The sequence below is a fragment of the Streptomyces sp. NPDC020731 genome, from assembly GCF_044334705.1.
Lineage (GTDB): Bacteria > Actinomycetota > Actinomycetes > Streptomycetales > Streptomycetaceae > Streptomyces.
In genome coordinates, this window is sequence record NZ_JBIRTN010000003.1 from 336,020 (window position 1) to 430,399 (window position 94,380).

Here is a 94,380-nt window from a genome sequence, read left to right on the forward strand (position 1 = left end):
GGCGCCGTCTGTCAGCTCGGTGAGGTCCGCGAGCATCCGCGCGCTGTCGGGTTCCCGGCCGGTGAACAGGCGGAACGCGTCGGCGGCCTGGAAGGCGGCCATGCCGCCGCCGTCGAGGGTGGCGCAGCCGGCCGCGCGGGCGGTGCGCAGCAGCTCGGTCTCCAGCGGGCGGTACACGACCTCGGCGACCCACAGTCCGGGGTGCAGCAGCCCGGCCGGCAGGGGCAGGCCGGGATGGGCGGCCATGCCGGTGGGGGTGGCGTGCACGAGGCCGCCGTGGCCGTCGGCGGCGCCGAGCAGCTCCGGCAGCCGGTCCAGGGGCGCCGCGGCGGCCCGACCGGGCCCGAAGCCGCGGTTCAGCGCGGCGGCGAGGTCGGCGGCCCGCTCGGGCAGTGCGTCGACGACGGTGACCCGTTCGGCGCCGAGGGTGAGCGTGGCGTGCGCGACGGCCGCGCCGGCGCCGCCCGCGCCGAGCTGCACGACCCGTTCCAGCGGGGCGTCGGGCAGACCGCGGGCGAAGGCGGCGGCGAAGCCGGTGACGTCCGTGTTGTGACCGACGGCCCGCCCGCCCTCGAACACGACGGTGTTGACCGCGCCGAGCGCCTCGGCCTGCGGATCGAGGGCGTCCAGGTGCTCGACGACGAGCCGCTTGCACGGGTGGGTGATGTTGAGCCCGTCGAAACCGAGCAGCCGGGCGGCGCGCAGCAGCTCGCCCACCGCCTCGGGCGGGACACCGATCGTGTCGAGGTCGAGGAGCCGGTACAGACAGCGCAGGCCCTGCCGGCCGGCCTCCCGCTCGTGCAGCGCCGGGCTGAGCGAGGGGCCGATGCCGGAGCCGATCAGCCCGACGAGATACGAGTCCTTGAGCACCGCGGACCTCCAGAGGCGGCTCACTAATGTACGAACCAGTACGTTAGCTATATCAGCCGCCCCTGGCCCGCGGGAAGACCCGTCGGGCCGGGCGAGGGGCTGCTTCTAGAATCACCGGCACCGCACCTCGGCCCGAAGGAACCCGATGACCAGCGTCGAAGAACCGGCACGACCCGGCGAGCGCATCCGTGACGCCGCCCGCACCAGGGCCGAGATCCTCGACGTGGCGACGCGGGAGTTCTCCCGGGCCGGCTACGACGGGGCCCGCGTCGACGAGATCGCCGCCCGCACCCGCACCACCAAGCGGATGATCTACTACTACTTCGGCGGCAAGGAGCGGCTGTTCACGGCCGTGCTGGAGCGGGCGTACGGCGTGATCCGGGAAGCCGAGCAGCAGCTGGACGTGGACCATCTGGACCCGGTGGCGGCCATCCGGCGACTGGCGGAACTGACGTTCGACCACCATGAGCGACACCCGGACTTCATCCGCCTGGTCGGCATCGAGAACATCCACGGCGCGGAGCACATCGTGGCCTCCGAGGAACTGGGCCGGATGGGTTCGCCCGCGCTGGACGTGATCCGCCGGATCCTGGCGGCCGGGCAGGAGTCGGGACTGTTCACGGCCGACGTCGACGCCGTGGACCTGCACGCCATGATCAGTTCCTTCTGCTTCTTCCGGGTGTCCAACCGGCACACCTTCGGCGCGCTGTTCGGCCGCGACCTGGTGGACCCGGACCGGCGCGAGCACTACCGGGCGATGCTGGGCGACATGGTGATCGCCTATCTGACGGCGGAACGCGCGGCGGACTGAGTCCGGAGTCCGGACCTGGGGCGGAGTCCGGACGGCGCGACCCCTTGACAGTGCGAGCAGCCGAGCGCAGCATCCCTACCCAGCCGCTACTAACTACCCAGTGGGTTAATTAGCACATCGGCAACTCCCCTCCGCTCGTCCTCCGCGTACCGTCGTGGAGTCCCCCCGAAGGAGCACGCCGTGACCGTCCCCGCACCGCCCCGCGACGCCTCCCCGCCCGGACAGCCGAGGAAGGCGGCGGCCGCCGCCTGGATCGGCAGCGCCCTGGAGTACTACGACTTCTTCATCTACGGCAGCGCGGCCGCGCTGATCTTCCCGGAGGTCTTCTTCGACGACTCCGACCCGGCCACCGCGACCCTGCTGTCGCTGGCCACGTTCGGTGTCGCGTACGCGGCCCGGCCGATCGGCGCGCTCTTCCTCGGGCACATCGGGGACCGGCTCGGCCGCAAGAAGATCATGGTCTTCACGCTGATGCTGATGGGCCTGTCGACCTTCCTCATCGGCTGTCTGCCCACCCGCGCCCAGGTCGGCTCCCTCGCCCCCGTCCTGCTGGTGCTGTGCCGGGTGCTGCAGGGCATCTCGGCGGCCGGCGAGCAGGCCAGCGCGAACTCGATGACGCTGGAACACGCGCCGCCGGACCGGCGGGGCTTCTTCACCAGCTTCACCCTCAGCGGCACGCAGGGCGGCCAGCTGCTGGCCACCCTGGTCTTCATCCCGATCGCCGCGCTGCCCGAGGACCAGCTGCTGTCCTGGGGCTGGCGGGTGCCGTTCTGGCTGAGCGTCGCGGTCGCCGTCGTCGGGTGGGTGATCCGCCGCAGGCTGGACGAGACGCCGGCGTTCGAACAGCAGACCGCCACCGAGGGGGTCGTGAAGCTGCCGCTGGTGGTGCTGCTGCGCGAGCACTGGGCGGACGTCCTGCGGGTGGTCGCGGGCGCGCTGATCGCCTCGGTCAGCACCATCTTCACGGTGTGGGCGCTGGCGTACGCCACCGGTGACACGGTAGGCATGTCCCGCTCGTCGATGCTGTGGGTGGGCGCGCTGGCGAACGTCGTCGCGCTGGCCGCGATCCCGCTGTGGGCCGCGCTCTCCGACCGGGTGGGCCGCCGCCCCGTCTACCTGATCGGGGCCGTCGGCAGCGCGGTGACGATGTTCCTCTACCTGTGGGCGATCTCCACGGGCGACTACGCGCTCACCCTGCTCCTCGGCATCGTCGCGTTCGGCGTGGTCTACAGCGCCGCGAACGGTGTGTGGCCGTCCTTCTACGGCGAGATGTTCCCGACCAGGGTCCGTCTCTCCGGCGTGGCGATCGGCACGCAGATCGGCTTCGCGGTGGCCGGGTTCGCGGTCACGTTCGCCGCGCGGATCGCCGGCCCCGACGGCGACGACTGGACGGCGGTGGCCCTCTTCACGGCCGCTCTGTGCGTGCCCCCGGTCATCGCGGCGGTCACGGCCCGCGAGACCCATCGCGTCCCCACCGAACGGCTCGGTGAACGTGCCGTCGAGGAGGGCGCGAGGCGGCCGGAGAAGGTGACGGCCTGATCCGTGCCGCAGGCGTTCCCCGACCGGTCAGGAATCGAGAAGCGCAGGTGAACACGGGCCGCCTAGCCTAGCCTTGCCGCGATGGGGACGCCGGCGGGGACCGCGCACGCGGTCCCCGCCCGACGGATGGAGAACGATGAGCATGGCCACGAGGACAGAGCAGCAGCCGGCCGAGCCGCACGCCGCCGACAGCCACGATCTGATCCGCGTGCACGGGGCGCGCGAGAACAACCTCAAGAACGTCAGCATCGAGATCCCCAAGCGGCGGCTGACGGTGTTCACCGGTGTCTCCGGCTCGGGCAAGAGCTCCCTGGTGTTCGACACGATCGCCGCCGAGTCGCAGCGGCTGATCAACGAGACGTACAGCGCCTTCCTGCAGGGCTTCATGCCGAACCTGGCCCGCCCCGAGGTCGACGTGCTCGACGGCCTGACCACCGCCATCACCGTCGACCAGCAGCGGATGGGCTCCGACCCCCGCTCCACCGTCGGCACCGCCACCGACGCCAACGCGATGCTGCGCATCCTCTTCAGTCGGCTCGGCACGCCGCACATCGGCCCGCCCGCCGCGTACTCCTTCAACGTCGCCTCGGTCTCGGCGAGCGGCGGCTTCACCGTCGACCGCGGTACCGACAGGACGAAGACCGAGAAGGTCAGCTTCAGCCGCACCGGCGGCATGTGCACGCACTGCGAGGGCCGGGGCGCCGTCTCCGACATCGACCTCACACAGCTGTTCGACGACTCCAAGTCGCTCTCCGAGGACCCCTTCACCATCCCCACGTACACCGGTGACGGCTGGGTCGTGCGGGTCATCGCCGAGTCGGGCTTCTTCGACAAGGACAAGCCGATCCGCGAGTACAGCGAGAAGGAGCGGTACGACTTCCTCCACCGCGAGCCGACCAAGGTGAAGATCAACGGGGTCAACCTCACCTACGAGGGACTGATCCCGAAGATCCAGAAGTCGTTCCTCGCCAAGGACCGCGAGTCGATGCAGCCGCACATCCGGGCCTTCGTGGACCGGGCGGTCACCTTCGCCGAGTGTCCCGAGTGCGACGGCACCCGGCTCAGCGAACTGGCCCGCTCCTCGAGGATCGGCAAGCTGAACATCGCCGACGCCTGCGCCATGGAGATCCGCGACCTGGCCGAATGGGCCCGCGGGCTGGAGGAGCCGTCGGTGGCGCCGCTGCTGGCCAAGCTGCGGCACACCCTCGACTCGTTCGTGGAGATCGGCCTCGGCTACCTCTCGCTCGACCGGGCCTCGGGCACCCTGTCCGGCGGTGAGGCCCAGCGCACCAAGATGATCCGCCACCTCGGCTCCTCGCTCACCGACGTCACCTACGTCTTCGACGAGCCCTCCATCGGCCTGCACCCGCACGACATCCAGCGGATGAACAACCTGCTGCTGCGGCTGCGGGACAAGGGCAACACGGTGCTCGTGGTGGAGCACAAGCCGGAGACGATCGCCATCGCCGACCACGTCGTGGACCTCGGCCCCGGCGCCGGCACGGCGGGCGGCACCGTCTGCTTCGAGGGCACCGTCGACGCGCTGCGGGCGAGCGACACCGTCACCGGCCGCCACCTCGACGACCGGGCCAAGCTGAAGGAGACGGTCCGTGAGGCCACCGGCACGCTGGAGATCCGCGGCGCGAGGGCCAACAACCTCCAGGACGTCGACGTCGACATACCGCTCGGCGTGCTCTGCGTCGTCACCGGTGTCGCCGGCTCCGGCAAGAGCTCCCTCGTCCACGGCTGCGTACCGGCCGCCGAGGGCGTGGTCTCGGTGGACCAGACCCCGATCCGCGGCTCACGCCGCAGCAACCCGGCGACGTACACGGGGCTGCTCGACCCGATCCGCAAGGCGTTCGCCAAGGCCAACGGCGTCAAGCCGGCGCTGTTCAGCGCCAACTCCGAGGGCGCCTGCCCCACCTGCAACGGCGCCGGCGTCATCTACACCGACCTGGCGATCATGCAGAGCGTGGCCACGACCTGCGAGGACTGCGGGGGCAAGCGGTTCGACGCGTCGGTCCTCGAGTACCGCTTCGGCGGCCGGGACATCAGCGAGGTGCTCGCGATGTCGGTGACCGAGGCCGAGGAGTTCTTCCGCGAGGGCGAGTCACGGATCCCGGCCGCGCACCGGATCGTGGAGCGGATGGCGGACGTCGGCCTCGGCTACCTCACCCTCGGCCAGCCGCTCACCACGCTGTCCGGCGGTGAGCGGCAGCGGCTGAAGCTGGCCGTCCACATGGCCGGCAAGGGCGGTGTGTACGTTCTCGACGAGCCGACCACCGGTCTGCACCTCGCCGACGTGGAGCAGCTGCTCGGCCTGCTCGACCGGCTCGTGGACTCCGGGAAGTCGGTCATCGTCATCGAGCACCACCAGGCGGTCATGGCGCACGCCGACTGGATCGTCGACCTCGGCCCCGGGGCCGGTCACGACGGCGGCCGCGTCGTCTTCGAGGGCACCCCCGCCGACCTGGTCGCCGCCCGCGCCGGCCTCACGGGCGAGCACCTCGCCCAGTACGTCGGCGCCTGAGGCACTCGCGGCACGCGCCGGGGTGTTTCTTCTACGCCCCGGCGCGACGCGGGATGCCGTACGCCCGTTCCACGCGCAGTCGCAGCACCAGGCGCCGGTCGCGGACCATCGCGGCGCGGTAGTCGTCCCAGTCGGCGTGCTCGCCGTTGACGTCGCGGTACAGCCGGATCAGTTCCTCCACCGTCCCGTCGTACAGGTTCCCGGCGACGGGTGACAGGTCGGCGGTGCCCTCGGCGACCGTGTAGGCCCACCGGTCGTCGCTGGTGACGTGGTAGGAGGCGCGGGGGTCGCGCCGCAGGTTGCGGGTCTTGGCCCGGTCGTCCGTGAGCGAGACGCGGATGACCCGCTCGTCGGGGTAGTAGGCGTGCATGACGTTCGACAGCTGGGGCCGTCCGTCACGTTTCAGGGTGACGAGCACTCCGCCGTGCCGCTCGGAGAGCAGGGCGAGCAGTGCGTTCTGTTCGGCGTCCTGGGTCATGACTCGTTCAACGGCCCGCACCGGGCCGGCGTTCCCCCGAGGAGAGCGATGGCAGTGCTGCGGCAAGAGGCCGATCCCGCCGAGGCCGGGCTGGACGCGGGGGCGCTGGAGCGCCTGGACCGGCATTTCGCCCGCCGGGTCGACGAGGGGAAACTGCCCGGTTTCCTGGTGGCCGTCGCCCGGGGCGGGCGCGTCGCGCACCTCACGGCGTACGGGGCCCGGGACGTCGCGGCGGGGCTGCCCGTGGAGAGCGACACCTTGTGGCGGATCTACTCCATGACCAAGCCGGTGACGGCCGTCGCCGCGCTGATGCTGATGGAGGAGGGTCGCCTGTCGCTGGACGACCCGGTCGGCCGCCATCTGCCGGCGTTCGCGCAGCCGCGCGTGTACGAGAGCGGGTCGGGTGACGGGGTGCGGACGCGTCCTCCCGCCGGGCCTCTCCTCGTACGGCACCTGATGACGCACACCGCCGGTCTGACGTTCGCCTTCTACCACTCCCATCCCGTCGACGCGCTGTACCGGGCGGCCGGGCTGGAGTCGTCGGTGGCGCCGGGCGCTGATCTCGCGGGGACGACCGAGGTGTACGCGCGTCTGCCGCTGCAGTTCGATCCGGGCACGCAGTGGAACTACTCGGTCGCCTCGAACGTACTGGGGCGGATCGTCGAGGTGGTGTCGGGCCGGCCGCTCGACGTGTTCCTCGCCGAGCGGGTCTTCCGGCCGCTCGGCATGACGGACGCCGGGTTCGAGGTCACCGACGAGCAGGCGGAGCGGCTCGCGGAGATGTACGGGGAGTCCGACGACGGCGGCATCGAGCCGATCGCGGGACTGCCGCTGCGGGGCCGGCCCCGGTTCCTGTCCGGCAGCGGCGGCATGGTGGCCTCCGCCCACGACTACCACCGCTTCATGGAGCTGCTGCGCCGCCGCGGCGAACTCGACGGCGTGCGCCTGCTCTCCCCGGCGACCGTGGACCTGATGACCCGCAACCACCTCCCCGGCGGCGCCGACCTGCGCGCCTTCGGCAGCCGCCCCGCACACGACGTACCCGGCAACGCGGGCGTCGGCTTCGGTCTCGGCGTCTCCGTCGTCGTCGACCCGTCCCGTACGCAGGCCCCGTCCGCTCCCGGCAGCTACGGCTGGAGCGGGGTGGCCACGACCACGTTCTGGGTCGACCCGGGCCGCGACCTGACCGTGCAGTTCCACACGCAGGTGCGGCCCAGGTCCTCCCACACCGTCTTCCGGGACCTCAAACGGCTGGTGCACGAGGCGGTGACGCGTTGAGGGGTGTCAGGACAGGTGGGCCATCGCGTCCAGATGGGGCAGGTGGTGGTCGAGGCGTTCCCGCTTGGTGCGCAGATAGGTGATGTTGTTCTCGCACGGCGGTATCAGCAGCGGCACCTGCTCGGCGACCTGGATGCCGTGCCGTACCAACGCCTCGCGCTTGCGCGGGTTGTTGGACATCAGCCGCACCGAGCGTACGCCCAGGTCCTGGAGGATCCCGGCGGCGACACCGTAGTCGCGGGCGTCCACCGGGAACCCGAGTGCCAGGTTCGCCTCGACGGTGTCCAGGCCCTCCGCCTGCAGGGCCATCGCCCGCAGCTTGCCGAGGAGCCCGATGCCGCGGCCCTCGTGCCCCCTCAAGTAGACGACCACGCCCGCCCCTTCGGCGACGACCGCGCGCAGCGCCGACGCCAGCTGGTCGCCGCACTCGCAGTGCTGGGACCCGAAGGCGTCCCCGGTCAGGCACTCCGAGTGCAGCCGGGTGAGGACACCGTCCGTACCGATGTCGCCGTACACCAGGGCGACTTGCTCGTCACCGCGGTCGTGGTCCTGGTAGCCGACCGCCTGGAACTTGCCGTACACGGTGGGCAGCGGCGCATTCACGACGCGTTCCACGCCGGTCCGCCGAGAGGACTTCTTGCCGAGTACGCCTACTTTTTCTGTCATGATTCCCGAGTTCCTAAGCAGAGACGAAAGGCCGTGACGATATGAGTGGTTCACAAAAGCGGTCGGCGGCATACGGTCCGTTGCCGGCGGATACTACAGAGGATGTACGCAAGCGGGGAGCCGGCGTCTCACGGCAGATCGCGGTACTTCCGGTCGGGAGTTTCGAGCAGCACGGTCCGTTCCTGCCGTTGGCGACCGACACGCTGGTCGCCTGTGCGATCGCGCGGGAGATCGCCGACGCCCACCCGGTGCACCTCCTCCCTCCGGTGACGATCTCCTGCTCCCACGAGCACGCGGCCTGGCCGGGGACCGTCTCCCTCTCCTCCGTCACGCTCCACGCGGTGATACGGGACATAGCCGACTCGCTCCGCAGGTCGGGCGTGGACACCCTGGTGCTGGTCAACGGGCACGGCGGGAACTACGTCCTGGGCAACGTCGTTCAGGAATCCTCCGCCCGCGGCGAGCACATGGCGCTGTTCCCGGCCCCGGAGGACTGGGAGACGGCGCGTGTACGGGCCGGCGTCGCCACATCCCTCCTCACCGACATGCACGCGGGCGAAATCGAGACCTCCATTCTTCTCCACACCCATCCCGAATTGCTCCGCCCCGGTTATGAGACCTCCGATCATGTCGCGGACGACCGTCGCCATCTCCTCACCACCGGCATGTCCGCCTACACCGATTCCGGCGTCATCGGCCGCCCTTCTCTGGGCGCGGCAGAAAAAGGCAAGGAAATCCTGGCAAGCCTGGCGGATTCGTTCGCCGCGTACTTCTCGCTGCTGACGACGCCTCCCAGTCCGTCCGGCACTTCCATCCCCTCGGGGGGAGTCTGAGGACGGGGCCGAAGGCCGGCCGGGGGTTCGGGGGCGACGCCCCCGGGGACGGGACGGGCGGCGGGGGCGACAGCACCACGGCCCCCGCCCCGCACCCCCGCGTACCACCGACCGACCAGCACCACCACGCCGGGCAGACTGGCCACGAGACTGAGCACCCCGTAGACGACCGCGACGGTCAGCCCCCGCCCCGCCCCCAGCCCGGCCGCCCCGAACGCCCAAGCGGTGACCCCCTCCCGGGGCCCCCACCCGCCCACGTTCAGCGGCAGTCCCATGGCCAGCAGCGCCAGCACGGCGAGCGGCAGCAGCTCCGCCACGGACGCACCCGCTCCGGCGACATGAGCGGCAAGAACGAACATGGCGACGTACCCGGCCAGTACGACGACGGAGGAGACGAGGACACCGGGCGCGTTGCGCCGCGACAACAACCCCTCACGCGCCTCGGCCAGCACCCCTCGCCCGTCCCCCCGCCGCCCCGGCGCCCGGTTCATCCGCACCGCCAGCACCACCGCACAAGCCCCCACCACACCGAGCCCGACCACCGGCGCGGCCTGCCGCACTTCGTCGAGCACCGGCGACGGCATGCTCACCAGCACCACCGCCCCCGCGGCGAACAGCGCGAGCTGCCCGGCGGTCCGCTCCAGCACCACCGCCCGCACCCCGCGCCCCATGTCCCCGGCGCTCTGCCCGTGCCGCACGGCCCGGTGGACGTCACCCCACACACCCCCGGGCAGGGCCGCGTTGAGGAACAGGGCACGGTAGTAGTCGGCGACGGCCGCCCCCAGCGGCAGCCGGATCCCGATCCCCCGGGCGACCAGCGCCCAGCGCCACGCGCTGAACACCGTGGTCACCAGCCCGATCCCGAGGCCCGCGAGCAGCGTCGGCCCGTCGATGCGGCGCAGCCCCTCCACCAGGACCCCGGTGTCGATGCGCCACAGCAGGACCGCGAGGATCACGGCTCCGCCGAGCGTGTAGAGACGGGTGCGTACGGCAGGGGTGTTGAGCCGGGCAGGAGTGCCGCGCAGCCGCGCACTCATGCGGCCCCGTCCCCCGGCCGGCACAACGCGAGCAGATCACTGTGGTGGACGACGACCCGCAACTCCCCCGCCGCGCAGGCCTTCAGCCGCTCGGCCAGGTAACCGTCGGCGCGCGACGCCAGTTCCGGCCGCTCCTCCACCGCCGCGCCGACCCAGCCGCGCAGCCACTGCTCGGTCAGCGCGGCCTGCCCGGGGCCGAGCCGCCAGGGGCTCGGGTTCAGCCGTACGGTCGCGCCGTGCTCGGCGAATGCCTCGGCCGCCGCCGTGACCGCGTCCGGCCCGAGCAGACCGCCCCGCCGCTGGTGGGCGTTGAACGCCTCGGTGATCTCCTGGTCCAGCGGATGCGGCTCGGTCAGCTCCACCCGCCCGGCCACCGACAGCGTCAGCAGGGCCGGACAGCCGGCTCCCGTACAGGCGGCGGCGAGGGCACTGATCTCCTCGCGGGTGAGGACGTCGAGCAGCGCGGACGCCGTCACCAGGGAGGCCCCGCTCAGCACGTCCGGGGTGATCCGGGCGACGTCACCGCGCCGGGTCTCGACGGTGACATGGCTGCCGTCGGCGGCGGAGCGCGGGGAGGCGACGGCGGCGAAGTGCAGGAGGTAGGGGTCCCGGTCGTGCAGGACCCAGTGCTGCGCGCCGTCGAGACGGGGCGCGAGCCAGCGGCCCATCGAGCCGGTGCCGCAGCCGATGTCGTGGATGACGAAACCGTCGGCCCGGCGCGGCAGATTGGCGAGCCGGATGCGCAGCGGGTCGAGCAGGTCGTACGAGCGGGCGGCGGCGTCGGCCGGTTCGCGCAGCTGGAGCCACTCGGGGGCGTAGCGGGCCGGTTCGTCGTCGCCGGTGTCCCGCAGCCTCAGGGTCGCCCGCTCCCCGGGGCGGGACGCGGGGCCGGCACCGGGGATGACGGACGGTCCGGCGGAGGCGGTGCCGGGTTCCATGTCGCCCCCTCGGGGTCCGACGCCCCGGGGGCCGGGCCGGGCCGGGATCGTCCCGCCGTGCTGTGTGGTGGTCGCCGGTTCGGTCATGCGGCCCTCCGGGGTTCGGTGGGAAGCCGGCGCAGGACCGCCGCCAGGCTCTGTGCGGTGCTCGCCCAGCCGCCGAGTGCGGCCCGCCGGCTGCGGGCGGCGGCCTTGAGCCGGCGCCTCACGTCCGCCTCGCCGAACCAGCCGCGCAGTTCGGCGGCGATGGCGGCGGGGTTCTCCGGCGGGACGAGGATGCCGGGCACTCCTCCGTCGGGTGCGCGGCCGACCGCTTCGGGCAGTCCGCCGACGTCGGTCGCCAGCACCGGGATGCCGCGCGCCAGCGCCTCGGTGACCGCCATGCCGTAGGTCTCGGCGTACGAGGTGAGCACCATGAGGTCGGCGGCGGCATAGCTGGCGTCGAGGGCGGCTCCGGATTGCGGGCCGGTCAGCTCCAGCCGGTCCTCGAGGCCGTGTTCGCGGATGAGTCCGTGCAGGTGGGCGACGTACTCGGGGTCGTGGCCGAGCCCGCCGACGAGCGCGCAGCTCCACGGCAGGTCGGCCACGGTGGCCAAGGCCTCCACGAGCCGGTGCTGCCCCTTGCGCGGGGTCACGGCGGCCACGCACACCAGCCGCGAGACACCGTCGGTACCGGGCGCGAGGGGCGCGATGTCGGCGCCGGGCGCGGCGACATGGACACGGTCGGGGGCCAGGCCGTGGTGGGAGACGAGACGCCGTACGGCCCAGTCGCTGGTGGCGACCACCGCGGGTACCGCCCGCAGGACCGCGCGCTCGCGGGCGTCCAGTTCGGCGGCGGCGGCCGCGTCGAGCCCGGTCTCGTCGCCGAGCGGCAGGTGGACGAGGACGGCCATGCGCAGCCGCCCCTCCTCCGCCTGGGGGACGATGATCCCGGGCACCCCGCAGGCGACCAGCCCGTCGAGCAGGACGACGGCGCCGTCCGGCAGTTCGCGCAGGGTGCGGGCGAGTTCCGCGCGGGCGGCGGCGTCCGGCCGGGGCCAGTCACCGGCCACCGCGTGCCGGTGCACCTGCCAGCCGAAGCCGGGCAGGTCCAGGCACACGCGCCGGTCGTAGGCGTTGCCGCCGCTGGGCGCGGCCGGGTCGTCGACACCGCCCGGCATCACGAAGTGCACGGAGCGCAGAGACATGGGGATGATCCCGCCGTTCCTCGGAAAGGTCGCCTGCACCGGAACGTAGTCCAGGCGGGCGGTCCCGGCCCGGTCGACGGCCGTGCCGGGCACGTCCATGGTCGTGTCGGTCACAGCGCACGCTCGTAACTCGCCCAGGCGATGTGCGACTCGTGCAGGGTGACGGCGATGCCCGCGATGCCCTTGGCGCCCTCGCCCAGCGCGCCCTTGTGGATGCGTTCGGCGAGCCGGTCGGCGATGATCTTGGCCAGGTACTCCGTGGAGGTGTTGACCCCCGCGAAGTCGGGTTCGTTGTCGAGATTGCGGTAGTTCAGCTCGCCGACGACGGCCCCGAGTTCCTGCGTGGCCAGGCCGATGTCGACGACGATGTTGTCCTCGTCCAGCTGTTCGCGCCGGAAGGTGGCGTCCACGAGGAACGTGGCCCCGTGCAGGCGCTGGGCCGGTCCGAAGACCTCGCCGTGGAAGCTGTGGGCGATCATGATGTGATCGCGGACGGTGATGCTGAACAACGGACGACCCTCCAGGTGCGGCGCGTCTGCTCCCCGGCCGATCTCCGACGGGGATGCCGTGTAGTACGGCTGACTGTCTTCCCCTGTTCAGCGTCCGCTACGTCTTTTCTCAGGTCAGGCGTGCCGGTGCCGCTACGGGGTGTCGTAGCGCACGCGGTGGCACAGGGCCGGGATCTCCCCGGAGGCGAGGCGGGGCATGACGTCGGGCAGGTCCTCGAAGGCGGACTCGCCGGTGACGAGGGCGTCGAGGGCGGGGTCGGCGAGCAGGTCGAGGGCGAGGGCGAGCCGGTCGGCGTAGCTGCGGTTCGCGCGGGCCGGGGAGACGGTGCCGACCTGGCTGCCGCGGATGGCCAGTCGCCGGGAGTGGAAGGCCTCGCCCAGCGGGAGGCTCACCTTCCGGTCGCCGTACCAGCTCAGTTCGACGACGGTGCCCTCGGCGCGGAGCAGTTCGAGCGCCCTGCCGAGTCCCTGCTCGGTGGCGCTGGCGTGCACGACCAGGTCGCACTCGCCGAGGGCTTCCCCGGGCAGTGCGAAGCCGACGCCGAGCGCCGCCGCGGTCCTCGCGCGCGCCGGGTCGGCGTCGACGAGCTGCACCCGTACGCCGGGGAACCGTGCCAGCAGCGCGGCCACCGAGCAGCCGACCATCCCGCCGCCGACGACGGCGATCCGGTCGCCGACCAGCGGCGCGGCGTCCCACAACGCGTTGACGGCGGTCTCCACGGTGCCGGCGAGCACGGCCCGCCCGGCGGGCACACCGTCGGGCACGGGCGTGACGGCGCCCGCCGGGACGACGTACCGCGTCTGGTGCGGGTAGAGGCAGAACACGGTCCGTCCGACGAGCGCCTGCGGTCCCTCCTCCACCACGCCCACGTTGAGGTAGCCGTACTTCACGGGGGCGGGGAAGTCGCCCTCCTGGAACGGCGCCCGCATGGCGGTGTGCTGACTCTGCGGCACCCCGCCGCGGAAGACGAGCGTCTCCGTGCCCCGGCTGATCCCGGAGCAGAGCGAGCGCACCAGCACCTCGTCCGCGCCGGGCGCGGGCAGGGCGACCTCACGGATCACCCCCCGGCCGGGCGAGTCGAGCCAGAACGCACGTGCGGTGCGGTTCATCGAAGTCCTCCTGAACGATCGGGAAGCCGCGCGCGTACCGAGTGTGCACAGGCCGCGCACAAGGTAGCGGCGTTGATCGACTCTGTCACACGGCCGGAGGGTGTTCGGTGGCCCTGAACAACAGTTACGACGCGAGGCTCGTACAGCAGGAGACCGCCGTGGGGGCGGGCGTACAGGTCCTGTTGCTGGTCCTGATCGGTACGGCGATCGGCATGGGCCCGGCGGGCTGGCTGACCGGCCTCGCGTTCGCGATCGCCACCTGGGCGGTGCTCTCCCGGGCCCTGCACCGGTCCCGGCTGCGCTCCTTCGGCGCGGCCAACCGGGTCACGCTCGGTCGCGCCACCCTCGTCGGCGGGGTCACCGCTCTGGTCGCCGACTCCTTCCAGGACTCACCGCCCGTCTCCCTGTTCGTGGGCCTGACCGCCGTGGCCCTGATCCTGGACGGCGTGGACGGCAAGGTGGCCCGCAGGACCGGTACGTCGACGCCGCTGGGCGCCCGCTTCGACATGGAGGTGGACGCGTTCCTCATCCTCGTGCTGAGCGTGTACGTGTCGATGGCGATGGGCCCGTGGGTGCTGTTGATCGGCGGGATGCGGTACGTCTTCGTGGCCGCCGCACGTGTCCGGCCCTGGCTGACCGCCCCGCTCCCGCCGAGCACGGCCCGCAAGACGGTGGCCGCGCTCCAGGGCGTGCTGCTGCTGACGGCGGGCGCGGCACTGCTGCCCCACATGGTCAACGTCGGTGTGGTGGTGCTGGCACTGGGGCTGCTGGTGTGGTCGTTCGGCCGGGACGTGGTGTGGCTGTGGCGGACGTCGCGGGTGGAGACGGCTCCCGCCGCGCCCGAGGTGCGGCGGGAACTGGTGGCGAGCTGACGGCCGGCCGGAGGTGCGGACCCGCCGTCCATGGGCGGGCGCTTCACGACTGGGTGCCGCGCGACCATGGCAGTGCGGTCCGGTCCGCCCTCCGTGCCGACCATGTGGCCCGGACAGGCCGACGGCTGCTGCCCCGCACCGCGGGCGGCGGCCCCGCGTCCAGCAGGGTGCCGGTAGCCGAGTCGCCGGGCCGGATCTCCAACACCCCACTGCGTGACCTCGGGCCCCGTCCCCTCACCCCGCCGCCTGCTCGCTACTCGATACCCGCCGCGTCGAGGAGCCGGACCAGGTCCTTGCGCCCGTAGCCGAGCCGGCGGGCCCGGTCGGTCGCCATCAGCACCAGGTGTGCCACGGTCTCCGCCGCGTATCCGTTCTTGTGGCCGGCGTCGAACCATTCCTGGGGCTTCTCGACACCCAGGCTGTTCATCACCAGCCCGTGCTCGCGGCGGACCTCCGCGACGGTGCCGGCGACCGCGTCCAGGAGTGTCTTCCCCGGCCGCTCGCACTCCAGGGCGAAACTGCCCCGGTCGACCGGCACACACCCCTCCGGCGGACGCGCCCTCAGCCCCGCGTACCGCTCGTCCCCGAACCCGGTGTGCTCGAACTCGTCGTGCGCCAGGGCGAACCGGTGGAACCCCGGCGGAACAGGGGGCGGTGGCGGTGTGTACGCCCATCCCGCGTCCTCGTACAACTGCCGCTTCACCTCCTCCTCTTCGGCGTGTGTCACGGTGAAGCCGGTCGCCTCGTTCCGCCCGGTCGTCGTGCCGTCGGGGTTGCGGTGGAGATGCAGGCTCATGATGTGCTCCGGTCGTCCGCGTCGTGTGAGGACGGGAGATGTCCCCGTCACCGGATCGAACGGACCGCCCGTCCCGCCCGTGCCCGCATCGCACAGCACCACCCGATCGTGTGACGCTGCCCGCCGACGACGACACCACCGGCCACGGCATCACCGCCCCCGGCGGACCGCCGTTGCACCGGGGGCGGTTGTCAGGGGTGCGCGTTATCCTCGCAAAGCGCTTGTGACACATGTGTCTTACGACCACGGGGGGTGTCCATGCACGGCCATGACCAGAACTTTCCTCAGGACTGTCCGGGCGGTCACCCGGGTATGTCGACCGAGGCGGGCATCGACGTCCAGCAGCAGCTGGAGTCCCTGATCCAGGACTTCCGGACCAGTGATCCCCCGATGCCGGTGATCGTGCTGCACGCCGAGGACTCCGCCGACGACGGCCGGGTCACCGAACTCGTCGACGAGCTGAGCGAGGGTCAGCAGTGTCACGGCACGCGCCTGGCCGTCGCCCCGACCGAGCCGCAGCCGGGGGATCTCGATCCCACCGCCCGGGCCGCGCGACTCCTGTGCGACCTCGGCGACCCCAGGAAGTGGGGCGACCGGTCCGCCGCCTACCGGCCCTACTCCTTCCCCCGCCTCAGCCTGGTGCGCGCCCTCCAGGAGGCCACCGACGATCCGGAGATGCGCGAGCACTGGCCGACCGCCCCCGGCGGCACTCCGGACGGCAACGCCCAGCGGGAGCGGGCCCAGACACATCTGCTGCGCATCCTGGCCCGGCAGCGCTGGCGCCCCCGCAGACCCTCGCGCCGGCACCGGCAGACGCTGCTCACCGACGTGCAGCAGTTCCTCCCCATGGGCGTCCTGGGTGCCTTCACCGCGCTGCTCACCCGCCCCGAGTGGTACATCGCCGTCCTGGCGGGCATCGGACTGATGGTCCTCCTCGCCGGACTGAACCACGTCCCCGGGCGCGCTCCGCTCTTCCTGTGGCTGCGCAGGGAGAGCCGGTGGTTCCTGACCACGACGTTCCTCCAGTCCGCCGCCCGCCGTCAGTCGACCAGCGTGCGGCTGCTGCGGCCCGTCCGCTCCTGGCGGGCCATAGCGGCCCGCGCCTACGACGTGGCCGAGGCCGTGCGCGAGGGCGGCCCGTTCCCGCTCCAGCTGTACGTGCTGGCGCTCTTCGAGGACCTGCGGGACAACCACCGGCGCGGCAGCTGGGACCTGCGCGGATTCAAGCGGACGCGCCCGCCGGTGCTGTTCCTGCGCCGGGTGGGCCGGGAGAACGGTGGCATAGAGCTGATCCGGGCGGTCAGCGACGTCCGCAGCCGGCGCAGCGAACTCGATCCGCTGCTGATCGTGGCGGGCGTGGCGGCGGACGACGCGGCACTGCTCGACCGGGGCACGGACGCGAATCCTCCGCTCAACCGGCCGCAGCAGCCCCCGTCCCCGCCCTCGCGTCTCCCGCAGCGGTTGCGGCACTGGTACGACGAATGGGCCGGGAATCTCCGGGCCGATCAGTCACCGAGCAGGACGAACGCCCTGCCCTGGGTGCTCAGGATCCCGCTGCCCCACGACGAGCTGGTGCAGCTGCGGCAGACGGACTGGCGGTGCGTCAGGGCCGGGCACCGGCCGCCCCTGGCCCGCGTGGTGTGGTCGGCGCACAGCCTGCTCCTCGTCGTCGCGCTGATCGTCACCGCGGGTGTCGTCCACGCACGCGAACTGCACCGGACGTACTGCTCGGCGGGCCTGCTGACCGCCGACCGCGACACCGAGCGGCGCCCCGCGCCCGGCGGCGGCACGGAGTGCGTCGGCATAGCCACCGGAGACGTCCGGTTCGGCGCGCACCTGAGCGGCGGAACCACCGGGGAGGGCAAGAGGCTCCAGGAACTGGAGAGGCTGGTGCGCGCCGAGAACACCGACGTCCTGCGCGACCACCCGGACAACTACGTCACGGTGGTGTACGCGGGACCGCTGAGCTCCTCCTCGGTGGACCCGTCCCTGGTCAAGGGCGCCGAGGAACTGACCGGCGTGTACCTCGCCCAGCGCGTGGTCAATGAGAACTACACGGTGAAACTGCGGGTGCTGCTCGCCAACGGCGGTGCGGACATGGGGCACCAGCGCGTCACGGCCGACGCGATCGCCGAGTACGCCGACCGCGACCCGACCGTCGTCGGCGTGGTCGGCTTCGGCCGCGACCTGCAGAGCAGCCCCGACGTCACACGCCGGCTCCACTCGGTGGGGCTGCCCATCGTCTCCGGCACCAACTCGGCGACCTATCTGCCGAAGGAGTTCTCCAACTGGTTCAGTCTCGCGGCCCCCGACGAGCACCAGGCCGAGGCACTCGGTCTCATCGCCCGGCAGCTGCGCGCCGGGGACAGTGCCCCGCACGCTCTGGTGCTGGCCCGCGACACCAAGGAGTCACAGGATCGTTACACCAGCGAACAAGCCCTGTACGGCGGCGAGATGCTGAAACGAGAGGGCTTCAAGCCACTGCCCGCGCAGCGTTACCGGGTGGCGAACGGCAAGCCCGAACTGCGGCTGCACGCGGAGAGCATCTGCCGTGGGGAGAACGTCCCTTCGGTGATCTACTTCGCCGGACGGGTCGAGGACATCGGACCGCTGATGACGCAGCTGAGCACCGAACCGGGCTGCGCGAACCGGCAGATCTCGATCCTCACCGGTGACGACCTGAGCAAGGCCAGGTTCTCCGGCACGGGCGGCCGCGACGGCGTGGCCCCGCGGATCACGCTCTACCACGCGGCCCTGGCCGAGCTGAAGGAGGCCGCGTCCGGGACCGCCTTCTACGAGGACGCCGCCAACTACCTCCCCTGGCTGGAGGACGGAAGGGCCACGTACGACGCCGCCGACTTCGCGAGCGGGCAGACGGCCCTCTCCCACGACGCCACACGCGCCCTGTACTGGGCCGCGAGCCTCGGTGACGTACGCCAGAGCCGCGCGGCGACCTGGGTCAACCTCAGGAACGTCAAGCTCGACGGGATGGCCACCGGGACGATCGACTTCACCCACGCGCCCCTGTACGAGGAACGCCACGGCCACAGCATCGTCCTCAACCGGGTCCGGAGAACCCCGGAGGGTGTCTCGCGGGCGGAGGTCCTGTGCAGCAGACCGGCCGGCAGCACTGCGCCGCTCAGTGTGAAGGAGTGCTCCATCGAGTGAGCGGGCCGGCGGTTGTTACGCTCCCCGGATGAGGATTCCGGGCCCCGAAGAGATCCGCGCGCTGCACGAGAAGCACGCGCCCACCGCCGAGGCGTTCACCCTCGTCCACGCGCACTGCGAGACCGTCTGGAGCATCGCCGAGCAGCTCATCTCGGCCTCGCGCCTCGACGTCGACGCCGAACTGGTCCGCGCCGGCTGCCTCCTCCACGACATCGGCGTCTACCGCCTCTACGGCGACGACGGCCGCCTGGACCACAAAAACTACGTCCGGCACGGGCTGCTCGGCCATGAACTCCTCGCCGGAGAGGGCCTGCCGGGGCCCCTGTGCCGCTTCTGCTCCCACCACACCGGGGTGGGCCTCACCCGGCACGACGTCCGGAGCCAGGGCCTCCCCGTCCCACCCGCCGACTACCTGGCGGAGACGGCGGAGGAACGGCTGGTGATGTACGCGGACAAGTTCCACTCCAAGTCCCGCCCGTCGGTGTTCCTCACCCCCGACGAGTACGCCGCCCACGTCCGCCGCTTCGGCGAGGAGAAGGTCACCGCCTTCCAGGCCCTGCGAGCGGAGTTCGGCGACCCGGACCTCGACCGGCCGGTGCCGGGTGGCGGTGCGTCCGTCCGCCCGTGAGCGTTGCCGGGCGCCGGCCACACCGCTATCGGACGGACACCTGCGCCTTCACGGGGCCCGTCGACCTCACCGACAGGACGCCGCCCGTCGGCCTCGACGGTCAGCCACCCCGCACCACCCGCCGGCATCGCCATCGTCATCGCCCGTACGCCCACGCAGCGTACGGGTTTTCTCCTTCTGCGCGGACGGACGGGGCCGACCGGCGCGGCGGCGCGGCCCGCGCGATGTGGGGAGCGCGTGACGAGACCGCGAGCCGCGTGTGAATCCTTCGCGGGTCCAGGTGGCGTTCGCCACAGCACCGGCGCAAAGAATCGCAGTCCGGAAGGCGCGGTACGCCCCGCGGAACGACCGGGATGGCGGCTGTTCACGGCAATCCGGCACGCGGGCGAGCCTTGTCGCACGCCGACCTCGGCGGTGAACCACCCCGCATCACCTGCCCTATGATCGTTTAATACTTGACTTCATCGCGCCTGCAACTCCTCCCCGACGGTTCTCGGCGACCGCGAACACGTCCGTCGGTGCGGGTCTCGCGGTGGTGACACGCAGGAAGAAAGGTGAACCGCATGGCCCTCGGACTGCTCCGGCGCCGACGTTCCCGCAGCGCTCCCGGCGCCGCACCGGACCTCTCGCTGCCCCTGCCGGCCGGCGCCGGCGCGTACGGCTGCGAGGTCGTCGATCCCATGGGGCAGCCCCTGGGCGGCGCCGAGGTCACGGTGACCGCCCTGGACAGCCACCGGGTCGCCGCCCGCGGCACCACCGATCCGTACGGTCTGTTCATGGCGGCGCTCCCGCCCGGCTCCTACAGCGTGATGGTCGCGGCGGAGGGCCTCACCCCGGCCCGCAACAACGTCGACATAGCCGTCGGTGCCGCTCTCCCCCCGGCGCGCGTCGCGCTGCTGCCCGCGCGCCAGCTGGAACTGCCGCCGCCCGGCACCTGGTTGTTCGACCCGCCGCACACCGCGATCCGCTTCATCGCCAAGCACGTGGGCATGGCCCACGTCCACGGCCGCTTCACCCGCTTCACCGGCGGCATCCGCGTCGCGCCGGACATGGGCGACTCCCAGGTCTCGGTGCGCATCGACGCCGCCAGCATCACCACGGGCAACAGGACCCGTGACAACCACCTGCGTTCCGCCGACTTCCTCGACGTCGAGCGCTACCCGTACATCGACTTCACCAGCACCCGGTTCGCCTACCGGGGCGGCTCCCGGTGGACGCTGAACGGCACGCTCACCATGCACGGCACCAGCCGCTCCGTGGGCCTGGACACGACGTACCTCGGCACGGTGAACGGCGGTTACGAACAGGAGCTGCGCGGCGCGGCACTGGCGAAGGCGGAGCTGCACCGCGAGGACTTCACCCTCAACTGGCGCTCGATGCTGGCCCGCGGCATCGCGGTCGTCGGCCCGACCGTGCAACTGGAGCTGGACGTCCAGGCGATGTACCGCACCGCCGAGACGCCCACGCCCCCGGAGTAGGCGGGCGGCCCCCCACCATCCCGGGCAGTGGTCCCACCGGTGAGGGCGCTCGGCTCAAGAGGTGAGAGCCTCGCCTGCCGACAGTGCCCGTGCGACTCCCGTGCCGACGCCGGGCGGGGGCACGTCCGTTCGCCCGCGACCGCTGCCCGTCGCCGGCTGCGGCGGGAACGACGTTCTCACCGTGGCGGGGCCGGGGGCGACCGGCGCCTCGACGGCGCGGACGGGAGGGAGGCTCCGGAGCGGCCGCGGTTCACGCGTAGGGGTCGGGGATCACCTCGGCCGCCGACTCCAGGACCTTCTCCACCCGCAGGACCGCGCTGCGGACGGCTCCCGCCTCCGCGACCAGCACATCGGGGACATGGGACTCGTAGAAGCGGAGGTACCCGACGGTGCCCACGGTCGTCGTGCGCGCGCCGAGCCACAGCACCATCCTGCGCAGATCGTCGAACTCGTCGGGATGCGCCTCCTGCCGCACGGTCAGCGCCCACTGCGGTCCGTCGGAGCACAGTTCCCCGACCAACGCGCCCCCGATCCGCAGCGCCGGTCCCCGGTCCCCCCAGAGGGGGTACGCGTAACCGTCGTCCGGCCGGCCGCCCTCCTCCCCCAGGTGCCAGCGGAGCAGGGCGAGGTCCTGCGGCGGGAGCGAGCCCGGCAGGTCGAGCGTGAGCTGGAGTTCGTAGATGTCGGCCATGATCAGAAGGCTACGAGTCCTCGTGCCGGTGTCCTCCACTGCGGCCCGTGGAGGCCCCGAACGCGGTAGAGGCCCCGAACCGTCACGTCCGTTGGCCTACTGTGACCATATGACGGGGAAGTCCCTTCCCAAGCCGATCCGGCCGACGAGGCCGCCGCACCCGCCGAGCAGTGTGGTGGAGCGGCCCGGCCTCTCGGTGCACGGTCCCGAGGAGTTCAGGGTGCCGAGGACGCGCCCGCGGACTCCCGGCGCGGCCGCGATGAGGCGACGGCCGTTGGGGGCAAGGCGGATCATGTGCGGCCGGCGTGCAGCATCTCGCGGTCCCACAGATGGCGCGACTGGGTGTGCAGCTGCCAGTAGTGCTTGGCGATGTCGTCGGGGTCGAAGTCGGTACCGGGGGCGACCGGGCCGTCCACGGTGACGCTCGCCACGTGCACTCCGGAGGGAGGGGCGGGCCGCCGGGGCCGGTGCTCACGCGCCGGCCGTCCCCGTGCCCGCCGGTGCAGGCACCCACGCCGCACACGTACGCGTCCCCTGCCGGAACTTCCACGTCCGGCCGGCCGCCGGGGCGGACGGCACGCGGCCGCGCGTGAAGGTCTTCGACACCCCGGCAAACGCCTCAGCCGCGCCCTCAGCACCGGTGGGATCGCCGAACGCGCTGAGCCGGTCAAGGAACACCGAGCTCACTGACGTGGAACGTCGGGCTCGGAAAATCCGGCCCGGTAGTGGCGGATCCGGCTGCCCCCGCTTCCTGCGGCCACGGCGGGTCCTCTCGCCTCAGCGGGTGGGCGGCGTGGAGCGGGCGTAGCGGTCGGCGAGCCGACGGAGGTGGGTGACCAGTTCCGCGGGCTCGGTGACGTCGAAGTCGAAGTCGAGCATGCCCAGGTGGACGGCCAGGACCTGCACCGTGTCCGCGCCGGTGGTCAGGACGCAGCTGTCGGCGTCGATCGCCTCGACCGTGCCGACCGCGGGGTTGATCCGCTCGATCACCGCCGTCGCCGGGGCGTGGACGGTCACCCGTGCGTGGTAGCGCCAGGCCGTGCTCGACACCCTTCGGGAGACGTACGCCGCGATGTCGCCGCCGGGCGGTTCGCGCGGGGCGAAGCGCGGTCCGGTCGGAGTGCGAGGCTGGATCCGGTCGGCCCTGAAGATCCGCCAGTTCTCGCGCTCGACGTCCCACGCCACCAGGTACCAGCGACGTCCCCAGTTCACCGCACGATACGGCTCCACCACACGACGGGTGGCCGATCCCACGTGGTCCAGGTAGTCGAAGCGCAGCCGTTCCCGGTCGCGGCAGGCGGAGACCAGGGTGGTCAGCACGTCCGCGGAGACGGTCGGGACCGGACGGTCGGAGGGTACGGCCACGGTGTACGCCTGGAGTGTCCGCACCCGTCGGCGCAGCCGTGAGGGCAGCACCTGCTCCAGCTTGGCCAGCGCCCGCAGCGAGGTCTCCTCGGTGCCGGGGACGGCGCCCTGCGCAGCGGTGCGCAGCGCGACCGTCACTGCGACGACCTCCTCGTCGTCCAGCAGCAGCGGGGGCATCGCCGCCCCGGCGCCCAGCCGGTAGCCGCCGACGGCTCCGCGCGTGGCGTCCACGGGATAGCCGAGCTCGCGCAGCCGGTCGATGTCGTTGCGAACGGTACGGCCGCTCACCCCCAGGCGCTCGGCCAGTTCGGATCCCGGCCAGACCCGCGGAGTCTGCAACAGGGAGAGCAGACGCAGCAAACGGGCGGAAGTATCAAGCATGAGGCCCAGCTTGGAGTGTCATTAGGAACGTGGTGTGCCTATATGCAGAATACCGTCTTACCCATGGGGAACAGCAGCAACACCGACGCCCGGATCCACCCGTACCGCATCGACGTCGCGCAGGACGAGCTCGACGACCTGCGCGACCGGCTGGCGCGTACCCGCTGGGGCGGCGAGATCCCCGGCGCCGGCTGGAGCCGGGGTGTGCCCACGGACTACCTCAAGGCCCTGACCGCGTACTGGGCCGATGGTTTCGACTGGCGCAGGGCGGAGGCGGAGCTCAACGAGTTCCCCCAGTTCACCACTGAGATCGACGGACAGAACATCCACTTCCTGCACGTCCGTTCGCAGAACCCGGCGGCCGTCCCGCTGCTCCTGCTGCACGACTGGCCCTGTTCGTTCGTGCAGTTCGTCGAGGTCATCCGCCCGCTCACGCAGGACTTCCACGTCATCGTGACCTCCACGCCCGGCACCGGCTTCTCCGGTCCGCTCGGCGAGGCCGGCTGGAACACCGGCCGCATCGCGGGCGCGTTCGTCGAGCTGATGGACCGGCTCGGCTACAGCTCCTACGGCGTCCAGGGAACGGGCGGTGGCGCCTGGATCGCCGCCGAGATGGGGCGCCGGGCACCCGACCGGGTCGTCGGCATCCACGTCAACGGCCTGATCACCTTCCCCTCCGGGGATCCCGCCGAGGTCGAGGGGCTGACCGGGCCCGAGAAGGAACGGCTGGCGCGGCTGGAGGACTTCCAGCAGGACAAGATGGGCTTCAACGCCATCCAGTCCACCCGGCCGCAGACCCTCGCCTACGGCCTGCACGACTCGCCGGTCGGCCAACTCGCCTGGATCGTGGAGAAGTTCAAGGAATGGACCGACCCCGCCGCCGAGCTTCCCGAGGACGCCGTGGGCCGCGACCGCCTGCTGACCAACGTCAGCGTCTACTGGTTCAGCGGCACGGCCGGCTCCTCGGCGAACCTCTACTACGAGGCAGGCCACGACGCCGACGCCTGGGGCCCGAAGGCGCGCGGCACCGTCCCGACCGGTGTGGCCGTCGCCCTGCACACCGACATCGCCATCCGCCGCTTCGCCGAGCGGGACCACCACATCACCCACTGGACCGAGCTGGAGCGCGGCGGCAACTTCCTCGCACTGGAGCAGCCGGAGGCGTTCGTCACCGACGTCCGCGCCTTCTTCCGCACGCTCGGCGCCTGACACCCACGGCCGGCGCCCCGGGAGCGCCCGGGCAGTCCACGGCCTCGAATCGCCGGTGCGGGACCGCCCGGGCCGAACCGCTCCGGGTTCCCTCCGGCCGGCGGCGGTCTCGGGTCCCCCGGGCTTCACCGCACAGCGGTCACACCGGCCCGGCCGGGCGGTGACGCGGCCCCGGCGCCCGGGCACGCACCTCCCCACGGCGGTCGTCCCGTACGGGCGCGCACGTCGCCCCCGGTACGAGTGCGACCGCCGCCTCCCGCGAGGCAGAGGCCGCACTCGTGCCGTCCGTGTTCCGGACACACTCCGTTCCGGAGCGGACCCCGGCGCCGAGTCCGTCGTCCTCGGCGCCGGCCCGTCACGGTGTCGCCGGCACCGTCGTCCCGCAGTCGGGCACGCCGTCGAGCCACGCCGCTCCCTTGATGTAGATGTTGGTCACCCACGCCTTGTAGTCCGGCAGGTACGACCACACGTCGTTGGTGTAGCCGTCGGAGGTGACCTCCTCCGCGTGCTTCTGGCACTGGACGCGGATGGTGGTGGAGTACGGGAAGGCGTAGACGCGGGCGGCGGCGAGGGAAGGCTCGGCCTTGGTCCACACGTCGGTACCCCAGGTCTGGTGGATGTGACCGGTGACGGTCCCGGTGTTGACGCGGACGGCGCCGAAGTAGTCGCCGTTCAGGCGCACGTCACTGACCATGAGCCTGGTGCCGGACTCCTTGGCCTCGACCATCTTGCCCGCGCCCAGGTAGATGGCGATGTGGTGCAGGTCCTGCGAGGTGCCCCAGGCGAGCAGGTCGCCCGGGGCCAGCGGGGCCAGGCCCTGGGCGGCGGTGAAGCGGGCGGCGGCGCGGTGCGTGTAGTACTGCCGGCTGGCGACACCGTTGAGGATGTCGGAGCCCGCCGCCTCGGCGTACGCGTGGCGGACCAGGCCCGAGCAGTCGAAGCCGAAGCGCTCGGGGTCGTGTTCGCTGTCCGGGTCGGTCGGGTCGACCTGGCCGTACGTGGGACCCGGACGGGCGCCGTGCCCGCCGCCCCATGTGTACCAGGTGCCGGCCGCGACCTCGGCGCAGGCGGCGGCGATCGCGCGTTCGGCCGCCGCGGAGGCTCCGGGTGCGAGGACGCCGCACGCGTCGGCGGCCGTACGCTGCGCGGGCGCCTGGGTGTTCGCGGCGGCGGCGGACACCGGCGCCCAGAAGAGGAAGGCGAGTAACGCGATCAGTGTGCGGATGAGACCGGTCCGGCGGTGCATGCCAGGACCCCCGTTTCCTGTGGGTGGTGAAGGGAGTGGTCGCACAGCAGCCTGCTGACCGTGCCTCGTGCTTGTCGAGATCCAGGCGTCGCCTCCTGCCGATGGGCAACGGGAAACACCCGGGAAACCGCTCCCGATCAGTGAACAGGAGTGGGTCCTGGACCCGCTCCTGCTCACCGAGGAGCGTGGCGGTGGCCGGACGGGTTCTCGTCGTCGAGCGTGGAGAACGAAGCGGGAGCGACCGCGCAGCACCGGAGAAGGCGCGTCGGGCTGTGTGTGTTCGGCCGGTCGTCAGGCGGGTGCCGCACCGACCAGGCCGCCGTCGATGACGAGATCCTGACCGTTGACGTAGGACGCGTCGGCCGAGGCGAGGAAGGCCACAGCCGCGGCGACCTCTTCCGGGCGTCCGAAGCGGCCGGCGACGATCTGGTCGGTGACCGCCTTCGCCTCCGCTGTGGTCAACGCGTCGGCCGGGTACATCGGGGTGTCGATATAACCGGGGCTGACGGAGTTGACGCGGATACCGCGCGGGGCGAGTGCGGCGGCGAGGGTTCGGGCCAGGTTGTGCACGGCGGCTTTGGTCGCCGAGTAGAGGGTCAGGACGCTGTTGCCCCGGTGGAGGGTCCAGGAGGCGTTGACGACGATCGCCCCTCCGTCCGCCAGCAGCGGCAGTGCCTTTTGGACGGTGAAGAACACGCCCTTGAGGTTGACGTCGATGCCGTGGTCGAAGTCAGTCTCGGCGATACTCTCGAACGGCAGGAAGGTGCCGGTGCCCGCGTTCGCGAAGAGGCCGTCCAGCCGGCCGTGCCGCTCCCGGACGGCCTCCATCAACGCGTCCACCGCGCCGAGGTCGGCGGCGTCGGCCACGATTCCCGAGGCGCTCGGCCCGAGCGCCTCGACGGCGAAGTCCACCCGTGCGCGGGTGCGGCCGGTGACGATGACTCGGGCACCTTCGGCGATGAGGCGGTGAGCGGTCGCCAGGCCCATGCCGCTGGTGCCGCCGGTGATGAGGACGGTCTTGTCGGTGAAACGGTTCATACCGGTGCTCCCGCCAGGGTGTGCGTGAGGTGGTCGCTGAGGTGGGGCAACCAGTCGGACCGCGCGTTACCGAGGAGGTGGTCGCCGTGTGGGACGGACAGGTAGCTGCCGCGCGGTGCCAGGCGGGCCAGGGGCTCGCCGTTCGTCACGCCGGGGATGGCGTCCTGGCCGCCGTCCACGACCAGCAGCGGGGCCGCGATGCGGGGCGCCAGGGCGGTGAGATCCACGTGCCGTACGAACGCGTGGGCGGCGTCGGCTCCTCCGGTGCGCTGGGCCATGATGTCCCGTACCGGCTGGGGGAGTTCCTCCCAGTCGAGGCGGAAGGGGCCGCTGACGGTGGCCACGGCCGCAACGCGCGGCTCCAGCGCCGCGGCCCGGGCTGCGAAATAGCCGCCCAGGCTCAGTCCGACGAGCCCGATGCGGGCGACGCCTAGGGTGTCGATGACCCGGCCTACGACCCGCTCGTAGTCCGGCACGAAGGTCGTGGTGGCCGCGAGCACGCCCTGTCCGGAGCCGTCCATCGTGAACACCGCGAGCCCCCTGGCCAGCAGCGCGGACGCCAGGTCGAGGAATTCCTCCTTGGCCGAGTCCAGGCCGGGGACCACGACCACGGTCCCCGGCGCGTCGGCGGGGCCACGCAGCCAGCCGGTGAACCCCTCGCCGCTCACCCGCCGCGCACCGGGCTCCAGCACGGTGAGCGCCCGGCTCAACGCGTGATCCGCTTCAGCGGCGGCCCGAGGTGTTTCCGCGTACGGGGCCAGGGTGGCCAGGTGGAACCACCGGGCCGCCATCAGCAGGTGTTCACCCGCTGAGAGGGGTGATCCCGCGTGCTCCGCGCGCCGGAGGTAGCTGTGTCCGGTGCGCAGGAAGGACGGGCCCCAGTCGGTGACGGAGGTGAGGCCGGCGGTGACGCGCCGGTACTCGTGCGGGTCCACGCCCGCACCGGTGGCGCGTGTCCACTGGGCGGCGGCGAACTCGGTAACGTTCATCGTGCTCCTCCGGTCAGCAGGACGGCCTTGCCGCGTATCCGGCGCTCCCGTAGGTCGACCAGAGTGTCGGCGGTCCGTGCCCAGTCGGTGATGCGGCCGATTTCCGGGTGCAGTCGGTCCTGTTCCACGAGGCGCACCAGTGCCGAGAGGTCGGAGTCGTACGGCCCACCGGCGTAGTGGAAGTGCTGGATGGTGACCCGCTCGGGCCCGCCGAGAAGCTGGAAGAAGTCAAGGGTCACCGGGGTGCGGCTTGCCTGGCCGAACCAGACGAGCGTGCCGCCCGGGCGCACCTTCGACAGGGCGAGGGGCAGATCCGGCCCGCCCGTGGACTCCAGCACGACATCGAACGGTCCCTGGGCCGCCGCGACCTCGTGGACCACCTTCGCGCCCAGCTCCGCGAGGCGCTCGCCGCGCTCCGGCGTGCTCGTCACCGTGGTCAGTTCGGCTCCCGCGCCGACGGCCAGCTCGGTGACGTAGTGGCCGACGCCGCCCGAGGCGCCGGTCAGCAGTACCCGCCGGCCGGCCAGGGAGCCGACCGTACGCAGCAGCCGCAGGGCGGTGATCCCGGCCAGCGGCAGGGCCGCCGCCCGTACGCTGTCGATGCTGTCGGGGAGCACCGCGAGCGAGTGCGTGGGCACGGCGGCGTACTCGGCCCAGCCGCCCTGCGCCGGGTGCCCGACCACGCGGGTGCCGATGCCGGGGCCGGAGCCGTCGGCTGCCGCCTGTACGACGAGCCCTGCGACGTCCTTGCCGGGCAGCAGCCCCGGCCGGGGGTGTTCGAGAAGGAACGTCTCGCCCCGGTTCGGGGCGAAGGCCTCGACCTTGATCAGTACCTCACCGGGCTCCGGCTCGGCCTGTGGGACCTCGGCGAAGGCGACCGGGCACGCCGCTTCTCCCGTGGGAATCAGTCTCTGCATGGGGAGGATGCAACCTCCGCGGCCGCCCCACGATCCAACAACGAACAAGCACGGCCGACAACCTCTGGTTGTCACCTATGGTGAGAGCCATGGATCTCGATGTGGCGCAAGTACGTGCCTTCGTGCGCACCGCCGAGGAACTGCACTTCGGACGGGCGGCCGTACAGCTCGCCATCTCCCAGCAGGCGCTGTCGAAGAGGATCGCGCGGCTGGAATTCCTGCTCGGCACCGCACTGTTCCAGCGCGGCGGCAACGGCGTGCGCCTCACGGAGGCCGGACGGCGTTTCCTCCTGCCGGCCCGGCAGGCCGTGGCCGCCGCCGACGCCGCCGTCGCGGCAGTGGTCGTCACGGACGATCCGTTGCGCGTGGATGTCTGGGGTCACCTCTACGCGCCGATGCGGACACTGGCCCAAGTCGCCGGACGGGCCGGCGAGCTGACGTTGGGGCACGGGCGTGATCTGCCGTCGGTGACGACGGCACTGCTGCGCGGCGACATCGACGCGGCCTTCGGCCGGGTCCACCCCCCGCTGCCCGCCGGCCTTGCCCACCGCCTCGTCCGCCTCGAGCCGGTGGATGCCGTACTGAGCGAGGACCATCCGCTCGCGGCCGAACCGGCGCTGCGACCGGACCAGCTGCGCGGCAGCGTGCTGTGGGCGCCCGGCCCGCTGAACCGGCTCGACTTCCTCCACCGGTTCGCCGACCGGTTCGGCATCCGGAACACGGCGACGAGCGTCAACCTGGGGCTTGCCCACTTCCTCGCCGAGATGACGGAAGATCCGCGACGCTTCTCGCTGGTACCTGCGGATGCGTCACTGCCGGAGGTTCCCGGACTGTGCTGCGTCCCCCTGGTCGATCCCACGCCGCTGTACGCCTGGTCACTGCTGTGGCGCACCGGCAACGGGCACCCTGGCCTGAACAGCCTCACCGCCGCCTGCGCGGGAGAAGCCGGGCGCAGGCGATGGCTGGAGTACGACCCGGCTCGCGACTGGCTGCCCGAACCACCCACAAGCGATCCTGGCCCCGGATCAGAATGACCTCATCGCAGACAGCGCCAGCCCGTTTCACAGGTGGTCGGCCTTGGAGGTCAGGTGAGCGCGGAGTCGGCCGGTGGGCGTGCCGGAGACCAGCTGCCGGAACCGCTTACGCCTCCCGTGCTTCTCGCGGGTCTTCTTCCCTGTGAAGTCCAGGTCCTCGACAGCGATCGCCTTCACGTCGCAGGCCTTCGCCCAGTGCAACAGCCGTGAAGACCCGCCCACCCCACCCGACGAACACCACCCTCAAAGGTCACCCACTCGACAGGCGAACTCCCATCTCCTGCCGGGCAGGACAGCACGCCCCCGACCGCAGCCCACCGCTCACTCACACACGCCGGAACTCACTCGTACACAGTCAGATTCCAGCAGTTCCCGACCCCCTTCGAGCAAGTGGGCCGCCCTCACCCCCGCCCGTCGCAGGCCGCCTTGTCGTCGGTGAGGCGGACACCGGGCAGGAGCTTCGCGCGCGCGTCCGCACCGATGCTCGCGCTCAGCCGGCAGATCCGTGCCAGCCGGGCCCCGGGATCGAGGTCCCACAGCCGTACGGTGCCGTCGGTGCTCGTGCTGGCCACCGTGCGCCCGTCGGGGGCGAAGGTCACGCTCCACACCGCGTCGGTGTGGCCCGTCAGCGTCGCCCACGGGCGTCGTCCTGCGACGTCCCACAGGCGCACCGTACGGTCGTTGCCGCTGCTGGCGAGCGTGCGGCCGTCGGGCGCGAAGGCGATGCCCCGGGTGGAGCCGATGTGACCGGTCAGGACGGCCTCCGAGCGGTGTTCGCGGACGTTCCACAGCCGTACGGTGCCGTCGTTGCCGCTGCTGGCCAGGGTCCGCCCGTCAGGGGCGAAGGTCACGCTGCGCACCGCTCCGGTGTGGCCTTTCAGCGTGCCGAGCGGGCGGTGCGAGGAGACGTCCCAGAGCCGTACGGTCAGGTCGTCGGCGGCACTCGCCAGAACCCGGCCGTCGGGGCTGAAGGCGACGCCGTTGACGAAGTCCCGGTGGCCGGGCAGTGTCGCCAGCGGCGCGCGCTTCGTCACGTCCCACAGGCGCACCGTACGGTCGGCGCCGGCCGAGGCGAGACTCCGGCCGTCGGGGGCGAAGGCGAGGGAGAAGACCTGCCCGAGGTGGCCGGTCAGGGTCGCCAGCGGTCCCCGTGCGGCCACGTCCCACAGCCGGATCGTGCCGTCGGAGCCCGCCGACGCCAGGGTGCGCCCGTCGGGTGCGAAGGACACCGAGAGGACCGCCTCGGTGTGTCCCCTGAGTGTCGCCAGGAGCCGGCGCCCGCCCACCTCCCACAGACGTACCGTGTGGTCGGCGTCGGCGGTGGCCAGCAGTCGCCCGTCGGGGCTGTACCGGGCCTGCCAGACCTGTGTGAACGGACGGGCCGTCAGCACCGGGCCGGCGAGGTTCCACAGGACCACGGACCGGTCGAAACCGGCCGTGGCGAGCAGGGCGCCGTCGGAGGTCACGGCCGCCCCCATCACGTAGTCGGTGTGACCGGCGAGGACGGCGGTCTGCCGACCGCTGCGGACGTCCCACAGTCTGGTCGTCCCGTCGCCGACCGCGCCGACGACCGTGGTGCCGTCGTGCGTGTACGCGACGGCGTTGATGTCGTCGCTGCTCCCGGACAACGTCGCGCCGGGCCGGCCGCCGCGCACGTCCCACAGCCGTACGGTCCGGTCGACGCCTCCGGAGGCCACCTTCCTGCCGTCCGGGGAGAACGCCGCGCCCAGCACTTCGTCGGTGTGCCCCTTGAGCACGGCGAGGGGCCGGGCCCGGTCGGTGTCCCAGAGGCGCACGGTCCGGTCCGCTCCGGCGGAGACCAGGGTCCGGCCGTCGCCGGCGTGGTCCAGGGCGTTGACCGTCCCCTTGTGCCCGCTGAGGGAGGCGGTGACGCGGGGGGTGCGCGCGGTGTCCCACAGCTGGATCGGCCCCTGCGCGGTCGCGACGGCGAGCCGGTGCCCGCGGGGGTCGAAGGACAGCGCCCGGGCGCCCTTCGTGCTGTCGGTGAGCACGGCCTTCCTCCGGCGCTCGGCGATGTCCCAGAGGCTCACGGGCCCGCGCGCCGACGTCGCCGCGAGGGTGCGGCCGTCCGGGCTGAAGGCGATCGAGCGGACGGGCCCGGACACGGCGAACGTGGCGGTCGTGCGGTGGTCCGACACCCGGCGCAGGGTCACCGTCCCGTCGGAACTGGCCGTCGCCAGGGACCGGTTGTCCGGCGCGAAGACCACCGCGTTGACCGGCCCCCGGTGACCGCCCAGCCGGCCGGAGAAGGGCTGCGACTGCGTGCTCAGCAGCGCGCCGCGCGCCTCGGCGGTGGCGTGGGCCCGGTAGGCCTCCCCGGCCAGCAGCATCGACGCCTCCGGCCGGCCTCCGGCGAGCGACGCGGACCGCACGGCGAGCGCCTGGGAACGCGCGACGCGTTCCTGGTCGAAGGCGCTCTCGCGCTGCTGGTAGGCGAGGCCTCCGGCGGTCAGGGCGAGCCCCAGCAGGACGACGAGCGTGGCCAGCATCGACTGCCGGAGCCGGACCTGGCGTCTGGCCTGCCTCTCATGGCCTTCCTGCTCGGCCAGGCTCGCCCGGAGGAACGCCTCCTCGACGGGGCCGAGCCTGCTCCAGCCGTCCAGTTCGTCGGCCCAGGAGCGCACGGTGCTCAGCCGGGTGCCGCGGTACAGCGCGGACGGATCGCGGCCTTCGCGCTCCCATTCGGCGGCGGCATGCGCGAGTTGCTGGTGCAGGAGCAGCCCGGCGCGGTCGGCGTGGATCCAGTCCCGCAGCCGTGGCCAGGCGTGCAGCAGGGCCTCGTGGGTGATCTCGACCGTGTCGCTGTCCATGGTGATCAGCCGGGCCCGTACGAAGGCGTCGAGCGCGGCGGCCGCGCCGTCCGCGTCGGCGAACTGCTCCATCAGGGCGGCCCCGCTCGTCCGGCGACGGGTCGCCCCGCCGCCGTCCGCGACGTACACCAGACGGGACAGGACGCGGCGGATCGTCTTCTGCTCGGCCGGGTACAGCCGGGCGAAGACGTTCTCGGCGGTCCGCGCGATCGCACCCCGGATGCCGCCGGCCCGCTCGTACCCGGCGACGGTCAGGGCGGCCCCCTCGCGCCTCTGCCAGGTGGCCAGCAGGGCGTGGGAGACGAGGGGGAGCACGCCGGAGGGTGCCACGTCGGCTCCGGAACCGGTGTCCGTCCCGCCGCCCCGCGGTGGGCCGCCCTGCTCGTCGCGCAGCCCCGCGTCGCGCAGGAGCAGGGGCACCAGGCCCGGTTGGAGAGTCAGTCCGGCGAGTTCCGCCGGGCGGGTGATGGACTCGCGCAGCTCCCCCACGGACATGGGCGGCAGCACGAACAGCCCGTCCGTGAGGACCGGGGCCAGTTCGGGAAGGTCCAGACAGTCGCCGGTGAAGTCGGCCCGGACGCCCAGCACCACGACGGCGGGGCCGTGTGCCCCCTCCTCCGGACGGGAGGCCGCCAGCGCGCAGAGCACCCGGACGAAGGAGCGCCGCTCGTCCTCGTCCGCGCAGAGGGTGAAGAGCTCCTCGAACTGGTCGACGATCAGCACCGGCCGGCAGGGCGGGGGCCGGCGTTCCCCTGGCGGCGTCGGCGGATCACCCACCATCGTGCGTACGGCGTCCAGCACCGCGTCGGGGTTCCCGCGCACCTCCCCGACGGTGACGGCGAGGTCCCCGCCCACCGCTTTCGCGGTGCGTTCCAGGAGTTCGTCCAGGGGCCGTGGGGTGGGGGTGAACGTCACCACCGGCCACCGGTCGGCGCCCGGCATGGGGAGGTCGCCGCGCCGCAGGGCGGGCACCAGTCCGGCGTTGAGCAGGGACGACTTGCCCGCGCCCGAGGGGGCGACGAGCATCAGCGGGCCGCTTCCCACCCGTTCGAAGACCCGTTCCACCAGTGCGGCCGTCGCGCGCTCCCGGCCGAAGAACCAGTCCGCGTCCTGCGGGGTGAACGCCGACAGGCCGCGGTACGGACACGCCCCGTCGGACTGCCGCCCGGAAGCGGCGGCCTCGGCGCCGCTTCCGCGGTCGGCGGGCGCTCCCTCCTGTACGAGCCTGAGCAACTCCCCCTCAGCGCCCAGTACTCGGTCACAGACACGGGCGACGTCGGCGGTCACCCGTTTCGTGCCGGTCTCGATCTTGCTGAGGTAGCCCTTGCTGTAATGCGTCTGCCGTGCCAGGTCGGTCAGCGACAGGCCACGCGCCTGTCTGAGGCGTCTCAGTTGCGCGGGGAAGGAGTGCGTGGTCAGCGCGTTCCGATCCCGCCCGTTCCCGTGGTCTGCTTCATGCCCGTGCTGCGGATCTCCCACGGAGTCCCCCAAGCGGTGCGGCCGTGAGACGGTGGACGTCCAGGTTACTGCCGGGGTGCTGAGGGCAGCCAAACCTTTCACCCGGTGTGGCGAAAACACGAACGTCCGGAACCATGGGGCGGTTCCGGACGTTCGTTTCCCGTCACACGGGCAGGTCGTGTCGGGTCGGGTCGGGTCAGGTCAGGAAGGCCCCGCAGGCGCTGCGGGCCACCCACCGGTGCGAGGAGATGGTGTCGTTCGCGTTGACCCCGTTGGTGAACCGGTTGTCGGTCAGGTTGTCGGCGTAGAGCTCGCCCGGCGCGAGGCAGGCGTGGCCGCCGCCGAAGCCGGAGTTCTCGTAGAACGCGACGTGGTCGAGGCCGCCGGTGAAGCCGCGGTTCATGACGGACGTCGCCCTGTCCTGCGAGCCGACCCACCAGTCGCTGTTGCCCGCGGTGCTGATCAGCTGGGCACCCGAGCAGTCCAGGTTCTCCCAGGCGTACATGTTGCCGTTGCGCGGCCCCCACTTGCTGTCGCAGCCCGGTCCGGCGACGGTGTTCCCGGCCGCCTGCGAGGTGGTGGCGGGTACGACGACGCCCAGGGCGGTGAGCCCCAGGAGGGCGGCCGTGACGGTGAACTTGCGCATGCTGTTTCCCCTCGTTTTCTCTGATGATGTGATGCGTCGGCGGTGATGCGCCGACACCGGGGGCGGTGTCCGCCCCGGAGCGGGGAGTGGTCAGTCCCGCTCCGGGACGATGCGCACCGCCCGGTCGTAGGCCCGTCGGCCGAGGTGCCGGTAGGTGTCGATGTCCTTGCCGAACCGGTCGCGCAGGCGGTCCAGGTAGTACGTCTCCCGCGCCGTGGCCACGGCGCGCAGGGAGGTCTCGCGGGCACAGGTCGCGTCGGCGACGGCGGTCCTCCGCTCGGCGGCGAACGCCTCGTCGGCGCGGGCCGCGCCCAGCCGGCCGGTGTCGACCCGGACGGCTTCGCGGGCCGCCTGGGGGTCCTCGTAGGGCAGGCCCGCCTTCTTCATGCACCGGGACCAGGCCCGTACCGCCGCGGTCAGGCGGCGGTCCTCCATCAGCTCCTTGCCGTAGAGGGCGTTGAGGCCGGTGGCGATCTTCCCGGTGCGGTACCACTCGGCCGGGTCGCCGTAGAGTGCGCGCTCGGCCTCCTCCGTGCAGCCGCCGACGCGTTTGCGCGTCTCCCCGCCGCCCGGCAGCGATGCCGTGAGCATGCGGGCGCCGTCACCGCCGTCGAGCGCGGTGTCGAAGGCGACGCGCCGGGACGGGGAGAGGTCCTGGCGGTAGGTTCCGTTGGGGTTGCGTTCGTGGACGCGCAGACTCTTCGCCTCGATCCGGCCGCCGTACCCGTACGTACGGGCCCAGGCCACGTCGTCCTGCACGTAGCGCACCGGGCGGCTCTCTTCGAGCGTCAGGCCACGGTCCTCCCGGTAGGTGAAGCCCCGGCGCTCCATGCACTGCTTGGTCAGGCGTTGTTGCGCGTCGGCGACACGCAGTTCCTGCTGCCAGGTCAGTGCCCGGGGACGCGGGTCCTGTGGTGCCCGGCCGTCACCGTCGTCGGTGCCGCCGGCGCAACCGGTCGTGACGGCCGCCACGACCGCGCACAAGGACACGAGCACCCGTCTCATCAACTCCGCCCTCCTGGAAGCCGCCTGCTGACGGATCCAGAGTTGCCCGGCTGCCGGCAGGGGTCGACGGGTTTCCTGTTGCCCGCCGGGCCGGTCGACGGGAAACACGGCGTGAACAGGGGGAACGCAGGGAGGGAGGCAACATGGCACCCCGACCCGGGGCTTCTGCGGGTGGCCGACGAGACCCGCTTCGCCTGGGACGGCCCGCACCTGGTGGAGCAGGCCACCACGGGTGCGGGTTCGTCCGAGGCGTCCACACCGACCTGGGAACGGGAGGGCGTCCGGCCCCTGACCCAGACGGAGCGCACCACTCCCGCCGACACGCCCCAGCACGTCGTCGACGAACGGTTCTACGCCATCGTCACCGACCTCGTCGGCACCCCGACCGAGCTCGTCTCCGAAGGTGGTGAGGTCGTCTGGCGCGCGGACGCCACGCTCTGGGGCCTCATGACGGGTGCCTGGCGACCGCCCGGCGGATTCGCTCACAGCGTCTCGCGGACTCGGGGTCCTGCATCGGGACGGAGGAACAACCGCTGCCTGGGGACTCATGCACTGCACGTCGAGGCGCACCTGCGGATGCAGCCGACGGGGCGGGTGCTGACGGGTTGGCTCAACTTGCGGAGATCGAGGGCCTCGGCACGGCCTGAAACAGGATCGTCCGCGGCCTCGGCGGGGCCGAGAGCGCAGTTCGGCCGTTGTCCGGACCGTCTCGGCCGACTGCTCGGCGGCGGGCCCTCACGCGCCGGTTCAAGCCCTCGGAAAACCTGCCTTGACCTGGCGTTATGTGGCGATGCGCGTACGGTGGAGAAGGCTCGTCCGACACCATAGGAGGGGGACCCCGTGAGTGAGGGACCCAGCAGATACGACGCCAGTCACATCACAGTTCTGGAGGGGCACGAAGCCATTCGGAAGCGACCCGGCATGTATGTCGGCTCAACCGGCCTACGGGGCCTGCACCAGCTGCTGTTCGAGATCGCCAGCCGGTCGGTGAACGAGGTGCTGGCCGGCGGTGGCGGTTGCGTCGACGTCACCCTCATGTCCGACGGCGGCGTGCGTGTCACCGACGACGGGCCGGGCATCCCCGTCGAAGCGTCCGGGGACATCGGCGGCACCGGCCTGGAATCCCTGCTGACCCGCCCGTACGCCGAGCTCGGGCCGGGCAACCGCCCCGCCGTGACCTGGAGCTTCTACGGCATGGGGCCCTGTGTCACCAATGCTCTGTCAAGCCGACTCACGGTCGAGGTACGGCACGAACAGGTGCGCTGGGTCCAGGAGTACGTACGCGGCGCCGCTGTCGCTCCGCCCGCTGCCGCAGGACCGGCGACCGGCAGTGGAACATCCATCGCCTTCTGGCCGGACACCGACATCTTCGACACGAGGGAGTGCTCGTTCGCCGTACTGGCCACACGCTTCAAAGAGGTCGCCCTGTTGAACCGGGGCCTGAGTATCTCCCTGACCGACGAACGCCCCATCGGGGGAATCCGGTCGGTACGGTTCCAGTTCCCCGGCGGGCCGGGGGACTTCGTCGCCCTCCTCGACGCGGAAGCCGGAGCGCACATCCCTCCCGACATCATCGCTTTCGAACAGGAGGACGCGCGGATGGCGGGGACAGTGGAGGTCGCCTTGAGCCGGCGCGGCTCGGGCGAGGCGCGGGTCCGGACCTTCGCCAACAGCGTGCCCACCCCGGAGGGCGGCACGCACGCAGACGGGTTCCGCACCGGGGTGACGGCAGCGGTCAACACGTACGCACGTCAGCGAGGGCTGCTGACGACGGCGGATGCCGACCTCACCACCGATCTCATCGTCAGGGGCCTGACAGCGGTCGTCTCCGTGAAACTGGACCGCCCCGAATACGAGGGTGCCACCCGCGGCCGGTTGGGCGGCGGAACCGTGTACGACAGCGTCGAGCAGGCCGTACGGGAGCACGTCGGCACATGGCTGACCCACCACCCGGACCAGGCCGCCGACCTCATCGGTCGCCGACCGTAGGCTGTCGCCGGAGAAAAGGGGAGACGATGACTGACGGCCGCAAGGGAACCCGTTCCGGTGTGGACGCCGGCGACCGGTGAGGTCCGGGTGCCCGCGTTGACCGGGGACGGGCCGATGACGGCTGAACACCTGGCCGAACTGTGCAGTGTGCCGGCCGGTCTGCTGTCCGCCATGGTCGTTCGCCGCACCCCCGTGGTTCGTCAGAGCGGAACATGAAACAGGGGACCGTCACGCCGTACCGAACGTACGGACGCCCGACCCCGTGGCCAGGAACGTTATCCGTGAGCCCGCGACGCGTACGCCGCCGGGCCCCAACCGGAACAGCACCGTGAAGCAACCAGGACAACGCGACACGGGAGCCGGGCATGGTCCGAACGCGACACCGCGCTGTCCCGGGACCACTCGGCCGGAGGTCCACCCAGGCCGTCCCGGCTCCGCGCCGTCGCCGGGACGGGACGTCGGCCATGTGCTGCCGGGACGGTTGCGGGCGCGCCTCGAAGACATGACGAATAACGGGATCGGCACGGCCCGTTGTGTTCAAGCCATTGACACGTGCATTACATGGGCTTTACGTTCCGGCCATCTGAGAGCGCTCTCAGAGTCTCCCCACTGTCACGACTTGAGGTGACGCATGCCATCCCCACGCACCAGACCGGCCACCGTTCTGCTGCTGGCCTCAGCCCTCGCCGTCGCGGGCCTGGGCGGCCCTGCCGCCGCACCCGCGGCCGCCGCCACCGTCCCCGTGGGTTCCGGCAGTTACTCCGACACCCGGCCCCCCGGCACGTCGGGCCCCACCACCAACACGGGAACGCCGGTCGCGCCCAAGGTGACCGCCGCCGCCAAGGACCGGCCCGTGCCCACCAACGACTGGTGGTCCTCCCTCGCCTTCCAGCGCTACGGCGACAACCCGTACTCGACCCCCATGTACGGGCACCCCCTCACCTACCAGGCCACGGCCGGCGGGCTCGACGTCGGCTACCCGACGAGCGCCGCGATCGTCGGTGACGGCCGCCAGTACGAGTACGCCCACAAGCGCGACCTCACCATCGGACTGACGGGCCTCAACTCGCCCGACACGAAGGCCGACAGCTGGTCCGACTGGACGGTCACCCCCTACTGGTCCGACGGCGCCCGCACCCTGCGCACCACCATCGGCCACGGCTCCCCGTTCGTCTACGCCAAGGGCTCCGGCGGCAACGCCCAGATCACCACCGCCGGCGCGCCCGCCGTCTTCGCCGACCAGGGCAACGTCCTCGGCATCACCGTCGCCGGACACCACTACGCCCTCTTCGCGCCGACCGGCAGCGACTGGAACGTCTCCGGTTCCACCGTCACCGCCGGGCTCGGCTCCAAGGACTACTTCTCCGTCGCCGTGCTGCCGTCCACCGGCGCGCTGGCGACGTTCAAGAAGTACGCCTACAGCTTCGTCACCGACTCCAAGGCGACCTGGAGCTACACCGGTGGCACCGTCAAGGCGACCTACACGCTCACCACCGAGGCGAAGGAGGGCACCGAGCGCGGCACGCTCCAGGCCCTCTACCGCCACCAGTGGCTGAACACCACGGACGCGCTCACCTCCTACACCTACGTCTCACCGCGCGGCACCATGAAGGTCCGCGAGTCGGCCTCCTTCAGTACGAGCCAGAAGGCGTCCGCGGTGCTGCCCGGACTGCCGAAATCGGACGGGGTGGACGCCGCCAGGCTGCGCGGCCACCTGAACGATGTCGTGAACGCCGCCGACCCCTTCTCCGGTGCCTCCGACACGTACTGGACCGGCAAGGCCCTCGGCCGGCTCGCCCAACTCGTGCCCGTGGCCGACCAGATCGGTGAGACCGGCACCCGCGACAAACTTCTCGGCCTGCTCAAGGGCAAGCTCCAGGAATGGTTCACGGCGGGGGGCGCGAACGAGTTCAGCTACGACAAGGACTGGAAGACGCTGACCGGTTACCCCGCGTCCTACGGCAGCGACACCGAGCTGAACGACCACCACTTCCACTACAGCTACTACGTCTACGCGGCGGCGATCGTCGCCCAGTACGACCAGGGATGGGCCGCCGACTCCGCCTGGGGCGGCATGGTCGAGACGCTCGTACGGGACGCCGCCAACCCCAGCCGCACCGACACCGCCTTCCCGTTCCTGCGCGGCTTCGACGTCTACGCGGGCCACAGCTGGGCCTCCGGCCACCAGGGTTTCGCCGCCGGCAACAACCAGGAGTCGTCCTCGGAGTCCACCAACCTCAGCGCGGCACTCGTCCTGTGGGGCTCCGCAACCGGCGACACCTCGCTGCGCGACCTCGGCACCTTCCTGCTGACCACCGAGTCGGAGGCGATCGCCCAGTACTGGTTCGACGCCGACGAGCAGGTCTTCCCGTCCTCCTTCGGCCACGACACGGCCGGCATGGTGTGGGGCAGCGGCGCCGCGTACGCCACCTGGTGGACCGCCAACCCCGAGGAGATCCACGGCATCAACGTCCTGCCCGTGACCGGCGGATCGCTCCACCTCGGCGGTGAGAAGGCCGCCATCCGGCGCAACCTGGCCGAGATGGAACGGGAGAACGGCGGCCCGGCCGTCGAATGGCGCGACATCCTCTGGGAGTTCCAGTCCCTCGCCGACCCGGGTACGGCCAAGGCGAAATGGGACGCGGGCAACGCCGGCTACACCCCCGAGCAGGGGGAGTCGAAGGCGCACACCTACCACTGGATCAACACCCTCGACACCCTCGGCGCCCCGGACGCCACCGTGACCGGTGACATCCCCACCTCCGCCGTCTTCACCAAGGGGACGTCCCGGACGTACGCGGCCCACAACTTCGGATCGACGGCCCGTACCGTCACCTTCTCCGACGGCAAGACCCTCGCCGTGCCGGCCCGTTCCACCGCGACCGGCACCGGGACCGGTTCAGGAGACCCCGACCCCGACCCCGACCCGCCGACCGGCAACACCTTCCAGCTGCGCAGCGGTGGCGTCCTGACCACGGCGACCGGCGGTACGGAGGGCAGCGACACCATCGCCTCCGCCGGCGGCGCCAACCACGACGGCACCCCGTACCAGCCCCTCGTCTACGAGGCCCGCGGCGTCAGCGGCACGCTCGCCCCGGGCGCACAGAGCGCGTTCCGGCTCCAGCTGGACGCGGGTACCTCGGTCGGGCTGGGTCAACAGGCCCGGATCAGCTACGACTTCACCGGCGACGGCAGCTTCGACCGCACCGAGACGTACCACTACTTCGCGACCGACCCGGTCACCGGATGGGAGGAGTACTCGCAGGCGCGCGGTCTCAAGGCGTCCACGGGCACACCGGGCAACCTGAGCGGCGGCACCGTACGCCTCGAGGTGTGGAGCGCCATCGGCAACGGCACCTCGAAGCTCCGGACGGGCACGGACAAGTCCGTGCTGGTGATCCCTTACGGCTGAACCGGCGAAGGCCGGCGGCGGGCACCGGCGTCCGGCCGATGCCCGCCGCACGTCCGAAGCCGTTCTACATGTGCAGCGTTGCGGCGGTGCGACGGACGGCCGGTCGTCGTCCCTCCGTCCGTCCGTCCGTCGCAGCACGCGCTCACCACGTCCCTCCCCCACGCCACGCGGGCGAAAGTCCGTCACCAGCTGTGGCACCCGCGCCGGCGGCTGTGCGGCAGCGGGGAGGGGCAGGTCGTCGAAGCTGTCCTCGAGGCTGTCCTCGAGCCACCGCACGACCCGGCAGATCCTGCGCTCCGCGTTGAACGTGCTCGGCGCCGTTCCCCACGCCCGGCGGACGGCGGCACGCCGGGATCGTCAGCCGTCCCACCGCTCCCGGCAGCCCTGGCCGACACTCTCGGCGGTACACACAGCCACGCATGAACGAAATATCGCCTGTTGACATCGCTAACACGGATGCGTCATGCTCTCGTCAGCAGCAGGTGACCGCGTCGGCAGCACCGGCATTGTTGTCTGTCCCTCCGTCCCGTCCCGCTTCCCGGAGCCCAGCACCATGCCCAGGTCCCGTCACCTCACCCCCATGGCCCTCCTGATCGTCTCGGCCCTCACCCTCGTAGGATGCGGCTCCGACGACGAGGCGTCCGGGGCACCGCCCTCCGTTTCCGCCGCCGAGTCGGAGCGGAACGCACCCGAACCGGACGACGAGCCCACGGCAACCGCTTCCGCGTCGGCGGAGGACGACACGTCACTCGCCGACTTCCTCCGCTCGGCGAAGGTCGACGACACGCTCGTGAACCGTCTCGGCGAGGTGGGCGACGCCAATGGCTACGGCCTGGGCGAGGGCGTGGAGACGAGCCTGGAGGAACGGCAGCAGCTGGCGACCGTACAGGTCGGCACGTGCCGTGACGTGGCCGTCGGGCACCGCACGTGGGAGGGGATCCAGGCTTCGGACGTGAGCTCGGGCGGGACCGAGGAACAGGCCGCGGCGATGGCGGACTTCCTGCGCGAGGAGTTCTGCCCGCACGTCGCGCCCTACAAGGAGGCGCCGTTGCCGAAGCAGTCCCTCGGCGGGCCCGAGGAGGATGCCGAGGAGGGACGGGGCCTGGCCTCGCCGGTGTCCTGGTGGGACGCACGGTACCGACGCGTCTCGTGGTCCGAGGAGTGCGCGGCCCAGACGGGACAGCCCATCGGGGACCCGGTCGCCTACCGACTGTCGGACGACACCGTCGTCTGCGCCACCGTGCCGCCGGCGGAGCAGTTGAAGGAGCACCTCATCAACGTGGACATCGTGTTCGCCGGACCCGTCGGTGAGGAACGGGCACTGGACGCCGCGCTCTCCCTGCTCCCCATCGACGCGGTGGCGGAGGACGAGACGGAAGGGACCAACCCCGACTGGTCGTACCTCGAGGGCGCCTGCCTCAACGTCAACATCCAGAGTCAGCGCCTCAAGGACGTCGTCACCGGCCTCGAGAAGGACGCCGAGCCGTGGGCGCACGCCGTCTACTACTCCGACGGAGCCACCACCGACGGCGCCGTCGGCCCCTACACCGGCGAGATCAAGCAGGTCTCCCTGTCCACGGGGAGGAACGAACCCACGGACACCGGCGACCTGACCTGCTGACCTCCTCCCGCACCGGGCCGGTACCGGCACGTCACCTCGCGTCGGCGCGTCCCACCGCCGTACACGGACGGCATCCCCGCCCCCGGGCCACGGCCCCTGTCACCCCTGCCCGAGAGAGTCCCCGTTGATCGACAGCACCACCCCCCGGAGGGACGGAGCGTCCCCCGTCCCTCCGTCCGCCGTGCCTTCCCCCTCGGACGTGCGCGCGGAGCGCCGCCGGCTCATCGAGTCGATCGGCGCCCTTCGCCGTCTCCTGGCCGACCGCCGCGCCTTCGAGGTCGCCGACCGGCGACGCCTCAGCCGCGAGGCGAGGGACCGCGGCCGCGCCGAAACGGCCCACGGCAAGGCACTCCACCGCATTCATGAGCAGCGGACACGCCAGGAGGCCTCGCTGACCCACCGGCTCAGCGCGCTGGACGGAGAACACGAGCGTCAGGAGGGTCAGGCCCTGGCGGTCCTGCGCCGTCGGTCCATCGAGCGCGCGCTCAGCAGCGCCCACCTCACCGCCAGCGAGGTGAACGGCATCGGCAACGGCCTCATCCGCAGCCTGGCGGCACAGGGCATCGGAACCGCCGCCGACTTCGACGACGTCAGCTGGGGCAAGGCACCGAACGGCAAGGGCGGCGACGTCCTCTACATCCACCGCACCAGCGGCGGCAAGGTCCACATCAACGGCATCGGCGAACACCGTGGCCGCCCGCTGCTGGAATGGCGTCGGTCCACCCTCGCCCGCGCGCAGGCACGCGCCCCGCACAAGCTGCCCCCGGACGAGCGGCACCGCATCGCCGGGATCATCGAGGCCGAACGCGTACGTCTGCGCGAGGAACTGGCAGAGGCCCCGCAGACAGCCGAAACAGCACGCGCGGAAGCCGTACGGCTGCACGCCGAAGCCCTCGACCTGCTCACCGCCGCCACCGGCGAGGCCGCACGGATCGCCGCCGAACGCCGGGCGGAGTTCGACGCGATGGCCGAGCAACTGCTCGACCTCCAGAGCCGGCTGTCGGCCCACGTGGACACGTACGGTGATGCCGGCCGCCGCGTCCGCCGTGCGCAGAACCGTGCGCTCCGCCCGATTCCCCAGGCGCCGCCCCTCCCCGGCATCCCGTCACCACGCGCTCCCGGTGACGCGGCGACCCGGGTCGGCCTCACCAAGGCCACTGGCCGGACCGGTCCCCACCCGGTTCCGGGAGTCCGGGCAAGCCCCGGCTGGCTGGTCCCGATTCTCTACTTCTGCCTCACAGCCGTCGTCGGTGTGGGCGAACTGGGGGACAACACGGCCCACCCCTCCATGATGATCGCCTCCCGCCTCGTCGCCCTCGCGGCCACCGCCGAGCTCCTGCGCCTGTGGCTGCCCCGCATACGCACGCGCACCGCGGGCCCGTTGCCCGACGGAACCGGCCGGCAGACCTCCGGAGTGTTCCTCGCCCTGACCGCGGCCGGCATGTTCGAGGACGAGAATTCCGACGTCTTCGGGGCCGCCTGCGTCGTATCGGTCCTTGCCGCAGTGCTCTTCCTGGCGGGGACCGGTAGCCGCATTGTTGAGGCAGACGACCGCACGTCCCGAAATGGAGCCGCCACATGACCGAGAACACGCCCGAGAGACCGGACACCACGCCCCCGCCACCCCCGACGGCACCGCCCACGGCCACCCAGGCCTACCCCATGGCTGTCCCCGCGACCACGGAGGGACGCCGTCCGGCCAAGCGAGCCCTGATAATTGCGGCCGTCGTCGTGCTGCTCCTCGCCGGCGGTGGCGTCGCCTGGTGGGCGCTGGCCGATGAGGGGGACGCCATCGACCACGTCGAGGTCTCGGGCGGCAAGCTCGTCACCGAGGACAGCGACGCGTACGAGGACTGCGACGACACCGACGACTACACCTACAACGACTGCGACTCGGACACCGACGAGACCTACGAGTTCGTCTACAGGATCACCAACGAGGGGGACGAACCCGCCAACTACTCGGTCATCGTCAACGCCTTCGACGAGGACGGCGACTTCGTCGGCCAGACCTACCTCGGGTCGACCCACCTGGCCGCCGGCAGGACGGACGCCGACAAGAGCGAGTTCAACGAGTACAGCGAGTTCGACGACAAGCGCGAGCTGTCCGACATCGCGTCCGTGAAGGTCGCCTACGTCGAGCGCGTCGCGCTGGCCAACTGAGCCGAGGCGAACCCCACGAAGCGCGTCCGTCCTTCACGCCCCACCGTGAAGGACGGACGCCAGACGTCCATCCCGGGCCGTGACGGCGCGCCCGTGCTCCACGGCCCCGGTGACGACGCACGCGTCGTGTGTCAGCCCCGTTGCAGGTCCATGCGGTTGATCTGCGCCAGGAGCGGCGGCTCCGACTGCCCTTCATGGCCTAGGTGCAGTTCCTGTCGTGCCCGCGTGGCCATCACGTAGTACGACATGCGCAGTGCGGCGGAGGTGGGGTCCGTCCCCGCGTCCTCGTGCGTGTCGGGGATGACGACGGTGTCGAAGCCGAGCCCCTTGGCGCTGCGGCGGTGCACGATCACGATCCCGGGCCGGCCGAGGTCGAGGTTGCGGTACTGCCCGCCCTTGGACTCGGACGTGTACAGCTGGGGCTTCAGGCGCGGTGCGCGGTTCTGGATGCTGCCGAGCAGGGAGAACTGGGTGTGCTTGGTGGCGGCGATCACACCGATGTTCTTCTTGGGCTGCGTCTCGGCGAGCAGGACGAGCAGGTCCGCGACGCCCCGCTCGTGGAAGCGGTGCAGGCGCGGCACCGGTCCCTGGCGGCCGGGCAGCACAGGCGTGCCGGCTCCGGTCCGGAAGTGGGCCGCGAAGGACGCGATCTGCTCGGTGTTGCGGTGATTGCCGTCGAGTTCGTGGCGGGTGCACCGGCCGAGGTTGCGGGCGATCTCGTCGAGGGTGGAGTTGGTGTCGGTGAGCCGTTGGCACTCGTCCGCGAAGACGGTCGTACGGGCCCCCAGCATGCGGCAGAGCAGGTAGAACTCCGGTGGCAGGTCCTGCCCTTCGTCGATGACCAGCGTGGGCCCGGCGACCGGTGCGGTGCCGGCGGCACGGTTGTGGAGGGCCTCCCAGTCGTACCAGCCGTCGCCGCCGCCGGGCGGTGTGGCGCCGTACCAGTCGGCGAGCCAGCGGTGTGCGGTCATGACGCGGACCGAGCGGTCCGTGGGGCCCAGGGCGTGCACCGTGCCGGCGAGCGACTGGCGCAGCAGGTTGGAGTAGGTCAGCAGGACCACGGGGGTGCCGGTGAGGGCGAGCATGACGGCGCGCTGCGCGGCCAGCACGCTCTTGCCGCTGCCGGGCGGCCCGCCGACGAGGTGGTTGCCGTCGAAGGGGAGTCGGTCGAGGCCGGCCCGCTGGTCGGGATCGAGGTCGAGGTAGCTGATGGTCACTGCTGCTCCAGAGTGCCCGCCGCGGCGGTGCGGGCCGCGGTGACGATCGACTGCAGGTAGCCGGGGACCCGTCCGCCGCCGACGACGAGGGCCCGGTCCAGGAGGCTGTTGCCGGCCTCGCAGCTGGTCTCCGGGAGCAGGGCACAGGCGTGGCAGGCGGCCCGGTTGAGGTTGCCGAAGCCCTGCCCGGAGTGTTCGGCGCACAGCGGGTCGGCGGAGCACCAGGCGGCGGACTCGGTCATCCGCAGCAGTGTTTCGGCCAGCCGTGGTGGTTCGCCCTGGCGGACCAGTCCGCCGAGGGTGCCTTCGGCGTCCCCGGCGGCGGTGTAGACGAGGATGCCGTACTGGTCCTGTTCGGGGCGGGCGTAGATCCGTTCGCGCAGGCTCGCCGTCGTGTAGCCGGACTCGAAGGACAGCTGGCGGATGACAAGGTGGGCCAGGGTGTGCAACAGGACGAAGCGCGGGGAGAGTTCGGGACCGGTCACGTTCTGCAGACGGTCCTTCTGGAACGAGCGGTCGAGGTCGGCCCGCATGCCCTTGACGCGCCTGCGTACGTCCGGGTCCTCCTCCCAGTCCTTCAGTGCGCCGTGGTCGAGGGTGAGGAAGACGCCCTCGCCGAAGACCTCGACGGCGGGCAGCCACTTCAGCCGGCGCGAGGTGTCGGCGGGGACGACTGTGGCGTCCGGGGAGACCCGGGTGAAGCCGGACAGGGCGCGGACCTCGCGGAGCCGGTCGGCGAGGACGATGCGGCCGAAGCGGCGGGCGAGCCCGGCCCACGGCTCGGCGGTCTCACCGGCGAGGCCGAGCGTGGTCTCGCGCAGGGCGAAGTCACGGGTGGCGGGCGGGGCGGGCGCCGTGAACGCGGCCCACTCCTCCCGGCTCAGATCGGGCCGCGCGGGGCCTTCGGGCGCACCGACCGTGGCGGTCGGGCCCGTGCCTCCCGTCTCCTCGGTCAGGAGTGCGTCCAGCAGGCCGTCGTCGGCTCCCGTGTCCTCCTGGATCATCTGCCGGAACAGGACGGCGCGCGGTGAGGCGGCGTCCCGGCACAGCGACACCCAGAGGTGGTGTTCGCGGACCTGGTCCGCGAGCGCGTCGTCGGCGTGTGCGGGTACGTCGGTCTCAGGAATGTCGAGCGCGGAGAGCACGATCGGGTAGTAGAGGTTGCCGGCGGTCCGCTGCACGATCTGCACCGGGCGCGGGCACTGGACGGCTTCGCTCGCGCGCTGCCACGGGTTGCGTCCCGAGCAGCGTGTGCCGTGGGTGCCGAGGATGTCGAGCAGGTCCCGGACGGCTCCGCAGCCTTTCGCGGTGCAGGCCACGGAGAGCGCCTCGAGTCCGGAGGCCCGTTCGGAGACGAGGAACCGCAGCTTCTCGCGTTCCCCGCACTGGCGGCGTTCCCCGCCGTCGCGCCGCGAGTGCGCCCAGAACCACCAGTCGACGTCGCTGAGGTGCCCGGCCTGGCAGATCTGCACGAACCGCATCGGTGCCAGTGTCCGCGCGGGCGAACAGGACGGGCAGCGCGGTGCCTGACCGTGTTTCTCGTCGGCGATCCGCCAACGCTTCATCCGTCGGCAGGCGCCGCAGAACAGCCAGGAGGGGAAGCGGATGTAGGGCGCTCCGGGGGCGTCGGCGGCGTCGAAGCGGTCGTTGGCGGTGGCGGGCGCGGCGTAGAACCCGGTGACGCCCAGGCGGTCCGCGAGCCGGGGTGAGTCGATGGGCTGCCTGGCGCGGGACGGCCAGTCCCCGATGCCGGTGGCGACGAACGACTCGCCCTGGATGTCGAAGACGGCCCCGACCCCGAAGGGCACCACGGTCTGCGACTGACGTACCCGGAGTGTGCGGTTCACAGGTCGGCTCCCTTCACTGTCACCTGGCATTCCCGGTCGACGTTGCGCATCGAGTTGGGTGTCTCCCACAGGCCGTGGACCTGCTCGAAGCTCTTGATGAGGTTGGACTGGCCCTTGCCCTGGCTGCGGTAGTACAGCTCGCGGCCGTCCTTGCGGGCCTGTCGTGCGAGGTCCTCCCAGTCGGCGAGCAGTCCGGCGAGTTCCTCGCGCACGGCGTCACCGGTCCCCGGCTCGGCGGTCTCCGCCCGCATCGCCAACTCCTCTGTCAGCGCCTCGACTTCGCTCGTCCGGTCAAGGATCCGTCCGGCCTGGTTCTCGGCCGCGAGTCCGAGCCGGTGCCGTACGAGGACGACGAGCACGGCGTGCAGGGCGCGACGGCGGGAGGGCACGGACCAGGGGGTGACGCTGGTCGGCTCGACATGCCGGTAGAGCGCGCGGTGGTACACGTCGAAGGTCTCGTAGTGCGAACGGTCCCTGGGCCGGGTGGCGTTGAAGAAGGTCACCACGAGTCCGGGCACGGCGTGGCGGCCCACGCGGCTGGTGGCCTGGACGTACTCGGCGGTCGTCTTGGGCTGGCCCTGCATCAGCATCAGCGCGAGCCGCTTCACGTCGACGCCCACGGACAGCATGTTGGTGCAGGGCAGGAAGGACACCGACTTCGTGTCGTCCCAGCTCTTCTCCAGCCGGTCGAGGAGCACGGGCTGCTCGGAACGGGGCAGGTTGCTGGTGAGTTCCTCGACCTGCTGGTCCGGCAGGGGGCGTACGCCGCCGCCGGAGTCGAGTCCGGCCAGCTGGGCGGGGATGTCGTCCGCGGCGGCGGTGACCGTGCGGCCCAGCTCGCGCAGGCTGTGGTGGTACGCGACCAGCGTCCAGTAGGCGTCCCGGTGTTCCTCGGGCAGCTCCCACGCGCCTTGGAGCAGGGCGGCGGCGGTGGCGACTGCGGCACGGCCGGCGGTGTGCCCCTGGGCCATGACACCGACGTAGCGGCGGCCGGGGCGGGAGGTGTCGGGCTCGGCGAAGTAGGAGTGGCGGGCGTCGAGTCCGGCGGGCGGAAAGAGCTGGACGTCTCCCCCGTACAGGGCGCGGACCTGCTCCCCGGAGCGGCGGATGGTGGCCGTGGACGCCACGACCTTGGGACCGGTCCCGTCCGGTGCGGCGCACAGGCCGAGGACGGCGGACTCGTAGAGGCCGACGGTGGTGCCCAGCGGGCCGGTGAGCAGGTGCAGTTCGTCCTGGATGACGAGGGACGGCGGCCGGTGCGCGGTGCCGGCGCCGAAGAGCCGTCCGGCGCGCGGTTCCCAGGCGAGGCGGGCGAACTTGTCCACCGTACCGAGGACGAAGGTGGGCGGACGGTCGTAGAGGTGGTCGTCCACGACGGCGACGGGCAGCTCGTCGTGGAAGAGGCACTCGTCCCTGGGGCAGAAGAAGGCGAAGGAGTCGACGGCGGCGCGCACCCCGTAGTCGTCGATGTCGGGCGACTTGTGGGCGGGCAGGATGCGTGTGCCGCACCAGGGGCAGCGGTCCAGGATGAACACGTCGTCCGGGGTGGCGGCCTCGCGCGCGTTCTCGAAGTCACGTCGCGCCTTGTCGTAACTGTTCGCGGTGGTGGTCTCACCGACCCACAGCCCGATGGAGAACGGCTCCTCGCCGTAGGCGGCCGGGTCGTCCCGGCGCATGGACTCCAGGGCGCACACGGTCGTCGCGGCGCGCTGGAACTGCTGTGTGGTCAGCAGGCTGAGGGTGTACCGGCTGAGCACGGCGGTGCCTCCACCGTCGGGTCCGCCCCGGCGCAGCACCATCACGAACGCGGCCAGCAGCAGGTACGCCTCGGTCTTGCCACCACCGGTCGGGAACCAGATGAGGTCCGTGACGGCGCGGTCGGGGTGCCGGGGGTCGACGGCACCGTCGACGGCCAGCAGGAAGAACGCCAGCTGGAAAGGGCGCCATCGGGCGTCCGCGTACGGCTGCGGATCCGGCGGTACGCCGTCGTCGCGACGGGGGCGCCGGACGCCCGCCAGGTCGGCGGCGGAGTGGCGCATCTGCAGCGCCATGGCGTGGTTGGCGGCCCGGAACGCGTGCAGCAGTTCCGGGCGGCGGGGGTCACAGAGGGTGCGGACGCCGGACTCGATGCGGGAGACCGCGGTGCCGATCCGTCCGAGGACGCGTTCAGCGGCCTCGCGCCCCCACTCGGGCACCTCGGTGTTGAGCTGCCCGACGTACCAGGCCCGGTAGGCGAAGGCGAACTCGGCGAGCTCTTCCCGGAGTTGGTCGGCCGAGACGGCCGGATCGGCGAGGTGGACGAGGCTGAGCACCGGTGTGTCGGTGAGTCCGGCGGCCCGTACGCCCGTGACCTCCGCCTCGGGCATGACGGCCGCCCGCAGTTCCGTCACCGCTCGGCCGTCGTCGTCCCGCAGTTCTTCAACGGCGCACCCGTGGCCGACCGCGTGGGTGCGCACATGCCGGTACTGCAGGCGCAGTTCCTGTTCCTCCAGGTCCCTGCTGGCCAGGCGCACACTCGGGTACTGGAGTACCTGCCCGTCGACGGGCCGGGCCCGCAGCTCCACCTGGAACAGCATCCCGTCCCAGTGGGCGCTCCTGCCGAGGGCGGAGTCGTACCGGGCCGCGTTGACGAGGGCGACGGTGACGAGCTTTCCGTTGCCGAAGTCCCGCCGTGTGATGCGGAGTTCGGCTCGTGCGTCCAGTACGGGGACCTGATCCTGGTCCGGGCCGAGGAGATGTGTCTCGGCCGGTATCGCGATCCGCTGCCAGGTCCGGCCGCGCTGACCGCTGCGCGAATGCGTCCGGTAGCGGGCGGCGGAGCACTCGACCTCGAGCATCTCGGCGTCGGTGTAGAAGCTGAACCCCAGGGACGACGGCAGCCAGGAGTTCGCCTCCGGCACGGGGTCGCCCGCCGGTGCGGTGTCCTCGGCCCCCCGCTCGGTGCCGGCCCCGTCGAACTCCTCCCTGGCGAGGTCCAGCTGTCCCTGCAGGTCGGCCTCCTGCGGATAGAGGGTGCCCATGAGGTACTGCCGGTCGGGCGGTGCGTCGAGCGTCTCGTCGTCGCCGTCGACCGGACCGACGAGCTGCCGCCGCAGGTAGGAGACGAGTTCCTGTCTGGGGTCCATGGGGTTCCTGGTGTTCATGAGAGGGGAGGGGGGCGAGTGGGCGGCCGACGGGCTCAGGAGCGGCGCCAGCGGTCCCGGAGGGAGCCGCGACCACGGTCAGCCGCTTCCTGGGCCGCGGCCAGTTGTGTCCGCACCTCGCTGAGCTGCGTCTGCATCTCGCCGAGTTGCGTCTGCAGGGCGGTGATGCGGAGCCAGGCGTCGTGCTCGCTCTGTGCGATGCGCCGGGCCGCCTCCTGCTCGGCCTCCTCTGCTCGCCGTCGGGCCGCCTCGACGAACAGGTCCCGCTGGGCGACGGCCGCTTCGGCCTCGTGCAGCCGCGCCTCCACCTCGGCGATCCGCAGCTGGGCCCCCTGACGGTACTCCTCCCGCGCCGACGCGGCGGCGCGTTCCCGTTCGTCGAGGGCCGCCTCGGCCCTCCGCAGGCGGGTCTCCAGCTCGGCGGTCCACGCCCCGGCGGCGCGCTCGCGCTCGGCGGCCACCGCCTGGGCCTCGCTCAGCCGTGCCTCGAGATCCCCGATACGCACCTCGGCGCCCTCGCGGTACTCGCGCAGCCTCTGCTCCAGCTCGTCCGCCCGCTGCCCGACGCCGGCCGCCTCCCGGGCGGCCCCTTCCGCGCGCTCGGCCCGGCGCAGCACTGCCTCGTAGGCCTCGCGGTGCTGCTCCTTCAGGCGTGCGAGGTGCTCCTCCGCCTGGCGCCGAACCTGCCTCTCGCGCCGGTCCCGGGATCGGTCCGCACGGTGCAGCAGCACCTCCTCCCAGGCGTCGAGCTGCCGCTCGGCCTCGGCCCGTACGGCCGCGACCCGCTCGTCGGCGGCGCTCCGCTCCTCGCCCAGCCGGCGCTCGTGTTCCCGGGTCAGCGAGGCGAGCCGGGCATCGTGCCGGGCGCGGACCTCGGCGAGCGACGGCTCGGTGTCGGCCGACTGCGGCTCGACCGGCGTGGAAGGAGCGGGAGGAGGTGCCGGGCGCCCGCTCGCCGTGCCGGCTGCCTGCTCCGCGACCGTGCTCATACCGGCGCCGCCGTTCCCGGAGGCGGGAACCGTCCGTGGCGGGCGCGCCGCGACGAACTCCACGAGGGCGGCACCGACGGCGAGGCGTGACTCGGCGCTCACCAGCGGTCTTGTGGCCAGGTACGCCCGGGGAGTGGCCCCGGCCAACGCTCCGGCGGGCCGCTCGAAGAAGTGCTCGGGCCGCAGCCCCGCGTTCTTGACGGAGTCGAGAACCTTCCGCAGGACTTCGAGGGCTTCGACCACGGGCCGGTCGAGCGTCCCCCGCTGCCGCGCGGCGCGCACCACCGCTTCCGTGACGGAGGAGCCGAGCAGCACGGACAGTTGCAGGTGTCCCAGGGCGAGCAGGGCGTACTCGGCGAGCCAGGCCACTCCTCCGCCCAGCGGTGGCCTCGTCAGCGTCAGGGCCTTGTCCCAGTCGGCGGTGATCTGCGGCGTACCGGCCGGGCCGGTGGTCTCCGCCCGTCGTCCCGTCTCCGGTACCGGAGACGGTGTCGGTGTCGGTGTCGGTGTCGGTGTCGGAGACGGTGCCGGTTCGGAGCCGGGCACCTGCGTGACCTCGGGCTCCGGCACCTGCTCACGCTCGGGCTCCGCCGGTTTCGCCACCACGGCCAGGAACTCCCGCAGGACGTCCCGTACGGCCAGCCGCGACTCACGGTTCACCAGGGGCCTGCGTACGAGATAGTCGCGTGGCGTCGCCCCGACGAGCGCTTCGGCGGGGCGGTCGAAGAAGTCCTCCGGCCGCTGCCCGGCCGCCACCAGGGCATCGAAGACGCGGCGCAGCACTTCCAGCGCGGTCAGTACCGGACGCGCAAGGTGGTTGTTCTCGCGGGCGTCCCGCACCACGGCGTCGGCGGCCGGCTGCCCCAGCACCGCCGCCAGTCCGTCGTCCCCCAGCGCCGCACGTGCGTAGTCGGCGAGCCACCAGAGCCGGTCGACGGGCGCCTCCGACATCCCGCAGGCGCGCTCCCAGTCAGCGGCGACGACGTCCGGCGCCACCCCTGCGTCGACGGCCTCATCGGCGTCGGTAACCGCTTCGGCGCGGGCGCTCTCCTGGTGGACGGTCGTCACGGCGAGCTCCGGCTCCGCCTCGGCGACAGGCGTGTCGCCGTCCTCCTCCCTGTTCCCCGCCATCGGAGTCGGCATCGGGGCCGCAGCCACCGCAGCCTGCTCTTCGGTGAGCCGGGCGAGGCGCTCCGCCCTGGCCCTGCGCAGGGCGATCCGGGCCCGGGCGGTGCGGGCCGCGTGCGTGGCGCGGGCGACCCGTGCCGCTCTCTTGGCCTCGGCGGCGCGTTCCGCCGCCAGCTCGGCCTTCTCGCACGCGGCGTCCAGGCCGACCAGGCCCGCCTCGCGCACCCGCTGCCGCAGCACGGGCCGGGCCTTGCCCTCGATCTGCCGGATGCGTTCCCGGGTGACACCGAACTCGCGTCCGAGGTCGTCCAGGGTCGAGGGTTCGTCCCCGTCGAGCCCGAGCCGCCGTACGAGGATGCGCGCCTCCCGTTCGGTGAACGTGTCCACCACGGCCAGGACGTCCTCCGCGAACAGGGCTCCCACCACCTGCCGCTCCACCGACGGCAGGGCATGGGTCTCCCCCACGAAGTCCGCCAGGGTGGCGCCGTCCCCGATGACACGGTCCAGGGAGTCGGTGCGCCGGGTGAGCTTCCGGATCTCCTGCACCTTCTGCAGGGTCATGTCGCACCGCACCGCGACGTCGGCGTCGCCCGCGCTCCGCCCCTCGGCCGCGAGGGCGCGTTCGGCCCTGGCCACCTTCCGCATCTGTTCGTGCATGTGCACCGGGACGCGGATCAGCGCGCCCTCGTCGGCGATGGCCCGGGTGACGGCCTGCCGGATCCACCAGGTGGCGTAGGTGGAGAACTTGAAGCCCTTGGAGGGGTCGAACTTCCGGGCCGCCCTGAGCAGACCGAGGAAACCGTGCTGGAGGAGGTCCTCGTAGTCGAGCCCCTGATCCTGATAGAGCCGCACCAGGGAGTGCACGAGCCGCTGGTTGTGCACCACGAGGCAGTCCCGGGCACGGATTCTGAGGTCCTCGGAAGGGAGGGCCTTCAGTTCGTCCTCGTCCGGTTCCTGCGCGATACGGTCCGGTCCGCCCCGCAGCAGCACGGCCAGGCCGACCTCGGCCTGCGCGCTCAGCAACCGGCTGCCGGGGCGCCGCACCCGCCGGTCGGTGTCCAGAACGGTGTGCGCCGCGGCCACCGACTCCGCGAGGTCCCCCTGCGCCGCGTCCCGTACGGACGGGTCCTCACCCGGGCCCGGCACCTCTTCCTCGGGGTCCTCCGCGTCCTCCACGCCATCGGACGTATCCGGCCCCTCGGTGTCCTCGTCGTCCGGCTCCCCCTCCGGGGCCCGCACCAGCGCCTTCGCACGGAGCCGGGCGGCCTCGTGCGCGCCGAGCCCGGCAAGCCGGACCACGCCGTCGACGACCCGCGGGGTCACGTACCCGTCGGCGTCCGCGTAACGGGCCAGCAGGCTCTGCACGAGCGACAGGCGGGGGAACACATTTTCTGCACGATCCCGTGCAACCTTTTCACCACTCCGCTGGTCACCCCCTGTGTGCATCTGCAATTCCCTTACGGGCAGTCCCAGCCGGGCCAGCTCCTGACGCAGCCGCTCCCGCTCGGCGTCCCCCAGCGCGAGCGCCCGCACGCTCTCGACGAAGACGTGCTCCGGGACGACGCCGTCCACGGCCGCACGCCGCAGCCGCGCCAGCACCTCACCGAGCGCCGCACGCAGACCGGACGAGCCGGCCTCGGCCGCAGACCACTGCGCCATTCGTTCACCCCACAACTTTTCTCGACCTCACGCTAGGCCCAACGCGTTGATGATGTCAACGGATGACTGCCTACCGATTTTACCGCTCCTCGTGTACGGTGACGCCTGCCGTGGCTTCCTCTCTGTCACGATGGGTGGGCGCAGCGACACGTGGGGGTCCTCGTTCGCCCGGGCAGGGCAGGACGCGGGGACCTGCACGAGGGACGAAGGAGCGAGGGGCAGTGAGCCAGGAGCTGGTCGACGGCAGGTTCCGCATCGGACAGGTCATCGGCAGGGGCAACATGGGGGAGGTTCACCGCGCCGAGGACCTGCACGCTCCGGAGGGCTCCCCCGAGCGCACCGTGGCCGTCAACCTGCGCAGCCGGACGGGTGCGCATATCGACACCGGTGGCGACGCCAAGGCCGTGCAGCGCTTGAACCCTCTCGTTGACGGCGAGAACTACACCTCCACCCTCATCCCGCCCCCGGGCCACGGCCCTCGCCACCCCGCCTGACCACTTGCCCGGAGACAGGAGCGCCACGAACCATGAGCAACCCGCAGACGCCCAATCCGCTCCCCTCGGAGTACGAGCTCGCGGCATGGCAGTCCATCCAGCAATTCAAGGGCCGCCCGCTGTCACAGGGGGTGCAGAACGCCGGCGAGCGAATGGCAAATGGCGTCGCACAACTCGGAAAGCGTGCCTCGAAGCAACTGGAGAAGCGCCCGCGGGCTGCGGCTGCGGTCGCACGTGGACAGGAATTCGTCGCCAAGGGCGCCTCCAAGGTCGGCGCCAGCGCGCGCGTGGCCGCCGACGCCATGCCCGACTGGGGCGGCACCGCCGTGCAGTCCGTACGGAAGACGGTGGGGAAGGTCTCGCGAGCGGGACTCTCTCCGAAGCGAGTGGTAGCACTGCACAACAAGCGCGGGCATGACGTCACCTCGCTCTCCGACCTGCGCCGCCTCGATCTCGAACAGGTCGACGCAGTCCACGGCCGGGCGGCAAGCTGGTACTACCCTGCCGCCGCCGCGCTCTCGGGTGCGGGCTCGGCGTTCGCGATCTCCGGAGGAGAGTTGGTTATCGCCGCCTCCGCCGGGGCCGCAGCGGCGCCAACAGGTGGGGCAATTGCCGGGGCCTTCCTCGCCGATGCCGCACTTGTCCTCGGGCTCGCGTCCCGTGCCGTGGGCCAGGTCTCGCTGGCCTACGGCTACGACCCTGAAGACCCTGCCGAGAAGCTCTTCGTGATGTCAGTCGTCAACGTCGGGACAGCAAGTTCGGCCACCGCCAAGAACGCTGCGATGGCAGACCTCTCGAAGCTCACCCAGGCACTCTTCAAGGGCAAGACATGGGAGGTGCTGAACGAGACGCTTCTCGCCAAGGTCTCCTCGCAGTTCGCCAAGGCTTTCCACTTTCGCCTCACCAAGAAGGGACTCGGCAAGGCCGTGCCCGCCCTCGGGATCGTCATGGGCGGCACCCTGAACTGGGCCACGCTGGAGGGAGTCGTCGACGCGGCCGAGATGGCGTACCGGCGCCGGTTCCTTCTGGAGAAGTACCCGCATCTCGCCGACGAGGAGGCACCCGAAGCGTTCACCGACACGGACGCCCTGGACGACGCCGACGAGGAGATCAGCGTGCTCGACGAGCTCGCCGAGGCGGGCGGCCCCGACCTCCGCTGACATGGCGTCCCGGCGGTGCGCGTCACCACGCGACCGCCGGGACGACGCGGCTCAGGACCCCGCCGCGAACCCCACGAAGTGCGCCCAGCCCTCACGCCCCACGGCGAACGTCCGTCGCACCACGTCCTTAGAGTCCCGTACATGGATGGCCTGTTCAGTGACGGCGACCTCAACGCAGTTGTCACCAGCCGTGCCGCTGTAACTGGACTTGAACCAGGCCAGTTGCGTGCCGCTCATAGTTCTCCTCTGATCCGCTCCAGCAGGCCCACGGAGTCGTGAGGGGTGAGGGCCTGTGCGCGGAGTGTCGCATACCTCCGGTGGAGGACGGCAGCCTGCTTCGGATCAGCGATCAATCGGCCGCTCTCCTGCCCTTCGGAGTACGCCAAAGATCTCCCCTCCGGGGTCTCCAGCAATGCCAGAGGGCCGTCCAGACCCGCATGAGACACAGTTCGGGTAGGCATGACCTGCACGGAGACGTTACGGAGCCTGGCGAGATCCAAGATGTGGTCCAACTGACCGCGCAGCACATGCTCACCTCCCAGAGGGCGCTGCACGATGCACTCCTCCATCACGAAACTGAAGCTGGTGTTGGGCAGTTCCCGGATGAGGCCCTGCCGTTCCATCCGGGCTGCCACCTGCGCCTCCATCTGTTCGTCGGAGAGGGGTGGGATGCGGGTTTCGAAGGCCGCCCGCGCATACTCCTCCGACTGCAACAGCCCCGGCACCAACCGGCATTCATAGGTACCGAGGCTCACCGCGGTGCGCTCCAGCCTCGCCCACCGCCGGAACCAAGCCGCCAGCCCCGCCTCCCCCCGCGTCAGGAACCGCGCCGAGTGCCGCAGCGCCCCCGTGTTCCCCAGCGCCTCCTCCGCCCGCTCCACGAAGGACGCGTCCGGCATCCGCCGCCCCAACTCCACCGACTCCACCGTGTGTTTGGAGAACCGCACCAGCTCCCCGAACTGCACCCGGCTCAGCCCCGCGTGCTCGCGCAGCGCCTGCACGACGGCCCCGAACGTGCGCAGGCTGTCCGACGGATCCGGTTCCCGCTCGCACTCCCCGCCCGGCACCGCCGGCTCCACATGGTCGGTCGTCATCCGAGGCCCACCTCCAGGTTCGCGCACACCGGGTCCCTCTGATGAAAAACGCCGGGAGCAGCCAAGAGGACACTCGTACAACCCATCCGTCACCCCCGTACGGTGACGCACCGTACGGGGGGAACCTCACATAGTCGCTCACGCGAGAGCTGCGTGTCCGCAACCGGAAGGGACCTTTCGCCCTGGAGGCGAGCCCCGGCCCCACCTTCAACCGCGCCACCACACCACCGACGCGCCGACCGCCTCACGGCAAGGGCATTTCCTGCTCGATCCACTGCGTGATCGATGGGCGCGAGGGGCGCCAGCCAAGGCCGTGAGCCCGGGTGGCACGTACGCGACTGTTGGCGCCGAGGGCGTACCGGGAGAAACCCTCCCCCCACGCGGCCGCAGCGGAACCCAGATCCCACGGCTCCACCGGCCCCAGGCCCAGCCGACGGGCGATCGCCTCACCGATATCGGCGAACGAGGCGTCCTCGCCGCCCTCCACGAAGTAGAAGCCCGTGGCCGCGGGGTCGGTGAGCGTCAGGTGGTACAGGTCGGCCATGTCATCGAGGTGCACCGTCGACCAGCGGTTCAGGCCGCGTCCGACGACGCGGACGGTCTTGCCGGCCTGGGCCTGTGTGACCAGCGGCGGGATCAGCACGGTCTGCGGGCGCGGTCCCGTGCCGTTGCCGTAGATCAGTGAGTTGCACAGCACCACCGAACGCACTCCCGCTGCACCGGCATCGACGACGGAGCGGTCGATGGCGTACCGGGCCCGCCGGATCTCGTGGCCCCCCGGGCCGAAAGGCTTCGCGTCGTCGAAGACCACCTCGGATTCGTACTGGCCCTGGGCGTCATCACCGATGACGCTGGTCCCGCTGGTGTGGATCAACACCTTGCCCGAGCCCCGCAGAGCGTCGACAAAGGCGGCCACAGCGCCGCGGTGGTCACTGTGAGCGGCATTGACGACCGCGTCGGCGCGGTCGGCCTCTCGCTTGAGCAGCGCCGCGTCGTCGAGGTCCCCGACGACCGGTTTGATGCCGGCGGCGGCGAGAGCATCGACCACGCCGGGCGTGCGGGTCAAGCCGCGCACCGTGTGCCCCTCGCGGATCAGACGGCGGGCTACGGCTCCGCCGATATAGCCGCCGGCACCTGTGAGAAAGACGTTCATGATGACTCCTGGCGATGTCGGGGTGGTGGGGTGTCAGCTGCGGAAGCGGCCTGCGGCACGCAGGGCTTCATCCAGTGGCAGGCGCTGCTGTTGGTCGCCGAACTCGCAGATGCGAGTGATGCGCCCCTCGTGGACCGTCACCTGGAGGCAACGCGAAATGCGCACCGGGGTGCCGTTCTCCAATTCGCCCGAAGCGGTGGCGGCCAGAGCGAAGCCGTGGTGGTCGATGTGGAGAGACCAGATGCGGTCGGCGTGGTTTCTCACGAGGTCGGCGGTCGCACGGAGCATCCGCAGCATCGCACCCGCGAACTCGTCGCCGGGAAGTGACACGGTCTCGTGATCGAAGCTGTGCCAGACCTCCACGGTCTCGGCGAAAAGCAGATCGAACTCGGGGTCGACCTGCGTCAGGCCGTACGTCCCGGTGAACCGACTGGCGACTTGGCGCACAGCGGCCAAGCAGGCGGACGACCCGGAGTCCTGCTCGTCGGGCCGGCTCGCAGCGGCTGCGGCCATGTCACTACTGGTCATCGGTTGCCCTCTCGTACCTACCCCCAAGCGGTCAGGGGCGCTCGAGAACCAGCGTCCGCGCAACGTGCGAATTCGCGAAGGCGCCTTGCTGCTATGGCAAAAATCGCCTTCGTGCGGCCGGGCGAGCGTGTACGACACCGGGTCGGCGGCGGACCGGTCGCGGCTCCCCCTCTTTCGCGCGTGGGGGGAGCCGTCCACGCACGTGCGGGTGGCCGGCGATGCGAACGCCCCGAAGGCGCGGTGTCCTTCGGGGCGCGTGGCAGGGGGTCGGGTTCAGGCGTTGTAGCCGCCGTGGGCGTCCAGCACCGCGCCCGTGACGTACGACGCGGCGGGGCTCGCGAGGAAGGCGATCGCCGCGGCGATTTCGTCGGGGTGTCCCATGCGTTGCAGGGACAGCGAGCTGACCAGGGCCTTGAGGGTCTCGGGGTCCGGCGGCTGCATGCCGCCCTCCATCAGTCCGGCCTCCACGACGTTGGCCGTGATGTTCCGGGGCCCGAGGTCGCGTGCGACGCCCATGGTGTACCTCTCGATCCCGGACTTGGTCGCCGCGTAGTCGGCAAGGCCGGGGGCGCCGACCCGGGAGCCCAGTCCGGAACTCACCGTGATGACGCGGCCGCCCGTGCGCAGCACTCGGGAGGCGGCCCGGATGACGGCGATCACGCCGAGGTAGTTGGTGGCGTGCATCCGGTCCAGTGCGGCGGTGTCGGCGTCCGGGTCGTCCACCGTGCCGGCCACGGAGATCGCCGCGTTGTTGACGAGGATGTCCAGGCCGCCGAAGTGCGCGACCACGTCGTCGATCAGTGCCGGCGCCCGGCTCGTGTCCGCCTGGTCGGTCTGGAAGGCGGCGGCCTTGGCTCCCTTGCCGTGCACCTCGTCGACGACGGCCTGCGCCCGCTCCTCGGAGCTGACGTAGGTGAAGGCGACGTCGGCGCCCTGCTCGGCCAGCAGCCGTACGGTCGCCGCTCCCAGTCCGCGCGACCCCCCGGTGACCAGGGCGACCTTGCCCATAAGTGGCTTGCTCATTCTTCTCACCTCGTTGATTGACCCTTCCGACTGTCGCAACCTTCACTGTTACGACTGAGCTGTCGTAACATCAGGAGTTGCGGCCGAGAGGAGGGGTTCATGAGCGCCAACAGCAGGCTGACCGTCGCCGCCCACGCGCTGGCCTGGATCGGCCTCTACCAGCGCCAGGGCCATGAGGTCGCCACCTCCGAGCAGATCGCGACCAGCGCGAACACCAACCCCGTGGTGATCAGACGACTGCTCGGCGAGCTGCGCGGGGCCGGGCTCGTGGAGTCCCGGCGGGGCGCGGGCGCGGGCTGGTCGCTGGCGCGCGAGCTGGGGTCGATGACCCTGCTCGACGTGTACGAGGCAGTGGAACCCGGCCCGCTGTTCGCGATGCACCGCACCACTCCGGACCAGGGATGCGTGGTGGGTCACGGCATCCAGCCGGCGATGCAGGGCATCTACGAGGGCATCGAGGAGACCCTGAGGCACGAACTGGCCCGCGTCACGCTCGAGAACGTACTCCGGGACGTACTCGCGGCACCTCGCTAGCCTCCCCGTTACGCCCTGCCATCACCCAGATCCCCTCCACGCCCAGGCCGGTGAACAGCCTGGCAGCCAGTCACGATGGCACAACCGTCTTCGGCCCCGCACCCCTCACAGCATGCGCCCGTACGGTGACGCGGCGTACGAGCCCTGCCTCTGGAACGGGCGCCCGCGCGCCCGCCACCGTGGTCCCATGAGCACAACCACGCCCCAGCTCCCCGCCGCCGCGCGGACGTTCACGCAGCAGCTCTCGTCCACCCGGCGCGGTGCCCGCCTCGCCCGTCTGCTCACCTACGAGCAGTTGCGGGCCTGGCAGGTGTCACCCGGCGTCATCGACCGCGCGGAGCAGATCGTCGCGGAGCTGGCCGCCAACGCGGCGCTGCACGGCCGGGTCCAGGGCCGCGACTTCCGTCTCGCCCTCACCCACGACCCGGCCGTCGGCGTCCTGCGCATCGCGGTCACCGACGCCCGCGGGGACCGGCTCCCCTCCCCCGTGACGGACTTCGTCACGCCGCCGGACGACGAATCGGGCCGGGGCCTGCTCATCGTCACCGCCCTGGCCGACCGCTGGGGCAGCGAGCCGTATCCACCGGGCGGCAAGACCGTCTGGGCCGAGTGCGCGCGCTGAACGCTGCCATGTTCGCCGGCACGCTCGATGGGGTGAGGCCGCCGTCGCTCGGGTCTCCCATCAGCGATGAGATCGGTATGGTCGATGGTATGGCAACCAAGAAGTACACCGTCACGCTTCCCGAGGAGCTCGCCGAGGCCATCCGGGCGGAGGTGGGCCCCGGCGGGTTCAGCCGCTATGTCACGCAGGCCATAGAGCGTCGGCGGGAGCAGGACCGGCTCGGCGAACTCGTCGACTGGCTGGAGACGGAATACGGCCCTGTCACCGAGGAGGAACTGGCCGCGGCCGAGGCCGAGCGCAAGAAGATCGAGCGCGCCCATGCGGAGAGGGTCCGCGCGGAGCGTGTCACCGAGCAGCAGCAGGCCGGACAGGAGCGGCACGTCGCGTGAAGAACAGCATCGTCTATCTGCTCGACTCCGAGGGCCTGTCCCAGACCGTGCGGGGGGTCACCGCGATGAAGGGGCGTCTCAAAGCGGCCCACCTCTCCGGCATCCGCGTGATGACCACGTCCATGACCTTGATCGAGGCGTACGACGTACGGGCCTACCTCCCAGCCTGGCACTGGGCCCTCTCCCGGATCCACGTCGAGCCGGTGACCGAGGACATCGCCAAGGATGCCGTCGCGCTGCTCGAGGAAGCCGGCCTCCACTGCCACAAGTACGCCATCGACGCGGCCCTGGCCGCCGTCGCCCTGCGACAGCCGGGGCCGGTCACGGTCTTCACCTCCGACGAGGACGACCTGCGCAAGCTGTGCGGGGACCGCGTGGTGGTCATGGGCCTGTGAGTCACGATGTCCGCCGTTCCCGCCACAGAGAGCGGGAGCGGCGGGCAGGTCACGAGCCGGGCCGCTGAGCTCCGTATCCGGTACGACGTCACACGTCGAGCGCCACGCGTTGCCGGAGCAGCGGTTCCAGGCGCAGCTGTGTGTCCTCGCGGTCGAACACCTGGAAGGCATCCAGGCACGCGAGGACCCAGCAGGCCTCCTCCTCGTCCTCGATCCGGCGGGCGGCGTCGTCCACGGCCGACGGAAGTCACCAACCGGGACAGGGCGGCCGGGGTCGCCGGTGCGCCGTCCCGCCGCTCGGCCAGTACGGGCACACCCGCGAGCCGGCCGTCCGGCCACTCCGCTCCGGTCGCGGACAACGTCCTTTCACCCAGACCGTGCTGATGAGTCATGTGCTCCCCCGGTGTCCTGCTCCCCGTGACCGCTACTCACTCCTGACGGTCCGCATCAGCGGTCATACACGTGCCCGCAAATAATAGTTTGTTGACATCATCAACGCACATGCTTCATGCTCCAGTTCGCAACGGCGTGACCAGCCCAGCCGCACCCATGCGCCCCAACCGCCGTACGCCCACCTCCGCCCACCGTTCCTGGGAGAGACCGTGAATCCGCAGAACCACCCGCAGGGTCCGTCCGACATACGGCCGCTGCGCAAGCGCAAGAGACTGTGGGCCGTCGGCGCCGCCCTGTTCGCCCTGGGAGCGATCGGCGGCACCCAGTCCGCGCAGGACGAGGTGGACGCCGCCCAGGCCCTGGCCGCCAAGCCCGTGCCGACCGTCACGACCACGACCACGGCGACGGCGACCGTCACCGCCGAGCCGGAACCCGCCCCCACGGTCACCAAGACCAAGAAGGTCACCACACCCGGCCCGACCGTCACCGTCACCAAGACCGCCCGGGCCGCCGCCGGATCCGGCACCAGCAACAGCAGCGACAGCGGCTCCGGGACCTGCTCCATCACCTCCAACGCGGGCAACTGCTACCAGGCGGGGCAGTACTGCCGGAACGGTGACCACGGGGCCACGACGACGACCGCGGGCGGTACCCGGATCACGTGCAGGTACAGCTCGAACGCCTGGCGCTGGTCCTACTCCTGACGGGCTGCGCGGAAAAGCCGCGAGCCGGCTCCCGACGGCGCCCGCCTACAGGGGCGGCTTGGTGCCCGGCACCCAGTCGAAGCCGAATCCGTAGGCACGGTCGATGAGTTCCTGGTTCGACAGGAGCGGCTCGGCGGTGAACCAGCGGACCTCACGCCGCAGGTCGAGGGTGGCGGCGCCCTGCCCCGGGGTGAGCAGCGCGATGGCGCACGAAGTGGCTCCGGCCGGGGAATCGTCCAGGTGGATGCGCCAGGTGCCGTTCGGCGCGCTGACGGTGACGACGCCTCCGAGGCTACGGAAGTCCACCGCGCCTTCGTAGAGGTACACGTAGGCGAGCAGCTTGGTGAACCGGTGCCGGTGCTCGAGGCCGATGCGGAGGGTCTCGCCGTCCGAGGTCTCGCCGGTCCGGTCGTCCTGGTCGAGGCTGACGTAGGGCCAGGCGTCGAGGTCGCCGAACTGCGCGCCGAGCGGTTGCACCGCCGTCCCCGCTCCGTCGCGGGTGAGCACCAGACAGCCGAGGTCGAGGTCGGCCTCGGCCGCGACCGACCAGTTGAGGTTCAGCTGGATGACGCCCCGGCCCGTGATCTCGGCGCGGGGCGCCCGCTCGGTGAGGTCCACGGGACGCGCCGGCGCTCCCCACCGCGTCCGCGCTCCCGTACCGACGGCCGCACCTCCGGTGAGGTCGATGACCGTCCGCCGCCTGCCGTCGCCGCTCAATGAACGCCCCTATACCTCAAAGACCTGCACAACAGCGTTGTGCCACGCCGTAGACACCATGTGATCGTCGTCTATTATTGCCCGATCAGTGAAGGGGATGTGAAGATCCCCTTCACTTCGTTCACGAGACAGAGGCGTACGCGACGCGCCATCGCTCTGTTCTCGTCACGCTCGAATCCGTACGAAGTCCCGGCATCACCGGGCAAGGGTGGAAAATGCTCACCGGGACACACATCGACAAAGGGGTGACCGCACGTCACCTCGAGGACGCCGCGCAGGACCCCGCGCTCGCCCCGCGCGCTGAAGAACTGCGCGCGCTGGCACACGCGCTCGACTCCACCGACGCGGACGCCCTGAACGCCTGGGCCGACCTCGACCTGATGGCCCACTTCGCCCGGCCCGAGAGCATCGCCGAACCGGCGGACACCGGCCGGGGCGAACGGTTCGACTCCGTACTGGACTGGGTTCTGGGAGCCCTGGTCTTCCTGCCCCTGCTGTTCACGTGGATCGGTCTGTGGCAGGCGTCGAGCGCCTACGGGGCGCTCACCGGGGACGATCCCAAGGCCGCCGGCCGTCCATTCCTGCAACTGTGGCAGTCCGGGTTCGACGGGCACCTGAGCGAGGCGTACCGCTTCGGCCACGTCGCCGTGTTCGGGTGCCTGGCCCTGATGATGCTGTTCGTCCTCACGGCCGTACACGGCTACCGGCGCACACGCGCCGAGCGTCGCGAGGAGCAGGCGCGGGAGCGTGCCCGTGCGGCTCTGGTCCGCCTGGTCCCCGTCCTCACGCGTGCGCAGCTCTCGCTCAACGAGCACCGGTTCGCCTCGCCGCAGCGTTTCGCGGCGGAGCTCAACTCGGCGGCCGGCCGGCTGAAGCGAATGCACTCCAAGGCCATCACCACGCAGGAGGCGCTCACTCGGGCCGCCGAATTGGTGGGCGAGGCCGCGGACAAGGCGGAACAGCGCCTCGTCCAGGCGGAGGCGTACGTGCGGCCGATCGAGCAGGTGGTGCTGCGGATCGAGGAGAGCGTCCGGGACAGCGGCACGGCCATTCAGGCCGCCGTCCAGGGTCTGAACGACCCGTTGACGCAGGCGGGCCGTCGACTGGCCGACGCCGTCAATGGGCAGACCGGTGTCCTGGACAAGGCGCTGGAGGATCTGCGGACGGCCGGCGATGGCATGCGCGACGTCCTGTCCCGCGCGGCGGACCGGCTGGAGACCGCGGTCGGCGACAACGGTGACCGCGTGCGCGGCGCGCTGTCGGACGCGGCCCGGCAGGTCGAGGACTCCCTGACCGTGCTGGCCGCCTCCCAGCGCGGGTTCACCACCGGCATCGAGGTCGTGGCGGACGTCAACGGCCGCCTGCTCGACGACCTCGGCACGGTGGCCGACCGGACCGGCGAGGCCGCCGAGGCGTCGCGGGAGGCCCTGCTCGGCATCGAGGCGCGCAGCCGCGCCGTCCAGGAGGCGACGGACCGCTTCGTCGCGGTCACCGACGTCCTGGAGCGGGCGCTCCGTGAGACGGAGGCGGCGCGGATCGAGGCGGAGACCGCACGCGGCGAAGCGGAGACGGCACGCCTGGGTGCCGAGGCGGCCCAGCGACGCGCGGAGAGCGAGCTGCGGCAGGCCGAGAAGCTGCGGGCCGGAACCGGACCGGACCGGTGAGTCCGCTGAAGAGGCGTTTCCGGTTCACCCCGCTCCACCTCGCCGGGTGGCTCTTCGCCGACATGCTGCTCGTGCTCGCCCTGGTGTCCATGGGGGACCGCGGGGATCCGCTCGCCGCGCAGGCCGAAGCCAAGCCTTCGAAGCCGGCTGCGGTCAAGCCGTCACCCGAACCGAGTCCCACACCGACGGGGCCGCGGTCCGTGGCGCGCAAGCCGGTGAAGGTCCGGCTGACCGCAGCGGTCGGCGACACCACGCGGATGGTGAAACAGCTCCGTTCCGCCACCACTCGCTACGAAGGGCGCGAAGCGGCCTTCGTCCTGACCTTCGGCCAGGCACAGGAACCCGGTGTCGGCCAGGCGTACGCGCGGGCGGTGAACAAGGCCCTGCGGAAGGCGCGGCCGGACATGTTCACCGACGCGACGACGCGGGACTTCTGGAGCGACGGCCCCTCGGGCTCGGCCGATCTGGAGATCTACTTCTACACCCGTTGACGGCCAGGCCGTCTCACGAGCTCAGGAGAGCAAGTCCATGCAGATCCTTCCCTTCTACCTGGTGTGCGACGAATCCGGCTCCATGGCCGGCGGCGGCGTGGACGCCATCAACTCGGCGCTGCCCGACCTGCACCACGAGATCAGCACCAATCCGAGCGTGGCGGACAAGACCCGCTTCGCGCTCATCGGTTTCTCCACGCAGGCTTCCGTGCTGCAGCCGCTCGCCGACCTGAGCGAGCTGACGCAGCTGCCGTCCCTGTCGGCGGGCGGCGTGACCTCCTTCGGTGCCGCCTTCCGGCTGCTGAAGGACACCATCGAGAAGGACGTCGCCGCACTCAAGGCGGAGGGCCACGACGTCTACCGGCCCGTGGTGTTCTTCCTCTCCGACGGCATCCCCACGGATGAGGGCTGGCGCACCGCGCTCGACGACTTGAACGCGTTCCGCTACGCGCCGAAGATCATCGCGTTCGGGATCAGCGACGCCGACGCCGCGACCATCACCGAGGTGGCCAACTTCAAGGCGTTCATCCAGCAGAGCGACTCCATCTCCCCGGCCGTCGCACTGCGCGAGTTCGCCTCCAGCCTCACCCGGTCCATCGTCAGCTCGGCAACCAGCATGGCTGCGCAGGGCGGGGAGGGTTTCCAGCTCCAGGTGGACGAGCAGGTGCCCGGCTTCACCAGCCTTTCCCTGGACAAGCTGTGAACGGCCCGATGGGTTACGGAGAAGCTCGCGATGATGTGCAGAGCGGTGGTGGAACCACCCACGGCCACGGTCTCGACGAAGACCTCGGCCTGCCCGACGGCGTCATCTTCCACGACATGCGCATGCCCGGACCCGCTTCCGCGGAGCGGCCTGCGCCTCCGGTGAGGGAGCACCTCGTGTCGCCCGTATCCCTCTCGAAGCCTGAAGACGCCTTGTTGCGCGGGGTGCCTGCGCATGTCGGCCAACGGCCTCCCAGCTATCCGCCTCGTCCCCTGCGGTGTCCCTCCGTGCGGGGCAGTGACGAATTCGCGGCCTTCGCCCCGGCGGTGCTGCTGGACGGGGCCGAGGTCGGACGGCTGACGGTACGGGCCACGTCCGTACGCGGTGACTCCCACAACTGGGAAGGCAGCTGCCGTCAGGACGCCATGACGGTGACGCGGATCGGTCCACCGGAGGCTGAACTGCTGTTGCTGGCGGTCGCCGACGGAGTGGGCTCCGCGACGCACTCGCACATCGGCTCACACCGCGTCACCCGTCAGGCGGCTCTCCACCTGGACCGGGAGGCGGAGAACATCCACGTGGCGTTGATCGCCCAGGACGAGGTCGAACTCCGCGCTATCGCCAACAAGGCGATCGCCGGCGCGGTCAACGAGCTGCGTATCGGTCAGGAACACGCCACCACCTTGCATGTCCTGCTGGTGCCGACCGACGCCCGCATCCGCGAGCGTGTCGTGTTCAGTGTGGGGGACGGCGGTCTGTTCGTGCTGCGGGAGAGCCGGTGGGAGCAGGGCAATCCGGTGGACGACGGAAGTCTCCTGGACACCCGTACCGAGGCTCTTCCGCACGCTTACCGCAGCGTCAAGGCCAAGCTGCTGCACACCGCCCCGGGCCAGGTCCTCCTCCTGGGCACCGACGGCATCACCAACCCGCTCACCCAGAAGGATCCCGAGTTCGCCCAGCGCCTCGCGCACATGTGGGGCGGGCCCGAGGTGCCTTCGCTGTCCGACTTCCTGTGGCAGGCGCAGACGCGGGCCAAGTCCTACGACGACGACCGGACCGTCATCTGCGTATGGGAGGAACCGGAATGAGCGCGGAGGACGGGGCCGACGTCGCACGGTCGTCGCTCGCCCTGGGTGAACGGGTCGGCAGCGGCGGCCAGGGGGACGTGTACGCGCTCATGGACGGCCCGCTCCTGTTCAAGGAGTACAAGGACCCGTCCAAGGTCAACGGCACCGCCCTCGCCGACCTGGTCGGACTGCGGCAGGGCCTCGGTCAGACGGACCGGAGCCGCCTCGACGCCCTTGCCGCCTGGCCCCTGTGCCGTGTCGTCGAGGGCGGCCGGACGCTCGGCTTCCTCATGGGGCGAGCCCCCGCCCACATGACATGGTGCACCGCGACGGGAGCGACGAAACTCCTCGAGCTGCAGTACCTGATCCGGCCGCCCAAGGCGGCCTGGCAGGACGTCGCTCAGCCGGCCCCGGAGCAGCGCAGGGCCCTCGCGCTGGCCTGCGCCGAGGCCATCGGCTGGTTCCACGACGCCGGACTCGTGATCGGTGACATCTCGCAGGCCAACATCCTGTGGTCCCTCTCCCCCGAGCCCGCCGTCCACTTCCTGGACTGCGACGGCTTCCGCCGGGTGGGACGTGCGGCGGTCCAGGCCCAGGCCGCCACTCCGGACTGGAACGACCCGCTCGCGCCCTCCACCGACGCGACGGTGGACACGGACGCCTACAAGACGGCTCTGGTGGTGGGGCGCATCGTCGCCCAGCAGCCGTATGTCAGACCGGGCCAGGACCTGGAACTCGTTCCCGGCTGCCTCGGCGACCGTCAGGGCGACGGAACGCGCAGGCTCTTCGCGCAGGCCGCCGGCGAGCGCGGCAGCCGGCCCCGGCCGGGCGAGTGGCGGACCGCGTTGGGCGACCGCGGCGTCATCACCCTCACCGCGGCCACGCCCCGGGCCCGGCCCGCCATCGACCACACGGTCCTGGACGGAGCACGCGACCGGACGCCGATCAGGCTGCGGGGTCCCGTGCAGTAGGGGGTTCGGTTTCCACGGATGTCGTGGGAGCCGAACCTCGGCTCAGGTCGACGCACGGACACATGACTAACGGTTCCGCCCTTCGCGTACGCGAGCGGCAGGGCGGTCCGACCGACGCATAGGGTTCTGGAGACGGTCCAGGACCCTACGGACGAGGAGCAAGTGTGAGCGAGGAGTACGAGCCCTCCTCCGGGAAGGTGCGGTACCCGGAGTTCCGGCTGCGACTGCCCGGCGACGGGCCCGAGGCCCGGGGGCGTCTACTCGCGGACAAGGGCACCAACGGCAGTCAGAAGTTCGTCGTCCTGGCCGGGTCACCCGGCCGTGCGGAGGTCGTGCCCTCGTTCCCGCACCGCATGCCGTCGTCGTACCGACTGCGGCGACGCCTGATCGACGAGGGCGCACTGGTCGAGTCCGCCAACTGGCCCGGCTGGCTGGAGACGACTCGGGACGTCGAGTGCAACTCGCCGTCGGCCGCCGCCGAGATCCTGGTCGGGCGCAGCGCCAACGGGTGGGCGGAGTGGAAGTCGGCCGACGGACATCCGCTCGCCGACTACCTCGACCAGGTCTGGTGGGGACGCAACCGGGCCTGGCTGGTGCGGGGTTCGAACGTCTCCGGTCTCGATCTCGTGCAGCGGCTGTGGCTGTCCGAAGGGCTGGTCTCCCTCTCGGCCCGCCACCTGCGCAAGGGCGTCGAACAGGGCATCAGCAAGGACCGGTTGCGCACAGCTGTCGACGAGGACTACGCCTCCACCGCCACGTACAACCAGAAGTTGCAGCTCGTCGAGGACACGCACGCGTTCCTCTCCCGGATGCGGCCCGGCGACACGATGTGCACGATCTCCGGTGGGCGGCTCTACGTGGGCGAGATCTCGGGCCCCGCCGAGCAGGTCGACTCCGAGGACGGCCGGTCCAATCTGCGCCGCCCCGTGGACTGGGCGGATCAGGGGCATCCCTATGACGAGTTGCCGGAGGAGCTGCAGCAGCGCCTCTCCGCCCAGCACGACGTGGTCGACCTCACCGTGGCCAAGGACCTCATCGACGGACTCGGTCTGAGTGACCAGGACCTGATCGACGAGGCCGAGGCCACCGACCGCGACCCCAGTGTGGAGATCCCCGCCCTCACGGCCCGCCGCGAGCTGGAACTGCCCCGGCCGACGGGGGAACTGGCCGCCGATCTGCTCGTGCACGACGCGGCGTGGCTGGAGGAGGTGCGCGATCTGCTCTGGGACGAGCGGCAGCTCGTGTTCTACGGTCCGCCCGGCACCGGCAAGACCTACCTCGCCCTCAAGTTCGCCGAGTTCCTGGGCGGCGGCCCCGAGCAGGTCAAGCTCGTGCAGTTCCACCCCTCGTACTCCTACGAGGACTTCTTCGAGGGGTTCCGGCCGCAGGAGGACCCAAAGACCCGTGAGGTGGCGTTCCGGCTCACCGCCGGGCCGCTGCGCGAACTCGCCGATCTCGCGTCCCGCGAGGGCAACCGGCACATCCCGCACTTCCTGATCATCGACGAGATCAACCGGGCCAACCTCGCGAAGGTCTTCGGCGAGCTGTACTTCCTGCTGGAGTACCGCAACAAGTCGGTGCGGCTGACGTACTCCGGTGACGACTTCGCGCTGCCGCCGAACCTGTTCGTGATCGGGACGATGAACACCGCCGACCGGTCCATCGCCCTCGTCGACGCGGCGATGCGGCGGCGGTTCGCGTTCGTCGAGCTGTCGCCGCGCGTCGAGCCGACGAGCGGGCTGCTGCGCCGGTGGCTGGCGCGGGAGGGCAGGGACTCCGAGCCCGCGGACCTGCTCGACGCGCTCAACGCACGGATCGGCGATCCCGACTTCCGCATCGGGCCCTCGTACCTGATGAAGAAGGGCGTGTACCGGGAGGGCGGTCTGGAGCGGACCTGGCGGACGAAGATCCTGCCGCTGCTGGAGGAGCACCACTACGGCGAGGGCGTGGACGTCGAGGAGCGGTACGGGCCGGCGGCGCTGCGGGAGCAGTTGGGGTGACGTCGGTCGTCGAGCTCGTCGAGCACGCGCCGGCGGTCGGCGTGGCCCTGCCGGACGACGTGGGGCGGGCGCTCGCGGCCCTGCGCGTCGTGGACGCCGCGCCGGATCCTTACTCCCCCGGACGCTGGTCGTTGCGGGCGGGCAGCAAGGTCGGGGCCGTCACGGTCTCCGTGCCGGGGCACGGCGATCCGCTCACGGTCCGTATCACCCCCAAGGTGCCGATCGCCCGTCTCTTCTTCCTGCTCGGCTACAGCCTCGACCCCGCCGGCGCCTGGCGGGACGGTGAGGTCGACGTGGCCGAGCACCGGGAGGTGCTGCCCGCGCTCGCCCACGCCGTGGAGCGGCAGGTGGACCGGGCCCTGCGGCAGGGGCTGTTGCAGGGTTACCGGGTGGCGGAGGAGACCTCGCCGGTCGTGCGGGGACGGATCCGGGAGGCCGAGCAGATACGGCGCAGGTTCGGGGCGACGCTGCCGGTGGAGGTGGTGTACGACGACTTCACGACGGACATCGCGGAGAACCGCATCCTGCGGGCGGCCGTCGAGCGGCTGCTGCGGCTGCCCGGCGTGCCGCGCGAGGTGCGCCGCAGGCTGCTGCACCAGCGGGCGCGGCTGGCGGACGTCACGGTGCTCGTGCGCGGCCGGCCCCTGCCCGAGTGGCGGCCGAGCCGGCTCAACGCCCGGTACCAGCACGCCCTGCGCCTGGCGCGGGCCGTGCTGGAGGACGCCTCCCCGGAGCACGGGCCCGGCGGGCTGCGCATCGAGGGGTTCCTGTTCGACATGAACAAGCTCTTCGAGGACTTCGTGACCGTCGCCCTGCGGGAGGCGCTGCGCGGTTCCGGGCACGTCGCGCGGTTCCAGGACCCGCTCCACCTGGACGAGGCGCGGACGATCCGGATGAAGCCGGACCTCGTCCTCTACGGGTCCGACCGTGCGCCGTGCGCGGTGGCCGACGCCAAGTACAAGGCGGAGAAGCCGGGCGGCTACCCGGACGCCGACCTGTACCAGATGCTCGCCTACTGCACCGCCCTCGGACTGGGCGAGGGGCACCTGGTGTACGCGAAGGGCAACGCCGGCCACGCCTCCCACCGGGTGCGGCACGCGGGCATCGTCCTCCACCAGCACGCCCTGGACCTCGACCAGGACCCGGCGGGGCTGCTCGCCGATGTCGCGGAGGTGGCCGCCCGGCTGGTGAACACGCCGCGCGTATGATCGGCCCGCAGTGACCGTCCGGGGTGGGGAGAGCACGTCGTGCCGCAGCTGGCGTTCGCCAACAGTTTCTGGGAGAGCTACGACCTCCTGGAGAAACCCGTGCGAGCCGGCGTGCGCAAGGCGATGCAGAAGTTCCAGCAGCTCACCGTTCCCGAACTGCGGGCGGACAAGGGACTGCACCTGGAATCCGTCGAGAAGGCCCGTGATCCGCGGATGCGGACCATCCGGATCAACGACTTCTGGCGCGGTGTCGTACTCTCTCCCGACGACGGCAGCGACGTGTTCCTGCTCGTCAACGTCGTACCGCACGACGACGCCTACACCTGGGCCGCCAAACGGCTCTACACCACGAACTCGGCGACGCGGGCGCTCGAGGTCCGCAACGTGGTGGCCATCGAGCAGCTGACGCCGCAGCTGGAGAAGGCCGCCGCTGCCGCGCCCTCGTTGCTGTTCGCGCGGTACTCGGACACCGTGCTGCGTGAGCTCGGCCTCGACGACCAGGTGCTCCGCGCGGTGCGGACCGTCATCGACAAACCCCAGCTCGAGGCGTTCGGGACACTGCTGCCGGAGGACCAGTTCGAGGTGCTGCAGTACCTCGCGGAGGGGTTCGGCCCCGAGGAGGTCTACCGGGACGTCGTCGCCGTACGCCGGCCGGTGGCCGCCGGTCCCGATCCGGACGAGAGCCTCGCGACCGCGATCGCCAACACCACCAGCCGGATCACGCTGGTCACCGGCCCGGAGGAACTCGCCGACATCCTGGAGAAGCCCTTCGCGGCCTGGCGGGTCTTTCTGCACCCTTCGCAGCGGCGGGTCGCCTACCGGGTGTCCTACGGCGGCCCGGTGCAGGTCACCGGAGGCCCCGGGACCGGGAAGACCGTCGCCGCCCTGCACCGCGTCAAGCATCTGCTCGGCCGCTCCGCGGACACCCGGATCCTGCTCACGACGTACACCAACGCCCTGGCGGCGGCCCTGCGCGAGAATCTGTCGCTGCTCCTGGACGGCGACGAGAAGCTGCTGGGACGGGTGGACGTGACCACGGTCAACGCCTACGCGCACGGTGTCGTGACCCGTCTCGACGGCAAGGCCCCCTCGCCCGTCGGCGACCGCGAGGAGCGGCAGGTGTGGCAGCGGGTGGTCAAGAGGCTCGGGCTGCCGTGGACCGAGCAGTTCCTCGCCCAGGAGTACCGGCATGTCGTCCTCGCGCAGGACCTGCGCACGTCGGACGACTATCTCGCGGCGTCGCGGCGCGGTCGGGGCAGCGCGCTGTCCCCGAGCAGGCGGGAGCAACTGTGGCCCGCGGTCGAGCTGTTCGAGACGATGCTGCGTGAGCGGAAGGGAACGACGTATCTGAAGGTGTGCGCGCGGGCGGCCGAGTTGCTGGCGGCGTCGTCGCCCACGCATGACCATGTGGTGGTGGACGAGGCGCAGGATCTGCATCCCGCGCAGTGGCGGGTGCTGCGGGGCGCGGTGGCTCCGGGCAGCGACGACCTGTTCCTCACGGGCGACCCGCACCAGCGCATCTACGACTCGAGGGTCTCCCTCGGTTCACTGGGTATCGCGGTGACCGGGCGCACCCACCGGCTGCGGCTCAACTACCGCAGCACGGAGGAGATCCTGACCTGGTCCACCGGTCTGCTGAGCCCGGTGACGGTGGAGGACCTGGGCGGCGACGGCCACGACACGCTGGCCGGCTACCGCTCGCTGCTGCACGGACGCAGACCGCACACGGCGGGGTACGGGTCGGAGCAGGAGGAGGTCACGGCGCTCGTCGCGCGTGTTCAGGACTGGGTCGCGCAGGGCATCCGGCCCGCGGAGATCGGCGTGTGCGCCCGGTTCAACGTCCTGCTCGGCAAGGCGTACGACAAGCTCGCCGCGGCCGGGGTGCCGGTGGTCCGGGTCAGGGACAGCCCGGGCCCCGATGTGGACGGGGTGCGGCTCGCCACCATGCACGCCATGAAAGGGCTGGAGTTCCGGTGTGTCGCGGTGCTCGGGGTGACCGCCGGTGCGGTGCCGTTCGGCCGGGAGGTGACGCCGGTGTCCGTGGACGCCCTGCAGCACGAGTCGGACCTGCTGCGGGAGCGGTGCCTGCTGTTCGTGGCGTGCACGAGGGCGCGGGAGGCGCTCGCGGTGTCATGGAGCGGGACCGCGAGTCCGTTCCTGGTGCCGTGAGTCCTGGCTGTCCGGGCGTCCCCCGTCACGTCAGTCGTTGGATGCCGGTGCGCGGCCGGCACGCACGCCGGAACCGGAGCCTCGTGCGCTTCTCCCAGGTCAGTAGTCGGGAACACGTTTGCGAGAGGTGATGTCCACGGGTCATACTCCGTCTCTCTCCCCCCACCTGCCCCAGTCGTCTGTCTCCCCGTGAAGGACTCTGCCCCGATGGGTGTACTCGTGTGTGCGCAAGGCTCCGTGGTGGGCGCTGTCTCCCAGGTGGGTGTGTGACCCGTGGAGATCGCTCGTATCGTCGTCGTCGCGCTCGTCGTCGCGGTCGGTGTCGCCTACTACCGCCGGCTCATGGACGGTCCTTCCTCCTCCGGGCGTTCGTCCCGGAGGGCCGAGGCGCTGGGCTTTCTCCCGCAGTCCGCGCAGAACACTCAGCAGGCAGTCGCCGACGCCGAGTTGGAGCGTGCCAAGTCCGCCGCCGCCCGCGGCCGTTGGGAGTCGGCGGCGCAGTTGCTGGCCCGGACCAGGGAGCAGCGTGACTGGGCGCGCCGCTCGCTCTACTCCGACGCGCTCGGTTCGCACCGGGCCGCGCGTCCGGACAGTTGGCTGGACGCGTGGGAGGCGGCGGCCGGGCCGGACGACCCGGACCTGGCACTGGTGCGGGCGCGGGCGACGGTGTCCCTGGCCTGGCATCTGCGGGGCGGCGGCTGGGCGAAGGACACCAGCCGGGAGCAGTTCGCCGGTTTCCACGACACGCTGGCGCGTGCGCCGCGGTTGAACGCACGCGCGGCGGAACTGAGTCCGGACGATCCCTCGCCGTACGTCTCCGAAATCTGGGCCGCGCTCGGTCTGGGCTACTCGCGGGAGAAGATGCGCCAGATCTGGAAGGAGATCACCGCCCGGGATCCGTACCACTACGGTGCGCACTGCGCGGCGCTGCAGTACTGGTGCGCGAAGTGGCGTGGTTCGGAGGACCTCGCCGTGTCGTTCGCCCGCGAAGCCGTGGCCAAGGCCCCGCGCGGCAGTCTGCTCAACGCGCTGCCGCTGATCGCGTGGTACGAACACCGTGATGACGACGCGGAGGAGGACGACTTCCGGGCGCCCTACGTGGTCGCCATGGTCGACGCGGCCCTCGCGGACGTGGCCGCGGCCCCGTCGGACCACCCGGACACGACGTCCGTACGGCACCTGTTGGCCTACTTCCTGACCCGGCAGGGCCGCCACGAAGCGGCGTTGCAGCAGTTCCGGCTGGTCGACGGCTACGTGGACGCCCTGCCGTGGCGGTACTGGGAGGACCCGGCCGCCGTGTACTGCCTGTGGCGGAACCGGGCGGTCAAGGGCGTGCGGCGGAGCTGACCGCCGCCGCTGCGGGTCAATACGTCCGGCGCAGAAGCGACTTCGGTTCCCGCAACGCGTGCCACAGTCCCGCCGCGAGCGGTACGACCGTCATGGCGAAGAAGACCCAGAACACGAACTCGGCGCCGGGCGCGAGGTCGTAGACGGTGCCGTCCTCCCACCGGCAGTAGGCGCGCGGCGGAAACGGGGTGGAGACTCCCGAGACCCTCCCGCTCCCGAGGATGCCCTTTTGCATCGGCTCCCTGGGGCAGGGGGCGGTCTCCGGGAAGAGGAAGGGGTCGTCCGCCGTCATGATCACGACCCAGGTCATGGCGCCGAGCGGCACCGACCAGAACACCGCGGTCCGCACCCACAGCGGCAGCAGCGGATGCGCCAGCAGCCCGCGCAGCGCGACCCAGCCGACCACGAGCCCGACGAAGACCGGGAGCAGCGTCATGACACCACCGCGGTCTTCCTCCGGGCACGGAACTCGGACGCGTAGCCCGCGCCGATGACGAGCAGGGCGGCGGCCAGGGCGAGGGACACGGTCGCCCGGTTCATCCACACGTAGCCGGGATCGCCGGAGTAGAGGGTGCCGTCGTAGCGGACGCAGTCGAAGCGGAGCGGCAGGTACGAGGACCGGTGGTGGGACAGGCCCTGTCTGGTCTCGGCGTCGAAGCCGTCGCGGCAGGCCGGAGCGGGGATCGAGTCCGCGCCGTCGCCGAACGCCTGCTCCGACGCCAGAACGGAGAAGAGTCCCAGGGAGTAGACGGCCGCGGCCGCCCACGCGGCCGCCCACGCCGTACGGCGCAGCAGATGCGCCGCCCAGGGCCGGGGCCGACCGGGGAACGCCATCGCGACGGCCCCCGCCGTGGCGATGAGCGCGCCGACGGCACAGACCGCGGACAGACCCAGCCCCAACAGCACGCCCGTCACTCCCCCTTGAGTCCCGTGTCGCAAAGACCCTAGCCCCGCGGGACGTCCCTGACGTACACGACCCCGTCGGTCCGGGTCAGGTGGGCCGGGTCGAGTGGGGCGTAGCCGAAGTACGGGGACACTCGGGGAGCGGGGCGCGTGTCGGCGAGGGCGGTGGCCAGTCGGGGGGCGTCGACGACGCAGCGGTCCTCCGGGAGCGCGTACAGGAGTCCTTCGAGGGTGTCCGGGGGCGGGATGTCCACCCCCTGGTGCCGGATCGTGCCGAGGGCCGTGGCCAGGAAGGCGTACCGCTCGCCGAGCCGGGCGCTCACGAGCGCGCCGGCGCTCCACCACTCCAGCGGCGGGTGGTCCCACATGCGCATCGTGCTCCTGTCCCGCTGGAGGTGGCTGTTGTGGGCGTGGACGAGTACCGGGCCCCGGTCGGCGAGGGCGAGGAGGTTGCCGGCCATCATCGCGTCCCGCGTGGCCAGCAGCCGCGTCATGCGGGCCGGTGAGGTGTCGGCCATCCAGGAGTGGTAGCGCAGCAGGCCCGTGGCGGTACGGCCGTACAGGCGCGCACGGTCCCGGTCGTCCCGCGAGGTCGCGGTGATCAGGTGCGGCGTCTGCGTGTCGAGCAGCGCCACCAGGTCGTCGGCGAGCAGCCGCAGCTCCTTGGCCTCGGCCGAGCGGCCCACGGACCGGGACGGGTCCGTCATGACGGCCTGGTTCGTCCACGGCTCGTCGGGGCCGAGCAGACGGTCGAGGGTTTCCGCGGTGCAGGGCAGCAGGCCCGCGTCGACGTGGGCCGCGAGGTGGTCGTGGAGTGCGGTGAGGGACTGTCTCGGGCTCGCGGCTTCGGTGATCTCCAGCGGGCCGTCGAAACCGGCGAAGCGGAGCCGCTCCGGCTCGGGCCGGTCCTCGTTGTACGCCCGCATCCAGCGGACGAGTTCGCGGTTGCCCGGGAACGCTCCCCACGCGTGGCTGAATCCGTGTTCCATGACCTCGTCAAGGGTGCCCGTGCCCGAGGTGACGTAGGCGTCCACGGCCAGGCCCCTCACACAGTCGCTCTCGAGGGCGATCGTCCGGTAGCCCTCCTGCTCGACGAGCTGCCGGAAGAGCTCGTTGCGCAGGTCGAGCAGAGTGTCCTCGCCGTGGGTGGGCTCGCCCAGGGCGAGGAGTCGCGGGCGGGCCGGAAGCAGCCTCATGACGGCTGCGGCCTCGACGGCATGGGCGGTGTCCGTGATGTCGGTTGCCATGCCTTCAACGGTATCGTTGAACTTTCGGTGGAAACTTGGGCGCGATATCGTCCGCAACATGGGGCGGAACCTTCAAAGCGGCGAGAAACTCAGGCCGGTCGACCTGGCACGAGGGCACGGTCTGTCCACGCAGGCCGTCAGGAACTACGAGGAGGCCGGCATCCTCCCTGCCGCCGGCCGCACGGCCCACGGTTACCGGACCTACACCCCACTGCACGCACGGGCGCTGCGCGCGTTCCTCGCCCTGGTCCCCGGGCACGGTCACCGGACGGCGACGGCGATCATGCGGGCCGTGAACGAGGGGGCGGTCGACGAGGCGTTCCGCCTGATCGACGGGAGCCACGCCCAACTGCTCCGCGACCGGGAGACGCTGCAGGCCGTGGAGAGCGCCCTCCGCGACCTCGCACCCCGTGCGGACACCGCGGCGCCCCGCCCCCGCCGTACGTTCATCGGGCCGCTGGCCGGGGAGCTCGGCGTTCGGCCGGCGACGCTGCGCAAGTGGGAGGGGGCCGGGCTCGTGCGTCCGCGCCGTGACCCGCTGACCGGGTACCGCGTCTACGACGAGGCCGATGTGCGCGACGCGCGGCTGGCCCACCAACTCAGGCGCGGAGGTTATCTGTTGGAGCAGATCGCCCCGCTGATCGCGCAGGTGCGGGCGGCCGGCGGGCTGGAGCCGCTGGAGGGCGCCCTGCGCGACTGGCACGGCCGGCTGTCCGTCCGCGGACGGGCGATGCTGAGCGGGGCGGCCGAGTTGGAGGCGTACCTCCGAGCACGCGGATGAGTGGCGTCGGACGTGGTGCCCGGCTCGCACCGGGCCCACGCCCTCCCGCCGCCGACACCGGGGACGTCCGTCGCACGCGGAGACTCCACCTCGCCGGCTTCGGCACTCAGCCGAGGGCGCCGAGCAGCATCGGCAGGGACGCGTGCAGTTCGCGTTCCCAGTACGCCCAGGTGTGGGTGCCCGGGCCGTAGAAGTGGGTGGTCAGGTGCTTCGCGCCCACGCGTTTCAGCTCGGCGGCGAGGGCCTGGTTCTGCCGGTTGAAGTCGGCCTCGAGGGCGCTGGTGCTGCCCGGCGGGTCCAGGGGGCCGGTGGTGCCGTCGCCGCAGGACAGGTACACGGGGACCGACTTGAGGCGCTTGGCCAGGTGGAACGGGTCGTGGGCCTGCCAGACGCGGCGTTGCGCGACCGGGTCGCCCCAGACGCGCAGCGGGTCGTCGCCCTGGCCGGCGAAGAATCCCATGATGCGGTCGACCGACTCGTCGTTGAGGAGTGGGTGGGCGGAGCCGGAGTACGCGGCGGCCGCCTTGAACATTCCGGGGTGGCGGGCGGCATAGAGCAGGGCGCCCTGGCCGCCCATCGACAGGCCGGCGACGACGCGGTTCCTGCCGGCGCCCCAGTCGCGCTCGAGGAGGTGCCGCAGCTCGGCCGTGTGGAAGGTCTCCCACGCGGGGTCACCGCCCTCGCCGTGGTTCCACCAGTCGCTGTACCAGCCGTTCCAGCCGGCCTCCGGCATGACGACCAGTACGTCGCGCAGGCTGTCGGTCTCCGCGACGTCGGTCATGACGGTCCACGACGTGTAGTCGCCGCAGCAGCCGTGCAGGAGCCAGAGGGTCGGCCAGTGCCGGCGTCGGTCGTCGGGGTTCCAGCCGTCGGGGGTGAGGAGGCGGACCTTGACCGTACGGCCGCCCAGGGCTGCCGACTTCACCGACAGGTCGACCTGCCGGTCGGCGACCCGGGTGACCGCGACGACCTCGGCGCCGCGCGAATGCTCGGCGCCGCGCGAATGCTCGGCGCCGCGCGAATGCGACGAACGGGCCGGAGCGTCGGCTCCCTCCCCCGTGACCGCGAGCGCCGGTGCGGTCGGCGCGAGGGTGAGAAGCAGCGCGGCGAGGACGAGCAGGGCTCTGGACCGGAGGGTCGGGACGGCGGTCGTGATCGCTGACAAGGCGGCTCCCTGGGTGCGGTTCGTCGCAGACGGCGGTCGTCGGAACTGCCCTTCCCACGCACGGCCGTCCGGGAACATGTTTGCGGGACGTGACGGCGGCGGGTGATGCTCCGGCCGTGGAGGTCACCGCATCGTCGTCATCGGGCCCGCGGTCGCGGTCGCCGTCTTCTCCTGCCGCCGTTCCACGGGCGGCTCCTCCTCCTCGTGTTCGTCCCGGAGGGCCGCTTCGACGCGGCGTTGGAGCAGTTCCGGCTGGTCGACGGCTACGTGGACGCCTTCCCGTGGAGGTACTGGGACGACCCGGCCGCCGTGTACTGCCTCTTGCGGGACCGAGCGGTCAGGAGCGCCGGCCGGTCCTGAGGGTCGGCAGGCCCGATCCGGCCGGGTTCTGCCTACAGTCCCGCCCGCGCCAGCAGTACCGGCAGGGCCTCCGGTTTCACCTTCTGTACCGACCGCACCTGGCCCAGGCCCAGTTCCTCACGGCTCACCGGGTCGCGGTACAGCGCCTTCGTCGCCTCGGTCACCAGCGTCACGGGGACCACGTAGGGGATGTCGGGGTCCTCGTCGTCCGGGCGGGGTTCCTCGTCGACCTCGGCCACCGCGGCGACCGCCGACTCGGGCCGCGCGAAGAAGAACCAGAGGCGGTCGCCCGGCTCCATGCGGTTGCGGCGGCTGAGCCAGAGCTCCAGTTCCGGTTCCTCCTCGGCCAGTTGGAGCATCGTCTCCTTGCCGGACGGCTCTCCGTCCAGCGTGTCCCTGCGCGGATCGAGGATGTAGATCCAGTCCGCCATGGAATCCCCTTAGGTCAGGACGCTCGGCCCGCGTGAAGACGCATCGGTGCAGCGACTCATGGTGCCAGACAGTCGGGGCGCGCGCGTACACGTTTTCGACACGAAGGCGTCAGGTGCCGGGTTTCAGCGCCCCGTTGCCGAGTCCGTCCCGCGCCAGCGCCGCGATCTGCCGGCTGAGTTCCGCGACCCTCCGCGACCGCTCCTCGAACTCCCTCAGCGCGTGGAAGGCGGCCCCGTACCCGCGCTGCGTGGCGATGTCCATCTGCGGGATGCGGGCGCCCTTGCTGTCGAGCCGGAAGGTGCCGCTGGCGGTGGTGGAGCGGCGGCTGTTGGCGGCGCTGTGCAGGAAGCCCTGGAGGAAGTCCGTGTCGAGCTGGTCGCTGACCGAGACCGGTTCCGGGTCCGCGTACTCGACAAGACCGGCCCTGATCAGGTCGGCGACGCCGACGCTGGGGCCGTCCAGGGCGCCGGTGCCCTCGCCTGCGACCAGGGCGGGGAGCAGTTCGGCCAGGCGCCGCACCTGTTCGGCCAGCTCCTGGCGCAAGGTGTCGTACTCCGTCACGTAGTCGCGGTGGGACTCCTCGACGTGACGGCTCGGGGTGAGGTCGACCAGGTCGTCGAGCAGATCGATCTGGGGGACTTCGGTGATCTGCTGGGGCCGCGGCTCCAGGGAGTCGTCCGGGGCGTTGGACGTGAGGTCGACCATGCATACGGCGGTGGCCGCGTCGTCCGGGGTCCGTGGGCGTCGCAGGTGCCACAGGTGCACGGGGAGGGAGTGCGCGGCGGCCGTGCCCGGGGCCAGCGCGGTGACCTGGGTGAGGATGCCCCTGCGGACGAGCTCGGCCCGGATACGGCGGCCGGCCTTGCGGTAGGCCACCGAGGCGGGCATGACCATGATGAGACGGCCGCCGGGCGCGGTGTGCGCGTAGGCGTGCTGGAGCCAGGCGAGTTCGCCCTCCGCGCGGGAGGGGGTGCCGAGCTCCCAGCGGGGGTCGAGGAGGAGGTCCTCCCGCCCCCAGTCGGTGTCGCTGACCGGCGGATCGCAGACGACGAGGTCGGCCTTGAGGTCGGGCCACCGGTCCGCGCGCAGGGAGTCGCCCGACGTGATCTCGGTACGGGGGAGCCCGGCGAGGTCGGCTCGCGACTGCGCGAGCCGCGCACTGCGGGCGTCCGCTTCCTGGCCGCATCGCCTGGCGCCCCGTTCGGCGCCGACGGTGAGCAGGAGGGTGCCGATTCCGCAGGCCGGATCGAACAGCACCGCGTCGGCCGCCACGTCACCCGCGAAGTGCCGGACGGCCCGGACCACTCGGGGCGAGGTCACCTGGTCCGAACCCGCTCGGCGTACGGACTCCGTGAAACGCTCGGCGAGGCCGTTCACCACGTCCGCGGCGGAACCGCCGCCGGCCATCCGACGGGCGAGCCCGACCGCCTGGTCGGGCAGCGCGGCCGGTGCCTTCCCGCCGGGGGCGGCGAGGGCGTGCGCGATGTCCGCGAGCCCGCCGAGGATGTCGTCGCCGTAGGCCCCCCGCAGCACCTGCCACAACTGGACCTCGTCGGTGACGTCCTGGCCCTTGCTCTGCCTGTCCAGCCATGCCTGGACCTCGGCCAGGTCGAAGAGCGGACTGTTGGCGCCGCCGCCGACCGGCGCCGGGAAGTCGTCGTACCGCCGTCGCCAGTTCGACACGGCGGCACGGGTGACACCCGCGATACGGGCGATCTCGGAACCGGTGACCGATGGGTTCGTCGGCGTGGCCGGGGTCTCTGGCATACCGCCCACGGTACACAGCGCCCCGACCACGTTTCAATGAAAGGTGGCCGTTGACGACGTCAACAATGACCGCCTTGCCCGTCGCCTCCGCGATCGTCCCGCGTCGAGGGCGTTGTCAGTGGCTGCCGATAGCTTGATCCCGTTGCGCCGCTCTGGCGTTGACGTCCCCTTTCGCATGCATGGGAGATGGTGCGTTGTCGGTCCGGGAGAAGTCGAGCACGGCGCGGGTGGTGCCGTCCGCGCGGCCGCGGAAGCTCGCGAAGGTGCCGTTCGTGGAGCTGGCCGACGGGCGGTTGCAGGGGGTGGTGTCCAGCGGGTCGGACATCGGGCGGGTGTACGTGTCGTCCGTCGAGGCGGGGACGTACGCGTTCGCGTGCAGCACCAACAACAACCGGCCCTGCGGCGGGGCCCGCGGGGGTTTCTGCAATCACATACGTGCCCTTGTCGATGAGGCCGTGCTGCAGTACGGCGTCGAGCGGGTGGCCCGGTACCTGAAGGTCGAGGTCGACGGGGAGGCGCCCGACGCGGACTCCGTCACCCACGCGATGACCTCCACGCGGCCCGCGCAGGGCGACAGTTCGGCAGCGGCGCAGGTGTTCAGCCGGTTCCTGCGGCATCTGGCCTATCTCGAACTGACCGCGGACACCGCCCCGCTGCCCGAGATGCAGTGGTTCCCGACGACGAGGGCGGTGGCGTGATGCGTGCCGATCTGCTGTACGACACCGTCGACGGGCTCGACGAGGCCCTCGCGGCCGTGGACGGTTTCGACGAGGTCCTCGTGGACGGCCTTCTCCGCCCGGGGCCCGCCCAGGCCGTCGGGCTGGCCGGGCTCGCCGACGCCGTCGCCGGGTCACCGCTGGCCGGGCGGGTCTCCGAGGCGGCCGAGAAGACGGCTGCGGGGGCGGCCGGCGAGGACCACTTCGTGGCACTCGCCGCCGCGCGCACCGCGCTGCTCGGCTCCGTGCACGACGCGCTCGTCCTGCGGGTCGAGGAGGCCGTCGGGCGGGCGCGGGACGAAAAGAGCGGCACGGCCGCGGCCGGCGGGGCGGAGCACGCGGTGAACCTGCTCGTCGCCGCCCGTGGCTGGCTGTGCGATCTCGCGCGGGCCGGCTGGCGCGGTATCGACCACGAACTGATCGCCGGTGCCGCGCCCGTCGTGTCCGCCATGCTGCCCGACCCGGCACTGCGCCGCCTGGCCACGCTGCTCGACGGCTTCGCCGCCGAACTGGCCGCCTCCTGTCCCGGGGCGTCCCTGGAGCACGTTCCCGTACGACGGTGGGCCGACCTGTGGTCGCGCGCCATGCTGCTGACGCTGCCCGGCGCGGCGTCCGCCCCCGCGGTCGGCGAGGCGACCGGGCGTCTGCTGCCCCTCGGTGTCGACGTGCAGGAGCACGCCACCGCCGTACAGGCGCAGGTGCACGCGGTGTTCGAGCCTGCGGACGGTGGTCCGCCGAGGCTGGTGCGGGCCTCGGTGTCCGCGCCGAAGCCCGACACCGTCGTCGGGGCGGGGCTGTGGCAGCTGCTCCGGCCGCACCTGTCCCTGCTGACCGCCGTGAGCGAGGGGCGTGCCATGGATCTCGACGCGATGCCCGTCACCGGTGAGGGCGATCTGATCTGGGACGACGCACGGGCCCGTACGGGTGAGCCCGCCGAGGTCTTCGCCACCGCGCGGGTGGCGCTGCCCGCCGCCGCGGCCTTCGCGACCGCTCCCCTGGACCGGCATCCGGCCCGGATCGCCGTACCCGTCCTGCTGGAGGGGTACACCGTGGAGGAGGACGGGAACGGGGTGGCGTTCCGGGTCGCCGGGCAGCGTCTCGCCGTCGACACCGACCGGGTTCCGGCCGCCGGTCCGCTCACCCCCGAGGTCGTCGCCTCGTCCGGTGCGTGTGTCGGGCTGCTGCGCTGGGACGCCGGGGAGTTCCTGCTCCAGCCGCTCGCCGTGGAGCGGACGGTGCGGAAGAAGACCGTCGCCGTCCACGCCGGGGCCTGGGCCGGCGGTACGACCGACAAGGCGGGTGTGCGCGCCGAGAAGGCCGCCACCGATGCCGTGACCGTGCTGCGCGAGCGCGCCGGAAGGCTGCTGCGGAAATGAGCGAGCCGACCATCGCGGGGGCCCCCGCGCCCGATCCGGACGAGAACCGGCGGCAGGTGCTGTACTGGCGGCTGCTGGCCCGCCTCTTCGACCCCGAGGAGCAGGCCGGCCTGGAGTCGGCGAGTCTGGCCGTGGTCGAGGACATCGGCCTGCCGTCCGCGCTGCTGGATCCGAGGGCGTCCGTCGACTCCGTCGTGCAGCGGCACCCGGAGCTGGCCGCCGGGTTCGACGGGCTGATGGCACCCGAGCCGGACGAGGACGGTGCGCGTGACCGGGCCGCCGAGGTGCGGCGCGCGGCGCTCGCGTCGAAGGTGCTGCTGAACGTCTTCGCGCCCCACTCGGGCACCGTCACCGCCGAGCAGCTGGCACGCTGGCAGTCGGACGCGGGCTGGCTGGAGCGGGCGCTGGGCTGCCGGCCCGGTGAGCTGCGCGGCAGCGGGGGCGGCGGGGGCGGCGTCAGCCCGACCGGCACCGGCTACGGCGGACCCGCGCCCGACCTCGGCCGTCTGATCCCCGAGATCGGGCCGGAGCTCGGCTCCATCGAGGCCGGTCTCGTCAAGCGCATGCATCTGCGGGAGGTGCTCGCCGATCCCGCGCTGGCCTCGCGGCTGACGCCGAGCATGTCGCTGATCGAGCAGCTGCTGCGCGACAAGAACAACCTCTCCGGTGTCGCCCTCGCCAACGCCAAGGCGCTGATCCGGCGTTACGTCGACGAGGTCACCGAAGTGCTGCGCACGCAGGTGGAGAAGTCCACGGTCGGTGAACTCGACCGTTCCGTCCCGCCCAAGCGCGTCTACCGCAACCTCGATCTCGACCGCACCATCTGGAAGAACCTCACCAACTGGGACCCGGAGGAGGAGCGGCTCTACGTCGACCGGCTCTACTACCGGCACACCAGCCGCAGGACGACGCCCCAACGGCTCGTCGTGGTCGTGGACCAGTCGGGTTCGATGGTGGACTCGATGGTCAACTGCACCATCCTGGCGTCCATCTTCGCCGGGCTGCCGAAGGTGGACGTCCACCTGATCGCGTACGACACGCAGGCACTGGACCTCACGCCCTGGGCGCACGACCCGTTCGAGACGCTGCTGCGCACCAAGCTCGGCGGCGGCACCGACGGCACCGTCGCCATGGCACTCGCCCAGCCGAAGATCGCCGAGCCGCGCAACACCGTCGTGGTGTGGATCTCCGACTTCTACGAATGGCGCACGGACGAGCTGTTCGAGAGCATGGCCGCCATCCACCGTTCGGGGGCGAAGTTCATCCCGGTGGGTTCGGTGACCAGCTCCGGGCGCGGCAGCGTCAACCCGTGGTTCCGGGAGAAGTTCAAGGACCTCGGCACGCCGGTGATCTCCGGCCACATCAAGAAGCTCGTGCACGAACTCAAGACGTTCCTCACCTGATCACCGGACCCACCCTCGCCGTGATCAACACCGTACGGAAAGGCCTTTCCCTCATGTCCGACCTGCTGCGCGCCCCTGCCGAGATCAAGTACGCCGAGGAGCTCGACTGGCTGGAGTCGATCGACGACAGCCCCAAGCCGTTCTCGTGGCGCCTGTCCCCGAAGATGGTCCGTCTGTTCATCCTCGGCTCCGAGCGGGCCGACGGCCTGGACCGGCAGGTGTCGCAGAAGTGGTTCGGCGACCGCAGCTTCGTGGAGCGGTCGATCGTCACGCTGGCCTCCGACCGCGGTCTGCTGCTCATCGGTGACCCCGGCACGGGCAAGAGCTGGCTGGCCGAACTGCTGTCCGCCGCGATCTCCCGCAATTCCACGCTGGTGGTGCAGGGCACGGCCGGCACCACCGAGGACCACATCAAGTACTCGTGGAACGTGTCGATGGTCATCGCCAAGGGCCAGTCGCGGGAGTCGATGATCCCCTCGCCGATCATGACCGCGATGGAGGCCGGCTCGATCGGCCGTTTCGAGGAGCTGACCCGTTCCACGAGCGACGTCCAGGACGCGCTGATCTCGATCCTCTCCGAGAAGTACATCTCCGTCCCCGAGCTGGGAAGCGGTGACGGCGACGACAACATCGTCTTCGCCAAGCCGGGCTTCTCGATCATCGCCACGGCCAACAGCCGCGACCGGGGCGTCAACGACCTCTCCTCCGCGCTCAAGCGCCGCTTCAACTTCGTCCGCATCCCGGTCGTGACGAACAAGAAGAGCGAGGCGGAGATCGTCCGCTTCCGCACCGAGGAGCTGCTGCGCCGGCACTCGATCGACCTGGACGTGCCGCCGACGCTGCTGGACGTGCTGCTGCAGAGCTTCGCCGACCTGCGCGCCTCCGCCGCGGCGGCCGGCAGCGACGACGAGAAGCTGGAGTCCGCGCTGTCGACGGCCGAGCAGATCGGCGTGCTGGAGGACGCCGTCCTGCACGGCGACTTCTTCGGTGAGCGCACCCTGACCGCCCGTGCCCTCGCCTCCTCGCTGGTCGGCTCCCTCACCCGGCGCGAGCCCGAGGACCTGGCCATCCTCAACAAGTACCTGCACGGTGTCGTCGAGCCGCGCAGCAAGGAGGAGGGCGGCTCCTGGCCCGAGTTCCTCGAGGGCGGCCGCGACGCGATCGCCACCCTGTCATGAGCGGACCCCACGAGAGCGGCATGTTCGCCGGACTGCGCGGCCAACTGCAGGAGGCCGCCGCCGCGTTCGCGGGCGGGCCCGACGCCCTGGAGGGCATCCTCCTCGGCATGGTCGACGACGTCGACCGGGCGGTGCGCGAACCGCTGGAGATCTTCCCCGTCTGTCACCACTCCCCCGCCTCGGCGCTCGCCATGGCCCGCCGGCTGCGCGAGAAGCAGCCCAAGGTGGTGTACCTGGAGCTGTGCGAGGACATGGCGCCGCTCCTGACCGAGCTGCGCAACTGCCGGCTGCCGGTGGCGGTGCAGGCGTTCGCCGGCGACGTCGACGGCTTCCCGGCCGACTGGGCCCCGCTGTCGGTGGTGGCGCCGGTCACGGAGGCGTCCGCCGAGTACCAGGCGATCGCGTACGCCCTCGACACCCCGGGCGTCGAGCTGGTGCTCGTCGACCGGTCCTCGGACCACGTCTTCCAGTGGGACCGCAGGGGCGAGCAGGCCGAGGAGGGGACCGAGTCCCCGGAGGAGGCGGAGGCCGCGCTGCACGGTGAGGCCGTCGGCGTCGGGATCGGCGACCTGCGGCCGCGTTTCGCCGAGCTGGAGGAGCACCTGCTGCGCCACGGCAAGGTGCGGCACTGGTCGGAGTGGTGGCACCAGTACGTCGAGGTCCCGCTCGGGGACAGCGACCACGACACCTACCGCCAGGTCATGTTCCTCATCGGCAGCCTGTTCCGGCGGCTCGCCCCCGGAGAGGGGTCCCGGCTGCGGGTGGACGAGGACCGCGAGCGGTACATGTGGACCCGGATGCGCGAGCACCTGGCGGCGAGCGGCACGGACCCGGAGGACTGCCTGTACGTGTGCGGGGCGTTCCACGCGGCCAGCCGCGTCGAGGAGTTCGGCGTGCGGGGCGGTTCGGACACGTTCACGATCTCCCCGCGTACCGCCACCACCTGGCAGTACGGGCTGATCCCGTCCAGCCACGCGGCGATCGAGGCGCAGTTCGGCCTCGCCGCGGGCTCGGTGTCGATCGCGGCGACGGAGTGGGCGAAGGGCCTGAGGCGGACCCGTGTGAAGCCGTACGTGCTCCAGGGGCAGGCCGGGAAGAGGAAGTCCGCGGGGAAGCAGACGGCCGTCGTCCCGGCTCCGCCGTCCGAGGCCGCCGCGGACCAGCTGTCCGGCTTCCTGCGCAGGCCGCCCGTGCTCGACGGGCTGGACGAGGCCGAGCTGCTCGGCTGGTCGGTGGACATCGTGCGCGCGGCCCGGCGCAACGGCTACCTCGCCTCGACCGCCGACGCCATCGCCGTCTTCGAGACGTCGATCCTGCTCGCCGGCATGCGGGACCGGGCCAAGCCGACGCCGTACGACTTCCAGGACGCGGCGGTCACCTGCATCGAGAAGGACAGCGTTCCGGGCCGGCGGGACGTGCGGCGCCTCGTCGAGATCATGATGGGCGGCGACCGGATCGGGCAGGTCGGGTACGACTCGCTGCCGCCGCTCGCCCGTGATGTGTACGACCGGCTCGCACCGCTGGAGCTGAAGCTCGAGCAGCGCGGGGTGCGCCGGGCGCTGCTCGACATGGCCTCCCGGCCGGAGCTGCGGGCGTGTTCGGACGTGCTGTGGATGCTGCGGCGCCTGCTGCCGCAGGGTGCGGCCCGGCCGATCATGGGTGAGCGGCGGCTCGGTGAGCGGTCGATCCAGGAGTCGTGGGACCTGGCGCTCGGGACGCACCAGCGGGCGCTGATCGAGCTGGGCTACGAGGGCGTCAGCCTGGAGCAGGTCCTGGAGCAGCGGCTGCGGCGCGACGCGTACGGGCCGCAGGCGACCACGGCGACCGTGCTGGCGGCCGTCGAGGACACGCTCCTGTACCTGGGCAGCCGGCGTCTCGCCGACGAGCTCGGCACGCACGCGCTGAAGGTGCTCGCCGCCGAACGGAGCGTCGACGGGGCGCCGGAGGTGCTGCGCCGGGTGCGTGCGCTGCTGGCGTACCACCGCACCAGCGAGCCGGTGCTGCCGGCCTGGATCGAGTCGTTCGTCAAGACCGGTTACGCCCACTACTGCACGCTGCTGCCGACGGCGTTCCGGGACGAGGACGCGACGGTGGGGCAGGTCGCCGCGATGCTCGGCTTCCTGTTCTCCATGGAGAGCCTCGCGCTGTCGCTGGGCTGCGACCGGACCCAGCTGGAGCTCGCGGTCGCCCAGTCGCACCCCGACGACCCGTCGAAGACGGCGCTGCTGTGGGCGGCCCAGGTGCAGCTCGGCACCCTGTCCCGGGCCGAGCTGCGGGCGCGGTGCGACGGGCTGCTGGACAACCCGCTGGTGGTGCCCGCCTACCCGCGCTACCTGAGCGGCTTCGTGCACGCCCTGGAGCCCGTGCCGGGGCTGGCGGACGTGGTCGTGGAGGCGGTGTCGAACGCGTTCGGGCGGCTGCCGGACACGGTGCTGCTGCCGTGGCTGCCCCTTCTGATCACCACCCTGCGCTCCGGCGCGGCGGACCTCGTCCCGCTGATGGTCCGCGAGGCCGGCCGCACCTTCCCCGGCCGGCTGGCGGAACTGGACGCGTGGGTGCCGCCGTGGCGGATGCCGGGGACGGATCCGTTCGCCGCGAGGCCCGTGTCCCCTGTCCCCCGCGGCGCGGCGCTGCCGGCCGCGCACCCCGCGACGTGCGACGCGGTGGCGGAGCTGCTCGGCTGCGACGAGGGCTGGGCGTCGTCCGAGCTCCCGACTCCGTCGGGCGCTGCGCTGATGCCCGCGCACCCCGCGACGTGCGACGCGGTGGCGGAGCTGCTGGGGTGCGACGGGGGATGGGTGGCGGCGGTTCCGGCTGCGGCCGGTGCGGGCGCCGCCCTGACGGCCCGGCACCCGGCGACGGCCGGTGCCCTGGAGCCCCTGCTCGCCGCCCTGTGACAGCTGTGGCCGGGTCCCCGTTCGGAACCCGGCCACAGCCACCACCGGTCTGTCCGCGTCATCGGGTGAGCCTGCGCTCGGTCCACTCCTTCGCCGCGGTGAGCCGGGTGCGGAGTTCAGCGGCGATGTCGCACCGCTTCAGCGTGAGGCCGACCTTCTTGCTGACCCTCCACGGCCACAGGCGGCGTTGGCGCTCTTCCGACAGGGCTGCGATGTACTTCTCGATCAGCCCGTCGACGCCCTCGAGGGCCTCGGGCCAGCGCCGGGCATCGTCCTGGAGCTGACTGCGGAGCGTGTCGAGGGTGGCGAAGTGGCTTCTGGTCACCGTCTCCTTCGCCTCGAGCGTCTCCATCTCCCTCTCGACCGCGCGGAGACGGTCGTGGAAGGGCTGGAGCTGGGTCGCCATCTTGTCGAAAGCCCGCTTGCGCCAGCCCACGCGGGCGATCACCGCGGAGACGACGACCGCGGCGACCGCGATCACAGCGGTCCAGGTCCACCCGCCGAGGAAAGTGTCCCCGCCGTGCGCCGTGTGACCTTCCCGCGCCACTTCCACGCAGGTCTGGATCACCCTTCGGCCCGTCGAAGAAACAGAACAAGACATGTGGCGTCGTCCTCATGGAGATGGGGCCCGCGCGCCGATGGGGAGGCGCGCCGAATGACCGCTGTGCGTCCGCAGCCTCTCCGGAAGGGAAAGGCGTCCGCAAATGCACGCGTTGAGCCATTCCCGATGCCTCATTGAGGAGCGGACGCCGCCGGTACCGTCCGCACGCTGGACCGTCAACCCCGCCCCGCCGCCATTTCGTTGACGCCGGGTCATGCCTCTTTGAGATCCTTTGACGGGCCGGTGACGACGCTCCTACGCTACGGCGGGAATGAGGAGGTATGTGGGGTGCCCGCTTATCTGCACTGGGGCAAGGTGCTCGGAATCTACGACGACGAGGCGCCCGCGACCCTGCCGAGTCAGCTCGATCTTCTGCGCGCTCTGCAGGATCTCGACACGCCGGGTGTGGCGCTGGTCTATCGGCTCAGGACTTCACCGGAAGGCGGTCCGAACGCGGAGCCGAGTGCCCTTTTCGATCTACGGTGCCTGTCGAAAGACGGAGAAACCATTTCACCGGCCGAGGCGCGCACACTCGATGATCTCAGCGCGGTGGCCCTGCTGCCCGCGTACAACATATCCGCGGCTTCCGAAGTCCGCGTGGGCTACAAGTACCGGACGCGCATCATTCCGGCCGCCCGGCGGGGAGACGAACTTCCCATCAAACGGGACTGGGCCGAACTCGTGGATCTTTTCCGTCGCCGTGAGGACGACGTCGCCCTGGACATCACCTGCACACTGACGGGCGCACGGGTCGGAAACCACCGGCCCTCGATGAGGACCGGCCACATCACCAGCATCGACCGGGCCACCGCGTTCTTCGAGGCGGCCGCGGCGGAGTGCCGGTTCCATCAAGAGGACCAGCGCCAGCTGATCGTGACGGTGACGCTCCAGTCGACAGCGCCCATCGACCAGGTCTTCGCGAAGGCCACCGGCCGCATGCTGTTCGGAACACAGGTAAGACTACGGCCGGTCAACCGGTACCGGCCGATCACCAGCAGCGCCGAACTGGGCGTGGTCGGCTGCCCGGAACAGCTGATCCGGGTCTGGCACGCCCCGTACGGGAACATGCAGGGCCGGGGTCTCGGTTCATGGCGGGACACGCGGATCGCCCTGCGCCGGAAGCCGCCCAAGGTCGAGGCGGGCGTCGTTCTGGGCAAGGCGCGGTGGCACGGAGCGCGGTTCACCACCAACGAAGTGGTGGAGGTCAGCGACGAGGACCGCACCAAGCACACTTATGTCGTCGGGAAGACCGGTTCGGGGAAGACCAACGTCCTGAAGTCACTGGTCCGGCAGGACATCCTCAACGGAAACGGATGCGCCGTCATCGACCCGCACGGCGATCTCGTCGACTACGCCCTGGAGCACTCCGGCGACCGTCTGGAGGACGTCGTCCATCTGGACTTCGGCGACCCGGAGTATCTGCCGGTGGTCAATCCGTTCCTGATGGACGTGGAGGGGGAGAGCGACTACCAGATGGCGGTCGAGGAAATCCTCGAGATCATCATCCGGCGTTCGTTCAGTCAGTTCACCGGGCCGGTCTTCGACGACACGACCCGGCTGATGCTGAAGACGATCTGGCACCAGGAGATCCGGGGCGACCTGCTGCCCAGCATCCCGCTCGCCCTGGAGGTCCTGCGCGCACCGGCCATGCGCAAGTGGGCCACGGGCGTCATGGAAGGCGTCGACGCCGAACTCGCCGACCAGTGGCGGGCGTTCGAGGGAATGCTGGCCAGCTCGGTGGCCGAGACGGTCCGCTGGGCGGCGGCGAAGTTCGCGGACTTCACCAGCGGCAATCCGCTCCAGTTGCTCACCGCCGGATCCTCACCGCTGTCCATCCGGGACATCTACGACAAGCGGAAGATCCTGCTGGTCAGGTTGCCCGAGACCATGATGGGGCCGATGTCCGGCCAGTTCCTGGGCTCCCTGCTGTTCAACCGTATCTACCGTGCTGCCCGGGCGAGCGGCTCCACCACGTCGGCGCCGTTCTTCATCCACGTCGACGAGTTCCAGCGCTTCGTGAGTCACGAGGTGGAGGAACTCGTCGCCGAGGCACGCAAGTTCAATGTGGGGCTGACCTTCGCCCACCAGAACCTGCGGCAGCTGGAGGCTTTCTCACGGTACGAGGGATCGGCCAACGCACGGCTCGCCGAGGCGATCTTCTCGAACGTGGGCACCATGATCGTCATGAAGACCTCGGGCCGGGACGTGAAGGCCTTCGCGGACGAGTTCTCGGTGAACGAGACACAGGTGCGTAATATCGCCCAGTACGAGGCTCTGGCACGCACAGTGATCGGCAATGTGGAACAGCCGGTGTTCAGCCTCGTCGTCGACCACGAAGTCTCGGGCCGCGGCGATTCCACGGTGGCCGCCCGGGTGCGGGACCGCATGATCGCTCAGGGGATCATACGGCCGCGCGACGAACTGCGCACCATCCAGAAGGACCTGGAGACGTTCCGGGCCCACGGCAGACCCAGCCGGCCGCGGGCACCGGGCCGCCCCTCCCCCACCCCCGTGACGCCGCCGGACGACGAGCCGTTCGATCTCGCCCCCGACGGTTCGGACGGCGAGTCCGGCTCCTCGTCGACCAGCGCGTTCCTCGACGAATGGCTGGCCAAGCGCAAGTCACGGAAAGAGCGGGACACCCGGGCGGACGCGAAGCCCGCCGACACCCCATCCGAATCCCCCAGCCTGCGGAGTTCACCATGAGCACCCCCGATTTCGAGAACCGTGCCGAACGGATCGACCCTGTACTGCAGACCGCCTGGGAGCACCTGGACACCGACATCGACGTCCGGATCGACGCGATCGCGGAGGAGCTGAACATCGAGCGCGACAAGGTCATCGCCCTGAGCGTGCTGTTCTTCTCCAGCCAGCTGCAGTTGCGGCGGGAGGACAAGATGGTCATCGTGTGCGGCCGGCCGGCCAAGGCGTACCCTGACCCGCTGGCCGCGCTCTTCGACCAGGACGACTCGGGCAAGTACACCGCGATCTACCAGCAGTTGGTCGGTACGTGGGAGGCGTCATGACCGAGGGCGATCAGGACATCGACGACTTCAACGAGAGCGCCGCACGCGCGGGGGAATCGAGCGGGATCCCTCCGGCGCCTTCCCGGGACAGACTGGAACCCGGATCGGGGTTCCGGACCTACCGGGTGTCGAAGGCAGGGCAGCTGACGCTGCCCGGCTCGGCGCGCAAGGAGTGGGAGCTGAAGGAGGGGGGACCGGTCCATGTCGCGCACATCGGGGACTTCGTGGTGATCGTGCGCTCCGGGGCATGGTCCCACCGGCTTCAACAGTGGCGGCTGGAAGCGGATCTGGCCGAACAGCTCCAGGAAGAGATCGATCGTGAGGCGTGATGGCGACGCGAGTGCTCATCGACCGCTGGGGGTTCGCCCTTCTGCTGAGAGGCCACCGCCCGCGGGCGGTCGAGGGTGAACGGTTCGACGAATATCTGATCGGCGAGCGGGAGTACCTTCGCTTCCTGACAATCACGCAGCAGGCCGAGCCGCGTACCGGCATCCTCCTGCTCCTGGAATCGATACAGCGCACCCAGGGGAAGTCGCCGTCGATCACCAGCGCGCTGTCCGCCCTGCTCAACCCGGAGCAGGTGCAGGAGCTGTACGGGATACCCGTCGCCCTCTCCCGGCTCCCGGAGCCCACCCTCGGGCTGCTGCCGGCCACCTGTCACCGGTTCGGCCTGCAGGAGAGCGAGGCGGAGAGCGTCCTGCTCGCCCTTCAGGAGGAGGTCGCGTTCCTGACCTGCTACCGGTCGCTGGCCGTACGCCGCTGGATGTGGATGGCCCTGTCCAAACACAAGATCCACAAACTCGACCTCGACCACGGCTGCCCTCGGCTGAAGAAGGCCGGCCCACCGCCGCGCGGCAGTGGGCCGGGGTGAGGTCCGCGCGCTCGGTCATCCCTTCTGCGTGGGGGGGGGGGGGGGGGGGGGGGGGGGGGGGGGGGGGGGGGGGGGGGGGGGGGGGGGGGGGGGGGGGGGGGGGGGGGGGGGGGGGGGGGGGGGGG

80 protein-coding genes and 2 pseudogenes (1 of these 82 running past the window's edge) are annotated in these 94,380 nt (G+C 71.5%); 44 read left to right on the top strand and 38 right to left on the bottom strand.

What is annotated here, in order from left to right; translation table 11 throughout:
- Nucleotides 1-870: the 5' portion of a shikimate dehydrogenase gene (locus tag ACH4VX_RS06580; RefSeq protein ID WP_398366216.1), read on the bottom strand. Its footprint begins 18 nt before the window's first position; the window shows 870 of its 888 coding nt (coding positions 1-870); it begins with the start codon at nucleotides 868-870; its stop codon lies off the left edge, out of view.
- Nucleotides 871-1,015: 145 nt separating this feature from the next.
- On the opposite strand from ACH4VX_RS06580, the gene ACH4VX_RS06585 reads away from it, so the two are divergent.
- The 3 genes from ACH4VX_RS06585 (at nucleotide 1,016) to ACH4VX_RS06595 (ending at nucleotide 5,750) form a co-directional block, all read left to right on the top strand.
- Nucleotides 1,016-1,681, top strand: a complete 666-nt coding sequence (locus ACH4VX_RS06585) for a TetR family transcriptional regulator (RefSeq protein ID WP_398366217.1) — start codon at nucleotides 1,016-1,018, stop codon at nucleotides 1,679-1,681.
- 180 nt (nucleotides 1,682-1,861) lie between these two features.
- On the top strand, nucleotides 1,862-3,220 hold the full coding sequence (locus tag ACH4VX_RS06590; protein WP_398366218.1) for an MFS transporter: 1,359 nt from the start codon (nucleotides 1,862-1,864) through the stop codon (nucleotides 3,218-3,220).
- 136 nt (nucleotides 3,221-3,356) lie between these two features.
- Nucleotides 3,357-5,750, top strand: coding sequence for an ATP-binding cassette domain-containing protein (locus tag ACH4VX_RS06595; protein WP_398366219.1), 2,394 nt, complete (start codon nucleotides 3,357-3,359; stop codon nucleotides 5,748-5,750).
- Nucleotides 5,751-5,781: 31 nt separating this feature from the next.
- Here ACH4VX_RS06595 and ACH4VX_RS06600 read toward each other — a convergent pair whose 3' ends face one another.
- On the bottom strand, nucleotides 5,782-6,228 hold the full coding sequence (locus tag ACH4VX_RS06600) for a PPOX class F420-dependent oxidoreductase (RefSeq protein ID WP_398366220.1): 447 nt from the start codon (nucleotides 6,226-6,228) through the stop codon (nucleotides 5,782-5,784).
- Between the two features lie 48 nt (nucleotides 6,229-6,276).
- Between ACH4VX_RS06600 and ACH4VX_RS06605 the strand changes: the two genes are divergently transcribed.
- Nucleotides 6,277-7,506 (top strand): serine hydrolase domain-containing protein, encoded by a 1,230-nt coding sequence (locus ACH4VX_RS06605; RefSeq protein WP_398366221.1) that lies wholly within the window; start codon nucleotides 6,277-6,279, stop codon nucleotides 7,504-7,506.
- Between the two features lie 6 nt (nucleotides 7,507-7,512).
- Here ACH4VX_RS06605 and ribA read toward each other — a convergent pair whose 3' ends face one another.
- The gene (ribA, locus tag ACH4VX_RS06610; protein ID WP_398366222.1) at nucleotides 7,513-8,172 is read right to left on the bottom strand and encodes a GTP cyclohydrolase II; all 660 of its coding nucleotides are present in this window, start codon (nucleotides 8,170-8,172) and stop codon (nucleotides 7,513-7,515) included.
- A gap of 41 nt (nucleotides 8,173-8,213) precedes the next feature.
- Here ribA and ACH4VX_RS06615 point away from each other — a divergent pair.
- Nucleotides 8,214-8,960 (top strand): annotated as a pseudogene (locus ACH4VX_RS06615) (creatininase family protein); the annotation flags it as partial.
- On the opposite strand, the gene ACH4VX_RS06620 reads toward ACH4VX_RS06615, so the two are convergent.
- From ACH4VX_RS06620 to ACH4VX_RS06640, 5 genes are all read right to left on the bottom strand, one after another.
- Nucleotides 8,846-10,042: a lysylphosphatidylglycerol synthase transmembrane domain-containing protein gene (locus ACH4VX_RS06620; RefSeq protein ID WP_398366223.1), complete on the bottom strand. Its 1,197-nt coding sequence runs from the start codon at nucleotides 10,040-10,042 to the stop codon at nucleotides 8,846-8,848. The pseudogene ACH4VX_RS06615 and the gene ACH4VX_RS06620 overlap by 115 nt on opposite strands.
- Nucleotides 10,039-11,067, bottom strand: a complete 1,029-nt coding sequence (locus ACH4VX_RS06625) for a class I SAM-dependent methyltransferase (protein ID WP_398366224.1) — start codon at nucleotides 11,065-11,067, stop codon at nucleotides 10,039-10,041. Before ACH4VX_RS06625 ends, ACH4VX_RS06620 begins: the two co-directional genes overlap by 4 nt.
- The gene (locus ACH4VX_RS06630; RefSeq protein WP_398366315.1) at nucleotides 11,064-12,266 is read right to left on the bottom strand and encodes a glycosyltransferase family 4 protein; all 1,203 of its coding nucleotides are present in this window, start codon (nucleotides 12,264-12,266) and stop codon (nucleotides 11,064-11,066) included. Before ACH4VX_RS06630 ends, ACH4VX_RS06625 begins: the two co-directional genes overlap by 4 nt.
- An 11-nt stretch (nucleotides 12,267-12,277) precedes the next feature.
- Entirely contained in the window at nucleotides 12,278-12,676 is a 399-nt protein-coding gene (locus tag ACH4VX_RS06635; protein WP_398366225.1) for a 6-pyruvoyl trahydropterin synthase family protein, read from the bottom strand.
- A gap of 132 nt (nucleotides 12,677-12,808) precedes the next feature.
- Nucleotides 12,809-13,786, bottom strand: coding sequence for a zinc-binding alcohol dehydrogenase (locus ACH4VX_RS06640; RefSeq protein ID WP_398366226.1), 978 nt, complete (start codon nucleotides 13,784-13,786; stop codon nucleotides 12,809-12,811).
- Between the two features lie 107 nt (nucleotides 13,787-13,893).
- Here ACH4VX_RS06640 and ACH4VX_RS06645 point away from each other — a divergent pair, with 107 nt between their 5' ends.
- Nucleotides 13,894-14,658: a CDP-alcohol phosphatidyltransferase family protein gene (locus ACH4VX_RS06645; RefSeq protein ID WP_398366227.1), complete on the top strand. Its 765-nt coding sequence runs from the start codon at nucleotides 13,894-13,896 to the stop codon at nucleotides 14,656-14,658.
- Nucleotides 14,659-14,911: 253 nt separating this feature from the next.
- Here ACH4VX_RS06645 and ACH4VX_RS06650 read toward each other — a convergent pair whose 3' ends face one another.
- Nucleotides 14,912-15,454 (bottom strand): hypothetical protein, encoded by a 543-nt coding sequence (locus ACH4VX_RS06650; protein WP_398366228.1) that lies wholly within the window; start codon nucleotides 15,452-15,454, stop codon nucleotides 14,912-14,914.
- 312 nt (nucleotides 15,455-15,766) lie between these two features.
- Between ACH4VX_RS06650 and ACH4VX_RS06655 the strand changes: the two genes are divergently transcribed.
- The 3 genes from ACH4VX_RS06655 (at nucleotide 15,767) to ACH4VX_RS06665 (ending at nucleotide 20,728) form a co-directional block, all read left to right on the top strand.
- Nucleotides 15,767-18,622: an ABC transporter substrate-binding protein gene (locus ACH4VX_RS06655; RefSeq protein WP_398366229.1), complete on the top strand. Its 2,856-nt coding sequence runs from the start codon at nucleotides 15,767-15,769 to the stop codon at nucleotides 18,620-18,622.
- Nucleotides 18,623-18,650: 28 nt separating this feature from the next.
- Nucleotides 18,651-19,250: an HD domain-containing protein gene (locus ACH4VX_RS06660; RefSeq protein ID WP_398366230.1), complete on the top strand. Its 600-nt coding sequence runs from the start codon at nucleotides 18,651-18,653 to the stop codon at nucleotides 19,248-19,250.
- Between the two features lie 563 nt (nucleotides 19,251-19,813).
- A complete protein-coding gene (locus ACH4VX_RS06665; RefSeq protein WP_398366231.1) occupies nucleotides 19,814-20,728 on the top strand; it encodes a YceI family protein in 915 nt (304 codons plus the stop codon).
- Nucleotides 20,729-20,978: 250 nt separating this feature from the next.
- Here ACH4VX_RS06665 and ACH4VX_RS06670 read toward each other — a convergent pair whose 3' ends face one another.
- The 3 genes from ACH4VX_RS06670 to ACH4VX_RS06680 form a co-directional block, all read right to left on the bottom strand.
- Nucleotides 20,979-21,419 (bottom strand): hypothetical protein, encoded by a 441-nt coding sequence (locus ACH4VX_RS06670; RefSeq protein WP_398366232.1) that lies wholly within the window; start codon nucleotides 21,417-21,419, stop codon nucleotides 20,979-20,981.
- 290 nt (nucleotides 21,420-21,709) lie between these two features.
- Complete coding sequence (locus ACH4VX_RS06675; protein ID WP_398366233.1) at nucleotides 21,710-21,850, bottom strand: hypothetical protein; 141 nt, start codon at nucleotides 21,848-21,850, stop codon at nucleotides 21,710-21,712.
- A gap of 346 nt (nucleotides 21,851-22,196) precedes the next feature.
- Nucleotides 22,197-23,165, bottom strand: coding sequence for a helix-turn-helix transcriptional regulator (locus ACH4VX_RS06680; RefSeq protein ID WP_398366234.1), 969 nt, complete (start codon nucleotides 23,163-23,165; stop codon nucleotides 22,197-22,199).
- Between the two features lie 63 nt (nucleotides 23,166-23,228).
- On the opposite strand from ACH4VX_RS06680, the gene ACH4VX_RS06685 reads away from it, so the two are divergent.
- A complete protein-coding gene (locus tag ACH4VX_RS06685; protein WP_398366235.1) occupies nucleotides 23,229-24,374 on the top strand; it encodes an epoxide hydrolase family protein in 1,146 nt (381 codons plus the stop codon).
- 355 nt (nucleotides 24,375-24,729) lie between these two features.
- Here the strand turns inward: ACH4VX_RS06685 and ACH4VX_RS06690 are convergent, their stop codons facing one another.
- From ACH4VX_RS06690 to ACH4VX_RS06705, 4 genes are all read right to left on the bottom strand, one after another.
- Complete coding sequence (locus ACH4VX_RS06690) at nucleotides 24,730-25,620, bottom strand: C40 family peptidase (RefSeq protein WP_398366236.1); 891 nt, start codon at nucleotides 25,618-25,620, stop codon at nucleotides 24,730-24,732.
- A 291-nt stretch (nucleotides 25,621-25,911) separates the two neighbouring features.
- Entirely contained in the window at nucleotides 25,912-26,658 is a 747-nt protein-coding gene (locus ACH4VX_RS06695; RefSeq protein WP_398366237.1) for an SDR family oxidoreductase, read from the bottom strand.
- The gene (locus ACH4VX_RS06700) at nucleotides 26,655-27,647 is read right to left on the bottom strand and encodes an alpha/beta hydrolase family protein (RefSeq protein ID WP_398366238.1); all 993 of its coding nucleotides are present in this window, start codon (nucleotides 27,645-27,647) and stop codon (nucleotides 26,655-26,657) included. The genes ACH4VX_RS06695 and ACH4VX_RS06700 overlap by 4 nt, the downstream gene beginning before the upstream one ends.
- Nucleotides 27,644-28,564 carry a zinc-binding dehydrogenase gene (locus ACH4VX_RS06705; protein ID WP_398366239.1) on the bottom strand — a complete coding sequence of 307 codons (921 nt, stop codon included), beginning with the start codon at nucleotides 28,562-28,564 and terminating at the stop codon, nucleotides 27,644-27,646. The genes ACH4VX_RS06700 and ACH4VX_RS06705 overlap by 4 nt, the downstream gene beginning before the upstream one ends.
- 89 nt (nucleotides 28,565-28,653) lie before the next feature.
- Between ACH4VX_RS06705 and ACH4VX_RS06710 the strand changes: the two genes are divergently transcribed.
- Nucleotides 28,654-29,598, top strand: coding sequence for a LysR family transcriptional regulator (locus ACH4VX_RS06710; protein WP_398366240.1), 945 nt, complete (start codon nucleotides 28,654-28,656; stop codon nucleotides 29,596-29,598).
- 36 nt (nucleotides 29,599-29,634) lie between these two features.
- Here ACH4VX_RS06710 and ACH4VX_RS06715 read toward each other — a convergent pair.
- From ACH4VX_RS06715 to ACH4VX_RS06730, 4 genes and pseudogenes are all read right to left on the bottom strand, one after another.
- A pseudogene (locus tag ACH4VX_RS06715) lies at nucleotides 29,635-29,808 on the bottom strand (IS200/IS605 family accessory protein TnpB-related protein); the annotation flags it as partial.
- Nucleotides 29,809-29,999: 191 nt separating this feature from the next.
- Entirely contained in the window at nucleotides 30,000-33,908 is a 3,909-nt protein-coding gene (locus tag ACH4VX_RS06720) for a helix-turn-helix domain-containing protein (protein WP_398366241.1), read from the bottom strand.
- A gap of 175 nt (nucleotides 33,909-34,083) precedes the next feature.
- On the bottom strand, nucleotides 34,084-34,533 hold the full coding sequence (locus ACH4VX_RS06725; RefSeq protein WP_385044483.1) for a peptidase inhibitor family I36 protein: 450 nt from the start codon (nucleotides 34,531-34,533) through the stop codon (nucleotides 34,084-34,086).
- 90 nt (nucleotides 34,534-34,623) lie between these two features.
- Nucleotides 34,624-35,538, bottom strand: coding sequence for a hypothetical protein (locus ACH4VX_RS06730; RefSeq protein WP_398366242.1), 915 nt, complete (start codon nucleotides 35,536-35,538; stop codon nucleotides 34,624-34,626).
- 213 nt (nucleotides 35,539-35,751) lie between these two features.
- Here ACH4VX_RS06730 and ACH4VX_RS06735 point away from each other — a divergent pair, with 213 nt between their 5' ends.
- The 6 genes from ACH4VX_RS06735 to ACH4VX_RS06760 all read left to right on the top strand — a co-directional run bounded on the left by ACH4VX_RS06735 (nucleotide 35,752) and on the right by ACH4VX_RS06760 (nucleotide 44,723).
- Entirely contained in the window at nucleotides 35,752-36,366 is a 615-nt protein-coding gene (locus ACH4VX_RS06735; RefSeq protein WP_398366316.1) for an RHS domain-containing protein, read from the top strand.
- A gap of 93 nt (nucleotides 36,367-36,459) precedes the next feature.
- Nucleotides 36,460-37,527 (top strand): DNA gyrase subunit B, encoded by a 1,068-nt coding sequence (locus ACH4VX_RS06740; RefSeq protein ID WP_398366243.1) that lies wholly within the window; start codon nucleotides 36,460-36,462, stop codon nucleotides 37,525-37,527.
- A gap of 631 nt (nucleotides 37,528-38,158) precedes the next feature.
- Complete coding sequence (locus ACH4VX_RS06745; RefSeq protein WP_398366244.1) at nucleotides 38,159-40,939, top strand: glycosyl hydrolase; 2,781 nt, start codon at nucleotides 38,159-38,161, stop codon at nucleotides 40,937-40,939.
- Nucleotides 40,940-41,492: 553 nt separating this feature from the next.
- Nucleotides 41,493-42,560, top strand: a complete 1,068-nt coding sequence (locus ACH4VX_RS06750; RefSeq protein WP_398366245.1) for a hypothetical protein — start codon at nucleotides 41,493-41,495, stop codon at nucleotides 42,558-42,560.
- A 181-nt stretch (nucleotides 42,561-42,741) separates the two neighbouring features.
- A complete protein-coding gene (locus ACH4VX_RS06755) occupies nucleotides 42,742-44,142 on the top strand; it encodes a hypothetical protein (RefSeq protein ID WP_398366246.1) in 1,401 nt (466 codons plus the stop codon).
- A complete protein-coding gene (locus tag ACH4VX_RS06760) occupies nucleotides 44,139-44,723 on the top strand; it encodes a hypothetical protein (RefSeq protein WP_398366247.1) in 585 nt (194 codons plus the stop codon). Before ACH4VX_RS06755 ends, ACH4VX_RS06760 begins: the two co-directional genes overlap by 4 nt.
- Nucleotides 44,724-44,854: 131 nt before the next feature.
- Here the strand turns inward: ACH4VX_RS06760 and ACH4VX_RS06765 are convergent, their stop codons facing one another.
- Genes ACH4VX_RS06765 through ACH4VX_RS06780 form a run of 4 tightly spaced genes read right to left on the bottom strand, consistent with a single transcriptional unit; the run spans nucleotide 44,855 to nucleotide 54,706 of the window.
- Nucleotides 44,855-45,940 carry a DNA helicase gene (locus ACH4VX_RS06765; protein ID WP_398366248.1) on the bottom strand — a complete coding sequence of 362 codons (1,086 nt, stop codon included), beginning with the start codon at nucleotides 45,938-45,940 and terminating at the stop codon, nucleotides 44,855-44,857.
- The gene (gene drmB, locus ACH4VX_RS06770) at nucleotides 45,937-47,787 is read right to left on the bottom strand and encodes a DrmB family protein (protein WP_398366249.1); all 1,851 of its coding nucleotides are present in this window, start codon (nucleotides 47,785-47,787) and stop codon (nucleotides 45,937-45,939) included. Before drmB ends, ACH4VX_RS06765 begins: the two co-directional genes overlap by 4 nt.
- Entirely contained in the window at nucleotides 47,784-50,912 is a 3,129-nt protein-coding gene (locus tag ACH4VX_RS06775) for a helicase-related protein (protein WP_398366250.1), read from the bottom strand. The genes drmB and ACH4VX_RS06775 overlap by 4 nt, the downstream gene beginning before the upstream one ends.
- Before the next feature lie 53 nt (nucleotides 50,913-50,965).
- On the bottom strand, nucleotides 50,966-54,706 hold the full coding sequence (locus ACH4VX_RS06780; protein ID WP_398366251.1) for a sigma-70 family RNA polymerase sigma factor: 3,741 nt from the start codon (nucleotides 54,704-54,706) through the stop codon (nucleotides 50,966-50,968).
- A gap of 221 nt (nucleotides 54,707-54,927) precedes the next feature.
- On the opposite strand from ACH4VX_RS06780, the gene ACH4VX_RS06785 reads away from it, so the two are divergent.
- Both ACH4VX_RS06785 and ACH4VX_RS06790 read left to right on the top strand, forming a co-directional pair.
- Complete coding sequence (locus ACH4VX_RS06785; protein WP_398366252.1) at nucleotides 54,928-55,200, top strand: hypothetical protein; 273 nt, start codon at nucleotides 54,928-54,930, stop codon at nucleotides 55,198-55,200.
- 32 nt (nucleotides 55,201-55,232) lie between these two features.
- A complete protein-coding gene (locus ACH4VX_RS06790; RefSeq protein WP_398366253.1) occupies nucleotides 55,233-56,360 on the top strand; it encodes an EcsC family protein in 1,128 nt (375 codons plus the stop codon).
- Between the two features lie 51 nt (nucleotides 56,361-56,411).
- Here ACH4VX_RS06790 and ACH4VX_RS06795 read toward each other — a convergent pair whose 3' ends face one another.
- The 5 genes from ACH4VX_RS06795 to ACH4VX_RS06815 all read right to left on the bottom strand — a co-directional run bounded on the left by ACH4VX_RS06795 (nucleotide 56,412) and on the right by ACH4VX_RS06815 (nucleotide 60,158).
- Complete coding sequence (locus tag ACH4VX_RS06795) at nucleotides 56,412-56,597, bottom strand: DUF397 domain-containing protein (protein WP_398366254.1); 186 nt, start codon at nucleotides 56,595-56,597, stop codon at nucleotides 56,412-56,414.
- Nucleotides 56,594-57,454, bottom strand: coding sequence for a Scr1 family TA system antitoxin-like transcriptional regulator (locus ACH4VX_RS06800; RefSeq protein ID WP_398366255.1), 861 nt, complete (start codon nucleotides 57,452-57,454; stop codon nucleotides 56,594-56,596). Before ACH4VX_RS06800 ends, ACH4VX_RS06795 begins: the two co-directional genes overlap by 4 nt.
- 244 nt (nucleotides 57,455-57,698) lie before the next feature.
- Nucleotides 57,699-58,607, bottom strand: a complete 909-nt coding sequence (locus ACH4VX_RS06805; protein WP_398366256.1) for an NAD-dependent epimerase/dehydratase family protein — start codon at nucleotides 58,605-58,607, stop codon at nucleotides 57,699-57,701.
- 33 nt (nucleotides 58,608-58,640) lie between these two features.
- Nucleotides 58,641-59,120, bottom strand: coding sequence for a hypothetical protein (locus ACH4VX_RS06810; RefSeq protein WP_398366257.1), 480 nt, complete (start codon nucleotides 59,118-59,120; stop codon nucleotides 58,641-58,643).
- 288 nt (nucleotides 59,121-59,408) lie between these two features.
- Nucleotides 59,409-60,158, bottom strand: coding sequence for an SDR family NAD(P)-dependent oxidoreductase (locus tag ACH4VX_RS06815; RefSeq protein WP_398366258.1), 750 nt, complete (start codon nucleotides 60,156-60,158; stop codon nucleotides 59,409-59,411).
- Between the two features lie 99 nt (nucleotides 60,159-60,257).
- On the opposite strand from ACH4VX_RS06815, the gene ACH4VX_RS06820 reads away from it, so the two are divergent.
- The 4 genes from ACH4VX_RS06820 to ACH4VX_RS06835 all read left to right on the top strand — a co-directional run bounded on the left by ACH4VX_RS06820 (nucleotide 60,258) and on the right by ACH4VX_RS06835 (nucleotide 62,098).
- Entirely contained in the window at nucleotides 60,258-60,692 is a 435-nt protein-coding gene (locus ACH4VX_RS06820; protein ID WP_398366259.1) for an Rrf2 family transcriptional regulator, read from the top strand.
- 187 nt (nucleotides 60,693-60,879) lie between these two features.
- Nucleotides 60,880-61,314: an ATP-binding protein gene (locus tag ACH4VX_RS06825; protein ID WP_398366260.1), complete on the top strand. Its 435-nt coding sequence runs from the start codon at nucleotides 60,880-60,882 to the stop codon at nucleotides 61,312-61,314.
- 89 nt (nucleotides 61,315-61,403) lie between these two features.
- Nucleotides 61,404-61,703 carry a hypothetical protein gene (locus tag ACH4VX_RS06830; protein ID WP_398366261.1) on the top strand — a complete coding sequence of 100 codons (300 nt, stop codon included), beginning with the start codon at nucleotides 61,404-61,406 and terminating at the stop codon, nucleotides 61,701-61,703.
- Complete coding sequence (locus ACH4VX_RS06835) at nucleotides 61,700-62,098, top strand: PIN domain-containing protein (protein ID WP_398366262.1); 399 nt, start codon at nucleotides 61,700-61,702, stop codon at nucleotides 62,096-62,098. Before ACH4VX_RS06830 ends, ACH4VX_RS06835 begins: the two co-directional genes overlap by 4 nt.
- An 88-nt stretch (nucleotides 62,099-62,186) precedes the next feature.
- On the opposite strand, the gene ACH4VX_RS06840 is transcribed toward ACH4VX_RS06835, so the two are convergent.
- Complete coding sequence (locus tag ACH4VX_RS06840; protein WP_398366263.1) at nucleotides 62,187-62,333, bottom strand: hypothetical protein; 147 nt, start codon at nucleotides 62,331-62,333, stop codon at nucleotides 62,187-62,189.
- Nucleotides 62,334-62,700: 367 nt separating this feature from the next.
- Here ACH4VX_RS06840 and ACH4VX_RS06845 point away from each other — a divergent pair, with 367 nt between their 5' ends.
- Nucleotides 62,701-63,195 carry a hypothetical protein gene (locus ACH4VX_RS06845; RefSeq protein ID WP_398366264.1) on the top strand — a complete coding sequence of 165 codons (495 nt, stop codon included), beginning with the start codon at nucleotides 62,701-62,703 and terminating at the stop codon, nucleotides 63,193-63,195.
- Nucleotides 63,196-63,240: 45 nt separating this feature from the next.
- Here ACH4VX_RS06845 and ACH4VX_RS06850 read toward each other — a convergent pair whose 3' ends face one another.
- Nucleotides 63,241-63,813, bottom strand: coding sequence for a tellurium resistance protein (locus ACH4VX_RS06850; protein WP_398366265.1), 573 nt, complete (start codon nucleotides 63,811-63,813; stop codon nucleotides 63,241-63,243).
- A gap of 344 nt (nucleotides 63,814-64,157) precedes the next feature.
- On the opposite strand from ACH4VX_RS06850, the gene ACH4VX_RS06855 reads away from it, so the two are divergent.
- From ACH4VX_RS06855 to ACH4VX_RS06895, 9 genes are all read left to right on the top strand, one after another.
- Nucleotides 64,158-65,576 carry a hypothetical protein gene (locus ACH4VX_RS06855; RefSeq protein WP_398366266.1) on the top strand — a complete coding sequence of 473 codons (1,419 nt, stop codon included), beginning with the start codon at nucleotides 64,158-64,160 and terminating at the stop codon, nucleotides 65,574-65,576.
- A complete protein-coding gene (locus ACH4VX_RS06860) occupies nucleotides 65,573-66,067 on the top strand; it encodes a hypothetical protein (protein ID WP_398366267.1) in 495 nt (164 codons plus the stop codon). Before ACH4VX_RS06855 ends, ACH4VX_RS06860 begins: the two co-directional genes overlap by 4 nt.
- A gap of 37 nt (nucleotides 66,068-66,104) precedes the next feature.
- The gene (locus tag ACH4VX_RS06865; RefSeq protein WP_398366268.1) at nucleotides 66,105-66,770 is read left to right on the top strand and encodes a VWA domain-containing protein; all 666 of its coding nucleotides are present in this window, start codon (nucleotides 66,105-66,107) and stop codon (nucleotides 66,768-66,770) included.
- Nucleotides 66,771-67,057: 287 nt separating this feature from the next.
- The gene (locus tag ACH4VX_RS06870; protein ID WP_398366269.1) at nucleotides 67,058-67,858 is read left to right on the top strand and encodes a protein phosphatase 2C domain-containing protein; all 801 of its coding nucleotides are present in this window, start codon (nucleotides 67,058-67,060) and stop codon (nucleotides 67,856-67,858) included.
- Nucleotides 67,855-68,808: a hypothetical protein gene (locus tag ACH4VX_RS06875; protein ID WP_398366270.1), complete on the top strand. Its 954-nt coding sequence runs from the start codon at nucleotides 67,855-67,857 to the stop codon at nucleotides 68,806-68,808. Before ACH4VX_RS06870 ends, ACH4VX_RS06875 begins: the two co-directional genes overlap by 4 nt.
- Before the next feature lie 164 nt (nucleotides 68,809-68,972).
- On the top strand, nucleotides 68,973-70,808 hold the full coding sequence (locus ACH4VX_RS06880; RefSeq protein ID WP_398366271.1) for a DUF4357 domain-containing protein: 1,836 nt from the start codon (nucleotides 68,973-68,975) through the stop codon (nucleotides 70,806-70,808).
- On the top strand, nucleotides 70,805-72,016 hold the full coding sequence (locus ACH4VX_RS06885; protein WP_398366272.1) for an McrC family protein: 1,212 nt from the start codon (nucleotides 70,805-70,807) through the stop codon (nucleotides 72,014-72,016). The genes ACH4VX_RS06880 and ACH4VX_RS06885 overlap by 4 nt, the downstream gene beginning before the upstream one ends.
- A 39-nt stretch (nucleotides 72,017-72,055) precedes the next feature.
- Entirely contained in the window at nucleotides 72,056-74,185 is a 2,130-nt protein-coding gene (locus tag ACH4VX_RS06890) for a UvrD-helicase domain-containing protein (protein ID WP_398366273.1), read from the top strand.
- 273 nt (nucleotides 74,186-74,458) lie between these two features.
- Entirely contained in the window at nucleotides 74,459-75,532 is a 1,074-nt protein-coding gene (locus ACH4VX_RS06895; protein WP_398366274.1) for a hypothetical protein, read from the top strand.
- A gap of 16 nt (nucleotides 75,533-75,548) precedes the next feature.
- Here ACH4VX_RS06895 and ACH4VX_RS06900 read toward each other — a convergent pair whose 3' ends face one another.
- From ACH4VX_RS06900 to ACH4VX_RS06910, 3 genes are read right to left on the bottom strand one after another with little or no spacing between them, the layout of a single operon-like run.
- Complete coding sequence (locus ACH4VX_RS06900) at nucleotides 75,549-75,968, bottom strand: hypothetical protein (protein WP_398366275.1); 420 nt, start codon at nucleotides 75,966-75,968, stop codon at nucleotides 75,549-75,551.
- Entirely contained in the window at nucleotides 75,965-76,438 is a 474-nt protein-coding gene (locus tag ACH4VX_RS06905; RefSeq protein ID WP_398366276.1) for a hypothetical protein, read from the bottom strand. Before ACH4VX_RS06905 ends, ACH4VX_RS06900 begins: the two co-directional genes overlap by 4 nt.
- 38 nt (nucleotides 76,439-76,476) lie before the next feature.
- Entirely contained in the window at nucleotides 76,477-77,682 is a 1,206-nt protein-coding gene (locus ACH4VX_RS06910) for an erythromycin esterase family protein (RefSeq protein WP_398366277.1), read from the bottom strand.
- 58 nt (nucleotides 77,683-77,740) lie between these two features.
- Here ACH4VX_RS06910 and ACH4VX_RS06915 point away from each other — a divergent pair, with 58 nt between their 5' ends.
- Entirely contained in the window at nucleotides 77,741-78,463 is a 723-nt protein-coding gene (locus ACH4VX_RS06915; RefSeq protein ID WP_398366278.1) for a TioE family transcriptional regulator, read from the top strand.
- Nucleotides 78,464-78,569: 106 nt separating this feature from the next.
- On the opposite strand, the gene ACH4VX_RS06920 is transcribed toward ACH4VX_RS06915, so the two are convergent.
- On the bottom strand, nucleotides 78,570-79,628 hold the full coding sequence (locus tag ACH4VX_RS06920) for an alpha/beta hydrolase (protein WP_398366279.1): 1,059 nt from the start codon (nucleotides 79,626-79,628) through the stop codon (nucleotides 78,570-78,572).
- Between the two features lie 204 nt (nucleotides 79,629-79,832).
- Here ACH4VX_RS06920 and ACH4VX_RS06925 point away from each other — a divergent pair, with 204 nt between their 5' ends.
- Entirely contained in the window at nucleotides 79,833-79,988 is a 156-nt protein-coding gene (locus ACH4VX_RS06925; protein ID WP_398366280.1) for a hypothetical protein, read from the top strand.
- A gap of 32 nt (nucleotides 79,989-80,020) precedes the next feature.
- On the opposite strand, the gene ACH4VX_RS06930 is transcribed toward ACH4VX_RS06925, so the two are convergent.
- Nucleotides 80,021-80,419: a hypothetical protein gene (locus tag ACH4VX_RS06930; protein ID WP_398366281.1), complete on the bottom strand. Its 399-nt coding sequence runs from the start codon at nucleotides 80,417-80,419 to the stop codon at nucleotides 80,021-80,023.
- Between the two features lie 109 nt (nucleotides 80,420-80,528).
- A complete protein-coding gene (locus tag ACH4VX_RS06935) occupies nucleotides 80,529-82,187 on the bottom strand; it encodes an N-6 DNA methylase (RefSeq protein WP_398366282.1) in 1,659 nt (552 codons plus the stop codon).
- A 179-nt stretch (nucleotides 82,188-82,366) separates the two neighbouring features.
- On the opposite strand from ACH4VX_RS06935, the gene ACH4VX_RS06940 reads away from it, so the two are divergent.
- The 5 genes from ACH4VX_RS06940 to ACH4VX_RS06960 are packed head-to-tail and all read left to right on the top strand — an operon-like array spanning nucleotide 82,367 to nucleotide 89,757.
- The gene (locus tag ACH4VX_RS06940) at nucleotides 82,367-82,885 is read left to right on the top strand and encodes a hypothetical protein (RefSeq protein ID WP_398366283.1); all 519 of its coding nucleotides are present in this window, start codon (nucleotides 82,367-82,369) and stop codon (nucleotides 82,883-82,885) included.
- The gene (locus tag ACH4VX_RS06945; protein WP_398366284.1) at nucleotides 82,885-84,279 is read left to right on the top strand and encodes a hypothetical protein; all 1,395 of its coding nucleotides are present in this window, start codon (nucleotides 82,885-82,887) and stop codon (nucleotides 84,277-84,279) included. The genes ACH4VX_RS06940 and ACH4VX_RS06945 overlap by 1 nt, the downstream gene beginning before the upstream one ends.
- Nucleotides 84,276-85,682 carry a VWA domain-containing protein gene (locus ACH4VX_RS06950; RefSeq protein ID WP_398366285.1) on the top strand — a complete coding sequence of 469 codons (1,407 nt, stop codon included), beginning with the start codon at nucleotides 84,276-84,278 and terminating at the stop codon, nucleotides 85,680-85,682. Before ACH4VX_RS06945 ends, ACH4VX_RS06950 begins: the two co-directional genes overlap by 4 nt.
- A 53-nt stretch (nucleotides 85,683-85,735) precedes the next feature.
- The gene (locus ACH4VX_RS06955; RefSeq protein WP_398366286.1) at nucleotides 85,736-86,860 is read left to right on the top strand and encodes an AAA family ATPase; all 1,125 of its coding nucleotides are present in this window, start codon (nucleotides 85,736-85,738) and stop codon (nucleotides 86,858-86,860) included.
- Nucleotides 86,857-89,757, top strand: coding sequence for a hypothetical protein (locus ACH4VX_RS06960; RefSeq protein ID WP_398366287.1), 2,901 nt, complete (start codon nucleotides 86,857-86,859; stop codon nucleotides 89,755-89,757). Before ACH4VX_RS06955 ends, ACH4VX_RS06960 begins: the two co-directional genes overlap by 4 nt.
- Nucleotides 89,758-89,815: 58 nt before the next feature.
- Here ACH4VX_RS06960 and ACH4VX_RS06965 read toward each other — a convergent pair whose 3' ends face one another.
- Nucleotides 89,816-90,310, bottom strand: a complete 495-nt coding sequence (locus tag ACH4VX_RS06965; protein ID WP_398366288.1) for a hypothetical protein — start codon at nucleotides 90,308-90,310, stop codon at nucleotides 89,816-89,818.
- A gap of 336 nt (nucleotides 90,311-90,646) precedes the next feature.
- On the opposite strand from ACH4VX_RS06965, the gene ACH4VX_RS06970 reads away from it, so the two are divergent.
- Genes ACH4VX_RS06970 through ACH4VX_RS06985 form a run of 4 tightly spaced genes read left to right on the top strand, consistent with a single transcriptional unit; the run spans nucleotide 90,647 to nucleotide 94,255 of the window.
- Nucleotides 90,647-93,064 (top strand): type IV secretory system conjugative DNA transfer family protein, encoded by a 2,418-nt coding sequence (locus ACH4VX_RS06970; RefSeq protein ID WP_398366289.1) that lies wholly within the window; start codon nucleotides 90,647-90,649, stop codon nucleotides 93,062-93,064.
- Nucleotides 93,061-93,384 carry a hypothetical protein gene (locus ACH4VX_RS06975; protein WP_398366290.1) on the top strand — a complete coding sequence of 108 codons (324 nt, stop codon included), beginning with the start codon at nucleotides 93,061-93,063 and terminating at the stop codon, nucleotides 93,382-93,384. Before ACH4VX_RS06970 ends, ACH4VX_RS06975 begins: the two co-directional genes overlap by 4 nt.
- Nucleotides 93,381-93,713 carry an AbrB/MazE/SpoVT family DNA-binding domain-containing protein gene (locus tag ACH4VX_RS06980; RefSeq protein WP_398366291.1) on the top strand — a complete coding sequence of 111 codons (333 nt, stop codon included), beginning with the start codon at nucleotides 93,381-93,383 and terminating at the stop codon, nucleotides 93,711-93,713. The genes ACH4VX_RS06975 and ACH4VX_RS06980 overlap by 4 nt, the downstream gene beginning before the upstream one ends.
- A complete protein-coding gene (locus tag ACH4VX_RS06985; protein ID WP_398366292.1) occupies nucleotides 93,713-94,255 on the top strand; it encodes a hypothetical protein in 543 nt (180 codons plus the stop codon). Before ACH4VX_RS06980 ends, ACH4VX_RS06985 begins: the two co-directional genes overlap by 1 nt.
- Nucleotides 94,256-94,380: the final 125 nt, after the last annotated feature.

What these genes read in the sequence shown, in the direction of transcription:
- ACH4VX_RS06820 (WP_398366259.1), top strand. Translation starts at nt 60,258, where the DNA reads ATGAGCGCCAACAGCAGGCTGACCGTCGCCGCCCACGCGCTGGCCTGG.
- ACH4VX_RS06630 (WP_398366315.1), bottom strand. Translation starts at nt 12,266, where the DNA reads ATGGACGTGCCCGGCACGGCCGTCGACCGGGCCGGGACCGCCCGCCTG.
- ACH4VX_RS06830 (WP_398366261.1), top strand. Translation starts at nt 61,404, where the DNA reads ATGGCAACCAAGAAGTACACCGTCACGCTTCCCGAGGAGCTCGCCGAG.
- ACH4VX_RS06685 (WP_398366235.1), top strand. Translation starts at nt 23,229, where the DNA reads ATGGGGAACAGCAGCAACACCGACGCCCGGATCCACCCGTACCGCATC.
- ACH4VX_RS06900 (WP_398366275.1), bottom strand. Translation starts at nt 75,968, where the DNA reads ATGACGCTGCTCCCGGTCTTCGTCGGGCTCGTGGTCGGCTGGGTCGCG.
- ACH4VX_RS06790 (WP_398366253.1), top strand. Translation starts at nt 55,233, where the DNA reads ATGAGCAACCCGCAGACGCCCAATCCGCTCCCCTCGGAGTACGAGCTC.
- ACH4VX_RS06670 (WP_398366232.1), bottom strand. Translation starts at nt 21,419, where the DNA reads ATGGCCGACATCTACGAACTCCAGCTCACGCTCGACCTGCCGGGCTCG.
- ACH4VX_RS06865 (WP_398366268.1), top strand. Translation starts at nt 66,105, where the DNA reads ATGCAGATCCTTCCCTTCTACCTGGTGTGCGACGAATCCGGCTCCATG.
- ACH4VX_RS06745 (WP_398366244.1), top strand. Translation starts at nt 38,159, where the DNA reads ATGCCATCCCCACGCACCAGACCGGCCACCGTTCTGCTGCTGGCCTCA.
- ACH4VX_RS06805 (WP_398366256.1), bottom strand. Translation starts at nt 58,607, where the DNA reads ATGAACGTCTTTCTCACAGGTGCCGGCGGCTATATCGGCGGAGCCGTA.
- ACH4VX_RS06650 (WP_398366228.1), bottom strand. Translation starts at nt 15,454, where the DNA reads ATGAGCCTGCATCTCCACCGCAACCCCGACGGCACGACGACCGGGCGG.
- ACH4VX_RS06775 (WP_398366250.1), bottom strand. Translation starts at nt 50,912, where the DNA reads ATGGACCCCAGACAGGAACTCGTCTCCTACCTGCGGCGGCAGCTCGTC.
- ACH4VX_RS06980 (WP_398366291.1), top strand. Translation starts at nt 93,381, where the DNA reads ATGACCGAGGGCGATCAGGACATCGACGACTTCAACGAGAGCGCCGCA.
- ACH4VX_RS06700 (WP_398366238.1), bottom strand. Translation starts at nt 27,647, where the DNA reads ATGAACGTTACCGAGTTCGCCGCCGCCCAGTGGACACGCGCCACCGGT.
- ACH4VX_RS06945 (WP_398366284.1), top strand. Translation starts at nt 82,885, where the DNA reads ATGCGTGCCGATCTGCTGTACGACACCGTCGACGGGCTCGACGAGGCC.
- ACH4VX_RS06930 (WP_398366281.1), bottom strand. Translation starts at nt 80,419, where the DNA reads ATGGCGGACTGGATCTACATCCTCGATCCGCGCAGGGACACGCTGGAC.
- ACH4VX_RS06665 (WP_398366231.1), top strand. Translation starts at nt 19,814, where the DNA reads ATGGCCCTCGGACTGCTCCGGCGCCGACGTTCCCGCAGCGCTCCCGGC.
- ACH4VX_RS06620 (WP_398366223.1), bottom strand. Translation starts at nt 10,042, where the DNA reads ATGAGTGCGCGGCTGCGCGGCACTCCTGCCCGGCTCAACACCCCTGCC.
- ACH4VX_RS06975 (WP_398366290.1), top strand. Translation starts at nt 93,061, where the DNA reads ATGAGCACCCCCGATTTCGAGAACCGTGCCGAACGGATCGACCCTGTA.
- ACH4VX_RS06705 (WP_398366239.1), bottom strand. Translation starts at nt 28,564, where the DNA reads ATGCAGAGACTGATTCCCACGGGAGAAGCGGCGTGCCCGGTCGCCTTC.
- ACH4VX_RS06600 (WP_398366220.1), bottom strand. Translation starts at nt 6,228, where the DNA reads ATGACCCAGGACGCCGAACAGAACGCACTGCTCGCCCTGCTCTCCGAG.
- ACH4VX_RS06910 (WP_398366277.1), bottom strand. Translation starts at nt 77,682, where the DNA reads ATGGCAACCGACATCACGGACACCGCCCATGCCGTCGAGGCCGCAGCC.
- ACH4VX_RS06595 (WP_398366219.1), top strand. Translation starts at nt 3,357, where the DNA reads ATGAGCATGGCCACGAGGACAGAGCAGCAGCCGGCCGAGCCGCACGCC.
- ACH4VX_RS06950 (WP_398366285.1), top strand. Translation starts at nt 84,276, where the DNA reads ATGAGCGAGCCGACCATCGCGGGGGCCCCCGCGCCCGATCCGGACGAG.
- ACH4VX_RS06730 (WP_398366242.1), bottom strand. Translation starts at nt 35,538, where the DNA reads ATGAGACGGGTGCTCGTGTCCTTGTGCGCGGTCGTGGCGGCCGTCACG.
- ACH4VX_RS06960 (WP_398366287.1), top strand. Translation starts at nt 86,857, where the DNA reads ATGAGCGGACCCCACGAGAGCGGCATGTTCGCCGGACTGCGCGGCCAA.
- ACH4VX_RS06680 (WP_398366234.1), bottom strand. Translation starts at nt 23,165, where the DNA reads ATGCTTGATACTTCCGCCCGTTTGCTGCGTCTGCTCTCCCTGTTGCAG.
- ACH4VX_RS06815 (WP_398366258.1), bottom strand. Translation starts at nt 60,158, where the DNA reads ATGAGCAAGCCACTTATGGGCAAGGTCGCCCTGGTCACCGGGGGGTCG.
- ACH4VX_RS06710 (WP_398366240.1), top strand. Translation starts at nt 28,654, where the DNA reads ATGGATCTCGATGTGGCGCAAGTACGTGCCTTCGTGCGCACCGCCGAG.
- ACH4VX_RS06695 (WP_398366237.1), bottom strand. Translation starts at nt 26,658, where the DNA reads ATGAACCGTTTCACCGACAAGACCGTCCTCATCACCGGCGGCACCAGC.
- ACH4VX_RS06740 (WP_398366243.1), top strand. Translation starts at nt 36,460, where the DNA reads ATGTATGTCGGCTCAACCGGCCTACGGGGCCTGCACCAGCTGCTGTTC.
- ACH4VX_RS06800 (WP_398366255.1), bottom strand. Translation starts at nt 57,454, where the DNA reads ATGACGACCGACCATGTGGAGCCGGCGGTGCCGGGCGGGGAGTGCGAG.
- ACH4VX_RS06660 (WP_398366230.1), top strand. Translation starts at nt 18,651, where the DNA reads ATGAGGATTCCGGGCCCCGAAGAGATCCGCGCGCTGCACGAGAAGCAC.
- ACH4VX_RS06810 (WP_398366257.1), bottom strand. Translation starts at nt 59,120, where the DNA reads ATGGCCGCAGCCGCTGCGAGCCGGCCCGACGAGCAGGACTCCGGGTCG.
- ACH4VX_RS06585 (WP_398366217.1), top strand. Translation starts at nt 1,016, where the DNA reads ATGACCAGCGTCGAAGAACCGGCACGACCCGGCGAGCGCATCCGTGAC.
- ACH4VX_RS06985 (WP_398366292.1), top strand. Translation starts at nt 93,713, where the DNA reads ATGGCGACGCGAGTGCTCATCGACCGCTGGGGGTTCGCCCTTCTGCTG.
- ACH4VX_RS06825 (WP_398366260.1), top strand. Translation starts at nt 60,880, where the DNA reads ATGAGCACAACCACGCCCCAGCTCCCCGCCGCCGCGCGGACGTTCACG.
- ACH4VX_RS06935 (WP_398366282.1), bottom strand. Translation starts at nt 82,187, where the DNA reads ATGCCAGAGACCCCGGCCACGCCGACGAACCCATCGGTCACCGGTTCC.
- ACH4VX_RS06875 (WP_398366270.1), top strand. Translation starts at nt 67,855, where the DNA reads ATGAGCGCGGAGGACGGGGCCGACGTCGCACGGTCGTCGCTCGCCCTG.
- ACH4VX_RS06915 (WP_398366278.1), top strand. Translation starts at nt 77,741, where the DNA reads ATGGGGCGGAACCTTCAAAGCGGCGAGAAACTCAGGCCGGTCGACCTG.
- ACH4VX_RS06655 (WP_398366229.1), top strand. Translation starts at nt 15,767, where the DNA reads ATGTCGACCGAGGCGGGCATCGACGTCCAGCAGCAGCTGGAGTCCCTG.
- ACH4VX_RS06750 (WP_398366245.1), top strand. Translation starts at nt 41,493, where the DNA reads ATGCCCAGGTCCCGTCACCTCACCCCCATGGCCCTCCTGATCGTCTCG.
- ACH4VX_RS06760 (WP_398366247.1), top strand. Translation starts at nt 44,139, where the DNA reads ATGACCGAGAACACGCCCGAGAGACCGGACACCACGCCCCCGCCACCC.
- ribA (WP_398366222.1), bottom strand. Translation starts at nt 8,172, where the DNA reads ATGACAGAAAAAGTAGGCGTACTCGGCAAGAAGTCCTCTCGGCGGACC.
- ACH4VX_RS06690 (WP_398366236.1), bottom strand. Translation starts at nt 25,620, where the DNA reads ATGCACCGCCGGACCGGTCTCATCCGCACACTGATCGCGTTACTCGCC.
- ACH4VX_RS06725 (WP_385044483.1), bottom strand. Translation starts at nt 34,533, where the DNA reads ATGCGCAAGTTCACCGTCACGGCCGCCCTCCTGGGGCTCACCGCCCTG.
- ACH4VX_RS06625 (WP_398366224.1), bottom strand. Translation starts at nt 11,067, where the DNA reads ATGACCGAACCGGCGACCACCACACAGCACGGCGGGACGATCCCGGCC.
- ACH4VX_RS06640 (WP_398366226.1), bottom strand. Translation starts at nt 13,786, where the DNA reads ATGAACCGCACCGCACGTGCGTTCTGGCTCGACTCGCCCGGCCGGGGG.
- ACH4VX_RS06955 (WP_398366286.1), top strand. Translation starts at nt 85,736, where the DNA reads ATGTCCGACCTGCTGCGCGCCCCTGCCGAGATCAAGTACGCCGAGGAG.
- ACH4VX_RS06940 (WP_398366283.1), top strand. Translation starts at nt 82,367, where the DNA reads ATGGGAGATGGTGCGTTGTCGGTCCGGGAGAAGTCGAGCACGGCGCGG.
- ACH4VX_RS06780 (WP_398366251.1), bottom strand. Translation starts at nt 54,706, where the DNA reads ATGGCGCAGTGGTCTGCGGCCGAGGCCGGCTCGTCCGGTCTGCGTGCG.
- ACH4VX_RS06605 (WP_398366221.1), top strand. Translation starts at nt 6,277, where the DNA reads ATGGCAGTGCTGCGGCAAGAGGCCGATCCCGCCGAGGCCGGGCTGGAC.
- ACH4VX_RS06795 (WP_398366254.1), bottom strand. Translation starts at nt 56,597, where the DNA reads ATGAGCGGCACGCAACTGGCCTGGTTCAAGTCCAGTTACAGCGGCACG.